This window comes from Eudoraea sp. (genome assembly GCF_039969275.1).
In the GTDB taxonomy this organism is placed as follows: Bacteria; Bacteroidota; Bacteroidia; order Flavobacteriales; family Flavobacteriaceae; genus Eudoraea.
Genome location: NZ_JBDVOC010000003.1, coordinates 403,040 through 518,382, shown reverse-complemented (window position 1 = coordinate 518,382; position 115,343 = coordinate 403,040). Strand labels below are relative to the sequence as shown.

The following is a 115,343-nucleotide window of genomic DNA, read 5'->3' as shown; positions in this document are numbered from 1 at the left end:
AGAGTGAGAAAAGATATATGTCGGCCCCCAGACTTTTAAAATCCGGAAATCCATGTGGCGCATAAGCTACCCCGTCAACCATGCAGAGGGCCCCATGCGTATGGGCCATTTGACTAATAGTTTTAACAGGATTAATATGACCGATTACATTGGAACAATGGGGAAAAGCCACCATCTTTGTTCGGTCAGAAAATAAAGTTTCCAATTCATCTAAGCTCAACAATCCCGCTTCCGGATCTACATGCCACTCTATAATTTTAATTCCCTGATCTCCCAATCTTCTCCATGCCCCTGCATTGGCTTCATGATCCTGACAAGAGACGATGATTTCGTCCCCGTCCTTCCACATGGGACGCATTGCATTTGCAAGCACGTATACATTTTGTGTAGTTGATGGACCGAAATGAATTTCTGAGGCTTCAACATTCAGATATTCAGCCATTCTCTTATAGGAATCATCCATCAATTCTCCGGCCCTCTTCGAAGCAGGATAAGGATAGTAGGGCTGTACCTTGTTTTTCATGTAAAAATCGGTCAATCGATAAATAAATTGTGTGCAAGGATAAGATCCTCCGGCATTTTCAAAAAAAGCCCATCCTTCCAGTGAAGGTTCCGAAAACGCGGGAAATTGTGAGCGTACAAATTGTAAATCAAGTTTCATAAGTAAATAGCATTCTTAAATTAGCGTTTATAATAAGTTTAGTAATAGTTCTATTACCGCCGATGCAATCTTTCCAACGACATATTTTTGATATTGAGTTAGGTTTATAGATCATCTGAAGAAGTGGTTGGTTGTAACATTACCAAGATACTGAATTATCAATAATAGTATTCTAATAAATGATTCCGAAAAGTTAATATGATTGCCTTACTTCGAAGAAATACGTAACCCATAGGACAGGTCCTTAGATAAAATACCATGCTACAAAATAAGCTTCCAGAGCAGTTTTTAGATATACTTCACGGCAACAATACAGGTGTTTAAATTAAGTTTTAAACCTACCCAAAGACGTTTAAACTAGCTATTTAACGATTTGTGGTAGGGTTTTTTTAAGGGTAGTTGTTATATGTTCTAACACAAGGATTAAATAAACCCAAATCTTATTAAAATTTAAAATGTATGAAACAAAAAAATGGTACCCCCCAAATGAAAAGTGAATTTAAACCTGCAAACAATTTAAAAATGAAAACAATTAAAATAATATCACTTGCCGTACTAAGTGTATTTGCAATGGTATCTTGTAGTAAAGACAATGAGGATACCCCTAATGATTTACCTGAAGGATTTGCCCTAAAAGCAGATGCTAAGGTTAAAGTAGGGGATTTACCTATGGCGATTTTGGATTTTGTGTCCCGAGAATTTCCGGAACGCACTATCGACGAGGCAGAGGAAGAAGACAATGGTAATTTTGAGGTAGAGTTAAACGACGGTAATGAACTTATTTTTGATGCCAGGGGCAACTTTTTAGGCATTGATGACGATAGTGAGGAGAACGGCGATTTTGACGACTCCGATGTGAATATTGAGACCCTATTACCTGCTATATTGGAGTACATAGAGATGAATTATCCCGAGATAGACATAGAGGAAGCCTCTATTGAAAACAATGATCAATACGAAGTAACTTTAAATGATGACATCGTTTTAATTTTTGATGCCAACGGTGGATTTTTAGGTATTGGTGTTGATGAAAACGATCAGGATGGTGATGGAGATTATGAATGGGAAGAAGAAGATGGCCATGATGATGGAGAGACTATAGACCCGGCCCAATTACCGGATATGGTTCTGGCATACCTGGAAGAAACCTACCCTGACCTTACTATTGTGCACGCAGAAGTAGAAGATGAAGGAGAATATGAAGTGACTATGAATAATGGTCTTGAGGTCTATTTCGACGCCGAAGGAAATTTCCTTTCCGTGGATGATTAATATAACTAAGATTATTTGATAAAGGGCGGATGTCCTTAACAGCTAAAAACTAAATTACCCCGATACCAAACTGCTTTTGTGCAGATAGGTATCGGGGTTTTTTCTGAATAATTATTTGAATTTATTCCTCAAATTCCGCCATTTTTTTACCTATATGTTCCATCACTTCACCGAACTCCTTCTCTGGGCTAAAATCAATTATTTTTACATCTTCTTCAACAATGGCGGTATGTCCGGCAGGCCAATAAAAAACATCGCCTGTTTTGACAATTTCTTCAGATTTATCATCATAAATTAGACGTATTACCCCTTCAACTATGTAGCCCCAATGTGGGCAATGGCAACTATTATTTTTAAGTCCCTGAAGCAAAGGTGTAAAGTCGGTTCCTTTGGGGATTTCATTAAATGCTATGGTCATTCCTCCATAACCGGTTGCGTTTCTCATAATGGAATCGGGCGTTTGCATTACAATTGGCATGTCTTCTTTGTTGATTTTCATAATCTAATTTTTTAATGTTAAACTATTTAAACTAATTTCTTCTTGCTGATAACGTCTGGATTAGGCGTGGTGCCCATTTTCATGAAGCCTTATCGCTTTTATATTGTTAGTGGTCTTTCTATTTTTTTTCTTATTTAGATGAGGTTTAACTTTGTTCTACCTGAGATTTATTCCGTCCATAATTTCTATATAACGCGGTTCATTTTGATAGGCTTTAGTGAGGGGTACTACAATGGCATAATACGGAAGATCAGGATCTCTTCTAATATACAATTTTTCTAACCAATACAATACTTTCTCCCTGTTTTAGATCAAAAGGTATAGTAGCATAATGTTACCTGACCAAGGTTGGTGCGAGTCACTGATTTTCGCCAAGGCATCCGCAGTAACATTTAAAGCTGCCCTAAAACCATCACTTTTATATGTTCCATCCAGTTTATATGTTCCATCCAGTATTTTGCTTATTTCTTGCTGCCCTCCTTGTTTAATTATGCTTTTCAAATGTTAATTTGGATAGGTCTGAATAAGATTTAATCCGAAATAAATACTTAACCAGATTAACCTCTAATCATTTGGACACAAATTCCAATGAAGTAAAACTTCTTTTTCAATAATTATATGTAGTTTTAGAAAGACATGAAGCAAAATTTAATAAACCAGAAATGTTAATTAATACTACTTAATGAAGCTAAATATAAATAATACAATACATGAGGTGGATGTTGACCCTGCTACCCCTTTACTATGGGTCATCCGGGAACAGCTTGGGTTGACCGGAACAAAATTTGGGTGTGGAATAGGACAGTGTGGGGCATGTACGGTTCAATTAGATGGATTGGCCATTAGATCTTGTCTTACACCTATTCAGGCAGCAGCCGATAAAGAAATTACGACTATAGAAGGAATTTCAGATCAAGACACTGGGTTACATGCTTTACAAAAAGCCTGGATTGAAGAACAGGTCCCTCAATGCGGGTATTGTCAATCGGGGCAAATCCTGTCTGCACATGCGCTACTATCAAAAACTACATCCCCTACAGATGAGGATATTGATATGGCAATGAATGGGAATATCTGCAGATGTGGCACCTATTCCCGAATCAAAAGTGGAATAAAGCTGGCAGCAGAAGAATTGAGAAACACATCAACTATTAAAATCTTGAACAATGGGGAAGTGGACTAGACGAGCGTTTATAACTACAGGAGTCTTAACCGGGGGTGCCCTGGTAATTGGAGTAGCCATTAGACCGGGAAACCGGGCTGGGAAAGTCAAGGATTTAATTGCGGGGGAAGGAGATACTGTACTAAATATCTGGCTGAAAGTTAATGAAGATAACACCATTACGGTTATTGTTCCGCATGCCGAAATGGGGCAGGGGGTCCATACTACCTTACCAATGATGCTGGCCGATGAAATGGATGCGGATTGGAAAACCATTAAAATGTTAGAAGCTCCGGGGAATAAGGAATATGCCAATTACGCCATGGGAAAAGGGTTTCTTATGGGACCAAAAGATATCCCTTCCATACTTATCGGAACCGTTGATGGCTTTTTTTTAACAGCCACTAAGCAAATCAGTCTTCAAATGACCGGGGGAAGTTCTTCTGTTCGTTTTACAGGCATGTTTGCCATGCGTGTGGCAGGAGCAGCTGCAAGAGCGGTATTGTTAGAAGCTGCTTCAGAGGAATGGGAAGTTGCTGCGGAGGAATTAGTGGTTAAAAACAGTACTATTTCGCACCCGGCGAGTAATAGAATGGCACCTTTTGCAAGTTTTGTAGTTAAAGCTGCCAATTTATCTCAACCGGCCAAACCACGTCTTAAGACATCAGAAGAATTTACCATAATGGGAACCTCGCCACCACGGTTAGATATCCCTTCAAAGGTAGATGGAACGGCAAATTTTGGAATTGATGTTGTCCTTCCCAACATGAAATATGCTACCATTAAGGCTTCTCCTGTTTTTGGAGCCAAGGCAAAGTCTTTGGAGGCTAGTGCTATTAAGGATATGCCCGGGGTTCACAAAATCGTAAATCTTGAAGGGGCCATAGCTGTAATTGCAGATGGCTATTGGTTGGCAAAAAATGCACTAAACGCATTACCTATAGAATTTGACAAAAGTGATCACGATACGGTAGGACTGAATGATATTTATGATAAGTATTTAAGAGATATGGATATCGCAATTGCGGAGGGGAATGAAGAAAAAGATGTTAAAAAAGGTAGCATAAAGGACATTTTTAAAGAAGCTACCAATGTGATAGAGGCGGAATACAGGGTGCCTTATCTGGCCCATGCCACAATGGAACCCATGAATTGTACTGCTTTGGTAAAAGAAGATGGATGCGAGATCTGGGTGGGAAGTCAGAACCCCTTAGGATTTGCAGACAGTATAGCCGAAGTGCTCGACATGGATAAGGAGAATGTAGTGGTGCATAACCAATATCTGGGCGGGGGATTTGGTCGAAGAACCGTGCCCGATGTTGCCATTCAAGCCGCTCTAATTGCCAAAGAGGTAGACTATCCGGTTAAGCTCATTTGGTCTCGTGAGGAAGATATCCAACAGGATCATTACAGGGAGGCCAACGTGAGTCGCTTTAAAGCAAGCCTTAATGATAAAGGTCAAATAGACGCTTGGAACAATCAGTTTGTATTTAAGCACGATCCGGAAGAAGCCCCACACATTCCTTATGGCGTTGACAATCAATTTATTCATTATACGAATAGTGAGACACATATACCCTGGGGATATTGGCGAAGTGTAGATTCATCTATGCATGCTTTTTTCACGGAGTCCTTTATGGATGAGTTGGCGAACAAAGCCAACAAAGACCCTTATCAGTTTAGGCGGGAACATCTTACCAATGCACCCCGATTTTTAAAGGTACTGGATCTGGCTGCTGAGAAATCCAATTGGGGAGAAGCCCTGCCAGCTAACTGGGGGAGAGGGATATCTCTTCACCAATCTTTTGGTACCATTGTGGCCCAGGTGGCCGAGATAGAAATAGTGGAGGACAGGTTGAAGGTTCACAGAGTGGTTTGTGCGGCGGATCCTGGTTTTGCATTTCACCCCGACGGTTTTAATGCACAAATGGAAAGCGGTATTGTTTTTGGACTTACGGCTGCTTTATACGGAGAAATATCGATAGAAAACGGAGCAATAAAGCAGAGTAATTTCCATGATTACCAGATGCTGCGCATGGAAGAGTCACCTAAAATAGAAACCTATATTGTTACCAGCGATAACTGGCCAGGTGGTGCAGGAGAACCAAGCACGCCATGCATCGCACCTGCGTTAACAAATGCGATATTTAACGTATCTGGTATTAGGATTCGCGAACTGCCTGTAAAAAATCATGAATTAAAGGCCGATCCAAAGATCTTAGGTTGATAAGACTTACTTAATATTGTAAAGAGATATGTTTACTTAGGACCCTCTTCTATTTATCTCCTCTTCTATAGCTTTCTGCCGTTCCAGAAGTTGTGCCTGCCTCTCGGCTAGTTTAATTTTCTGACTTTCTATTGCGGCCAGTTCAGAAAGTAAAGCTTCTTCCACAGAACTATCCTCGTCTGTTGAGACATCCACAGTATGGATAGTCTGCTCAAAACCTTGAGTATATATATCTAGCTGACTAATTAGGTTTTGTATATCACCAAAAGCCTTTTTTGTGTAATATCTACCCATTTCAAAATCTTTAGGGTCAGCAGCTTTTTCCAGATTTTCGATTCCATCTAAAATAGGATCCATGGCATTATCACAACCACATACTGCTATCTGGTTTTTTACTTTTTCTAAAGCTTCCAGAGCTTTATAGGCATAATATTTTTGATGATCAAAATTCTTCGAGCTAATTGATTTCTTGGTGTGGTTTAAAGCATAAGACGCTGAAGAATAGGTGTTGTCGCATTTTGCGGAGGCAAATAAGGTAGCCGTCATAAACACAAAAGATAAAAGGAAATTAGGTTTCATTTTAATTCATTTTAAGATTAGGGACCGTAAAGGAGCTAAACTTTGTTGAATTAAAAAAAAATATGTGGTCAACTGCTAAGTTTTGTAGTCAAAATACTATTAAAACCAATTTTAAAGGTAGAATGATCTTAAAATTATTTTGAAATTATTAAGGTTAAAAGCTAATTAATCGCATTTTTCGAAGATCAAAATAAGGACCATGAATTGCCACCATTTTACGTATCACAATAAATACACTACAAGAAAACCTAAATAAGTGCCTAGTGCATTGCCTAAGGTTCCCACAAGGATTGCTGGTAAGATCAGTTCATTTCTGTCAAAGGTTTCAGCAAGTGCTATAGCAGTAGTGCCTCCGCCAATATTAGCCTGACTCACTATGGAAATCATCTCCCAATCCCGGTAAATAAAACTGCCTAATAGAATTACCAGAATCCCGTGTAGAAATACCGCAATTGAACCAAACAGCAATAAAGTAAGTCCAACCTCTTTAAGCTCTATAACCGAACTGATTTCACAATATGCCCCAATGACTGCCAGAAACAGGTAAACAAGATACAGTCCGAGGAAGTGGCTTCCCTTTAAGCCTTGCACCAAACGGGTTTGTGCCAGTAATATACCAATGGTGGAAAGAGTTAAGATTGAAGGGATTTGAGGGAAAAGGTTAGTTATTAATTCAGATACGTAGTACGCGAAAACTCCGAGAAACACTAACCATATTAGAGAATTAAAATTAAGTTGTTCTTTATCCTGTGCTTGTAAAGTTTCATTGTATGTTTTTACCTTTTTATCTTTCCAGAAGGTTCTTAATATTACCGGGAAGGACAATGTTACTATAATCCATGCGGTCGTAATTACATTGTCTACCGCAATTGTACCTGCATACAAAATACCTCTTTCCTGAAAATCGTACTCCAGGGCTATTGCGTTAAAATTGACGCTACCTCCTGTATAGGTTCCGGTTAACATACCAGCGATAATTTTTCCATCTTCACCAAGAATATCCTGAGGCGAAATCAGATACCAGGAAAATAGAATACCCAGAGTGGTTGCCAGCGAACCTATTAAAAATAGAATAATCATAGGGGCTCCGGCCTTTTTTATGGAATTGAGATTAACTCCCAACAATAAGTAAAATATAGAAATGGGGGCTAAATAGGTAAAAATACCATCATAAAGAGGAATGGAATTTGATGCGGAAGGAATTAATCCCAGGTTAGCAATAACTGCCGTAAATAGAATCACTAATAAAGCGGCACCAAACTTTTTGCCAATTTTGGTTTTAGAAGTGTAATCTGCCAGGATCACCATTAAACACAATACCCCTAAAACATAAACCGGGTTTTCAATAAAATTCATTATCTAAAGATATCAAATTAATAATATGCTTGGTCCCACCAAGGTTTTTCACTTAGAGATATACAGGTTAATTTGATATATATATGTTTTGCTATCTTTATTGTAAGAGTCTAGTTTTGCCCTAAAATAGGCTTAACTCTTGAGTTGTTGTGATTTGAGAGGGTAAACCAGATAAAGTATACTTATCTATGTTAACCAAAATCTATTCTTATGAAAAACTGTCTGATACTTCTGATTTTATTATCTCTGACAATAGGTTGCAATACAGATCCAAAAGTTGAACCGGAACAGGGCTCTGTAGAGATTGATGCCCCATGTCCTCAAGATGGTGTTACCCTTCAGGTTTTGGGTTCAGGTGGACCTGCTGCCGGAGATGCCAGGGCTTCAACCGGCTATCTGGTCTGGGTAAATGGCAGTCCTTTGGTCATGATAGATGCCGGTGGGGGTACTTTTCTAAGACTGCAACAGGCAGGGGTACATATGAGAGATATTGAATTTCTGGGCATAAGCCATTTTCATCCTGATCATGCCTCTGAGCTACCGGCCTTACTTTGGTCCGACATTTTTTCAGGACGGCCAACTCCATTAAATGTATCCGGTCCTAAAGGCGGAGGATCTGACGGACTTAAGGGATTCCTTTCTGCTATAAATGACATGGCAACACCTATTGATGCTTTTACCAGAATCAATGCTATTGAAGTTACTCCACAAAAAGATTCTATAACAACTATCTATAAGAATGAACTGCTCGAGGTAAATGCTATTGGGGTAAACCATGCCAATAAGCCTACGCTGGCCTATAAGGTGACCATAGACAACAAGAGTATTGTTTTTGGAGCGGATCAAACTCTTGATAGTCCTGGTTTTATCGATTTTGTAAAGGGAGCAGACCTTCTGGTATTACATTTGGCCATTTCTGAAGAAGCCGATAAACCATTTACTAACCTTCATGCCAAACCAAGCAGAATAGGATCAGTAGTGCAGGAATCGGGTGTTCAACGCCTGGTTTTAAGCCACTTAATGAAATTAGATTCTACTAATAAGCGAGCTAATCAATTTAGTCTTTATGATATTGATACAGCTGTTAGAGTTGTAGGGTCAGAATTTAATGGGATAATTATATTAGCAGAGGATCTTAAATGTATTAGTCTATAAGTTAATTACTTATATCTGTTATAATTAACTTTTAGTTTAATTAAATAAAAATAGACTATTACCATCACATTTCAGGGATACAATGTTTTTCTGGTTTATTACTTCTCTTTAAGGACGAAATGATCATCTGAGTTTAATCAGTTTGATTCATCCATTTCCTGGCCGGACCAAACCATGCTGCATGGGGAGTGTATAAAAATCCGTGGCCAAGGCCTGTATTTATCTGAAGTTGCTCAAAACTTGTTGCGTTGGTAGATTTATCAATCCAGTATTGGTAACTGTTACCGGCAACAGTATCCGATTTTTCGTAGATTCCTAATATATTTCCATGCAGGTTCCAGTCAAAATTCTTCCGGGAATAATCACTGCTTGACCCCAAAAGCACATAATTCACCTTATTTATATTCATATCGGAAATGTACATGGCTATCATGCCTCCCTTTGATGCCCCAATAACAGTTATATCAGAAGGGGAGACTCCTTTTGCAATAAGGTCATCTATTTCTTTTGAAATTTTCTTTCCAAATTCGTTAAAATCGGTTTTCTCCGTTCGTACTTCAGCATGAACTTCCGCACCAGTGGCTTTAAGTGAATCAACAATTGTGGTATACTCATAAGGCCCAAATTGGGGACTTACCGCATGAATACCTTGTACTTCTATAATCATACCATGTAAATAAAATATATGTTTCATAGATTCCTTTTTTTGAGAACATGAGATTAATAAAATTAGAACTGAAAGTTTGTATAGGAGATTCATTGCCTGAGGAAATTTAATTTTAAATGTAAGATAACTAATTAAGGCGAAACCTATTAGTTAGTTAACTATTAATCCCGGAAATGGAATATGTGGATTTTCCAGATAAGAAGTATGAAATTTAAGCTTGGAAATAATGGCAATGAATTTTTAAAATTAATTTGGAAGATAATTTTATTAATAATTAACTAAGAGTTATTAAATTCACGACTTTATGTTTAAAAATACCAGCCAATTAACCAAAGCTCTAAAATGAAAAAATTTCAGAATTATCTAATCGCCCTTATTTTAGCGGGCATCCTTGTCCATTGTACCGATAAAAAACCAATAGCTGACGAACCTGAAAAAAAAGATCGTAATATGTTCGGGCTTTATATACCGCGTGGCTTAACAAAAACCACAGAAGGTCTTACACCCGGATATGTCATCTTCAGGCCGGCAAATTCCTCTTCTACATACCTGGTTAACCGCGAAGGAAAAGTGGTTCATGAATGGAAAGGGAATTATGAAGTAAATAGTTTTTATTTAAATGATGACGGTTCGCTAACACTTCTTTCTGTAGATCCTGATTTTCCTGTATTTGGTGGTGGAGGTAATGCGGGCAGGTTACAAAAAGTCAGCTGGGACAGTAAGATGCTTTGGGACTTTGAATATGCCAATGAAGAATATCTTGCACATCATGATATAGCTTTATTGCCAAACGGCAATATTCTTGCGATAGCCTGGGAGGCGAAAACTGAGGAAGAGGTATTACAGGCAGGGAGAAATCCAGAATTTACTCCAAAAGCCGGGCTATGGCCTGATAAAATAGTTGAAATTAAACCCAAAGGTAAAAGCGGAGGTGAAATTGTGTGGGAATGGCATATCTGGGATCATTTAATACAGGATTATGATGAAACCAAGGATAACTATGGCGATGTTGCAGCACATCCTGAACTTCTTGACTTTAACAAAGATGGGGAAATACCGCCGCTTATTTCCCATGACAGTATGGCGGTATTACATAAAATGAAAAGAGCATGGAGGAATCAAACGGTTGAAAACAGGGGCGCCGATGTTTATCATTTAAATGCTATTAACTACAATCCTGAACTGGATCAAATCGTTTTTAGCTCCCCAAGCTTGGATGAAATCTTCATTATTGACCACAGTACAACTACAGAAGAAGCTGCTGGACACACTGGAGGCAAAATGGGCCATGGTGGCGACTTTTTATACCGATGGGGAAACCCTGAAAATTATAACATGGGAGATTCTACTAATCAGCAATTGTTTGGTCAGCACGATGTACGATGGATTGAGAAAGGTTTACCGGGAGAAGGCCATCTCACACTCTTTAATAATGATATTCCAATGGGTCCGGATAGTCTGGATTATTCGGGAGTATTGGAATTAGAACTGCCAACAGATAATAAAGGTAATTACTTAAGGGAGGAAGACGGTAAATTTGGACCGGAGGAACCTGTTTGGAAGTATATAGCCCCGGATACACTTTCTTTTTATGGAAGCTTCATATCGGGTGCACAGCGGATGCAAAATGGAAATACGTTTATCAATGAAGGGCCCAAAGGCCGCTTTTTTGAAGTTACCCCTGATGGAGAAATTGTTTGGGAATATCTGAATCCCTATCGGGGGAATATTCATCATGCTGATGGAGAACCAGTTTCACCAATGCCTTTGGCTTACTGGCAATTTAGGTCGAACTTTATCCCCGCGGACCATCCGGGTTTAAAGGGAAAGAAATTAGAACCTATAGATCCACAACCTGAGGAATTCAAACTTCCTCCTAAACCCAAAAAAGAGGATTCATAAGAAGGTGGTGAATAAAACTTGCCAATCGCTAAAAAAAGAATGGGATTAAAGGCATGGAATTTCCAAAGATTAATCGTAGTTGATGCCAGGTAACTGCACCTGAATTTCACTGGCAAAATTGGTCCATTCCTGGAACATTTCCTGGTATTTTTGCGGGTTTGTGCTTTTTAGATCATGCATTTCACCCAGGTCCTCATCTAGATTATATAGTTCAAAACCTGATAAACTAAATGGATCGCTGAAATTTGTTATTTTCCACTGCCCTTTCCTCAACATCGTATTTCCACTGTGCTCTAAACCAAAGACATAGTCGTTGCTATGTATAGCCTCTGCTTTTCCGGAAATAAATGGCAAAATTGATTTTCCTTTCAAAGGGAATAATGAATTCCCGTTAAATTCGGAAGGATAATTAATTTTGGCTATTTCGTACAGCGTAGGAGCAATATCCATAACCGTTAAAAAGTCATTTGCAATTACATTTTGTTGTTCTACCATAGGGCCGGTTATAATCATAGATGCTATAATACCACCATTGGTTGCATATTCCTTGTAATATCTGAATGGTGAAGAGCCGGCTTCTGCCCATTGGGGGCCATAGGAAATCAAAGAATTTGCTTCTCCCATGGTTTCATAGTCATTGTTAAAATAGGGATTGATATAGGGTCTGATCCCGGGATTATTATAATAATCTTCACCTGCTGCCCCATTGTCAGACATAAAAATAATCAGCGTATTTTCGTACTCCCCGATATCTTTTAAATGCTGTACGATACGGCCAATATTCACATCCAGATTATCTAACATACCGGAGTAGAGTTCCATTTTTCGTGCTTCTCTTTTTTTCTCATTCTCCGAAAGAGAATTCCACGGCCTAACGGAAGGGTGAGTAGGGGGTAAGGCAGCATTTTCGGGAATCATCCCCGCCTTTTTAAGACTTAACAATCTTTCTTCTTTTAATTTATCATAACCTTCATCATACCGCCCTTCATACTTTTTCCAATAAGCCTCATCAACCTGCAGTGGCCAATGGGGAGAGGTATAAGCTGCATAGGCAAAAAACGGACGTTTATCATCTTTGTTCTGATCTATATATTCGATCAGTTTATCGGTGTAAAGATCCGTAGAATAAGAACCTTCCGGCCATTTTGTGGGTTTGCCATCTTCTGTATAATGTGAAACCGGAATACCTTTAAATAACCCCTGGCTGTTATAATGATTTCCAACACCTTCAAGAAGGACAAACGAGTGTTCAAAACCTTTTTGGTGCGGGTTGGCCTCTTTGCCAGTACCCAGATGCCATTTTCCAGCCATATAGGTGTGATAACCATCCTTTTTTAGCAAGGCAGGGATAGTAGCCACTCTATTTGTTATATAACCTTCGTAACCAAAAACCTGTGTGCTTAGTGCCTGCCTTCCTACACCTGCAATATGGTTGTCATTGCCTGTTAAAAGCATCGCCCTTGTGGGTGCACACATAGGTGCAGTATGAAACCTGCTGAAGCGAATACCACTTGATGCCAGGCCATCGATATTGGGAGTTGCGATATTTCCGCCATAACAACCCAGATCTGCATATCCCAGGTCATCAGCTACCAATATTAGAATATTTGGTCGGGTATCTACAGATGTTTTCTCCGAAGTGCCCGAACAAGCTGTAAATCCAATGATCGCAAACAGAAAGCTAAGAATCGAAGTTGTACGGTTAAGATTAGAAATAAAATTGTAATTAGTAAAGTGATAACATGTTTTAAATTTTATTGGAAGAAGTATAACTTGTTTAGTTCGTCTATCGAGATTTATCATTTAAAGCGACTCTTTCATTATTAAATATCTAAGGTAAGGATTTATCATTTACAGCTTAATTAGAAATATTGAATATAAAAGTCTTCTAACATCTGTAGTAGCGAAAATAAACCTACCTGACAATATTATTTGGCAGAAGTATTGACTGTTCTGGATAATTCAGTACTTTGTAATTCTTTAGAAAAATATATGAAGGTATTATTTATAGGGGGTACAGGAAATATTAGCAGTGCGTCTAGCAGATTAGCTATTTCAAAAGGGATAGAGCTTTATCACTTGAACAGAGGGATAAACAAGGTTGAAATAAATGGGGTGAAAACCATATTAGGCGACATCAATAATCTAAATAGTCTGACAGAATTGAAAGCTCACAACTGGGATGTTGTGGTTAACTGGATTGCTTTTACTCCGGAAGATATTGAGCGGGATATTGCCCTTTTTAAAGGAAAAACCAAGCAATATATTTTTATTAGCTCGGCATCTTGCTATCAGACACCTTTAAGCTATCCAATTATAACTGAATCGACACCGCTGTGTAATAATTTATGGGATTACTCCAATGATAAGATTAAATGTGAGGATAGATTGATGAAAGCTTACAGGGAAGAAGGGTTTCCAATTACTGTTGTGCGGCCCTCTTTGACTTATGATACGGTTATCCCCATTGCTATTGGTGGGTTTAAAGAGTACACTACAGCCGATAGAATTCTAAAAGGAAAGGAAATAATTGTTCACGGAGACGGCACCTCATTGTGGACCGTTACACATTCAGAAGATTTTGCAAAGGGCTTTGTAGGATTATTGGGATTATCACAGGCAGTGGGCCACGCTTTTCATATTACTTCAGACGAAATATTAAGTTGGAACATGATCTACGAAATCCTGGCAGACAGTCTGGGTTGTAAGGCAAAAGTGGTGCATATTGCTTCAGATTTTATATGCAAAATAGAACCCTCTTATACAGGCACTTTACTTGCTGATAAGGCCGAAAGTGTGATTTTTGACAATACTAAAATAAAAACATTTGTCTCAGGCTTTAAAGCTACAATCCCTTTTGCAGAAGGTATAAAAAGGACCCTGAAATGGCTTGATGACAACCCGGAAAAGAAAATTATTGACCCGGAGGAAAACCAGCGGATTGAAAATATACTTAAGGCTTATAAAAAGCTTGGATAAAAAATAAATCGGATTTGCTGACAGATCAAACCAGGTATTTGTTAAATAAGAATTAGATTTATAATATTGAAAATAATTAGGAACAAAAATTTAATCATGATCAAAAAATTTGCAATAGGGGTTTTTCTAATTTTAGGGGCTTTTGGATTCAGCCAAAAAGAAATTTATGAATTTCGGGAATATGAGTTAAAGTTTGGTAAACCTGCTAAGGTCTTGCATGATTATTTTGAAAATGCTTTGATACCTGCTTTAAACAAACAGGGAATTAAAAATATCGGAGCATTTGAGGAAATTGGGGATGCCTTACCAAAGAAGATCTATTTATTAATTACCTATGATGATTTAGAGGACTATCAGAAGGTACTGGACAATCTAAAGGATGATTCAGTCTTTCTACAGGCATCTGAAGCATACAGCAAAACCGCACAGGAAATTTTTCCGGTAGAGCGGTATGTAACGTCATTGTTTACAGCATTCGATGGAATACCAAAATTAGTAAAACCAACAGAGGGGTCCATGGTGTTTGAATTGCGAACTTATGAAGCCTATAATGAAGATGCATTTCAGCGCAAAGTAAAAATGTTTAATGAGAGTGAATTGAGTATTTTTGATGAGGTAGGACTGCATTCCGTTTTTTTTGGGGAGAAAATTGCAGGTCCACAAATGCCCTGTCTAACTTATTTACTTGCTTTTAAAGACATGGCAGAACGTGATGCCAATTGGGCAAAATTTGGCCCCAACCCGGAATGGCAAAGGATAGTAAAACTGCCGGAGTACGCTAATACGGTTTCAAATATATACAGGGTATTCTTAAAACCTATGTCCTATTCTCAATTGTAAATTTTAAGATGGACTCTTAAATCTTTAAATTCATATCCATATTAATTTTAGGAGGCAGCATGATAAAGTGGTTGCACTTCTGCTGTGTAAATAGGTAGTTCCGCTATATTTGCTTATCTGTTAAGCTTAAAAGCCTCAAGATTGATATCATCCAAACCAATATCATCAAACGGATATTCTAATTGATCCTGGATGTTATAAAGAGATATAAGTATAAACTCCGTTAGTAATACTATAAAATAGGTTATTCCCTGATTGTTTTCCAATCCCACATCAAAGATAATGGTTGGCGCATAAATCAAGGGGAAGATATAGATGAATACAAGACAATAAGCCTTTAAGCTTATTGGTGTCCTGTGCGTGTTAATAGCGTGTAAGTTTTCTATGGCTTCATGGAGATCTTTCATATAACGAAAAGTCCTGTCCTTTAAATTTTTCGAAACGGTTTCATCGTTAGCTACGATAAATGTGAGCACCTTATCAATGATTTCATCCAGATCTTTTGTGCTGTCGTCGTTGTTTTTTAGTTGATCCATAGTTTGCTCACTAATATTAACCAAAATATCAGTCATTTCTTTTTTACTTTCTTCAGAGAGTTCCTTGTTACTCATTACAAAATAGTGAACTGTCTTTAAAGCACTTCTGAATTTACTCAAATGTTGCAGTGCCTTTTCCCGGCGCCTGAAGGAGCCACGTATGGTAAAAACCAAAGGAAATATTATGGCAATACTTAACATAGTAAGATCAACATAGAAGTTTAAATTAAATTTAAATGCCAGAAATGTAATGACTATTGAAACTATCAATACAATTATTGTTCTGTAATTTAATATGGAAAGATATCGTCTAATAGCCTAAAATTTATTAACTTATCAAAGTAAATCTAACTACAATCTAGTGAATAAGCAAACGATATACCTATTCCTTTTTACATTTTTTTATGTTGTTGGAGCCACTTTTTCACAGGAAATCGTGAATACTGACCAGGATAATCAGGTCACTGAGCTCTTTCTTACTAATGATCCAATACCCGTAAAACTAAGGTATTCCAATAAAGTTTTAAGGAAAGAAACGAATGACAGCACATATATTGATAGCGAAATTCAATATATGTCAAGCGATGATTCCTGGAAAACTTTGGAAGTAAAAATTAGGGCAAGGGGCAATTACAGGAGGGAGAATTGCTATTTCCCCCCTGTGAAAATGAAAATTAAGAAAGCAGTTACCGCAGGAACCTTATTTGAAGGGAATAAGAAACTAAAACTCGTACTTCCTTGTGTACTGCAAAATGACTATAATGATAAAGTCATAAAGGAATATATGGCTTATAAATTGTATGAACTTGTCTCTCCATACCATTTTAATACGAGGTTATTAGACATTGATTTTACCGATGAAAAAGGACAGAAAGTTAAAACCTATACAGTAAAAGGATTTTTTATAGAAGATATTGACAGAGTGAAAGATAGGTGTAACGGTAAACAAATAAAAAGGTCTGTACATCCGCTACAACAGGATGATCTTTGTTCTGTAAGAAACGACTTTTTTCAGTTTATGATTGGCAATACCGATTATTCATCAGCTTATCGGCATAATGAAAAGCTTTTGTTTGTTGATGGCAAAATTATGCCTGTACCATATGATTTTGATATGTCCGGCTTGGTAGATGCCAGCTATGCTGTAGTCTCACAGGTTCAAGGTGAAGTACTAAGTATAACAGATGTCACTCATAGATTATATAGGGGTTTTAAACGCAACCCAGCCGTATACCAATCCGTGAGAAAAGAATTTCTGAATAATAAAATTAAAATGTTGACTATTGTTAACGATTTAGAATCAAGCTTTGAAGATCCAAAAGAATTTGCCACTGCAAGAAGGTTCATCAACGACTTTTTTGATGTTCTAGCTAATGATAGCACCTACAAAAAGCAGATATTAAATGAGGCAAGGTTAAAATAAAATCCTTTTTGTATTGTATTTTAATTCTCCGTTATCTTTCTAAATCAAAGACCCTATTCTTCCCTTTTTTCTAAAGAATTATTTCACTCAAATAGTTCTATTAAAGGTTCTCCTGTAGTTCCACTTGGAGATTGTATATCCAGAAACTGTGCAAGGCTGGGTGCAATATCGGTTACCGATACTTTTCGAACCGTTTCACCTTTAGGAATGGAATTCCCGAACCACAGCATGGGTACATGGCTGTCGTAAGCATAACCGGTACCATGGGTAGTACCTTTAATTTGTTGAATAGTTGTTATTTTTTGGTCCAGGCTCGGAATAAACCCCGGTTTTAAGACTAAAAGGACATCTCCAGATCTTTTAGAATGATAGCCTTTTTGAAGCTTTTGGTTTATTCCATAACCATAACTACGTGATTGCAGATCGGATGCAGTAACTGCTCTTGTAACTTCTTCAAGAGTTATCAGAAAATCTGCCGCTTCCTGTTGTACTGCTCTAAGAGATAATTTCTTTTGTTTTATAAGATCGTGATTTAAATAAACAGACTCCCCGTCGAAATGTTCAATCCATTGATTTGTACCATATTTTGTATTCAAATGACTCAGTAGAGCAGCATCATATTTTATAATATTAGCGATTCCAGTAGGTAGCTTATTATCTGCCAGGTAAGACGCTACAGGTACAGATCCATGATCAGAGGTCAAAAACAGTAAATAATTTCCGGTACCAACAGTAGCATCGAGTGATTTTAATAAATTTTCAATGTCCCTGTCCAATCTTAAGATTACATCTTCAAACTCAACAGACTGAGGACCAAAAGTGTGCCCAATAACATCGGGAACTGAATAACTTATATTAATAAAATCTGTAACATCGTCTGTCCCTAAACCTTCATTCTTAATAGCTTCTATGGCAAAATCTGTCAATAAGGAATTTCCAACAGGGGTAACCCAAACTAATTGAAACTCAGCACCTATTGTCTTATAGCGTTCCCGCATACTTTTATAATCATATGGAAAAGTAGCACTAGTTTTGCCAGCAATAGCCCGCTCATAATTATTGTCATCCGGGGCGCTCATAGTATACGATTCTATGGGATATAAGGTGCTCCATGAATTTGTTAAATATGAATCTGACTTTTCCGATTGATTAAATTTGGTAACCCAATTAGGCAATTCATCCATATAATAAGAGCTGCTTACAAAATAACCCGGACTCGATTTCCAGTCATGCCAATATGCCGCATTAGCGGCATTTCCTCCTGGTAAGATGGCACCACGGTCTTTTAGGGAAACACTTATTACCTTGGCCCTAAAATTGGTACCCATTCTCAATTGATCCGTAATCGTTGTTGTTAACAGATTTCTTGGAGACGCACCATAGCTGTTAACGGTAGTTGTTCCAACGATAAGTTCGTTTGAATCTCCAATATTTGTAATGATTTGTTTTGAACTCCGCTGATACCACGTATTTCCGATTATTCCATGAGTAGCCGGGGTTGTCCCTGTATATATGGATGCATGTCCGGCAGCAGTCACCGTTGGAATATAGTTATACTGAGTGTTTTTATAGTTAAATCCTTCCTGCATTATGCGTTTAAACCCACCGTTAGAAAACCTCTCCTGATACTTGTAAAGATGATCAAATCTCATTTGATCTACTACGATTCCCACAACCAATTTCGGTTTATCAGATTGGCTTCTAAGAAGGTATCCGTTAAAAAAAAGCAGGGCGGTTATAGCGATAATTCTAATCATAATTTTGTTATCTTTTGAGATTAAAGTTTGAATCCTGACATATGCACAGAACTGCGCTATTCAAAGATAATCAGTAATTATGTTAAATTTTATTAATTAACCAGGATAAACTTTCAACAAAGGGATATTTATCCGGAAAAAACTTCGGATTTATAAAAAGACTGTTATGATGATCTCAAAGCAATAAACTTTAGGTTCTAAATTAGTGAACCACAACAATCAATTTTGCAAAGCAATAGCAGCTTTAGACCTAAGTTCTAATCAAATTAAAGGCCCTGGTAAAAAGAATAAATTTTAGGGTTCATATCTTTGACGGCACTCAGAAATTCTTCAGAGGGACTCCCGTAAATCTCAGGGAAAAAGTCTGCTATCTGAAGAAGTTGACCAAGCAATTCTCCCAGGTTTCCCAAATGAAGAAATATTGCATTAGAATCTGTATATGTTTCTCTTACTACACATTCACTTCCATTAGCATTAAAATACCAATCGTACTGCAAAGTGGTATCTTTCTCCTTCTTATTAACAATTTTCAGGCACTGCACTGCAATACTTTTAAACTCTTCCTCTTTGCCTTCATGTATTAGAAATCTTGCGGTGAGCTGTATGTTTCCCATTATTAAAATGTTTTGGTTTATAGTTTTAATGAATATTGATTCTTTGATTTCTTTTCTTTAAGGCCGTGCCTCTAAAATTAGATTAAATGGGGTTTCAGTTGCACGCCTGAAATGACTAAAACCACCCGAAGTAATAGCGTCCTTTAACCGTTTTTCACCTGCTTGGGCGCCGAGTGCCAACCCAACTTCCTGATTAATAGAACAAGGTACGCAAAGCTGTGTGGAAAATGCATAAAAAGCCCTACCCACCGGATTGAGATTATCTTTTAAAGTGTCATGAGCGAATGGTTCAACAATCATGCAGGTACCATCAGCTTTCAAGGCTTCTTTTACATGAGCGCATGCTCCAACAGGGTCTCCCATGTCATGAAGGCAGTCAAAGAACGTAATAAGGTCATAGCCATCGCCTGGAAGGTCTTTAGCAGTGGAAACTTGAAAGGAAATATTGTTCACTCCTGAGGCCTTTGCCTTTAATTTAGCTTGTTCAATAGATTTGTCGTGAAAGTCAATCCCAAGGAACGTGGAATTTGGAAATGCCTTGGCCATTATAATAGTGGAAGCTGCATGTCCGCAACCAATATCAGCAACCTTTGCACCTTTTTTAAGTTTTTCTTCAACACCACTAAGTGATGGAATCCAACTTGAGATTAAATTGCCTTCATATGAGGGGCTAAAAAATTTCTCAGTTCCGCAATACAAACATTTATTATGATTTCCCCAGGAAATACCTTCTCCTGATTTAAATGCTTCTACCATTTTGGGCTCATCGTGATACAGCGAGGTAATTGCATAAAACGCACCGGTCATAAACACAGGGCTATTTTTATCACCAAAAGCTGCTGTTTGTTCCGGGGTCATAAAGAATGTATCATTTACATTATCGTATTCTACATAGCCCGATGCCGCCTGAGCTGCCAGCCATTCCCTGACATATCTTTCTGCAGTTTCTGTTGCTTTGGCCAATTGAGCAGCAGACATTGGCCCTAATTCTGATAGTGATTTGTATAGCCCAAGCTTATCACCAATAGTAATAAGAGGACCATTCGCAGCAGCGCCCATTTCCACTACAACTTGGCCTAATAATGCATGTAATTTATTTTCATCTAGTTCCATAACTGTAAAATTTATTTTCGAGTTTAACTTAATAATCTATTTTTCAGATATGTCTAAATTGGTGATTAATAATAATATACAGCAAATCATCAAGGACTAAAGCCTTCATTTAATGTCCGAATAATATTCTTTATTTATCAAAGGCCAGAATATGCTAAAAATTAAAATGTGCTCTTTGAAAAAAATTGTTATCTATTTAATTACCAAAAAAAGCCTTGAATATTTATTCAAGGCTTTCCATTTGTCCTTAATCCTTTCAGGTTTGTTTACTCGGCAGGGGCAGATGCACCTACAACAATTCTGTAAACGTTAGAATTACGTTTGTTATAGTTCTCCTGAAAGCCATCCCAGAATCCTTCAGGCGCGGTCCAGTCATCGCTAAAAGCAGGTGATAGTGCTTCTTGCAGGGAGGAAAATATATCATAGGAATAGCTGCTATAGGTGAAGGTAGAAGTAACCGGAGAAATGATGGCCTGATTACCCCAGCCTTTCATGTTAGTTTGCCCTTCCTTCATGGCCTTTTCTACCATAGGTTTCCATTTTTCGGCTTCAAAAGCAAGGTGCTGCCCTGAATTTTTTGTGTCGTGATAAATGATTCGCACAAATTTATAATCATCATTGGTTGAATTTTCTGCACGGATATGGTTGGAAAGATTGCTCAGAAATACGTGATGCATATTGGTGCTAATGTCTGCTGTTCCAATATCTTCCATTTTAACATCCGGAAACATTGCGTCTATACTTCCCCAATCTGCTCCTTTGTCAATATCTTTAAAAGTATTTATAATTAGGATATTCGGGCTCGTATCCTGGTTTACACCCCCGACCCTTTGTAAAATGGCCCAAAATGTTAAATTCCCTTTTGTAACTTCTTTTTCGGCCCATTTAGCCCAATATGTAGTTTCTCTTTTTAAATATTCCTGCATATTTTCAGGTGCCACCCTTCTGTATTGGTGGGTAGTGATGGACTGTGCCAGTGCAAATTGAAAACTCAAAATGCATACCGCTAAAAATGTAATTTCTTTTCTCATTCTATGGTTGTTTTAAAATTAGTATACACGTATATAATAGTGTTTACCTTAAAGTCCAGAATATTTATCGCTTTACGTCGGACCTTCAAAGTTTAATACCCAAATAAAGTTGAAATTCAAAGATTTAGACAATAACTAAGGACGAAGCCTTACATTAAATGTCCGAAATAGCCTTTTTATTTACCAAGGGAATCCTTGACCAAGCGATTCAAGATAACCCTTAGGGTGTTAAGTCTAGTCATAGCTAGCCTAATTAGAAATCAATAATTATCAATCAATTGATAAAATACATTTTATTACTAGAAGCCTTTTGCAGATGCCTTCTGATTAGTCAAATTATCCAAGTAAAAATACAAATATGATTATCTGGGCTCCAGAACCACAAATGGTATAATCATTTCCTCCAGGGAAACGCCCCCGTGTTGATAAGAATTTCTATAATAACTCACGTAGTGGTTATAATTATTGGGGTAAGCAAAAAACAAATCGTTTCTTGCAAAAATAAATGAACTACTCATTGTTATACTTGGTAAATAAATATTAGCAGGGTCTTTGGCCTCTATTACGTCATTCTCATTATAAGTAAGACTTCGGCCCGTTTTGTATCTAAGATTAAGACTGGTCTCTTTGTCTCCAATCACTTTAGAAGGCTGTTTCACATTTATAGTACCATGATCAGTGGTAATAACAAGTTTTAAACCCATACTCTGAGCTTGTTGTATGATTTCAAGAAGTGGTGAATTCTTAAACCAGCTATTGGTTAAGGAGCGATAAGCCTTATCATTGGACGCCAATTCTTTAATAACGTCCATCTCAGTTTTGGAATGTGAAAGCATATCCACAAAATTATAAACCAGAACCGTAAGGTCATTTTTCTTTTGGGAACGAAAGTTTTGAGAAAGATGTTTGCCTTGTTTCAGACTACTTATTTTGTGGTACTCCCATTTAATATCAAGTCCCAATCGTTTTAATTGTTCTCCCAGGAATTTGTCTTCAAATAAATTCTTTCCCCCTTCATCTGTATCGTTCTTCCACCATTTGGGGTATTTTTTTTCCATTCCAAGAGGCATAAGGCCAGAAAAAATAGCGTTTCGCGCATATTGTGTTGCTGTAGGCAGAATGCTGTAATAAGGCATTTCCTTACTTTTTTTATAATAAGGTGTTAGTACATCTTCGAATGCAAACCACTGGTCATACCTTAAATTATCTATCACCAATAAGAGGGTAGGGGTATCCTTGATTTCTGGCAGAATTAGTTCCTTAAACAGCGTATGAGACATTACCGGTCCATCGCCATCATGAAACCATTCAGCATAATTTTTTTCAATAAATTTTCCAAACTGATTATTAGCTTCAATTTTTTGAGATTCCAAAATTTCAAACATCCCGGAATCTTCTATTACTTCCAATTGAAGCTCCCAATAAATAAGTTTCTTGTAAAGATCTGCCCATTCCTCATAGGAGTTGACCATAGATAGGTCCATCGATATCTTTCTGAACTCTTGCTGGTAGTTAGAAGTGGTCTTTTCTGATACTAAACGAGAGTGATCCAGGTTTTTTTTAAGAGAAAGAAGTATTTGATTAGGATTGACAGGTTTTATAAGATAGTCGGCAATTTTTGAACCAATGGCCTCTTCCATGATATACTCCTCTTCACTTTTGGTAATCATTACTACAGGAATGGTTGCATCTATAACCTTAATTTCAGTTAATGTTTCCAAACCTGAAATTCCCGGCATATTCTCATCGAGAAAAACAATATCAAAATTCCGGGCTCTAATTTCTTCCAATGCATCCTGACCACTTTTACAGGTTACTACCTGATAATTTTTGCCTTCCAGGAAAATAATATGGGGCTTTAACAAATCTATTTCGTCATCTACCCAAAGGATTGTTATCTTGTTCATTTAGTCCTTATCTTTACCGTTGAAAACAATAGCTATTTTGTCGAAATCAAACAAGCTTAAAATATTCAACGATCCAATTTACGGATTTATTAGAATTCCAGATGCTCTAATTTTTAACCTGATAGCGGACCCATATTTTCAAAGGCTTCGCCGTATTTCCCAAATGGGGCTTTCATATCTGGTTTATCCTGGGGCGCATCATACTCGTTTTCATCATGCATTAGGTAGTATGCATTTAATGCAGGAAGCAATACAACTACTTCGCTTTAAGGGGATTGAGGTTACAGAAGAGGAGGCGCAAGGGTTACTTTGTGCTATTTTATTACATGATATTGGCCATGGCCCTTTTTCACATGCTATGGAACATAGTTTGGTAGAAGGAATAAATCATGAAGCAATTTCTCAGATATTTATGGAGGTGCTAAACCGTAAGTTTAACGGAAGTTTAACTTTGGGAATGGAAATTTTCAGAGGCACTTATAGAAAAAAATTTCTGAATCAACTGGTCAGTAGTCAATTAGATATGGACCGATTAGACTATTTAAAGCGGGATAGTTTTTATACCGGAGTGGCAGAAGGAAATATAAATGCAGAACGTTTAATAACCATGTTAAATGTTGTTGATGGCACATTGGTTGTTGAGGAAAAAGGGATCTATTCTGTAGAGAAATTTCTAATGGCCCGAAGATTTATGTATTGGCAGGTATACCTTCATAAAACAGGAATAGTAGCCGAGCAATTGCTAATTAAAACATTACAGAGGGCAAAGGAACTGGTTGATATGAATATTGAATTGGATTGTAGTCCACCTCTCATGTTCTTTTTGAAAAACAAAATAGATAAGGAGAATTTTAATCTGGAGGTTTTGGATCGTTTTGCAAGTCTTGATGACACGGATATATTAGCGGCGATAAAACAATGGCAGCACAATACTGACTTTGTTTTGTCAAAATTATGCGGGATGATTCTGAATCGAAGACTTCTGAATATAAGACTTAAGGACAAACCTGAAAAGGAAAATAAATTTCAGGAATTTTTTGAGGGTTTTAAAGCAAAATATAAGTTGAGTGATTCAGAGACGGCTTATTTTGTATTCCGGGGAATTATAGAGAATAAGGCCTATAACCAATATAGTCAGAACATAAATATTTTGCGTAGCAATGGTAAATTGATGGATGTTGCCAAAGCATCGGATCATCTAAATTTGACCGCTCTATCTGAGACGGTAACAAAATATTATATATGTTTCCCAAAAGATGATCTTTAGCTTTAATATTCTGAATTTTGGCTCCCTCCAATTTCTAAAAAGCGTTTTGAAAGTCTTAATACACTAATATACAGGTGTTTATACACATGAATATGGCGTAATACCATTAATCAATTTTTCTTACTTTTGTCTGAATCTAAGCACAGGGTTAAATAATTTAAAAATTTGAAATTTACAGCTAGTCAGATTGCAGGTATTTTGGAGGGTGAGATAGAAGGCAACCCAGATGTTGCTGTGTATAAATTGGCTAAGATTGAAGAAGGAGAAATTGGTTCATTAACTTTTTTGGCTAACCCTAAATACACATCTTTTATATACAGCACCGAAGCATCAATAACCCTTGTAAATAAAGATTTTGTGCCGGAACAGACCATTTCTACAACTCTGATTAAGGTTGATGATGCCTACGAATCTTTTTCAAAATTATTAGAATATTACAATCAGGTAAAGAATAACAAAACGGGACTGGAGAGGCCAGTATTTTTATCAGAATCTGCCAGCTACGGAGAAAATTTCTATTTGGGTGCTTTTTCATATTTGGGAAACAATGTAAAAATTGGTAATAATGTCAAAATTTACCCCAATGTGTATATAGGTGATAATGTAACAATAGCGGATAATGTTCTGATTTTTGCAGGAGCCAAAATTTATTCGGAAACAATAATCGGAAAGGGATCCGTAGTTCATAGTGGGGCTATTATTGGTGCAGATGGTTTTGGTTTTGCCCCTAATTCAAATGGTGAATACAGTAAAGTACCTCAAACCGGGAATGTAATTCTGGGGGAAAATGTGGACGTTGGCGCAGGAACCACAATAGATAGGGCAACACTTGGATCAACCATTCTTAGAAATGGTGTAAAACTTGACAACCAAATTCAAATTGCTCATAATGTTGAGATTGGAGAGCATACGGCTATTGCAGCTCAGACTGGTATAGCCGGGTCTACAAAAATTGGAAAAAATTGTAAGATTGGGGGTCAGGTTGGCATTGTTGGGCATATTACTATTGGCGACAGGGTAAGGATACAGGCCCAATCTGGTATAGGTCGGAATTTGAAGGACGATGAATTCATACAGGGATCACCTGCATTTAATTACGCAGACTACAATAAGTCCTATGTTCATTTTAAAAATCTACCAAAACTGGTCAATAGGATTAATGATTTGGAAAAAAAAAGTGACGATAAATAAAGTATGACAAAACAACGTACAATAGCAAATGAAGTAACATTAACCGGCGTGGGTTTGCATACCGGTGAGAATGTTACCATGAAATTTGTTCCTGCAATCGAGAACCATGGCTTTGCTTTTAAACGCGTAGACCTTGAAGGGGAACCAATTATTGAAGCAGATGCGAATTTTGTGGTTAACACTCAAAGAGGAACAAATCTGGAGAAAAAAGGAGTTAAGATCCAAACCTCAGAACATGTTCTTGCAGCATTGGTTGGCATGGAGATAGATAATGTTTTAATAGAATTGGATGCCCCTGAACCGCCCATCATGGATGGATCTTCCAAGTTTTTTGTAGAGGCTATAGAAAAGGCCGGAATTGTAGAACAGGAGGCCGATCGGGAAGAATATGTAGTTAAAGAAGTTATTACTTATAAAGATGAAGCCTCGGGAAGCGATATAACATTAATTCCTTCGGAGGATTACAAAATAACCACTATGGTAGATTTTGGCACCAAGGTTCTTGGGACACAAAATGCCACCCTGGAGAAAATAGCAGATTTTAAAAAGGAAATAGCGGATGCCAGGACATTTAGTTTTCTTCATGAATTGGAAATGTTATTGGAGAATGGGCTTATAAAGGGAGGAGATCTTAACAACGCCATTGTTTATGTAGACAAGGAAATTTCTGCTCCTACCATGAAGAAACTGGAAAAGGCTTTTAAAAAGAAAAAACTATCGGTAAAGCCCAATGGTATTTTAGATAATCTGACATTGCATCAACCAAACGAGGCTGCCAGACATAAACTATTAGACGTAATTGGAGATTTAGCATTAGCGGGAACAAGAATTAAAGGGAAAGTAATTGCGAATAAGCCTGGACACTATGTAAATACTCAGTTTGCTAAAAAACTGTCCAAAATTATTAAATTGGAAAAACGGAATAAGGTTCCCAAATTCGATTTAAATCAACCTCCATTAATGGACATCACTGAAATCATGAAAATGTTGCCTCACAGGCCACCTTTCCTATTGGTTGACAAAATTATGGAGCTTTCAGATTCTCATGTGGTAGGTGTAAAAAATGTCACCATGAACGAACCATTTTTCGTGGGACATTTTCCCGGAGCACCTGTTATGCCAGGGGTTCTGCAGGTTGAGGCTATGGCGCAGACCGGAGGAATTCTGGTATTAAGTACTGTTCCCGACCCAGAAAATTATCTTACTTTCTTTATGAAGATCGACAATGTTAAATTTAAACAACAAGTAGTCCCCGGAGATACCTTAATCTTTAAGTGCGATCTTATATCGCCAATACGAAGAGGAATCTGTCATATGCAGGCTTATGCATATGCAAATGGAAAATTGGTATCCGAAGCAGAGTTAATGGCCCAAATCGTAAAAACAAAACAAGGAGATTAGTATGAATCAACCGCTTGCCTACGTTCACCCAGGAGCTAAAATTGCAAAAAATGTGGTTATAGAACCATTTACCACTATCCATAACAATGTGGTAATTGGCGATGGTACCTGGATAGGCTCTAATGTCACCATTATGGAAGGAGCCCGCATAGGAAAGAACTGCAATATTTTCCCAGGTGCGGTAATATCAGCACCACCTCAGGACTTGAAATATGAAGGGGAAGAAACCACGGTGGTAATTGGTAATAACACCACAATCAGAGAGTGCGCTACTATTCACAAAGGTACACATGACAGAATGAAAACTGTGATTGGTAAAAATTGCCTTATTATGGCCTATTGTCATGTTGCTCACGACTGTTTTGTGGGAAATAATTGTATTTTCTCCAATAACTCTACCCTTGCGGGGCACGTAACTATTGGCGATAATGTTATTCTTGCAGGTCTGGTGGCAGTGCATCAATTTGTTTCAATTGGTAATCATGCTTTTGTAACCGGTGGATCTTTAGTTCGTAAAGATGTACCTCCTTATGTTAAGGGCGCAAGAGAACCAATGTCATATGTTGGAATAAATTCTGTTGGACTCCGAAGAAGAGGATTTAATTCAGACAAAATTAGGGAGATACAGAATATTTACAGAATACTTTATCAGAAGAATTATAACAATACTCAGGCTGTACAGATCATTGAAGCAGAAATGGAGGCTACACCTGAAAGAGATGAAATCTTACAGTTTATTCGTGATTCCCAAAGGGGAATAATGAAAGGCTATTTTAGTACAAATTAATTATCTATGGCAAATACATCAGATATTAGAAAAGGATTGTGCATTAAGTACAACAATGATATTTATAAGATTATTGAATTTTTACACGTAAAACCAGGTAAAGGACCTGCATTTGTGAGAACAAAGCTTAAAAGTGTAACAAGCGGAAAAGTTTTGGATAATACCTTCTCTGCCGGACATAAAATTGAAGATGTTCGTGTGGAAACAAGATCTTATCAGTTTTTATATTCGGATGGCTCAACCTATCATTTTATGAATACGGATGACTATAATCAAATCTCACTTCAGGAAGGTGTTCTTGATGCAGCGGGACTTTTAAAAGAAGGCGAAGTGGTTACTATAATGTTTAACACTGAGGATAGTATGCCATTATCTGTTGATATGCCGGCTAGTGTTATTTTGGAAGTCACTCATACAGAACCCGGACTTAAGGGAAATACCGCCACGAATGCATCGAAACCAGCGGTTGTTGAGACCGGGGCCAAAGTGAATGTACCACTTTTTATAAATGAAGGTGATAAAATTAAAGTTGATACTGAAAAGGGCTCTTATATGGAGAGAGCAAAATAGTATAGTATAGATAAATACTTGTATTTAAATATATTAGACTATTTTATATTTAGTGTTAATTGATCTATTAAAATGATAATTTTGATAAACTTTTTGTGAAATTTCCAAAACCATATACTTTAAAACAAATTGCAGAGATCATCAATTCTGAATATGTAGGAACGGATGATTTTTCTATCTATGGAATGAACGAAATACATGTTGTAGAAGAAGGTGACATTGTTTTTGTAGATCATCCAAAGTATTACGACAAAGCACTAAGTTGTAGAGCAACTGTAGTTTTAATAAATAAAAAAGTTGATTGCCCCCCTGGAAAAGCCTTACTGATATCCGAGGATCCTTTTAGAGATTTTAATATACTTACTAATTATTTTAAGCCTTTTGAAAAATCGGATTTATTGATATCCAAATCTGCCAGAATTGGAAAGAATACTCAGATTCAGCCAAATGTTTTTATTGGTAATAATGTTATAATAGGTGATCACTGTACTATTCATTCCAATGTCTGCATATATGATAATTGTATCATAGGAGATCATGTCACTATTCATGCCGGAACAGTTCTTGGAGCAGATGCTTTCTACTATAAGAACAGGCCAGAGGGCTATGATAAATTACTTTCCGGAGGACGTGTTGTAATAGAAGACCATGTAGATATTGGTTCGCTTTGTTCAATAGACAGGGGCGTTACCGGCGATACCATAATTAAGAAAGGCAGCAAACTCGATAACCAGATTCAGGTAGGGCATGATACAGTAATTGGAGAAAAGTGTTTAATTGCTTCGCAAACCGGAATTGCAGGCTGTGTTGTAATTGAAGATGAAGTTACTATTTGGGGCCAGGTTGGGATAATAAGCGGTATTACCATAGGAAAGAAAGCAGTAATAATGGCGCAGGCAGGTATTGGCAGATCTCTGGAAGGAGGTAAAAGTTACTTGGGAAGTCCGGCTGGTGAAGCTCGAGAAAAATTCAGAGAATTAGCCCATCTGCGTAGTCTTCCAGCAATTTTAAAAGATTTAAACAAACAATAAGTAATTAACCACCCAAAAATAGTTTTCAAAAATATATTTTTGTATAACTATAAAAAGACAAATTAACAATGAGCGTATTAGTAAATAAAGATTCCAGGATAATTGTTCAAGGCTTTACCGGTAGTGAAGGTACTTTTCATTCAGAACAGATGATCTCCTATGGTACGAATGTAGTTGGAGGAGTTACTCCGGGCAAAGGTGGTCAAGAACACCTTGGAAAACCTGTTTTTAATACAGTTGAGGACGCTGTTAAAAGTGTTGGTGCAGATACCACTATCATATTTGTGCCACCGGCATTCGCGGCAGATGCAATAATGGAAGCTGCTAATGCCGGAATAAAAGTCATAATTACAATTACTGAGGGTATTCCTGTAGCTGATATGGTTAAGACCAATAATTATATTAAAGAAAGAGATTGCACATTAATAGGTCCAAATTGCCCTGGAGTAATTACACCGGAAGAGGCCAAAGTAGGAATTATGCCCGGTTTTGTGTTTAAGAAAGGAACTATTGGAATTGTATCTAAATCTGGTACTTTAACTTACGAAGCAGCAGATCAGGTTGTAAGACAGGGATTGGGTATTACAACTGCTATTGGCATTGGTGGTGATCCAATAATTGGTACTACCACTAAAGATGCAGTAGAATTGCTGATTAATGATCCTGAAACAGAATGTGTCGTTATGATAGGCGAAATAGGGGGTCATTTAGAAGCGGATGCGGCCAAATGGTATAAAGCTAGTGGTAGTAAAAAACCAATTGTAGGCTTTATCGCCGGGGAGACAGCACCTGCAGGAAGAACTATGGGGCATGCCGGGGCAATAGTAGGAGGAACAGACGATACTGCTCAGGCCAAAAAACGTATTATGCGTGAATGTGGAATAAATGTAGTGGATTCTCCTGCTGAGATTGGAAAGAAAGTTAAAGAAGTAGTTGGATAGTCAAAAAGAATAACAATTATTCTCGGTAAACCTGAGAGCAAAATCCCGAATTAGTCGGGATTTTTTTTAGCCTTTATGTGAAACAAAACTTATCTTTGGAATACAAGTGAGAAAACAAAACAATGACATGAAAATATTAGACGGGAAGAATGTTATTATTACCGGTGCAAGTCGGGGTATAGGTATGGGTATTGCCAGAATTTTTGCTGAACATGGGGCTAATGTAGCCTTTACCTATAGTTCTAGTGAAGCCCCTGCGCTTGAATTGGAAAAGGAGCTAAATTCTAAAGGAGTTAAGGCAAAAGCATATAAAAGTAATGCGGCAAGTTTCACAGATTCAGAAAAACTGGTTGCACGGGTATTGGAAGATTTCGAAGGCATAGACGTGTTAATTAATAATGCCGGTATCACAAAGGATAACCTGTTAATGAGAATGAGGGAAGAGGATTTCGATACCGTTATCGAAATAAATCTAAAATCTGTTTTTAATATGACCAAAGCGGTGCAGCGTACAATGTTAAAACAACGCAAAGGATCAATTATTAATATGAGTAGTGTAGTAGGTGTAAAAGGGAATGCCGGCCAATCAAATTATGCGGCTTCTAAGGCTGGGATAATTGGGTTTACAAAATCCGTTGCTCTTGAACTTGGCTCAAGAAATATTCGTTGTAACGCAATAGCCCCGGGCTTTATTGAAACGGAAATGACAGATAAATTAGATGAAAAAACTGTACAGGGATGGCGAGAGGCAATTCCACTTAAACGAGGCGGAACTCCTCAAGATGTTGCAAATGCCTGTTTGTTTCTTGCTTCAGATATGTCTGCTTATATTACCGGACAAGTTTTAAATGTTGATGGCGGTATGCTAACATAATGCTTACTTACTTTATTTATTAATCCCAGTACAAGACCATTGACCGGATTGTATTCCGGCCGTAGGGTGTTATCCAAAAAGTTTCATGCAACTACAAACGGTATTCCTGATATTATTTGCTGCGATCTTGGCTTTTGGGTTAGTAATATTTCAGTACTACTACAAATCCAAGAGCAAAGGTTTTTTGTATATAGGACTCTCCTTTTTGAGATTTATAGCATTATTTTGTGTGTTTTTACTTCTAATAAATCCAAAAATCTCCAAAGAGCAATATTCTTTGGAGAAAGCTAATCTAATTATATTAGCAGACAATTCTTCTTCAATTGGCCAGGCAAATGGAGTTAATCAGCTTATTAATGCCAAAAAACTGATTAATGAGAATACTAATATTGCCGAGAAGTTTAATGTCTCTGAATATATATTTGGGACCGAATTAAATTCTTTGGACAGTTTGTCATTTACAGAGAAAGCTACAAATATAGGACGTGCGCTTTCATCACTAAATGAAATTTTCGCTGGAAGCACCACAGCCATTTTAATTCTTACAGATGGAAACCAGACCTTAGGTGAAGACTATGAATTCTTTGCAGGAAGACAAAAATTCCCCATTTACCCTTTGGTAGTTGGAGATACAACAAGTTATCAGGATATCAGAATAGATCAGGTAAACACAAACAAATACGCTTTTTTAAATAACAAATACCCCATAGAAATTTTTGTTTCCTACCAGGGCAAAAATACCGCTTCAACAGTACTAACCATTTCTGAAGCTGGTCAAAATTTATATAGAAAACAAATTGCGCTAAGTGAGATCGAGAATTCCCAAATTATCAGTACTGTTCTGGATGCGACCAGTGTTGGAATAAAGAATATAAAGATTAGCCTTAGTCCATTGGAAAATGAAAGGAACATTACCAATAATTCCAGGCAAATAGGCATAGAAGTAATTGACGAAAAAACCAATATTGCACTAGTCTCTAGTATACTTCATCCGGATCTGGGTGCTTTGAAAAAAGCAATTGAAAGCAATGAGCAGCGATCGGTATCAATTATAAAACCATCCTTATCACCCAATGAACTGGAACAATTTGATCTTTTTATTCTATATCAGCCAGACACGTATTTTGAAAAGGTATATTCTTATATAAAAAGCAAAGGGGCAAATATTTTTACTATAACCGGTCCCAAAACCGATTGGGCTTTTCTAAATAAAGTCCAGAATAGTTTTCAAAAGAATAGTTATTATCAGCAAGAAGAAGTAACTCCTATTTTAAATGCAGGATTTACGCGTTTTGATATTACAGATCTTGTGGTGTCCGAATTTCCCCCAATTGAAACCACTTTAGGCGAATTACTTATTACGGCATCGTATGAAAATATGCTGAGTCAACGCATTAAGGGAGTAGATTTGAATGAACCTCTTTTTACAATACTTGAAACCAATTTACGTCGCGAGGCGGTCCTTTTAGGTGAAAATATTTGGAAATGGCGCGTACAGAGTTACAGGGAAGATCAGAATTTTAAAAAATTTGATGATTTTATTTCTAAGGTTATATTATTCCTTGCAAACAGCAAACCAAGAAGTCGTCTTACATTGGAGTACGAAAATATTTATCAGGGTTTAAATCAAGCAACCATAAAGGCTACTTATTTTGATGAAACCTTTGTTTTTGATAATAATGCAACAATAAATCTAATATTAAATAGCATTGAGAATAACACTAGCAGACAAATTCCTATGTTACTTAAGAATGACTATTACGAAGCTGATATCCGTACACTTCCATCAGGGGATTACGACTTTACGGCCAGTGTTAAGGACGAAAATCTTACCAAAACAGGAAAATTCACAATTCTGGAATATGATTTGGAACAGCAATTATTATCAAGTAATTATAAGAAATTAGAAAGGTTGGCAAATGGCACCAATGCCACACTTTATTTTCCTTCTCAGACCTCTAAATTTATTGAGGACATAATTAAAGACAATAGGTTTATTCCAATCCAAAAAAGCAAGCAAAATGTCGTATCTTTGATAGATTTTAAAATTCTCTTAGGAATCATTGCGGCTGCTTTGACTGCCGAGTGGTTTATAAGAAAATATAACGGACTAATTTAATATTATATCAAATGGATAAATTACCTAAAATAGCACTTCCAGTAGTGTTTTTAATTATTTTATTGATTATACTAATTTCTAAATCAGCAGTGACCATAGGTTCTGGTGAAGCGGGGGTTCTGTATAGAACTTTTGGGGACGGTGTGGTAACAGATGAACCACCTCTTAATGAAGGTTTTCACATTGTTGCACCCTGGAATAAAGTTTTTATATACGAAGTAAGACAACAAGAAGTTTTTGAGAAGATGAAAGTCCTTTCCAGTAATGGATTGGATATCCAGCTTGACGCCTCGGCCTGGTTTCAGCCCGATTATATTAGTCTAGGGAAGTTACATCAGGAAAAGAGTGAGCAATATAGAGAACGTATTCTTCTTCCTGCAATAAGATCTGCTGCCCGTAGCGTTGTTGGCAGATATACACCGGAACAATTATATTCCAGTAAACGCGATGCCATTCAAGTAGAGATTTTTGAGGAAACCAGGAATATAGTTCAGGATCAGTATATACAATTGAATGAAATTCTTATTCGTGATGTTACACTACCTCCCACAATTAAAGAGGCCATAGAAAGAAAACTAAAACAGGAACAAGAATCCCTGGAATATGAATTTCGTTTAGTTACAGCATCAAAAGAGGCGGAAAAAGTGCGTATTGAAGCTCAGGGAAAGGCTGATGCGAATAGGATACTTAGCGCTTCTTTAACTGATAAAATCCTTAAGGATAAAGGTATAGATGCTACCTTAAAAATGGCAGAATCTCCTAATTCAAAAGTGGTGGTCATAGGCTCAGGAGGAGACGGGTTGCCTCTTATTTTAGGAAATAATTAATTACATTAAGTTTTGTGAAATAAAAATAAATTCTAATTTTACAATCTAATGAGAAATAAAAATACACATCATCATTTGTACACTTACGCTCGGGCGAGGTAGAAATGTATTGTTGTATTCCAAAATATATCTAACCCGTTTGAGCAATCAAACGGGTTTTGCTTTTAAACCTTTTTGATTGCTTGAAAAAGAAATTTAACAAATGGAGAAATTAAAAATAGCCATACAAAAGTCGGGGAGGCTTAACGAAGATTCAATAAAAGTTCTAAAAGACTGTGGTATTTCTATTGATAATGGTAAAGACCAACTCAAAGCTTCGGCACGAAACTTTCCAATGGAAGTGTTTTACCTTAGAAATGGAGATATCCCGCAGTATCTTAAAGACGGTGTCGTGGATATTGCCATCATTGGAGAGAACGTGCTGAAAGAAAAAGGAAGTAATATAACGGTTGAGGAAAAGCTGGGTTTTTCAAAATGCAGAGTTTCACTGGCTGTTCCAAAATCTAGTCCTTATTCAGAGATTAAAGATTTGGAAGGAAAGAGAATTGCTACCTCATATCCAAATACGCTAAATGCATACCTTTCGGATAAAGGCGTTCAGGCCGAACTTCACATTATTAACGGGTCTGTGGAAATTGCCCCAAATATTGGATTGGCTGATGCTATTTGCGACATAGTATCCAGTGGTAGTACTTTATTCAAAAACAATCTTAAAGAGGTAGAAGTAATGCTCAAAAGTGAAGCTGTTTTGGCTGTTTCACCTTTGATAGCAGGAAAGCAGAAAGAGCTTCTGAATGATCTGAGATTTAGAATAAAATCGGTTCTGGTTGCCAGGCAATCCAAATATATTTTAATGAATGCCCCTAATGACAAATTGGGAGATATTATTAAAATATTACCCGGAATGCGTAGTCCAACGGTATTACCACTGGCTGAAGAGGGTTGGAGTTCAGTACATACCGTAATCAATAAAGATAAATTCTGGGAAGTCATAAATGAATTGAAACAGGCAGGTGCCGAGGGAATATTAGTATGCCCGATTGAGAAAATGGTGTTATGAAAAAAATATTCAGTCCTAAAAAACAAGACTGGCCTTTTGTTCTGAGGCGTCCAACTCAAACCGTTGAAGATATTGAGAGTACAGTAATGCAGATTTTTAATGAAGTGCAGGCAGATGGCGATAGGGTTTTACATAAATATACGAAGCAATTTGACGGAGTTGAATTCTCTGATTTATTGGTAAGCCCTGATGAGTTTATTGAAGCTGAAGCATTGGTATCGGACCAGCTAAAAGTTGCTATACAAACAGCAAAATCTAATATTGAAAAATTCCATAAAGCTCAGAAAACGTCCAGAATTGAAATAGAAACTACACCTGGTGTAATATGCTGGCAGGAAAAAAGGCCAATTCAAAAAGTTGGCCTTTATATCCCGGGAGGCACAGCTCCGTTGTTTTCCACAATTTTAATGCTGGCAATACCAGCCAATATTGCGGGATGTTCCGAGTTGATTTTATGCACACCTCCCGATAAATCCGGAAAAATAAACCCTGCCATTCTTTACACCGCTAAACTTTGTGGAATTACGCAGCTATTTAAAGTTGGCGGAATTCAGGCAATAGGAGCGATGACATTTGGAACAGAAAGTATACCTAGGGTTTATAAAATATTTGGACCAGGGAATCAATTTGTTACCGTAGCTAAACAAATAGCAACCAAATTTGGCGTTGCTATAGATATGCCTGCGGGTCCAAGCGAGCTTTTGGTAGTCGCTGATAATTCTGCCAATGCAGCTTTTGTAGCCTCAGATCTTTTAAGTCAGGCAGAGCATGGAACAGATAGTCAGGTAATACTCGTATCAACATCCAAATCGCTTATGGAAGAAGTCGAGGTGGAATTGCAAAAACAAATTATGAAACTACCCAGGGTTGCCATTGCTAAAAAGGCAATTGAAAATAGTAAATTGATCTTCGTTGAAAATGATGAAATTGCCATCGATCTAATAAATGAATATGGACCGGAGCATTTTATTGTCTGTTGTAAAGACGAGGAATATTATATTCGAAACGTGGTGAATTCGGGTTCTGTTTTTCTTGGGAATTATACCCCGGAAAGCGCGGGGGATTATGCTTCCGGCACCAATCACACCTTGCCGACGAACGGATATGCTAAACAGTATAGTGGTGTAAACCTGGACAGTTTTACCAAGAGTATTACTTTTCAAAGGATTTCTGAAACAGGAATACGCAGTATTGGAAATACCATTGAAGTCATGGCAGAGGCAGAGGGCCTCTGGGCTCATAAAAATGCAGTATCGCTGCGACTTCAAAGTTTAGAAAAAAGGCAATAATAGGTGCTATAAGAATACGGTTTATGAAATTTGATCTCTATAGATTAGTTCGGGAAAATGTAAGGGAATTAAAACCTTATTCATCTGCCAGGGATGAATATACCTCTGACGGCTCTAAAATGGTATTTATTGATGCCAATGAGAGCCCTTATACTAATGGAATCAATCGTTATCCGGATCCGCAGCAACGTCAGCTTAAAACTCTTTTAGCCAAAAGATTTTCTTTATCTCCGGCTAGTATTCTTCTTGGAAATGGAAGTGATGAGGTATTGGATCTTATTTACCGAGCCTTTTGTGAACCAAATAAAGATAATATCATTACAATGCCACCTACCTACGGAATGTACAAAGTTCTGGCAGGTATTAATGCAATTGAGAACAGGGAGGTTCTGCTGACGGAAAGTTTTGAGCTTGATGTAGATAAGATATTGGAGTCTATAAACTCGAACACCAAAGTTATCTTCCTGAGTTCACCTAATAACCCTACCGGAAATAATTTTTCTGTTAAACATATTGAATACCTGCTGAATAATTTTCAAGGTTTAATAGTCATTGATGAGGCATATATTGATTTCACAACCCAGAGTAGCTGGCTTAATAAAATTGGACAGTTTCCTAATCTTATAGTAACCAGGACATTTTCCAAAGCTTATGGAATGGCTGGTTTACGCTTAGGAGTATGCTATGCGTCTGAGGATATAATAGCTATCTTAAACCGAATAAAGCCACCTTATAATGTAAATGAACTCACTCAGCGAAAGGCATTACAGATGCTTCAGAATACTGCTTTAATAGATGAACAGATTACTGAAATTTTGGTGGAAAGAGATCGAATGGCAGGACAGTTAGCCGAAATCTATTATATAAAAGAAATATTTCCTTCAGATGCCAATTTCATATTGGTAAAAGTAGATGATGCTGATAAAAGGTATCAGGAAATATTAGAATTAGGGGTGGTGGTTCGAAACAGATCAACGCAACCTCTTTGTGCTAATACGCTAAGGTTTACAATAGGTACCCCTAAAGAGAACGAAACATTGTTAAAAGTATTAAACTCCTTGTAATGGAACTACAACCGGCCAAGAAAAAGGTCTTATTCATTGATCGTGACGGTACACTTATCGTAGAACCGGCAGACGAACAAACAGACAGTCTAGAAAAAATAGTATTTTATCCTGGTGTCCTTAGCTATCTGAGCAGAATAGCTATGGAATTGGATTTTGAATTAGTCATGGTGACTAATCAGGATGGTCTTGGGTCAAAGACGTTTCCCGAAGAAACATTTTGGCCGGCTCATAATTTTATTCTTAAGTGTTTTGAGGGCCAGGGGATCATCTTTTCAGAAACCCACATAGATCGAACCTTCCCACAAGAAAACGCGGAGACCCGAAAACCAGGGACAGGAATGCTGAAGAAGTATTTTTCTGAAGAATATGACCTGCTAAACTCCTTTGTGATTGGCGATCGGTTAACCGATATGGAACTGGCAAAAAATTTGGGATCCAAAGGAATTTATATAAATACAAATACGTTTTTGGGAACAAATGAGATCACTGTAGAGGAGGAGGAATTAAAAGAGGTAATTGTTCTGGAAACGGCAGATTGGAATGCTATTTATGATTTCTTAAAATTAGAAAACAGAGTCGCTGAAATTTCAAGAAAAACTAAAGAAACGGATATTCGTATTCATCTGAATTTAGATGGAACAGGAATAAGCAATATTTCTACAGGGATTTTATTCTTTGATCATATGTTGGATCAACTTGCCCGGCATGGTCAAATGAACCTGGATATTAGTGTAAAGGGCGATTTAGAAGTAGATGAACACCATACCATAGAGGATACAGGCATTGCCCTGGGGGAAGTATTCCACAAAGCTTTAGGAAATAAGTTAGGAATGGAACGTTATGGTTTTTGTCTGCCAATGGATGATTGTCTTGCTCAGGTAGCTCTTGATTTTGGCGGACGTAGCTGGTTAGTTTGGGAGGCTGAGTTTAAACGGGAAATGATTGGTAAGATGCCAACGGAAATGTTTTATCATTTTTTTAAATCTTTTTCGGATGGAGCAAAGGCCAATTTGAATATAAAAGCAGAAGGAACCAACGAACATCATAAGATTGAAGCAATATTTAAGGCATTTGCCAAAGCAATCAAGATGGCTGTAAGGCGAGATGTGGATAAAATGTTATTACCAACAACAAAAGGAATGCTCTAGAAATAGATTCGGGGAATTCAAATATTGAATCACTAAAGTGTTGAATCACATGAAATTGGTTATAGTAGATTATGGTGCAGGAAATATCCAAAGTATAAAATTTGCTTTCAAACGCCTTGGGGTTGAGGCCATATTGAGTGAAAAGGCTGAAGAGATAATGGCCGCTGACCGTGTGATATTTCCAGGTGTTGGGGAGGCAAGTAGTGCAATGAATAAATTGAAGGCCAGTGGTTTAGATAAGATAATTCCGGAATTACAACAGCCTGTTTTAGGTATTTGTCTGGGGATGCAGTTAATGTGCCATTCTTCTGAAGAAGGAAATACATTGGGCTTAGGTATTTTTGATACCGACGTTGTCAGATTTACAAACAGTGTTAAAGTACCACAAATTGGATGGAATCAAATAACTAATCTTAAATCTGCATTATTTAAGGGTGTAATTGAAAAAGATCATATTTATCTTGTACACAGTTATTATGCCCCAATTTGTGAAGAGACCATAGCGGTCACGGAATATGAAATGGCGTATAGTAGTGCTTTACAGAAAGATAACTTTTATGGGGTTCAGTTTCACCCTGAAAAAAGCAGCAAAGTTGGAGCGCGGATTTTAAAAAACTTTTTAGCGTTATAGTGGGAAATGAAAGAATTCAGAATCAGCACAGATATTCGTGAAATGGATATTACTTTGATCCATGATTATCTATCAAAGCAATCATACTGGGCAAAAGGGAGAAGCAAAGAAGAAGTCATGAAATCTATGGACAACGCTATTTGCTTTGCCGTATTTGAAGGTAAAGAGCAAATTGGTTTTGCACGGCTCGTTACAGATTATGTAGTATTCGGATGGTTAATGGACGTATTTGTTATAGATGAACACAAGAGCAAAGGAGCAGGTAGATTTTTAATGGATTATATTATGAATTTGCCCGAACTTCGGGAAGTAAATAAGTTTGGTTTAAGAACAAAAGATGCCCATGATTTTTATAGAAAATATGGGTTTCACAAAATTTCTGAACCGGAAACATGGATGCAAAAAATAAGATAAATGAGATTGATACCGGCAATAGATATTATAGAAGGTAAATGTGTCAGGCTCTCACAGGGAGATTACACTACTAAAAAAGTTTATAGCGAAAGTCCATTGGAAGTTGCACTCAAATTTGAAGCTCATGGAATTGAATATATTCACCTGGTAGATCTCGATGGTGCCAAAGCAAAACATATTGTAAATTATAAGGTTTTAGAAACCATTGCTACTAAAACCAATTTAAAAATCGATTTTGGAGGGGGACTGAAGACCAATGAAGATTTAAAAATTGCCTTTGAATGTGGCGCGGGGCAAATAACCGGAGGCAGCATCGCAGTAAATGATCGTGACACTTTTCTGGGATGGATTGAAACTTATGGAGCAGAGCGAATCATTCTGGGAGCAGATGTTAAGGACGAACGAATTGCAATTACAGGATGGCAGGAAGAATCGGATAAGAAATTAATACCATTTGTTAAGGATTACCATAAGAAAGGGATCAGATATATCATTTGTACAGATATTAAAAAGGATGGGATGTTGGCAGGGCCGGCAATAGAATTATACCAGCGGCTTCTTGAAGAAACGAAGTTAAATAAGACGGTGGTGAGTATGAGTGGTGTGGAAGATGTGAAAATTCCAGGCATAAATCTTATTGCCAGTGGCGGTATAGCGCATTTTGAAGATTTACAGGCATTGCAAGAAATTGGTTGCGAAGGTGCTATACTAGGCAAAGCCATTTATGAGAATAAGATTAGTTTAGAGCGATTAGAACAGTTTATTTTATCAGCATGAATAATATAGAAGATGATTTGGTGTCAGAATTTTTGAAAAATTCTAGTTACAGATTAGATGAGGGTACCCGAATGATTAAAATTAGTCTTGATTCTATTTCAGAATCAGATATCTGGAAAAAACCAAATGAATCGTCCAATAGTATTGGTAACCAAATAGCACATATTTGTGGCAATATGACCCAATATATTATTGCATCTTTAGGAGAACGAGATGACTATAGAAATAGAGATGAAGAATTCTCAATGACCGGTGGTTTTACTAAAAGCCAGCTCATTCAAAAACTGGAAGATACCGTTAAAGAAGCCAAGATTATACTAAAACAATGTAACAAAAAACAATTAATTAAAATACGTGAAGTGCAGGGATTTAAACTCTCGGGAATAGGAATTGTAATTCATGCAGTTGAACATTATTCCTATCATACAGGTCAAATTGCATTTTGGACTAAATTAATGACCAACAAGGATTTAGGGTTTTTTGATGGAAGGGACTTGAATATTAAAAACGAACTTTAGAAAATGCTTACCAAAAGAATAATTCCTTGTTTGGATATAAAGGACGGCCGAACGGTAAAAGGTGTTAATTTCGTGGATTTACGAGACGCCGGAGACCCTGTTGAACTCGCAGAAGTTTATGCAAATGAAGGTGCAGACGAATTGGTATTTCTTGATATTTCTGCAACCGAGGAAAGGCGAAAGACCCTTGCTGATTTGGTTAAACGCGTAGCAGAAAAAGTTAATATCCCTTTCACAGTTGGGGGCGGTATTTCTTCAGTAGAAGATGTTGATATTCTGCTGCATAATGGGGCAGATAAAGTTTCTATAAATTCCTCAGCGGTTAAAAACCCTGATTTAATTAATGAACTGGTGGCTAAATTCGGTTCTCAGTGCATAGTAGTGGCTATAGACGCAAAGCAGATAAATGGGGTATGGAAAGTGCATCTTGTAGGGGGTAAAGTACCTACAGAGTTGGAATTGTTTCAATGGGCCAAAGAAGTTGAAGAAAGAGGCGCAGGGGAAATATTATTTACATCGATGGACCATGATGGCACGAAAAACGGATTTGCCAATGAAACACTGGCAAGACTCTCAACAGAACGGAATATCCCCATAATTGCTTCAGGTGGCGCTGGAAACATGCAGCATTTTATAGATACTTTTAATTATGGTAAAGCAGATGCCGCACTGGCAGCTAGTGTATTCCATTTTAAGGAAATGGAGATAAAAGATCTTAAAAAGGAATTACAGGATAATGGCATTCCTGTTAGATTATAACCAAATTTTAATCAGCGATAAAAGAATTACACTATGGAAGTAGCATTTGACAAAAATAAAGATGGACTTGTACCGGCAATAATCCAGGACCATATTACCAAAAATGTCCTAATGCTTGGTTATATGAATGAGGATGCCCTCAAAAAAACTATAGAAACAGGAAAAGTCACCTTCTTCAGTAGAAGCAAAAACAGGATATGGCAAAAAGGTGAGGAAAGTGGTAATTATCTGAAATTAGTAGATGTGGAAATTGATTGTGACAATGATACCTTATTAATTTCAGCAAACCCGGTTGGACCTACATGCCACAAGGGAAGCGATACCTGCTGGGATAAAAAGAATGATCAAAATTTTGGTTTTCTTACACAGCTTGAAAATGTAATATCAGATAGAAAAGAGCATAGTAGTAATGAAAAGAGTTATGTAAGTTCCTTGTTTAAAAGTGGGATAAACAAAATTGCCCAGAAAGTTGGTGAAGAAGCAGTAGAAACTGTTATTGAAGCAATGGACAATGATGACAAGCTTTTTCTTGAAGAAAGTGCCGACCTACTTTTTCATTACCTTATTTTATTGCAGGCTAAAGGTTTTCAACTTAATGATGTAGTGGACATACTAAAGAGCAGGCATTCAACAAAATAGTCCAAAATCTTTAAGTTTTCTTAAATATAATACTGCATTTTATGAAATGTAGTATTTTTAGCTAATGGCCATGAAAACAGGAAAAGGCTTTCGTTTTTTAAATTACGAGGCACCACAGCTTACCCCTTTTGAAAAACTTTTTGAGATTTTTCAGGAACTTATTACACATACCTCAGGCGATGTGGATGAGGCCCTGGATTGGCTAAGAGAATTGGATAAGGAGTATGAACTTACAGACGAGAATTATACCATTGATGATTTTATAGAGGACCTGAAGGCAAAGGGATTTTTACGGGAAGAATTGGAAGAGGGTAGTGGTGAGGGTGAAGGTGAATTTGGTGAACCTGGTCTTGCCATTACTGCCAAAATGGAACGTATTATTCGTAAGCGTGCTTTGGATCAGATTTTTGGTAAACTTAAGAGAAGCGGATCCGGGAATCATAAGACCGGGAAATCAGGTCCAGGAGACGAGCATACTGGTGATTTTAGAGAGTATCGCTATGGAGATTCTTTAGAGCATATTTCTATGACCGAAAGTTTGAAAAATGCTCAGATTAATCATGGTATGGATAGTTTTTCCCTCACCGAAGATGATCTTGTAGTTGAGGACACCCATTTTAAAGCTCAAATGAGTACCGTACTAATGATAGACATTAGTCATTCTATGATCTTATATGGCGAGGACCGCATTACCCCAGCTAAAAAGGTCGCAATGGCCTTAGCCGAGCTTATTACTACAAGGTACCCGAAAGATACTCTTGATATTTTGGTTTTTGGCAATGATGCCTGGCCCATTCCCATTAAGGACCTTCCATACTTAAAAGTAGGACCATACCATACCAATACTGTTGCAGGATTACAACTTGCTATGGATATGTTGAGGAGAAAAAGAAATACCAACAAACAAATTTTTATGATCACGGATGGTAAACCCAGTTGTTTGCGAATGCCGGATGGTACTTATTATAAAAATAGTGTTGGCCTCGACGATTTTATTGTTGAAAAATGTTACAATACAGCAAGGCAGGCAAGAAAATTACATATTCCCATTACTACTTTCATGATAGCACAAGATCCTTATTTGAGACAATTCATAAGGCATTTTACCGAAGCTAATAATGGAAAAGCATTTTTTACAGGCCTGGATGGTTTAGGTGAAATGATTTTTGAAGATTATGAACAAAATAGAAAAAAAAGATTAAAGTAAAGGATTAAAATAATCCTATAAAGAATTGTTATATAAAGATTTAGGTAATTATGAAAATAGATTTTAAAAAAATTTCCAACTTAGGACAACTCAAGGCTTCAGGCTATCAGAGCAGGAGTATAAAGGATGAACTAAGATGGAATCTACGTGATAAAATAAGCAAAGGAGAAGAGACTTTTCACGGTATTTGGGGGTATGAAGAATCGGTAATTCCTGAGTTAGAGCGTGCCATTTTATCACGCCATAATATTAATTTATTAGGACTTAGAGGTCAGGCAAAAACGCGATTGGCAAGGCTCATGGTAAACCTGCTGGATGAATGGATACCTATTGTTGAGGGATCAGAAATAAATGATGACCCTCTTAAGCCCATATCACGGTTCAGTAGAGAACTTATTAAGGAGAAGGGCGATAAAACGCCTATTTCGTGGCTGCACAGAGAAGATCGTTTTTATGAAAAACTAGCTACACCAGATGTGACTGTAGCAGATTTAATAGGTGATGTAGATCCTATTAAGGCCGCAAATATGAAACTATCTTATGCAGATGACAAGGTTATTCATTTTGGAATGATCCCACGTTCAAACCGCTGCATTTTTGTTATCAATGAACTACCGGATCTCCAATCCAGGATTCAGGTATCCTTATTTAACATTTTACAGGAAGGAGATATTCAGATAAGAGGTTTTAAATTGAGATTACCCCTGGATATTCAGTTTGTTTTTACGGCTAACCCCGAAGATTATACTAACAGGGGTAGTATAGTTACACCGTTAAAGGACAGGATAGGATCTCAAATTCTTACGCATTACCCGGAAGAAATTGAAATTGCCAGAAGAATTACCGAGCAGGAGGCTCAATTAGATGAGAGGCAGGTAAAATCTATTTATGTGCCAGACTTAGCGAAAGATCTACTTGAGCAGATTAGTTTTGAGGCACGTAAAAGTGAATATGTCGATTCAAAGAGTGGGGTTAGTGCACGAACAAGCATTACGGCCTTCGAAAATCTGTTAAGCACTGCAGAACGAAGGGCGTTGATCTCCGGTGAAGATAAGACCAAGGTAAGACTTAGTGATTTTATGGGAGTTATTCCGGCTATTACCGGTAAAATAGAACTGGTATATGAAGGTGAGCAGGAAGGTGCAGATACAGTTGCACTTATTCTATTTGAAGATGCCATTAAAACATTATTTTCCAATTATTTTCCAAAAATTGAGAAATTGGAACATAAAGATACCGAAAGCCCATATGATAACTTGATCAATTGGTTCTTTGAAAGCGAGGGATTGGATCTGATGGACAATTTAAGCAATAATGAATATGAAGCTACACTTAATAGTATTCCTGAACTAAACACACTTATTAAAAGGCATCAGCCAGATATTTCCAAAGAAGATACATTTTTTCTTAAGGAATTTCTATTGTGGGGACTTGTTGCCAATAAAAAGTTAAGTAAACGCAGATTTCAAAAGGGATATCAATTTAAAGACCTTTATGGGAGTTTTATAAGTAAATTGTAAGCTGCATTTAAATAACAAAAGCCCTTAAAATCAAGGGCTTTTGTCTTCATAGCAATTCTTAACCCTTTCCATATATTGTAAGGTTAAAAATAAATGAGTTACCTTCTTTCGAGCGGCTCAATACTTTAATAGTGGTATCATAAAGTTCCATTATTATCATAATAGCCGAAACAATCACATTTTCCTTACAGAACATCATTCAAAATTTTAGAAGTATGTGACCTCCCCTAAATCCCTATCACTTTTATTTGTTATGTAATCATGAAAATTATAACAGATTAGGGCTTGATTGCCTTGAAGTGAAAAGACCCTGGAAATTCATCCAAGGTCCTTTGCATTGCCATAACATAATAGAAAATTGTTATTGCCACGAATCAATATTCTCATTAATGTTATCAAAGTTATATGGGCCAACCATTAATATTCTGTGTTTAAATGTCATTATGGTTAGAAAAAGTAAAAGGAACTGCAAAAGGATAATTACCATACCAACAGGTATAAATGTATTAGGCATAATATGATCCTGGTATTCAGAATAACTGAGCAATATATATCCCGTATCCATTATTTTAAATATGTAAATAAGAAAAATTCCATACATGGCATATTCCAGATTTCGCATTTGTGGATCTGTATATTCCCCCTCTTTTATTTTAAACCACAGGACATAAAGAAAAATAAAATGAACAATCGTAAACAATGGAAATATATAGTTGTCAAATTTGAAAAAGTAAAACTTATTGGTATATAAACCGTAAAAGTTGAAAACTATAAGCATTGCAATAACTGCAATAGATAGTAGCATACATTTTCTCCAGGAAAAAAATCTTAAAATCGCCTTCATATAAGTAGGTTGCAAGGCTTTTGGGGAACCTCGTTGCAGTTTTTAACGCAAGCCTATATTCTTTATTTGAAAAAATTCGATGAAGCGCAAACAATGTTGAGTAACCTCAAAAAGTTGTTGCGAAAACAATAACTTTTCGTTTTCTAACTACTTTTATTCATTATTCTGAGGATGTCCGCAAAAGTATTTGCATCCCAAAAAAACTAAGCTTTGCCAGATCTGTTATAAACCACTTATGATAAAGTAAGGTAATAATAAAACAAAAAAAGGCACATATTTAAATATGTGCCTTTTTTGGATGGAATAGAATCTATTTAAGAAATCCAATTACGTTTCTCTGCAATCCTGGCGAATTGGACCAGGGCTATTCCAATAATAATAACAAGCAGAGGGATAATTATGCCCGGTATCAGACCATAAATTTCCGCAGCATTAGTCATGAAAAATGAATATGCCATCTGTATTAGTATAGCAATAAGGGATAGCATTAGTAAAGGTTTGGCCCATCTTTTTCTAAATAAAAGGGCAATGCACCCCAGAAGTCCACCCCACACAGCTATGGCAAATGCAGCAGTAACCCACGCCGGAATCCCTTGCATTAAGGTCAATTGTTCCGCAGTGTATTGCGCTTTAATCTCATCAGTCATGTATGCCTGTTCCAGATAAGACATAACTCCCATTAAGTTCCACAACAGCGCGAGAATGCTCACAATCCAAAACCAAACAGGTGGTTTTGTGTTTGATTTTTCACTCATTTTATTTCAGTTTAGGTTGTTTTATACTATACAAAATACAAAAAAATGTAATTCTTGCTTTAAATAATCTGTGAATTCCCGGGATAAGGAAAAACATAAATACCAAAACTACTGTATCAGGAGGTTGCATAAATAAAGTCAAATTTTTGGAAATTACTATCTAGAAACATTACATTTATTTATCTTAACTCTTATGAGAAAACGTTATTATTATTTGATTAGAGTGCAGTTTTTAGGTTTCAGATATAGTGGATGGCAAAAGCAACCCGGACAAAGAACTATAGAAGGAATGCTTCATAAAACACTTAAATTTATTCTTCCCCAGCAGAAATTTAAAATCTTAGGTGCCGGTAGAACTGACGCAAAAGTTTCAGCACTAGATGCGGCTTTTCAATTGATCGTCGAAGAAACACCAATTTCGAATATAACAGATTTCATTAATTTGTTTAATAATAACTTACCGTCTGATATTAAAGTACTTATAGTAAAATATATAGATAAAGACTTTAATATTATTAAAGATAGTAAATCTAAGGAATATCGCTATTTTTTTTCTTTTGGTGAAAAGAACCATCCATTTTGTGCTCCTTACATGGCAAATATTTTAGATGATCTCGATATAGACATTATGATAAAGGCAGCAGCACTTTATACAGGCACTCATAATTTTAAGGCTTATACTGCAAAACCAGGTGAGAATAAACAATTAACAAGAACGATAACTTCCTGTGAAATAATAGAGAATACAGAAATTAATGCCAGTTTTTTTCCAAAGCGCAGTTATATACTTAGAATTTGCGGAAAAGGATTTATGCGTTATCAGGTTCGGATGATTATGGGCGCTTTAGTCCAATTAGGTAGAGGTCTGCTTAGCATTCATGAAATTGAATCATCTTTACTTGAAGACACAGAAATAAAGATCTCTTATGTGGCCCCTGGTTCTGGCCTTGTATTGCATCAGCTCGAATTTGAATAAGTCCTGTAACCAGATTTTTTGTACATTGAAGCAAATGTAATTCTATGCCAAATTGGGTATATATTGTTGTTTTGTTACTTCTAACATATGTATTAATTAACATACTACTTTATTTTCTGCAGGATTACCTAATGTTTAAACCGGAAAAATTACCTGCAGATTTTCTGTTTCAATATGAGCACCAGGAAATAGAGGAATATAATGTTGAGACAAGGGATGGGGCAATAATAAATGGACTAAGATTTAAAGCACCGCAGCCTAAGGGTATTGTATTCTATCTAAAAGGAAATTCCAAAAGTATAAAAGGCTGGGGGAAGTTTGCGGTTGATTTTACAAGGCATGGCTATGATGTATTAATGGTAGATTACAGGGGTTTTGGTAAAAGTACCGGTAGGCGCACACAGAAGGCTATTAAGCGGGATATGCAGGTTATCTATAATAAAATAAAGGAAAACGTAGACGAGAAGTATATCATTCTTTACGGTCGCTCATTAGGTTCTGGTTTTGCTGCCAAGCTCGCATCTATGAACAATCCAAGAATGTTGATTCTGGATGCTCCCTACTACAGCTTAAGTAAGGTGGCCAAAAAATACATCCCTTTTATGCCTCTTTCAATATTGCTTAAATTTCCAATGCCTACCTATAAATGGCTGCAATACGTAAATTGCCCCATCCATATTATTCATGGTACAGATGACAAGTTAATTCCTTACAAGACCAGCGTAAAACTTTCTAAAATAAAGCCAACTTCAACAACTCTATATACAGTGATAGGTGGAGGACACAAGAATTTGAATACATTCGAATCCTATCACAAAATGTTAAGTGAAATCATAACGAAAAGACCAATAAAAGTTGATCTCAAAGGTTCCAGTATTCATGTTAAACACAATTTAAAGGTTTAAATGGTTAAACTAAAAAAAGCCGTTCTATTTCTGTTATCGGCTTATCTACTTATATCTACTATGCTCTATTTACTTCAGGAAAAACTAATCTTTTTACCTTCCAAATTACCTTCAGACTATACGTATTCTTTCACCCAACCTTTTGAGGAAATTTATTTAACAGCCACAGACGGCGCCGTTTTAAATGGTATTCATTTTAAACAGGAGCAACCTAAAGGAGTTATTGTTTATTACCATGGTAATGCTGGCGACCTTACACGTTGGGGAAATATTGCGCTCTTTTTTGTTGAAAAGAACTATGACGTAATTATTATGGACTATAGGACCTACGGTAAAAGTACCGGTAAGCTTAGTGAAAAATCACTTTTTAATGATGGACAGCTATTTTATGAATACGCTTTAAAACATTATGAGGAGACGGGAATTACATTATACGGTCGTTCACTGGGTACTGGGATCGCGACTTGGGTGGCATCACAAAACAACCCATTTCGCCTTATCCTGGAAACGCCTTATTACAGTCTTTTAGATTTGGGGAAAAACCGTTTCCCGTATTTGCCAGTTCAATGGTTTTTAAAATATCCATTAAAAACTTATGAGTACATTTCAGAAGTAAGTTGTCCAATAGCATTTTTTCATGGCACAGAAGATAGAGTAGTGCCCTATAATTCCGGTTTACGCCTTTTTAATTCCGTCTTAGTCAATAAAAATACCTTCTTTACAATAAAGGGCGGGCAACATAATAATTTAAAGGAATTCCAGGTCTATCGTGATGGGGTTCAGGAAATTTTATCCTCTTATCAGTCAAATAAATCTGAAGATAAATAGCGGTCGCCCCGGTCGCAAATAATAGAAACAATCAAACCACTTTTAAGGCTCGCAGCAAGTTTTAACGAGGCTGCCGTTGCTCCTCCACTACTCATACCTGCAAAAATACCTTCTTCTTTAGCCAGGCGTTTAGCCATAATTCTTGCTTCATCTTCACTTACTTCCATTATCTGATCAACTTTTGAAGGGTCGAAGATCTTTGGAAGGTATTCTTTGGGCCATTTTCTAATTCCGGGTATTTTAGATTTATCCTTTGGCTGTACACCTACAATGTTTACATTTTTGTTTTGTTCTTTCAAATAGGTCGAGGTACCCATAATAGTTCCGGTTGTTCCCATTGCTGACACAAAATGAGTTACCTTACCTGCTGTATCCCTCCATATTTCCGGGCCAGTAGTTTCGAAATGTGCTTTCCAGTTATCATCGTTTGCAAATTGGTTAAGCATTTGATAACCGTCGTCTACTACCCTTGATTCTGCGTAATCCCTTGCGCCTTCTATACCCAATTCCGCATTGGTTAAAGTAACCTTTGCTCCATATGCACGCATGGTTTGTACCCGTTCCTTAGTTGAGTTTTCGGGCATTACCAATTCAATATTCAGCTTATACATACCGGCAATCATTGCAAGGGCAATACCTGTATTACCACTGGTTGCCTCAATTAATTTGCTGCCGCTGTTAATCTCGCCACGTTCTATCCCGCTTTTAATCATATTATAAGCGGCCCTGTCCTTTACGCTACCCCCTGGGTTATGACCTTCCATTTTAAATAGAAGGGTAACACCAGGGTTTACATTTAAAGATCTTGAGGCTACAAGAGGCGTGTTCCCTATTAAATCTAAAATACTATTAGACATTAGGTGAAGTTTTTATTGTTATTTCGGCGCTATGAAATACTTTAGAATTTGGGGCCACGGATGAAGTCACCCAGGCATTTCCCCCAATTATTGAATTTTCCCCAATTATAGTATTGCCACCTAAAATAGTCGCATTTGCATATATCGTAACATTGTCCTCTATAGTGGGATGGCGCTTAGTCCTCTGTAAATTTTTAGCTACATATAATGCTCCTAATGTCACGCCCTGGTAGATCTTTACATTATTTTTAATTATTGCTGTTTCTCCAATGACCACACCAGTAGCATGATCAATAAAAAAGGATTCTCCTATATGGGCACCAGGGTTTATATCTACTCCAGTTTGTCTGTGAGCATATTCGGTCATTAATCTTGGTACCAGCGGAAACCCCTTGTTATATAATTCATGTGCCAGTCTATATATGGCTATTGCATAAAAGCCGGGATAAGCCATATAAACTTCTTCAATAGATAAGGAAGCCGGGTCGCAACTGGCTATGGCTTCTGCATCTAAATTCAGTTTTTCGAGGACCATTGGCAGTCTTTCCAAATAATTTCCCCATATTTTGGAACAAGGTTTCTCAACATCCCAACAAGCAAGATTTATCAACTCATCAAATTGAATTTCAAGAGCTTCAATATTAGTCTCAACAGGAGTTTCAATATCAAATAAAGTAAGGAATAGAAGGTCTGTAAAATCTTCCACACGCCGTTTAAGCCGGTATCTCAGATTGGGTTGTTTTTTATTTTCGATAATTTTCTTTACGATTAGTGACTTGTCCATTGTAGTAAGTTGAGTATCAAAATTAACCAATATATAAAAAGCATCTACCCCAAAATGGTTAACTTTAGCATAAATTTTATACCTCTTAGTCGAATGGCAAATACAGTAATTACTACAGACACGCTGCGTTTTTTAAAGGAATTGAAAAAAAACAATAATCGCGAATGGTTTGAACAACATAAGTCTGAATTCAAATCTTTGGAAACTGACGTAAAAGGATTTTACAATAGCCTGATGGATAAGATGAAGGAACATGATGAAATAGAAAAGCTAAAAATATTTCGAATTTACAGGGATGTAAGATTTTCAAAGGACAAGACTCCATATAAATCTCATTTTGCAGGTTCATTTTCGAGGGCTGGTGCACGGCTTAGAGGTGGTTATTATTTGCAGATCCGACCAGGAGAATCATTTATGGCGGCCGGTTTTTGGGAACCCAATAAAGAAGATCTTTTGCGTATCCGTAAAGAGTTGGAACATGATGCAACAGCTTTTAGAGAATTAATCAGTAAGCCTGCCTTTAAGAATACTTGGGGAGAAATGGTAGGGGACGAAGTAAAAACAGCTCCTAAAGGATTTAATAAGGAAGACCCCAACATTGATTTGATAAGAAAGAAAGCCTTTATTTTTGTGCGAAATTTTACCGATAAAGAAGTGTTGAATAAGGATTTTATGGAAGAAGTAAATAAATCCTTTAAAGAAATCAGACCCTATTTTAATCTAATGAGCGAAATCCTGACAACCAATCTTAACGGAGAATCCCTTCTAAACTAATACCGAAGCTTCGAAAGCTTGAGCCTGGTCCTTTAGACGTTCAACTACCATATTCATCATCCGTTTGTTGAGAGCCGAAGAGTTTTGAATATAGGCCATATATTCTTCAACTGTAAACTGGCCAATAACCATTCCCTTGAGGGAATTTCGGAATTTGATGTCTTTTTGGATAGCATTTTCTATATAATCCAGACGTTTTTCAATGCTCAATTCATAAAACCCATTCTTATGTTTAACAATATAGTTTTTAAATGCCTCGATTAATAATGGGTTCTGAAATTTGATTATGGGACGTAAGGTTCCGTTCTGGAATTGTTCGTCTTTACTCATATCAGGGGTAATTTTGGCGTTGGGAATCTCCGGCCTTAAGCCAAGGAGGTCAGCAGATCTTTGGTTCATCTGAAGGAGTTTCTATAAAATTAGATAATACGCCAGCTATACTAAGCCTGGAGAACAATTAGTTGTTAACTGGTTTATGAACATGTAGAATTTCAATGAAAATAAGGTATAGTCCATTTGAATGAACTCGTTTTCTAATGTATTATTAATTATATGTAATTTCAACACCACTTAAAAGTAATAAGAGGCAGTATGAAATTTGGTAAAGTAGACCGCCCGGATCTCATAGATTTTACCCTTCCCAAAGACCATCCTAACTTAGCAGATGTCTTAGCTTCTGTTGATAGTAATGGTCCGTTAAAAATATTTGTAGGTTGCGCCAAGTGGAATCGTCAGGAACTTAAAAATTTTTATCCCCGTGGAACAAAGGAAGAATTGCCATATTACAGCAGCCAATTTAATTGTATAGAACTCAATGCCACCTTTTACCGCATATTTCCAATTGAACAATATGCTACCTGGTATGATACAGTGCCAGATACCTTTAAGTTTTTTCCTAAGGTTGTTCAAAATGTAAGCCACCTAAGACGCTTAAACGATATGGCATACCCTGCTTTGGACAATTTTCTTATGGCAACGGCAGGCTTCCAAGATAAATTGGGAACTATATTTTTACAAATGCATCCCAACTTCGGCCCAAAAAACTGGGATAGGGTAGTGCGGTTGGTGGAATACTGGCCAAAAGAGTTTCCTCTTGCCCTGGAATTCAGGCATACAGATTGGTTTAATGATGTTTACGTGGCTAATGAGCTCTATAATTTATTGGAAGAAAAGGATATTGCCAATGTTCTGGTAGATACCGCCGGAAGAAGGGATATTATGCATATGCAACTCACGAACAACGAGGCATTTGTTCGTTTTGTTGGTGCTAATCATAGTAGTGATTATCACCGTCTTGACGAATGGGTAGAACGGCTTTGGGAATGGCATACCTTGGGATTAAATAACATCCATTTTTTTATTCATCAGAACATGGAGTTGGAATCTCCTTTGTTGTCCGCTTTCTTTATAAGGAAGATAAATGAAAAATTCAGGATAAAGCTCAATGTGCCAAAAACCCTTGCTTTTTAAGCCAAATAATCAATAGGTAGCACCTACTTCTACAAAGGTGTTTTTGCAGTGATACTTAGGGTGTTCGGGAGCAGCCATGCAGCAGGTGGAGCCCAGATAAAACAGAGCCAATTCATCAAGTTTTTCAACTTTATTATTCGAAATTATAGATTTAGGAAGTTTTATAGTTCCCACAGCAGGTCCCCCAACAATGGATAAATACCAAATTCTGCCTTTATTATCTGTAATATCAATATTGTAACGTTCATTTCTGAAAGCAGGTAAGGATGGATTTTGCTTGTATATCCATGGTCGCAGCACTATGAGGTCTCCCGGTATATGTTGGATTCTGGTAATAGTGCCGCTTACAGGAGCATGTATCCGATGATAATTTTTGTTATGCAAAAATACGTTTGTAAAACTATAAGCGGAGGGAATATCTTCTTTAGAGACTCCAAAAATTGTCTCTAAATTGCGTTTATCACTTTTAACTTTTGATGTTCCAAATTCATAGACTTTGCCTTCATCACAAAGCAAACCTTCGCATGGCCAAACCCACTGACTTTTATTTGTGGGAAGCGTCTTAAACCTGCGAATAAAAAAATCCTGAAAACTTCCAAAATCCTTTTTCCCTTCCGGAGGGAGAAATTTGTCTTTGTAATTGGGATCCTTATAATAATATCTTATATATGGACCAATAATATATTTAGTAAAAGGCTTGTCATAAACCCTGGAATAGAAAGCAGAAAATCTTCGCTGCCAATTGCCAGGCAAACTCCCCCAAAATTTAACAGACAAGAATTTGTATAGATTAGCTCGCCACTGCGGTATTTTGAAAACTGTAAAAAAAGGATCGGAATTGTGATAGGCTATTCCTGCCGGCTCCATGATGATTTAGCTAAAATTTTCGAATTCAGAAAAAGTCTTTTTCACCTTATTGCAGTCAGAGTGTTTCTTTAGTTGAATATGGGTTTCATGAATTCCGGCCTGCTTTTCAGATTCAGTTGGAGGCTCATTGACATAATTGGAGAAAAAAGAAAGAAGGAGGGCCACGAAGTATTTGCTGATTGTTTGCATGATGAAATTTGTTTAGGTTGTTTAAATCTATTCAATTTCATAGTTCACAAAAAAGCATTTAAGAAAAGTTTATTGTTAGCTTAACATTATTTAGTATTCTTCCCCAATTATTTGTTAACACTTTTGCCTTTTTCAGACATATATATAAATCTAATTTCACTTTTGGTCTAAATCAAAAATTTAGTTCAAACTATTTACAACTGCTTTACGCGGGTTCATTTTTTCTGAGAAAGTGCATATTTCTGAACATCATCCAGTACTCTGAGCAAATTGCCTCCCCATAACTTTTCAATTTCGGATTCAGAATATCCCCTTTTTACCAATTCTAAAGTTACATTAAAGGTTTCAGAAGCATCCGACCAACCGTTAATGCCGCCGCCGCCATCGAAGTCAGAGCTTATTCCTACGTGGTTTATCCCTATCAGATTAACCATATAGTCAATATGGTCCACAAAGTCGGAAACGTCCACTTCAGGAGGCACATCACTCCTTTTAGCAACCAGAGTTCTTGCCCTTCCTAATACTTTGGGGTAGTTTTTTAAATAGTCGTTCTGTTGCTTTTCCGTTAGCGTCTTAAATTCAGATCTTTCAAACCATTCTATTCCCATTGAATCCGCGACTTGCTTATATATTTCTTTCATATAGTCTGATCTGGTATCGTGCTTTGCCGTATTTAAATAGGAGCTAAAGGCCACCGTTTGTACTACCCCTCCATTTTCTTTGAGTAATTTTAATTGCTCATCATCTAAATTTCTGCTGTGATCACATAGCCTGCGTGCAGAAGAATGGGAAGCTATTATAGGAGCTTTGGATAAGGATACAATCTGAATCATAGATTCCTTTGAAATATGTGATATATCAATCATAATACCCAATCTATTCATCTCATATACAGCTTTTTCACCTAGCTCACTTAAACCATTATATAACCATATATTTTCTTTTTCTCCTGTATTAGAATCACAAAATTGACTATGACCGTTATGGGCGAGGGAGATATATCTTGCGCCCAATTTTTGATATTGTTCAAATTTGGATAGATCCTCACCAATCGGATATGCATTTTCCACACCAATCATAGCTATTTTTTTACCAGATTTATGAATAGCCCTAACCTCTTCGGAAGTTCTGGCAAGATCAATTTCTCCAGAACCGAATGTATCACACAAACGGTGAATAGCTTTAAATTTGGCCATGGCATTTGCCTCTGCTTTGGCATAACCCACAGGGTTTAAGGAATCCTGACCGGTATAGACAATAAACCATGCCACATCTAACCCTCCCGCCTTCATTTTCGGTAAATTAACCTGGGTCTCCAGATCCTGTGTGTAATTTATACTGTCAGTAAAATTTTTCACATTAATATCATTATGCGTATCAATCGTAATTACATTTTCATGGATCTGTCTGGCGGTTGCCTCAAGGTCTGGTTTTTTTGAAGTTTTGGATTCATTGCACCCAAAGGTCGATAAAAGACAGAAAAAGCCGATAATATGTCGCATACGATAAGATTTATACCTACAAATAAAGCAATTTGACAACATAATACGCGCCCTAGGTAACATTTAATTGCATGAGGGTCTGTAAATAGGGATTTTTAGACATGTTAAAGTTTAGAAAATTGAAGTTTGAGAAGGCCCTGAATAGAATCCTCCTTTTGAAATTTCAATTATATAATTAACCTAAAAGTACCCCTTGAAACCAAAAAACCTACTTTCTCAATTGTCAGAACTGGAGTCGACTCTTAATAATTTTTCATTTGAAGAATTATCTGCAGATGAAGCCACCCGTCTTAAAAAATCTTTTGAAGCCTTTAAAACCCATCTTGAAAAAAGGATTTGGGGAGAAGATATTTCACCAGATCATGATTCTAAGTTGGAATCACTAAAAGAAAAAGAACAATTGCAAAAGGCACAGGAAATGCTTATTGCAACTGTTAGTCATGAGATACGAACCCCACTCAGCGGTATAATTGGATTTGCAGATCTTTTAAAGGAAGGGGAACTTTCCGAAGACCAACAGCATAAGGTAAATGCCATTCAATCTGCTTCCAATTCCCTTATGGATATTATCAACGAACTTTTGGAATACTCTAAACTTTCAGCTGGATTAGAAAATTTTGAGATGCTGGATTTTAATTTTTTCAGCATTATACAGGATGTTGTTTATCTCTGTAATACGCTTATGTTGGGTAAAGATGTGAAACTCGAAGTTGACGTTGACAAGAACATCCCTGAGAATCTTATTGGTGATCCTTCTAAACTATCACAAATATTGCTAAACCTGCTTGGGAATTCTATAAAGTTTGTGGAAGAGGGTGAGATAATGCTGAAAATTAAGCTACTCAGACAGGGCAAAGAAAAGGTTGTATTAGATTTTATTGTTACCGATACTGGCATCGGAATCTCTAAAGAGGATTTAGAACATATTTTCGGTTCATTTAAGCAAGCAAATCAGCAAACATTTTCAAAATATGGTGGCGCCGGGCTTGGATTAAACATTGTGAAGCAGATCGTCGATAAACTAAACGGGGATATAAAAGTTGAAAGTACGCTAGGTGTTGGTACAACATTTAAGTTCACCCTGCCCTATACAACTGGTTCATCTACTGCCAAATCTAAATCTCAACAAACTGAAATCTCTTCGGAAGAGGTAAAAGGAATGAGGATCCTGGTATTTGAAGACAATGAGTTAAATCAGCGACTTATAGAACGTCGACTAAACTCATGGGGTTGCAAAACCTATATTACGGAAAATCCCATCTACGGTCTTAACCTCCTTGAAACGGATCCAATTGATATTGTACTCATGGATCTCAGAATGCCCATAATGAGTGGATTTGAAGTAACAGAAAAAATCAGAAAGAGCACTAAAAAAGAAGTGGCAGAGATCCCCATAATAGCCCTCACGGCAGACTTCACTTTTGATGATAAAAACGAATGTGAAAAAAATGGAATCAATGATTTTATCCTTAAGCCGTTTAGCCCGGAGGAACTACTTTCAAAATTGATTAAAAACAGGAATGACATCCAAACTAATTTTAAATTAAACGCCACATCGGATGGTAATCAGATTGATCACACGGTATCTGATTCAAGCTTTGACCTTAATTCTGTTTTAGAAGACTGCATGGGTGAGTTAGAAATGCTGGAGGAGCTGATAGGCCTTTACAAAAGAAATGCCCTTGAATTTATTGGCAATGTTAAAATGAAACTCCAGGATGGCGATTCAGAAGGGGTTGCATTCGCAGCACACAAGATTAAATGTGGTTTAAAAATGATGCAGACAATGGAGCTATTTTCCATCGTTGAGCAATTAAATACAACCGCAAAGACAACTAAAGATAAAAATCATATGCAATTTCTGCTAAACAGATTTGTTCAGGAATATCCGAAAGCAGAAAAGATGATTGATGAAGAATTAAGAAGATTAAAGAAAAACGGAAACGAGTAGGATGATAAAGAAGAATCTATTATTAGCGGAGGACGATGAGTTGTTGGCATCTTTATTGGATTATAGACTTCAAAAAGGGGGCTATAATGTCCATTTAGCAAAAGATGGCAGGGATGTAAAAGAATATCTTAAAACGGCAACTCCTGATATTATTGTCAGCGATATAATGATGCCCTATTTCTCTGGAATTGAACTTATAGATTATGTAAGAAACCAATTGAATTCAAAGATTCCAATAATTATTATTTCATCAGCAGGAAATGAAGAGAATGTTCTTAGTGCTTTTGAATTAGGAGCCAATGACTTTATATCTAAACCAGTGAGTCCTTCGGAACTTTTGGTTAGGGTGGGAAGGGAGCTAAATAAAACATAATTTTTGGAAATAATCTCACAAACATATCGCAGCATTATGCTGATTAGTGCACCAAAGATCCATACGGATCTTTTGTGGGATTTAACAATATTGTTTTCCGGTCTCGGAATCTTATTTTTTGCATTTGTTTTTATCTTCAGAAACCGTCTTTCTGCTAAATCATTAAAAATAGCCCGTCAAAAAAAAATCCTGGCACCTATCATCAGCAATTTCCTCTTCTACGAGACAGATGCCACTAAGGAGGAAAATTATGAATACATAAAACTAAAAATTGAAATTCGTGATCTATTGAAAATACAATTTAACCGCTTAGTATTAACAGAAATCTTATTAGACCTTCAAAAAGACCTTTCAGGAGATTCTCGTAATCGTATATTTAAATTATACCAGAACCTTGAACTGCATTTAGATGCCTTTAAAAAATTAAGGAACTGGCGCTGGGAGATTGTTTCCAAGGGAATACTTGAATTAACCCAAATGAGAGTATTAGCTGCTTATGGATTTATAAAAAAGTTTATTAATGACAAAAGAGGGGTAGTACGCAAACAAGCACAAATAGCAACGGTTACGTTAAAACATGAAGGCATTTCGTATTTTTTGGATACTACCAGATATGGAATCTCAGAGTGGCAACAATTAAAACTACTTGATGTACTGAGGAATTTTGAAGACTTTACACCTCCGCGTTTTAAGGCATGGCTTACCTCCAAAAACAGGGATGTGGTTTTATTTGCCCTACGGCTTATTAAGCATTATAACCAAAATGACGCTAATAAGTCTCTGATAGAATTAGTAAAGCATAAGAATGATCAGATTAAATCAGAAGCCATTCAATGTATCAAGGATTTCGGTGTTTTTGAAGCTGTAGCTACGTTAAAATCTGTCTTTAGAAACTGTAGGGTGGATATTAAATTACAGATTCTTGACACCATTTCTTCATTAGGGAAAGAGGAAGATATAGAATTTCTTCAAACTTTAGTAAGTAAAGAATCAAACTTCCTTGTAAAAAGCAAAGCCATAAGTACAATTAATACCATAGCGCCAGAAACCTATGTTCCAACGGAAGGAATTGATAAAAACATTACCACGAAAAGTTTTGAAACTAATGTAGAAGACAATTCTACTCAATTATCAGAAGTTATGAATAATAACGAGTTAAATAAGGACGACAGTCTACCAGCTTCAGACCATAAAGAAGATTCAATAGACATGCAGGATCATTTGGATCCGGAATTGGAGGATGAAATAATTTTTGATCTCTGCTTTATGGAGGAATTAGAAGATATCCTTACGGAATTTAATGAATCGGAGGATCAGGAAGTGAACTATTTACCCCTGGATTTCTTGCCAATGGTATCAGAAGTAGAAGAATTAAAGTCAACTGTGGACCCTCAAACTACTGAGAATAGTAATGTTGAAAGTAAAGAAATTCTGGAAGAAGAAAGTTTTAAAGTAGAATTAGAGGCAATTCTTGATAAAATCAAAGCTCATGATCAAGATGTTGTGACTGAAGATGAGAAAGATTCAGAATTGGAATTTTTACCATTGGTGGTCGAAAGCAATGTAGAGGAAGATTCAGAAGATTTGATCGTTACTACGGATGAAGACATATTAGCTATGGAAGTAAAGGAAGAGGAAGTTATTAAAGAACAAAGAATTTCAAATCTGTATAATAAATTCCTCGAAGTTGATTGGTTACCTAAGCAAGAACTCGAAAATTCAGAAACTATAGCTCAAAAATCGATAGACTGGATGGCATTTGTAAACGAATCTGAAGGAACCGGTATTATGACTCAAACTTCCGCTTCAAACACATCAACTTGGGATGAAAATTATACGGGTGATGAAGATAAAGATGATAATCCTATTCCTGACTTTTATGGATTCAGCATTTTTCAGGAATTATTCCGAACCTGTGATGTAGAATCTAAACTTATCTTATTAGATGAGATTTTGGCTGTAGGCGATGAGAAAGAAGTAAATTTCTTAAAAACACTCAAGGACGATAGCGACAAAAAAGTAAGGGCTAAATCAGAAATTATATTAAAGGAATTACAGGCACTCTTATCTCCTGAAATAGAAGCCGAGGAGTCTATAGCACAAATACAAACTAATGAATTAGAAGCTCAACAACCCAATTTAGATAAAGAAAAACCTGAGTCAATAAGCCAGATAAATACAATAGATGTAAGCACCCTGAATAAAGAAGAGGATAGCTTGAAGTCGTTAGAGTTTTGTTTTTTAAACGGTTTAATTAGTGAAAACGACAATAATCAAATGCCTCAATTTGAGTTAGATTTTGAGTTGGTGGGTACTCCAATAGAGGACAAAGAAGATAACCAGGAGATAAATGAAATCAATAAAAAAGAAGTGAATAAGAAGGAAGAGAAGGTGTTGAGTTCGTTTATTAGAAATATCATTTCATTCCCGAAAAAATTTAAGTAGAAGTTTAATGGATAGTAGTTTATTCAAAATATTCATAGAATATTTAAACATTGTTTTTCTTGTGTTTACACTGGTACTATTCGCCATGTTTAGTATTATGGGGTACTTGTCCACGAGAAATTCTATCCACTATAGAAATAAAAATAGCTTCGTTGACCTATCCAGGATAATGGCTTCACCATTGGCACCAAGCATTACTATTATTGCTCCGGCCTATAACGAGGGGTTGACCATTGTTGAAAACATTCGGTCTCTTCTTTCCCTTCAATATGTGAATTATGAAGTAATGGTGGTTAATGATGGAAGTAAGGATGACACCTTACAGAAAATGATAGACGCCTATGATCTGGAGAAAGTGGAGCGGATAATAGATCCTGAATGGAATTCAAAACCAATACGGGGAGTGTACAAATCAAGGCAGCGCTCATTCTCAAAACTTACAGTTATTGACAAAGAAAATGGTGGTAAATCTGATGCGTTAAATACAGGCATACAACTATCAGAAAATAAATATGTAGGCTGCATAGATGTGGATTGCCTTTTAAGACCTGATGCCTTATTGCATGTTGTAAAATCATTTTATCAAAGAACTCAAAAAAGGGTAATTGCCGTTGGCGGTGTAATTCGTGTAGCCAATTCCAGTAAAATTTCAGGGGGAACTCTAGAGGAGATAAGGCTACCAAAAAAATGGCTGGCCAGATTCCAATTATTAGAATATACGCGCTCTTTTCTTTTAGGAAGGATGGCTTGGGGCCGAATAGATAGCCTTCTTATCATTTCAGGCGCTTTTGGATTTTTCGATCGTGAAATAGCCCTGGAAGTAGGTGGTTATGACACAAAAACAGTAGGCGAGGATATGGAGATTGTATTTAGAATGAGGCGTTATATGCATGAGCGCCAACTTCCCTATACGATTGAATATATCCCGGATCCACTTTGTTGGACAGAAGTTCCGGAAAGCATAAAAAACCTGGTGAATCAGAGAGATAGATGGGCTCGTGGAAACCTGGAAACCCTGTTTACACATAAAGATATGTTCTTTAATCCTAAGTTTGGCCGCCTTGGAATGCTGAGTTATCCTTATTGGTTTTTTTATGAATGGCTAGCCCCAATTTTAGAATTCATAGGTTTTTTCTCCATTATCATATTTTACTATATGGGAATATTAAACCTTGACTTCTTTCTTGCCATTACCATGACAGTCTATGCTTTTTCCATTATGTTCTCATTTTATGCAATTCTATGGGATCTGTATTCTTATAATCAATACACCAAGACCAAGGATATACTTATTCTAATGTTTTGTGCAATAATTGAACCAATTACATTTCACCCTTTAGTGGTATGGTCCGCCATTCGGGGTAATTACAAGAAACTGTTTAAAGTAAAATCGGGCTGGGGATCGCAGGTACGAAAAGGATTTGCCAAAACATAATAAAATGAAGATAGTCACTAACATATCGGAAAATGCCGGGCGAAAGACCTTAAGGGACTTTATACGCCTTATATTGGCCTTTTTCCTATGTTTGGTGGTTTTGTCACTTTATCAAAATATACGCCTGTATATGGCCGGTGTTCTTGATGGGGTATTGACAAAAAGCCTATTACTTTTAGTTGTACATCATTCTGGGTTTACAGCAATGATCGGCCTTTTTATGGCTTTCATCTTTAATTATTTAGAGGAAAAGAAACATTCTTTGGGATTTAAGGTGACATACATACTTCTCATCGTTATTTTAATTATTGAGGGCCTGCTAATAGAGTTCTATGTGAGAAATTACGATATACTTGGTGCCGGATTTTTAGAAGTCTATGGCAGCAGGACATCTGGATCTACCTTGATACTCTCTATCTTACTTTTACTACCCGTTATGACAGGGTTTCTATACCTCTTTTATAAATTTACCGTTTCTGTATATGGTACCATTAGCCGGATGTTTCCATTGACTATTATTCTTTTTAGTTTATTTCTAGCTACTTTAACTTCCGATAAAAACCCAGTTAACGAAAATAAACTACAGCATTTAGCGTATAGTGTAGCTGATGAGGTTTTTGATTTTAATAAGTATGAAGGAGAAGCAGAGTATCCTTTATTACACAGCTATGTTTCCAATAAAGGCCTTGCTCCCTACTTTAATTTAAAGGATAAAAAACCCAATTTGATTTTTATAATAGTAGAAGGTCTGGGTTCAGATTTTGTAGGCGATAAGGCCATATATCGTGGATTTACTCCTTTTTTGGATTCGCTACAGGCCAAATCCTTGGTTTGGAACAATTATTTGAGCAATGCTGGAGAAAGCCATGCTGCACTGCCATGTTTATTAGGTTCTTTACCGTTTGGAGAGAATGGTTTTACCAATTCGTCTGATTCTCCTGCCAGACAGACTATTTTTGGGATCCTTAAAAAAAATAACTACACAACTTCCTTTAACTACGGTGGTAATAGTGCACTAAATCAATTAGACAAATTTCTCTATGAAGAAAGAGTTGATTTTATTTTGGACAGCAAAGGGTTTGGAAGCAAATATCTAAAACAAAATGAAGATGCAGCAGGAATATCCCTGGGGTATCCGGATAAAGAACTCTTTCAGAAATGGCACAATGATCACTTTAGTTCAAAAAAACCAAGATTAGATGTCTTCTTTACATTAAGCTCTAAAAAGCCTTTTCTTATTCCTGAAAAAGAAGCTTACATACGTAAGGTTAATAAAATATTGGCTGAAGAAAAAATGGCACCTAGACCTTTAAAGTTAGTAAAGAAAAATAAAGAGGTTTTTGCCAGTATTTTATACGCCGATAGTGCCTTAAAATCATTTTTCTCTTCATATGCAGGAAATCAGGATTACGCCAACACCATCTTTATAATTACAGGCAGTCATAACCTTACCGACCTGCCACAGGAAGATAATTTAGGAAGATACAAGGTACCTTTAATGATGTACAGCCCTTTATTAAAACAACCCGCAAAGATAGCCTCTTTGGTTTCCCACGAGGACGTTTCACCGGCAATCCTGGGGTTATTAGAATCGCGATATGATATAACAATTCCAGCTGAAGTTGCTTGGCTGGGGAGAGGACTTATTCATGATGGGGTATTTGACTCAACTAAAAAGATTCCTCTTTTGAGACATAATAGCAATATTCAGGATTTTGTTTACGGCAATCATTTTCTTACCAGAGGTAATTTATTTGATCTTGACAGTGAACTGAAATTAATAGATCCTGATCCTTCAGTTTTAAAACAAGAGGTAAAAGAACATTATAAGTATTTCAAAGCAGTCAATAAATATGTTATGAAAAACAACAAAATTATTCCTTCCTCATTAAACCTATTTGCTCAGCTAAAAAGTAACCCTTCGAAAGAGGAGATGGTCTGGATTAACAGTGTTTTTAATAGTAACGACTATGATAATGCATACAATACAGCAAAAGAATTAGCCTTTAAAGGTGATACGAAACGTGCCCTTCTTTTGAGTGGATATATTTTATCTCAGGTACCGGGCCATGCAGATACGGAAATATTAATGGGAAGAATTCATGCTTGGGAGGGACAGTATGATATAGCAATTGATATTCTGGAAGGAGCTATTCAAAAATACCCTGTCTATGCTGATGGGTATGCAGCTTTATTAGATGTCTTTTACTGGTCAGATAATAACGATCGTGCTTTGTCTCTTCAACGTATGATAGAGAGGAATAAGATCCAGAATAAAGAAGTACAAAACAAAATGAAGCGGGCTCTGCAAAAAATTGATGAAGCTAAAGAACTGGAAAACACTCAAAAAAAGTTAAAAAAATCTATTGTTGAATCACCTTTAATTTCTAATAGGAACTAATGTTATATCGAATCATATATTTAGGATTATTTCTTTTGTTTTTCGTTCAAAAAGGGATAACACAGGAATTGGCATATCAGGGCAATCCGGACACTTCTTTCTTTGTTGCCAGGGATCTTGCTTTTGAAGGGAACCACAGTGTCGCTAGAGATACTTTAAGGCTAATTCTTTCTAGATATCCGGATTATACCGATGTCAGAAACCTTCTTGCTAAAACATATAGCTGGGATGGTAATCACAATGAAGCAAGAAAACACTTTAATAAAATAACTTCAGTAGAAAGACAGAATAAAGAAGTATGGATAGCTGCTGTAAAAAATGAAATTTATGCAGAGAACTATTCAATCGCCTTGGGTTTGGCAAACAAAGCGTTAATTTTTATGGAAGCTGATCCGGATTTACAAATAATGCACGATGAAATTATAAATGAGATTCACAAAAAGCAAAATGCTTCTCAAAAGAGTACTGAGAAAGAATTAAAGGAAACAGAGGCTAAATCCTATAAGAACCGATTGGGAATTGTTAATTCCCTTGATGTATTTGATGTCGTATATGACCCTATGATTTATTCCGGCGTGGAATATATTCGCGAAACTGAGATAGGAAAAATAATCCCCAGAATAAACTTTAGCAACCGTTTTAACACGAATGGATTACAATATGAGATGGATTTTTATCCCAAAATTTCAAAAACATTCTATGCCTATACTAATTATGGCTATTCCAATTCGAGGATTTTTCCAAACCATAGAGCAGGGGCAGAACTTTATGCTAATCTCCCAAAAGCATTGGAAGTATCGGCAGGAATACGCTATTTAGATTTTGTAACCAGCCAGGCAATTATTTATACCGGTTCCGTAGGGCTTTACAAAGGAAACTATTATTTTTCTTTGAGACCTTACATTACCCCGAGAACTGATGGACCTATCGGTTTCTCAGGAAGCCTTTTAGCCCGAAAATATTTTCAGGACCGTGAAAATTATTTTGGGATAAACCTGATTATGGGCTATTCTCCTGAAATTAAGCAACTCATATCTGATAGTGATATCATCCTGGCCGAGACATTGCTTTTTGTAGAATCTCAGCAACTTCTTTTCGAATACCAGTTTACAGGCAATAGTTTAACTAACAGTTACAGGGCCAGCCTCGGGATAACAAGGCAGGAATTGGTCTTTGATCCGGGTGAATTCTTTTTGGCGCTTTCTGCCGGATTTAGATATCATACAAAGTTCTAATACATTGCCTGACCTATTCAAATTCGCGGTTTACAACATAATATGCTGGCTTCACCACATTTAATTGGGTAATATTATTGGATTTTTTACGTTTACTATATGATTATTGTTTCCCAAATCTCAATAATGTAAAAACCAATCTTACCATGTTATACGACACCTACGGGGAGGAGTATTTAAATTTCCTCCAAGATTTGAATGAAATTTTAAGTTTAAACGAATTAGCCGAATTGGACTATTTATAGACCGCTCGGCTTTTTCCTATTTAAAAATTATTATTATGGCAAACCAGAATCAAGACAATACCGCGTATTTAAATTTCATTGAGGATCTTAATGAAATTCTATTGGATTACAATATCCACAAATTAAGCTGTTCTTAAGTGTTTTATTTTATAGATTGTTATTAAAAGCCCGGGAAGACCGGGCTTTAATTTTGTATTTATCCCAAATATGTTTTAAGTAGCTTACTTCTGGAATTATGACGTAATTTTCGAATTGCCTTTTCCCGTATTTGTCTGACCCGTTCTCTGGTAAGATCAAATGTTTGTCCAATCTCCGCAAGGGTCATTGACTGCTGATCACCAATCCCATAATAAAGTTTAACGACGTCTGCTTCTCTTGGGGACAAGGTTTCTAAAGCGCGGTTTATTTCTGTATTTAGTGATTGCTGCATCAGGTCCTTATCTGGTTTGGGCGACTCTCCAGATCTCATTACATCATATAAATTGGAATCCTCACCTTCTTTGAGAGGTGCATCCATAGACACATGTCTTCCAGAATTTTTAATGGACTGTCGTACTTCACTAACACTCATTTCCAGTTCCGAAGCAATTTCCTCGGCAGAAGGAGGTCTTTCATGTGCTTGTTCTAAATAGGAAAAGGTCTTTTTTATCTTATTTATAGATCCTATCTTGTTCAAAGGCAATCTAACCACTCTTGATTGCTCGGCTAATGCTTGTAAAATAGATTGACGTATCCACCAAACCGCATAGGAGATAAATTTAAATCCTCTGGTTTCATCAAATCTTTTGGCCGCCTTTACAAGACCTACATTACCTTCATTTATTAAATCGGGAAGTTTTAATCCCTGGTTTTGATATTGTTTTGCCACGGAGACTACGAATCTCAAATTGGCATTTGTTAATTTTTCCAGTGCTGCCTGGTCTCCGGCCCTGATCTTCTGTGCTAATTCTACCTCTTCATTTGCCGTAATTAGTTCTATTTTACTGATATCTTGCAGGTATTTATCTAATGATTTTGATTCTCTATTAGTTACCTGCTTGATAATCTTAAGTTGCCTCATATATAATGTCTAGATTATTAGTTATAATTTCTCAGTATAGTGTTTTATTCTGTCTTTTCCAAACCCTAACCACTAATGTTTTACATAAAATATGACGATTCTAAATATCCGTTGAGGGCCTTATTTTTATGATATTTGAAACCTATTTTGCGCCACTTTTTATGCTGATTAAAGTTAACAATGCTATCTTTATAACCGTATAATGAGTAGACGAGCGCTTAAAAAGTATTTGACGGGTCTTAAAAAACCGGAATTGGAAGAACAAATGGTTGATTTATATGACCGTTTTCCGGCTGTTAAACAATACTATGATTTTGTTTTTAATCCCAGAGAAGATAAATGGGTACAGGAAGCTAAAGAAAAAATTTCCAATGAGTATTTTCCTCTTAAAAGGAAAAAAGCAAGGGCCAGAAGGTCAGTCGCACAAAAGTATATAAAACAGTTTTTAAAATTAGGTATGGCTCCGTATTTAATAGCGGATGTTATGCTCTTTAACCTTGAAGTGGCACAATCATTTTCACGAGAACGCAACGTTCCTGATGCGTTTTATAAAAGCATGCTTAATTCATTTACACAGCTAATACAACATGTTTCTTTCTATGAATTGCTCCCAGACTTTAAAGATCGAATTATAAAAGTATATAATGCCACCTTGGAAGAAAAATGGGAGTATTCAGAAGGTTTTACCAGGGCACTTGATATAATTGATTAAGTCTAGAAAATTAAAGCTTTGAAAACAAATCGAATGTTAGTTTATTTACAAAATTTTGAAGAGTAAATGGCAATTGTAGTTATTAGACAAGACAACAAGATAGATTCATGGAAGAAAGCTTTAATGGCTAAAGCTCCGGACATCTCTATTTACAGTTATTTGGAAGAACATCCAAAAGAAGAAATTACTCTGGCATGCGTTTGGAAACAGCCTGTAGATTCTCTAAAACAATATCCCAACCTTAAATGTATCGCTTCATTTGGCGCCGGAGTCGATTTTATATTCAAAGACCAGTCTGTCCCTAAACATATCCCGATAACTCGCGTAATAGATCCCGTTTTAGCCAGTGATATGTCTGAATTTGTTTTGGCTTTAATACTTGGTTTTTTCAAAAATCTTAATACCTATAAGACAGATCAATTAAAAAAGGTTTGGTACCCCCAGGAATACAAAAGGATTTCTGATGTTACAGTTGGAATCATGGGTATGGGAGCTTTGGGTGAAAAGCTCGCGGAAGACCTTATTAAAAACCGATTTAATGTAATTGGGTGGGCAACTTCAACGAAAGTAATTCCTGAGGTAGAAGTATACACGGGCTATAACGAAAAAAATACCTTTCTCTCCAGGAGTAATATCCTTGTTTGTCTGTTACCACTAACTCAGGAAACTACAGGGATATTAAACAATAAATTGTTTAAAGAATTACCAAAACAATCTTATGTTATTAATGTTGCAAGGGGTGGTCATTTGGTAGATGAAGACCTGTTGGAATATATTAACAACGGACATCTGGCCGGAGCGGGATTAGATGTTTTTCACGAGGAACCACTGCCATTCGAACATCCCTTTTGGACTCATCCAAAAATACATATTACACCGCATGTTGCCAGCGTTTCTGATATTGAATCTGTAATACCACAATTATTAGAAAACTATAGAAGATTAACAGATGGATTGCCTTTGAATAATATGGTTAATCGTGAAAAGGGATATTAACTTGTAGTTTTCAGCCTTATAATTTCATTTAAGTATAAAAAACATATAATTTTGCAAAATTGGAGTCACGACAACTTCAAGAATAGTATTTCCTTAAATCTTTCAATGTAATTTCACTTTTGCAGATACAAACAGATCAAATAGAAAAAAAACTTTACGACTACCAATTACAGGATCTGAATACAATTTTTTCCTTTTTGGAAGAAGCTCCGGAAGACGTAAATCTGCTCTATCAGCTACCGACAGGTGGTGGTAAGACCGTGGTATTTTCTGAGATAGCCAAAAGATTTATAGCCAATACCCAAAAAAAGGTAGTAGTTCTTACCCATAGGATAGAATTAAGCGTCCAAACTTCCAGAATGTTAAGTGGATTTGGAGTTAAGAACATGATCATTAATAGTGAAATTAAGGAATTACGAGACCAAAATAATTTCATGTGCTTTGTGGCTATGGTTGAAACCCTGAATAACAGACTTCAGGAGGAGATGATTGAGTTAAACAATGTGGGTTTGGTAATTATTGACGAGGCACATTATAATTCTTTCCGAAAGCTTTTTAAGTACTTTGAAAAATCTATTATTTTAGGCGTAACAGCTACACCGCTAAGTTCCAACATTAAGCTTCCAATGAAGGATAACTACAGTAAGCTAATTGTTGGAGAATCAATAGAATCGCTTATAAAAAAGAAGTTTCTAGCCAATGCCAATATGTATAGCTATGATGTTAGCCTACGCTCATTAAAGCTGGGAATTAGTGGAGATTATACCGTAAAATCTTCTGATGAATTGTACGGTAATCAAAGTATGCTGGCTAAATTATTAAATGCCTACGAAGAGATTGCTAAAGGAACAAAAACATTGATTTTTAATAATGGAATAAACACATCTCGTTATGTATATGAAACTTTTAAGAAGGCTGGTTATCCTATAAAACACTTAGATAATAAAAATACTGCTACAGAGCGAAGACAAATCTTAGAATGGTTTTCAGAAACCAAAGATGCCATTTTGACTTCTGTAAGTATTTTAACTACAGGATTCGACGAACCAACCGTGGAGACCATTATACTAAACCGGGCAACAAGATCGCTGACTCTTTATTTTCAAATGATTGGAAGAGGATCTCGTATTCTTCAAAATAAAACGGATTTCACCGTTGTGGATATGGGAAATAATACGTCCCGTTTTGGTATGTGGGATGCACCCATTGACTGGCAGGAAATATTTCACTTTCCAGATTTTTTCCTTGAAAACATTAAGAATGATGAAGATATTGAACGTGAATTCGTCTATACCATGCCTCCCGAACTCAAGGCCGAATTTGCTAATTCTACCCAAATTGATTTTGATGTTAAGGCCGAATATAAAAAAGTGTTTGCACAAGGCCTGAAGTCTAAAACTGTACTCGAGCGCAGTATAGAACAGCATGCTCAAATATGTGTTGAAAATAGCGAAGATGTTTTTGATGCAAGAATTCTGGCCAAAAAGCTAAAAGAAGAAATCTCCTATAGGGTAAGGCAATATTCATATTGTATTATGAACAATACAAAGAATTATAAAGAATGGTTGGAAGAAGATTACGAACGTAAACTCCGCTTAAATATATCTCAAAAATTTGCATCAAGAATGTAATTTTTCGGCTATGAATAGCTTAAACCAGCCATAATAAACCTGGAGAATGTTAATTAATGCATTAGGGTATATTTCTTAGTTAACCGTATATAAAGTTATGCATTCAAATAAAGTGTTGATTCTTGGTCTAACCTGGCCGGAACCTAAGGCAACAGGGGCGGGAATCAGGATGATGCAATTAATTCATTGGTTTTTAGAAAGGAAATTTCAAATTACTTTTGCCAGTATAGCTGCCATTACTGATTATTCTGAAAATTTAACCGCATATGGTATTGAACAGCAGCCCGTAAAGCTAAACCATCATAGTTTTGATGAATTAGTTCGTAGGTTAAATCCTTCTATTGTGGTTTTCGACCGTTTTATTATGGAAGAACAATTTGGCTGGAGAGTAGCAGAAAATGTACCCAAGGCGATTCGGATTTTGGATACGGAAGACCTTCATTCGCTCAGATCCTCTAGAGAAAAAATGCTCTCTCTAAAAAAAGAATTTAATATTTCCGATTGGCTAAGGTTGGATATTACAAAAAGAGAACTGGCAAGTATTTTCCGTTCAGATTTGTCGTTGATAATTTCGGAATTCGAGATTAAACTACTAAAAGATATCGTTAAGGTAGATGAGAGTTTACTTTTCCATCTTCCCTTTATGTACGAGCAATTAAACGAACGTAATACTAAGAATTGGCCACCCTTTGAAAAAAGACAACACTTTGTATTCATCGCAAACGGGAAACATGCTCCAAATATAGATGCAATTTCATGGCTTAATAACAACATTTGGCCTTTAATTAGGGAATCGCTACCGGAATCAGAATTGCATATTTATGGTCCTTATATGCCAGAAAGAATTCGAAAAATGGAGTGTGCTAAAACAGGGTTTAGAATTATGGGATGGGTAGACGATGTGGATTCTGTGATGTCTAAGGCTAAAATTAATCTTGTGCCTCTGCGTTTTGGGGCTGGGATAAAAGGAAAACTATTGGATGGTTTTAGAAACGGAACACCTTCTGTTACAACATCTATTGGAATGGAAGGGATAGGCAATTCCAATGAATTAAATCTTTTTACTCAGGACGAACCCAAAGGCTTTTCAAATCTCGCTATTGAACTTTACCTGAATAGCCATAAATGGAAGGAAACCCAAAATATGGGAACAGATTTGATAAACAAACATTTTAACAAAGTAGGTTTTGAAGAAGCGCTTTATAAGAAAATTATAGAATTAAATAAAAATCTGGATCAACATAGAGCAACAAATATTGTTGGGGGCATATTGGCACATCATACTTTGCAGAGCACAAAATATTTGTCCAAATGGATTGAAGCCAAAAACAATTTGTAACAATAAAAAACTCGATACTGATAAGAAAAAGACCTCATAAAAAGGAAAGGACATTAAGTGTACAAGTCTTATCTTTATTGCATATATAGAAATTCTTTGAGATGAATATAAACTGGAAAACCGTTAAAACCTTTGAAGATATAACCTATAAAAAAAGCAATGGAGTAGCACGTGTTGCTTTTAACAGACCTGATGTACGAAACGCGTTCAGGCCTAAAACCACAAGCGAGTTATATGAAGCTTTTTATGACGCACAGGAGGACACTTCTATTGGCGTAGTATTGCTATCTGCTGAAGGGCCGTCCTCTAAAGACGGGGTTTATGCGTTTTGTAGTGGAGGTGATCAAAAATCCAGGGGACATAAAGGCTACGTGGGAGATGATGGGATGCACAGACTGAATATCCTTGAAGTGCAACGCCTTATTCGTTTTATGCCAAAAGTGGTTATTGCAGTAGTGCCCGGATGGGCTGTAGGAGGGGGCCATAGTTTGCATGTGGTTTGTGATCTTACCCTGGCAAGTAAAGAACATGCGATTTTTAAACAAACGGATGCTGATGTTACAAGTTTTGACGGGGGTTATGGTTCCGCTTATCTGGCTAAAATGGTTGGGCAGAAAAAAGCCCGTGAAATATTCTTTTTAGGAAGAAGTTACACTGCCCAGGCTGCATATGAAATGGGTATGGTAAATGCTGTAATTCCACATGAAGAATTAGAGGATACTGCTTATGAATGGGCTCAGGAAATATTGGCAAAATCACCTACTTCAATTAAAATGTTAAAATTTGCTATGAACCTCACAGACGACGGCATGGTTGGTCAGCAGGTGTTCGCGGGCGAAGCTACCAGACTGGCTTATATGACTGAAGAAGCAAAAGAAGGCAGAAACGCCTTTTTAGAAAAACGAAAGCCCGATTTTGGAACTGATAAATGGATTCCATAATTATAGGATTGGGGCAGTTACGTTTTAGCCTTTATTAGTTAACTCCTTTTAAAAAGCCAAGAAAGTTTTATTGCAATTTCGAATTTAGCTTTAACCATTATGGGGTTCTGATTCAAAGACAATTTATTTGCGATAATCGGTTATTCTATCCGATTGGTTTATAGGTATTCGTGAAAGCACTAAGATTGAAAGTTGTTAAAACTAAAAAGAGCCCTGTCTTTACGATCAGGACCCTTTTACGAGAACACTATATGAAAATGAAAAAATTAACTTCTTGTTATTTACACTGTAAACATACAGCCATCCTTTCCGAAAATATAATTATTGTTGTGAGCGATCATAGATTTGTGGTAAACAGAGCAATTCTTGTTATATAATCATTAAATGGAGTCTCATTTATTTGATGGCTGCTATAATTTCCTTAAAAACTCAGCAGAATAATCTTTTACTGAAATTTATTAACTTAACTCTAAATTAATAACCCATTAATTTAGAATATAAAAATTGATTGAATGTCTAATATAGGATTGATTATTGAAGAAAGGACCAGGGATATTGGCGACTAAAAAAGTCACCATTCAATATTCCCTTAGACCTGGAGAATAATTATCTCCGATTAAAAAATAATACAAAAATATCATATGCAGTCAGTCCAACAAAATGAATAAAGTACTCCACATACTTATTGTGATACTGTTTTTATCATGTTCAACTTCCAAAGAAATTGTAGATAAGCCAATTATCTTTGATCAGGAGCGAGTAGAATTAACACGAGCATATCTTCTAGAACGATATGGAATTGAACAAGAATCTCCTGGCATTTCTCCCAAAATGATTGTATTACACTGGACGGTAATTCCGACATTGGAAGAGGCCTTTGATGCCTTTGATGCGCCGACTTTGCCTAATTGGCGTCCTGATATAGTAAGCGTAAGCGGACTTAATGTATCTTCACAGTTTATGGTAGACCGGGACGGCATCATATATAGTTTAATGCCCGAAACAAATATGGCAAGGCATGTCATTGGGCTTAATCACTGTGCCATAGGAATTGAAAATATAGGCGGCACGGAGGATCTGCCCCTAACCAGGGCCCAGTTAAAAGCAAATATTTGGTTGGTGGAATACCTATTCAATAAATATCCAATAGAGTATTTAATTGGACACTATGAGTATACAAATTTTGTTGACCATCCTTTATGGTTGGAGAAAGACGATTCGTATAGAACGAATAAAACAGACCCTGGTAAAGATTTTATGGAAAGAGTTAGAAAAGCAACCAAATATCTTAATTTTAAACCCGTACCGGAAAAATCAGAAAATAATGGCTATTAAATATATAAATGTACTTCTTCTCATTATAATAACTACACAGCTATATGCTCAACCTGTAGATATAACAAATTCCCTATATGAGACATATGATTCTTATAAAGAACCTACTCTGAATAAAAGACGCATTAAGCATCAAGAGTTGGTGCCACTTGTAAATAGATACCGAATTAATCCCAAATTTGATGTTAACACTGTTGGAAACTCAATTGAAGGCAGGACACTATCTCTTATCAGTATAGGCAGTGGTGAAACCGATGTCTTTTTATGGTCACAAATGCACGGTAATGAACCAACAGCAACTCAAGCCATATTTGATATTTTAAACTTTTTGGATGGTGATGATTTTAAAGATGAAAAAGAAGAGATATTAAAAAATTTAAGACTTCACTTTTTACCCATGCTAAATCCGGATGGAGCTGAAGTCTTTCAAAGAAGAAATACTCTTGGAATAGATATAAACAGGGATGCACTACGACTCCAATCTCCCGAAAGCAAAACCCTTAAAAGAGTTCGTGATAGTTTAAGTGCCAACTTCGGATTTAATCTTCATGACCAGAGTACGTATTATAATGCTGAACGAACTAACAAACCGGCTACCATATCATATCTGGCACCTGCCTATAATTATGAGAAAGATATAAATGAGGTTAGAGGTAATGCTATGAAAGTAATTGTATATATGAATAATATCATTCAGAAATATGCCCCAGGACAAGTGGGCAGATATAACGACGATTTTGAACCAAGAGCTTTTGGAGATAATATTCAAAAGTGGGGGACAAGCACAATTTTAATTGAATCTGGCGGCTATCCGGAAGATGTTGAAAAACAGGAAATAAGAAAGTTGAATTACGTCTCTATTCTGTCTGCAATTTATACGATAGCAAAGGAAAATTATAAAGATATTAGTCTGGAGGACTATGAAAAAATACCCGAAAATGATCGTAAACTTTTTGATTTGAAAATTGAAGGAGTGAGTTATGATTTGATGGGCTCAAAATATATTCTTGATCTGGGTATTCAAAGACCTGAAGTTGATATGCAGGGTCATAACGATTTTTGGTATAGCAGCCGAATAATAGATCTGGGCGATCTTTCTACCTACTATGGATACAAGACTTTTAATGCCGCAGGATATATACTTAAACCAGGAAAGGTATATCCAAAGACAGTAAAATCAATTAAGGCACTGAATAAGCTGAATCCAACTGAACTATTAAAATCCGGATACACCTATATAAGAGTGGAACAACTTGAAGAAAATACCTTAAACTCGCCAATACCTATAAATATTATTTCAACAACCTATAAACTTCCAAAATTTAATCTATCCGTTGGTAAAAATCCAACTTTTCTGCTTACCAAAGATCAGAAAATTGCAAAAGCGGTGATCAATGGATTTTTGATAGATTTAGAAACCGGTAATAGCGATTTTGTAAATGCTATGATCTATAAGTAGGTTAAGTCTTATATCTTAATTCTTAAAATCTAAACCTCGATTTTATGCAATTGTAAGACTATATGTTTCCGTTGAACAGGTAACTGAAATTAGTTGTAAGCTGAGAAGCACTTGCAATAAGTACAACCAACATAGTAAACAATATAACTACTATTGATGAAAATACTAGAAGTATGGCACTCTGATACCATTTAGATAATGGGCCTATTGCACTCTGACGGATAATTTCATTAATTATATGCATGATTTCTTTTTTTTAGCGTTAAACAATTTTTTTAGATTTTAACATGATATTTAAGTTGCAATAGTTATTTGGTGTTGTTATCTATAAAACAAGTAGGATTACAAAAACCCTACTTTAAAACATTATATTTTGATAATCCAAAAAAAAAGAGGCGCCAATTGGCACCCCTTTAAATATTCAGTTTTATTAGCCGTTTATTGACAGCCTCCCGTAAATCCTGTAGCTTCGAATTTGCTTTGTACGGCCCCTTGCAGGCTGCCATCGCTCACCTGTATAGCAAGGTTGTTTTCACCACTGCCATCTCGTTTTGGGGTGCAATATTCAAAAAGATAAAAACTATTTGCCTGTTCAGTAACCCTGGATGAAATATCATTAAAAGTTGTTTCAAGTTCTTCCTTGTTACCTGCAAAAACACTAGATGTTTTACCAATTTTCATAAGTATTTCAGTATCTATTTCAGATCCTAAGCCAATTGCAAAAAAGGAAATATTACTATTAGACTCATTTACTTTTTTGAGGGCTTCCTCTTCAGAATATCGGGAAGCCTGGTCGGTACCATCAGTAAAAACTACCACCGAAGTAGCACCAATTATACCATTATTTGTACTATCGTTAAGAAGTTCAGAGGCGATGTTAGTCGACTTAATAACTGCCCCGTATAAATCTGTTGATGGGTCATTACTTATGGTAGTTGTTATACTTGCTATTGCAGCTATTAGCTCGTCCCTGGAAGCAGTTAAGGGATTCAATAAATGTAGATCATCTTCCCCATCAAACCAATAAATAGCCATTTGAAATGAGTCTTCACCCACCGCTGGCATAACATTATTTATAAAACTAGTTGTGGCAGATTTCAGTTCTTCCAGACTACTACTGAGAACACTATTACTAAGGTCTAGAACCAATAAAGTACTGTTATTAAAAATTTGTGAATTAGGTGAAATACGGGCAAAAGACTCGGAAGCAGATATGGTATTAAAACATTCATCGTTTCTTCCTTGTTCATAGATGGTAAATTGTTCTGCAGTTAATCCTGGAACTGGATTTCCTATATTATCAGAGACTTTAAAAAAAATGGACACTTTGCCAGGTAAGGTGGTAAATTGATCCTGTATAGATAACACAAGATCGCTTTCGCCAAGGTCAAGGCATTCATCAACAGGATTACCTAAGCCAAGAGAACCTGCCTGGTTGATGTCAAAATTGACATCATCATCAGCATTTCCACAAGAAAAAAATAGGATAGCCACACAATGAAGGCATAGAAACTTCAGATAAGTTTTCATTTTCATAAGTTTTGTTGTTCAAACAGCACAACGACCAATTTTATTTAAAATTATGAATGGATTTAAAAACTTTGTTAAATCTTGTTAAAACATGGTATAAAAATTTAGCAGCTCAACCGGGATTGTGATTTTGTTATCAGCAATAAATGTTCTGAATTTAAACACTAAGAAAGTATTGCACCGTTTGGCTGAAGAGAATTGAGAGATAAAATTACAAGCATTGAATAAACTTTTATCTTTTAACATTTAACAATTTGTTAAATGAGCATCAGATAATTATAATTTTGATAACTTTAAGAAGTATTCTAATTATTCACTAAAACAACATACATATGCCAACGTATCAACTAAATATTAATGGTGAATCAAGGTCAGTAGAAGTAAGCGAAGACACCCCGTTAATGTGGGTTTTACGCGATAATTTAAACTTAGTAGGAACTAAATATGGTTGCGGTATTGCAGTCTGTGGTTCATGTACAGTTCATCTGGATGGAATAGCAGTCAGAAGTTGCGCTTTAACAATGGCTCAGGTAGAAGGAAAATCTATAACTACCATAGAAGGACTCTCTGAGGATGGTACCCATCCTGTTCAGGAGGCCTGGAAAGAGGTAGATGTACCTCAGTGCGGTTATTGTCAGGCAGGCCAGATAATGACTGCCTCAGCATTTCTTAAGAACAATCCCAATCCAACTGAAGACGAAATTAAAGATGCTATGCAGGGTAATATTTGCAGATGTGCATCTTACACGAGAATTTATAAAGCAGTGGAAATAGCCGCCAATAAATTGGCATAGTGAACCAGCAAAAAAAGTCAAAATGTCTACACAAAAAACATCAATAACATTTAGCAGAAGATCCTTTATGAAAACCAGCTCCCTGGCTGGAGGTGGGTTAATAATCGGTTTTAACTTGTTTAATGCATGTAAACCGAATGCCAAACCACCAATTGATTTGGCAAAATTGAACTACAATGATTTTAACGCTTTTATTAAAATAGCAGATAATGGTGCTGTGACTATTTTTTCACCTAATCCTGAAGTTGGACAAGGAGTTAAAACCTCAATGCCTATGATAATTGCCGAGGAATTAGACGTGGCATGGAAAGACGTTTATGTGAAGCAGGGTGTATTGGATACCAACAATTACACCAGGCAGGTGGCCGGAGGAAGCCAGTCTATTAGATTTGGCTGGGATGCCTTAAGGGAGACCGGGGCAACAGCAAGACAAATGCTCATTAATGCAGCGGCGGCGAGATGGGGGGTTGATCCATCTGAATGCACCACCAGTGAAGGTGTTATCAGTAATGCTGCAGGAGAAACATTGAGTTATGGCGAAGTTGTTAATGAAGCTGCAAACCTTGAGATACCTGAAGATGTTACTCTAAAAGAGATAAAAGACTATAAGATAATCGGAAGCGATATCACCAATGTTGATATTGATAAAATAATTAAAGGTGAAAATCTTTATGGGCTCGATTATAAAGCTAAAGGTATGCTCATTGCCTGTGTAATGCGCCCTCCGGCGTTTGGTCAAAAACTGGAATCCTTTGATGATGCAGACGTGAAAGCTGTGGATGGAGTTACCGAGGTACTCAGGTTCGGAGATAAAATTGCCGTTTTGGGAAAAGATACCTGGTCGGCCATGAAAGGAAAAAAGGCATTAAAGGCAGAATGGAAGACAGATACCAAATTAGAAAGTACTGAAGATCATGATAAATTATTACTGGGATTGTTAGACGGTAATAAATTTGAAACCCTCAGGGAAGACGGTGATATTAAGAAAGCTTTTGCACAGGCAGATAAAGTATTGGAAAGAACGTATGAATCTCCATTCCTGCCCCACAATTGTTTGGAACCTATGAACTTTTATGCGAACGTTACTCCGGATAAGATACATTTGGTAGGCCCTATTCAAACACCGGAAGGAACAGCCAAACATATCGCTGAAGTATTGGAGCGTGATTTTGAAGATGTCCATTTAGAGATGACAAGGATTGGTGGTGGTTTTGGCAGGAGGTTATATGGTGATTTTGCCGTCGAAGCAGCGGAGATTTCTAACAAGGCCAAAAAACCGGTAAAAGTTGTATTTACAAGAGAGGATGATATGGCGGATGGCATTTACAGACCTGCAATAAAATATAGAATAAAAGCAGCGGTTAAAGATGGGAAAATTACCGGATATCATTTAAAAGAAGCCGCCATTAATTCTAATATGTATGGCTTGATACCTAACTTTTTTCCTGCAGGCGCAATTGAAAATTACCAGGTTGATGTAGCCAAATATCAGAGTAATATTACAACAGGCGCATGGCGTGCGCCTTATACAAACTTCCTGGCCTTTGCAGAACAAAGTTTCTTTGATGAATTGGCCGAAATGATGGAAGTAGATAAAATTCAACTCAGATTAGACCTGCTGGCAAAAGTAAAAGGCACAACTGATGAACGTATTCAGTATTCACCGGAACGAATGGAAAAAGTAATCAAGACGGCCGTTGAGAAATCTGGCTGGGGAACAAAACCTGAAGGAGTTTACCAGGGATTTGTTAATTATTATTGCCATAACAGTCATGTCGCAGAAGTAGCAGATGTAGTATTAGAGAATGGTAACCCGGTAGTCAAAAAAATTACCTGTGTTGTAGACTGTGGAATTGTAATTAATCCATTGGGGGCATTGAATCAGATAGAAGGAGGTGTAATTGATGGTATTGGCCATTCAATGTATGGTGATTTTGAATTTAAGAATGGAGTACCTCAGGCCACCAATTTTGACAAATATCGACTTATACGGATGAAAGAGGCACCTATTGTTGAAACTCATCTAATGAAGAATGAGTTCTCACCAACCGGACTTGGGGAACCAACTCTGCCGCCGGCGGGTGGTGCAATTGCAAATGCCTTTAAAGCGGCAACCGGAAAGAGATTGTATAAACAACCCTTTAGCAATTATCCGGAACTGCTTAAAGGTCCTGAGAAGGAGATAATTGGTTAATATGACGATATTATTATTTGGTATAACCAAGGATATTGTTGGTAGTTCTACCCTGTCGGTGCCTGTTGCAAAATCTGCAAAGTTAAATACAGTTGGAGAATTAAAATCTTATCTTGGCAGTACATTTCCTGAGTTAAACAGGTTAAGTTCTCTGGCAGTAGCTGTAAATAACAGTTATGCAACTGATGATTTTGCAATAAATAGTTATGATGAAATCGCATTGATTCCGCCGGTAAGTGGAGGTTAGTGTCTATGAAATAAGTTAAACCAAATATGGTATTTTAAATGCTGATAGACAATCACAATAGAAATATAAATTATCTGCGCCTGGCCGTAACAGACCGTTGTAACCTGCGATGCAATTATTGTATGCCATCTGAAGGTATTGCCTTTGCTAAGAAAGATGAGCTAATGAGTATCGAGGAGCTATCAAAAATTGGTGATGTACTTGTTCAAATGGGTATTGATAAAATTCGAATAACTGGCGGGGAACCTTTTGTTAGAAAAGATTTGATGGTCCTTCTCAGAAACCTTAAGAATAATGAGGGACTTAAAGAACTTTCAATAACCACAAATGCTACATTGATTGGTCCTTATATTGATGAACTAAAAGAGCTTGGTATTAAGGATGTTAATGTAAGTATGGATGCTATAAATAAGGATACTTTTGAACGTATTACGCGTCGTGATCACTACGATATCGTTTATAATAACCTTATACGGCTTATAACAGAAGGTTTTAACGTCCGTATTAATTTTATTGTACTCGACAATCAGAATGTACAGGACATAATTCCAATTTTGGAATTACAAAAGCATTACCCGGTAAGTGTACGATTCCTGGAAGAAATGCCATTTAATGGTGGATCTAAAAAATTCAATACTATATTATGGAACTATAAAGCTATCTTAACCCATATAAGTAATAAATATCCCTCCATTCAATTAATACCATCCCCAAAAACTTCCACTTCAATTAATTATAAGATAGCGGGTCATAAAGGTAATGTTGGAATTATTCCTTCATTTAGCAGAACTTTCTGCGGTAGTTGTAATAGGTTAAGAATAACTGCTTTGGGAGATGTTATTACCTGTTTATATGGCCCTCCGAAAATTAATCTCAGAGAAACAATAAGGGGTGATTCTTCCGAATATAATATTAAACGTGCAATACAAAATGTTATTGGCAATAGAGCAGTTACTGGCTTTGAAGCTCAGAAGGAACACAAAGGAGTATTTGATAATTCCATGACCTCTATTGGTGGTTAAGATTAAAAGGCCAAACTAATAACCTTATATCGGTAATTCTAAAGAACGATTGAAATCGAAAATAGAAACTCACAAATGAAATTATATGGACTGGTACTTTCAGGAGGTAGAAGTACCCGGATGGGTCAGGATAAAAGTGTAATACAATATCATGATCGCCCACAGAGAGAGCATATATATAATTTGCTATCCCAGGTTTGCAATAAAACATTTTTAAGTATACGAAAAGAGCAGGAATCAGAAATTTCAGAGGGTATATCTACAGTAATCGACATGGATGAATATAAAGGCCCTTTTAATGGTTTGTTGAGCGCTCATTATACCTATCCTAAAGTTGCATGGCTTGTATTAGCCTGTGACCTTCCGTTAATAGATCTGAAAGCAATAAATCAGTTGATAGCTGCAAGAGATACTAAGAAAGATGCAACAGCATTCGCTACAAGGAAAAGTGGTTTACCTGAACCGTTGGCTGCAATATGGGAACCTCGAGGATTAGCCAATTCGATAGATTATTTAAAGCAAGCGACTAGTAGTTGTCCAAGGAAATTTTTGATTAATTCGGAGATTAAATTGGTCTTTCCTAAGGATGATATTGTTTTAATGAATGCAAACTCAGAGGAAGACTATAGAGAAGTATTATCCAAATTAGAATCCAGTTGAATACAAATCGCTACATACGTCAAACTTCACTCAAAGAATTTGGCCAGAAATCACAAGATTTATTACTAAAATCTAGCGTTTTGGTAGTAGGAGCAGGTGGCCTTGGTATACCTGTGCTGCAATACTTAAATGCAATGGGTATTGGAACCCTTGGGATTGTAGAGGGGGATAAGGTAGAGATTACCAACTTACAAAGACAGGTGATCTATTGTGAAAAAGATATTGGAAAAGCAAAACTTGAAGTAGCTTTAGAACAATTAAAATCACAAAATTCTGGTACCACATTAATAGGGCATGACACCTTTCTGACACCCGATAACGCTTTGACCATTCTTGCTGATTATGATGTTATAGTAGACGCAACAGATAATTTTCCAACCCGTTATCTAATTAATGATGCTTGTGTTATCCTGGACAAACCATTTGTTTATGGGGCATTACACGGTTTTGAAGGACATATTAGCGTGTTTAATTATAAGGGAGGCCCTTCTTATAGGTGCTTGTTTCCCGTACCGCCTGAGGATTCATCTATTCCTAATTGTAATGATAATGGAGTGTTAGGAGTAATTCCGGGAATAGTTGGTACTTTACAGGCTTTAGAAGCGGTTAAATGCATTACGGCCATAGATGAAGTGTTATCTGGTAAGTTATTAATATACAATGGGTTAAATCAATCCTTTTATAAATTAGGTTTTCAATTAGAGCCTCAGAATTTAGTACGCTCCAGCCTCGAGAGTTCCTACGAAATTCCCAATTGCGATTTCATAAGTGAAGTATCTATAGAGGCATTTCATAAGATAAAGAACAAGAGCAATTCATGGCAACTAATAGATGTACGAACAAAAGAGGAATTTACCTTAGATCCGCTAAAGGAAGCCATTAATATCCCATTGTCCGATTTGGAAATACAAATTCATAAACTTAAGCCCCAACAGTCACTTTATTTTATTTGTCAATCGGGAATCCGAAGTCTTAAGGCAGTAAGCATTGCGAGAAATCAATACCCTGATTGTGAATCTCATTCAATAATGGGAGGCGTAAACCTCTGGAATAGCTTAATAAAATCAACATAATTGGCAAATAACTCTTTTGAATGAGACGACGTAGTTTAGGGACAAAAAGCACAGACGCGTAATTAGACAGTTTAATTCACCCATAATTTAAAGCTAATCAACAGTTTATGATTTCATTTGAGGAAGCCCATAAAATTGTTCTTAATCAATCTCGGGATTATGGATCAGAGTCTGTTCCTATGATAAATGCCATGGGAAGGGTTTTAGCAGAAGATATTTATGCTGATAGGGATTTTCCTCCTTTTAATAGGGCCACAAAAAATGGTATTGCTATAAATTTTGATGCTATTGAGCATGGCCGAAGATCATTTGAGATCAAAGACATCCTAGCAGCCGGAAAACCTACTGTTCCTTTCCTTGAAACTGAAGAATGTATTGAAATTATGTCTGGTGCTGTGGTTCCATTCGAAGCGGATACAGTTGTTATGTATGAAGACCTTAGTATTGTAAAAGATATTGTAACAGTCAATAGTATACCTGTAAGGGGTCAAAATATATGTCTGCGTGGAAGTAATCAACTAAAAGGGGCAAGGTTATTAAAAAAAAACACCAAACTTACGGCCTCTGAAATGGGAATACTGGCTAGTGTTGGTAAGAAAAATGTTTGGTTAAAAAAGACACCTCGGGTTGCCGTAATTGCAACGGGAAACGAATTAGTAAAAATAGATGAACAACCGCTACAACATCAGATAAGGAGGTCCAATAATTATTCGCTATTTGGCGCCCTGGAGCTATTAGGTATTAAGCCGATGTTATTGTATTTAGAGGATGATAAGGATTTGATACGGCAAAAGTTGGCTTATGCCATAGAAGCTATGGACGTCCTGTTAATAAGTGGTGGAATCTCAATAGGAAAATTTGATTTTATTCCCAAGGTATTAGAGGAATTAGGTGTAGAGAAACTGTTCGATTGGGTTAATCAATATCCGGCCAAACCATTTTGGTTTGGAACCCATAATAATGCGGATACAGTTGTTTTTTCTTTTCCTGGAAATCCAGTTTCCATTTTTTTAAATTTTCATATTTACTTCAGGGATTGGCTGTATAAATCTATTGAGCTGCCTTTAAATGAAATAAATGTTCTATTAGAAGATGCAATAGTCGTTGCAGAGGAATTAACTCAATTTGTAGGGGTTGAAATTATATTGGAAAATGGATGTGTTTTGGCCAAAACCGTTGCTACTAATGGCCTTGGTGATCTGGTCAGTTTGTCCAAAATACACGGATTTATTCGCCTCTCTTCTAACAAAAAATTATTTCAGAAAGGAGAGCCTGTACCTTTTATCCCAACAAAAAATATATATTAAATAAAATAAATTGGAGAACCCTTTCCAGATGCAAATAGTTCTTTAAAACTAAAAATCTTGATTATTATTTTCTAAAACCTAGATAACGAAAGAAATATTCAAAGTTACCATTATACCAGATTGCAAAAACAAAACTTGTATACAAGACCCACTCAGGAATAATTTGAATATAAAAGTATGCACTCAAAATCAATAGGACCAAAGCAGTTCCGGAAATAACTGTGGCAATAAATGTTTTCCGACCTCTATTGTTAAGAAGAATCATTAAAACAATAATAGTTCCCAAAATTGGTTTTGCATGCAACAGAAAAGGTGCTAATTGGGAATTATCTATGTCAAAGAACATAAGAATTGCCCCGGTATATGCAATTACACAAAAAGGGCATTTGGGTAGCAGAATTAACAGTAATGTAGAGATAAAAGAAATAAAACCTTTTGATCCACCAGCAATTTTACTTGGACTGTGGACTTTTTTACAACAGGTAGATTTTATGTTTCCCATCTTTCTTTAAAGATTATTTCTATAAGGTACGAAAGGATATACTTCCCCCTTCGTGAAAATTGTTTTATTTTGAGGCAAAATCAAAAAACCATCTGCGTTAACTAAATTAGCAAAATCTCCTGAACCATTGCCCTTTACGGGAGATGCAATTAAGGAACCACTGGCATTACTTTCTAATGTCGCTTCTAAAAAATAAATCAAGTTTGGTTCAAACTGCACGTCTTGGTTTAAAATAACATAAAGCATTGATTCTTCCATTCCAAGTGATTTAATCAACCAAAATTTTAAATAGATATAAACGCAAACAAAGGAGGATACCGGGTTACCCGGAAGGGCAAAAACCCGTTTATTATTTTTACTAGTTCCGAACCAAAATGGTTTTCCAGGGCGCTGCTGTATTTTATGAAAATGTTTTACTACGTCCAGCGAAGCCAATACTTCAGGTAAATAATCGAACTTTCCTTTAGAGACACCTCCGGTAATTACAAGTAAATCGTAGTCCTGCAGCAAAGTGGCTAATATAGCTTTCATTTCTTCCTTGTTGTCCGGTAAATGCTTGAGTTCTACAGGAATTCCCCACTCTTTTAATGTATTCTGAATACCATAAACATTAGACCTCCGGATCTGATGGGTAAGCGGTGTTTCGTGTACGTCTACCAGCTCATCTCCACTAGAAATTATAACCGCTTTTGGCATTTGTTTTATAGCCACAGTGAATTTTCCTGTAGCAGCGGCTACATTAATTTCTGCGCTTGAAATAAGATTACCTGCTTTACTAATTACAGAGTCTTTTACAACATCACTTCCCTTAAAATGGATATTCTGGCGGTGTTTAATTTCCGTTATGTCAATAAAGGCTTTTCCATCGGCTATGGCAATGTCTTCATATCTAATTACGGTATCTGATTTATTGGGTAAAATAGCACCGGTCATTACCTCTATGCAAGCGTGTTCATCCGAAAGTGTTTGCTGTGGTGATCCTGCTGGAGCAATACCCATAATAGGAAACTCACGTTGCCCATTTCTAAATGAGGCATAGTCAATAGCAATCCCATCCATAGTCACACGATCATATGGAGGCAAATCACGGTCCGCAGTCAAATCCTCTGCAAGAACATAGTCTCCACAATCCTTGATCGGAACTTTAATCGTCGGAAAAGCAGTTTTATTTTCTTCTAAAATATGTAATGCTTCCCCATATGTAATAAATGTCTTCTCCATGCCGCTTATCCTCCTATTGAACTCATACTTTCTTCTCTACCCAATAAATTTTTCTTGTGTTTTTCGGCCTCAAAGCCGTTCTTAGGTTTCAGTTTAACAAGTTCTATAAACTTGGCTGTCAATTGCTCATCAGAAACGCCGCTGCGCATAAAGTCCCTTATACTGAAAACCCCACTATCATAGAGACAAGTTTTGATTTCACCTTTCGAAGTAATACGCAGCCTGTTACAAGTATTGCAAAAAGTGCGTGAGAATGCAGGGATGATTCCAATGTTTCCCTTAAAGCCATTTATAATGTAATTAGTTGCGGTTTCACCATGCTTGCTTATTTGTGCAGACAGGCTAGGATATTCGTTTTTAATAATTCGGTAGATATCGGTTGCTTTAAAAACTTGCTTGTTTTTTTTGTAACCTCCATTAAAGGGCATCTCTTCTATAAAGCGAATATTTACGGGATGGGATTGAGAAAATTCCACCAAGGGAATAATATCCTGGGTATTTATCCCAAACATTACCACGGCATTTACTTTAAGTTCGAAACCCTCATCAATTAACCTATGCAAGACATGAATTACTTTGGCAAAATCATCTCTTCGAGTTATTTTTTTAAAACGCTCTTCATCTAAGGAGTCCAGACTTAAATTTATTTTATTTATACCGAGTTCCTTCAGTTTTGGAATATGCTTTTCTAATAATGTGCCATTGGAAGTTATGTGAATCGAGTCATACTTGTTTAGGTTATGGGAGCTTTCCAAAAGCTTTATAAAGTCTTTTCGCAAAAAAGGTTCTCCACCCGTAAATCGCACTTTTCTAAACCCAATATCACCCAAGACAGACAGGACTCGTGTTATTTCTTCATAAGTAAGCAGATGCGCTTTGGGTTCATATTGTATACCTTCCATAGGCATGCAATAAAAGCATCGCAAGTTGCAGCGGTCAGTAACAGCAATTCTTACATAATCTATAATTCTGTCATGACTGTCTTTAAGCTGCATGTTTATAAATGATTTAATAGATATTTGAACGGACTCAAATATTTAACCTAAATTTTAGAACTAAAAATCAAAAAAAAAATTAATATTGTTCAGGGTTAATTGCTAAAAATACAACAAAAAATAATCCAAAGTATGCAAATTATTTGTTAATAGAAATGACACCTTTAGAATGAATTTAATAAAATATTAAAGGATGAAGGAAATTAAATCCATTTTATCTCTATATAATAAATTAAGGTCTACCAACGAAAAAGCGGCTATTGCCCAAGTAGTCAGGGTAGAAGAATCATCTTATCGAAGGGAAGGAGCAAGAATGCTTGTCTTTGAATCAGGAGTTTTTGAGGGGGGTATAAGCGGTGGTTGCCTCGAAGGAGATGCCCTGAAAAGATCACAGGTTGCTATATTAAAACAACAGCCCTCAATAGTTACTTATGATACCTCAAAAGAAAAGGAAATAGGGGTTGGGTTGGGATGTAATGGCATTATTGATGTATTGATTTCTCCAATATCAGAAGAATCCGATATTATGACCATGTTGCAACATTGTGTTTCGCACAGGGGGGAACATGTTATTGCTACGGTAACAGCTTTAAATGGTGTTTTTGAATCTATTTACTTAGGAAGGAGTTTTTATTATGACGCCCATGCGTCTACACTAAAGGATTGCGCTCACAGCGGTTTAAGGGAGTTTATGTTGGATCGTATTACCGACGTGTTGGAAGGTAAAAAATCCAGGACCTATCATTTTATATCGGAAGATGTAAAAGTCAGTGTTTTTATTGAACTGATTCCGCCTCAATTCCATTTGGCCATTTACGGTGATAATTATGATGTTTATCCTATGTTGGAAATGGCAAAAGTATTGGACTGGGAAGTTAGTTTGGTGGGCAATATTCAAAAGCTCAAGAAAGAAAAACTACAATCTGTCGCCAACTTATATCCAAAGAATTTGGAAGAACGACCTGAAATAGACAACAGAACCGCAATTATCTTGATGGCCCATGATTATAAGACCGATTCTTCAAATTTAAAGAATCTTATAAAAAGTCCGGCTCATTATATAGCTTCCTTAGGGCCTAGAAAACGATATGAAAAAATGATGGATGAATTTAAAGGAAAAGGAATAGTATTCACAGCCAAAGAACAACAACGCATTTTCGCACCTTGCGGTCTTGAAATTGGAGGCAATACGCCCGAAGAGATAGCGACCAGTATTTTTGCGGAAATTCTAGGTGTTTTTTCTGGAAATTCCGGTGGAATGTTACGGGATAAAAAAGGTCCGATTCACGAAAGGGATTAGCGCATAACGGTTTTGCTTTTATCTACGTTCCCAAAGAATATTATTTTCCCTTTGTTTTGATACTTCAAGGGTCACGATCTTAATAGCTTTTTCAATATCATCTTGGGTTGTATAACGGCCTATGCTGAGTCGTAAGGAGGCATACGCTAAGCTGCGTTCAACACCCATGGCCATTAACACATGGGATGGTTCTTCTAAAGCCGAATTGCACGCAGAACCGTTAGAAACAGCAATATATTTACTAAGCCCGGATAACAGGTTGGCACCGTCAACATACTCAAATGAAACATTGACCGTATTAGGTAAACGTAACGGTGTATTATTGTTATTGGATACGGACATTTCAATGACCAAGAGGCCTTCTTCCAATTGATCACGTAAAGCTTGGATCCTTAGTCTTTCTTCCTCCAATTTAACATAGACAAGCTGTATTGCTTTTGCAATTCCTACGATACCTGGGGTATTTATAGTACCACCTCGTTGTCCTTTTTGCTGACCGCCGCCTTGAATAAAACTTGGTAGTACATCGTAGTCATCATTGTTCTTTATGTATACAAGTCCAATCCCTTTTGGCCCATATACCTTATGTCCTGAAAAGCAGGCAAAATCTACCAATCCCAAAACTTTGTCCAACCTGATCTTTCCCAAAGCTTGTGTAGTATCGGAAAAAAGAAGGGTACCGTTAGCCTGTGCCAATTTAGCTATTTCACCCAGGGGCTGAATTACTCCGGTTTCGTTGTTGGCATAGAGTATTGAAATCAAAATAGTATCTGGCCGTAGTGCATTTTTAAATTGCCCAAGATGTATCAACCCCTTCGAATCTACATCCAAATAGGTAACCTCAAATCCTTCATCCTCCAAGAATGCACAGCTGTCCAATACTGCTTTATGCTCTACTTTTGAAGTTATGATATGGTTCCCTTTAGCTCGCATTTTTATGGAAACACCTTTAAGAACCATATTAATACTTTCTGTTGAACCAGATGTATAAATCAGACTATTGGCCGGCACCCCCAAGGTCTTTGCAATTTGCAATGTGGCCTCTTCAACAGCACTTTTGGCCAACCAACCATACGGATGATTACTGGATGCATTCCCAAAATCATGATGAAAATGGGGTAGCATTGCTTCGACCACCTCTATGGCGCAAGGTGTGGTTGCATTGTAATCAAAATAGAGTGGAGAATACATTTTTATATACCATTTTGTGTGCAGTTAAAGGTACGGATTATATCAAAATAAGAATTATAAAGACCTCTGGTCGTATTAGGAAAATGTTTTCAATTGTAAAGGTTTATTAAAATGTTAATCAACACCTATTTTGGTTTGTAAATTGAAATAAAAATGATACTTTTAATAGGCACTTCATAAATAAACATTTAAAAAATTATGATTCCTTCCAAATTCATCTATCACAAAGCAACATCTGTAAAAGATGCGATTGCTTTATCTCAAACACATGGTGAAGAAGCCAAATTCATGTCGGGCGGGCACAGCTTGCTCCCAATGATGAAACTTCGATTTGCCACCCCAGAACATATTATAGATATCAGTAAAATTGAGGGGTTATCCTATATTAAGGAAGATAAAGATCTTCTAAAAATAGGTGCTTTGACCACTCAAACGGAGATGGAACATTCTTCCCTGCTAAAAGAAAACTATCCTATATTTACGGATGCCATTAAATTAACTGCTGATCCCTCTGTACGAAACGTAGGTACCATTGGGGGTAATATTGCCCATGGCGATGCAGCTAATGATCAACCTGCTTTAATGCTTGCGATGAGGGCTACAATTATTGCAGAGGGAGTAGATGGAAGAAAGTCAATTCCTATTGATGAATTTTTCCATGGTTTTTATATGACCGCTTTGGAACCTACAGATGTGTTGGTCGAAATACAGGTACCAAAAAGAAAAAAAGGAAGCGGAGGTGCCTATCATAAAGTAGAACGAAAAGTGGGGGATTATGCAACGGCGGGTATTGCGGTGCATGTGGAGTTGGATAATAATGGTGTTTGCCAAGAAATAGGAATTGGGCTTACTAACGTAAGTGCTGTACCTATGCGTTTGGAAAGAGGGGAAGAATTGCTTAAGGGCAAAAAAATAACGGAAGACCTAATAAAACAAGTTGGGGTAATAGCAAGTGAAGACTGTGAACCCACATCAGATTTAAGAGGGTCCGAGGCGTATAAAAGATCTATTGTAAATACCATAACCAAGCGTATGCTTCATGCGGCATTGGAAAGGGCAAAAAAATAAAAATAGTACTATGAAACACAAAATAACATTAAAAATTAATGGCGAAAGTGTAACTGCAGAAGTAGATTCAAGGTTGCTTTTAGTACATTTTATTCGAGAAAATCTAGATCTTACAGGCACCCATATAGGTTGTGATACATCTAATTGTGGAGCGTGTACTATTCTATTGGACGGTAAGTCTGTAAAATCATGCACCTATCTCGCCGTTCGGGCAGATGGTTCTGAAATTACCACTATTGAAGGGATAACCGCAGAAGGTACAAATCACCCCTTGCAACAAGCCTTTCACGATCAACACGGTCTGCATTGCGGATTTTGCACCCCTGGTATGATCATGCGATCCATTGATTTATTAAAGAGTAATCCCAACCCAACAGAAGAGGAAATTCGTTGGGGCATCTCTGGCAATCTGTGCCGATGTACAGGGTATAACAATATTGTAAAGTCGGTAAAACAAGCGGCAGAAGAACTTAAAAAAGAACCAGTCTAACCTCATAAAAAAAGAAACAATTATGTTTAAATGTAAAACATCAGCAGAGGTAGGCGGAATGGGTCACTCTGTTAAAAGAAAAGAAGATGCCAGATTTTTACATGGCAAAGGAAATTATGTCGATGACGTTAAGCTACCGGGAATGCTTACCATGGTAATGGTGAGAAGTCCGTATGCATATGCCAAAATCAAGAGCATAAACAAAGAGAAGGCATTGGCAATTCCAGGGGTACTCGCTGTGATTACAGGTTATGATTTGGCAGAATACAATTTACATTGGATGCCCACTTTATTATCCGATACACAAATGGTATTGCCAACTGATACGGTAATGCACCAATCACAGGAAGTTTGTGCAGTTATTGCTACAGACAGGTATATTGCGGTAGACGGAGCAGAAGCTGTAGAAGTTGACTACGAACCAATGCAGGCTATTGTTGATCCTTGGAAAGCTTTAGATAAAGATGCTCCCCTCTTAAGACCGGATAAGGAAGGTCAAAAAGATAACCACATATACCATTGGGAACGAGGGGATCGGGCAAAAACAGACGAGGTGATCGCAAAAGCCGATGTCGTAGTGAAGGAACGCATCTATCTTCCAAGAATACATGTGGCCTCCATTGAAACCTGTGGCTGTGTAGCTTCCTATGATAAGGATACCCAGAAAATGTTAGTCTATATGACTACACAAGCTCCCCATGCAATCCGAACAATATTGGCCCTGGTGGCTGGGCATGTGGGATTATCTGAAGAAAAAATACGAATAATCTCACCGGATATTGGAGGTGGTTTTGGAGGTAAAGTACCCGTATATCCTGGCTATGTTGTTGCCATTGCGGCTTCTTTCCTAATCGGTAAACCGGTTAAATGGATCGAAGACCGTTCTGAAAACCTAGTGAATGGTTTTGCACGCGATTATCATATGGATTGCGAATTGGCAGCGACTAAGGAAGGAAAAATACAAGCGTTTAAAGTATCGACTTTAGCGGATCATGGATATACCGATTCTTCGGCCAACCCATCTAAATATCCTACGGGAATGTTCTCGATCTGTACGGGCTCATATGATTATGCAGATGCGTTCGCTGAATTGGATGCGGTCTATACCAACAAGGCTCCCGGAGGAGTTGCCTACAGATGCTCCTTCCGTGTTACGGAAGCTGTGCATGCCATCGAGCGAATGGTTGATAAACTTGCTGACAAAATTGGAAAAGATCCGGCTTTGTTGCGTTTTGAAAACTTTATCAAGAAAGAGCAATTTCCCTATGCATCTCCTTTGGGATGGAGTTATGACAGTGGAGATTACAAAGCCACTCTGGAAAAGGCCATGGAGATGATTGGCTATGACGATTACAAAAAAGAGCAGGCTAAAAAACGCAAAGAGGGAAAATTGATGGGTATAGGAATTTGCACCTTTACAGAAGTAGTAGGTGCAGGACCATCAAAAGATTTTGATATTCTTGGTATTGCCATGTTCGATAGTGCCGAAATACGAGTGCATCCTACAGGAAAAGTATTGGCACGTTTTGGAACCAAATCGCAAGGACAGGGCCATGAAACAACTTACGCCCAGATTCTGGCAGAAGAACTCGGAATTCCATATACCGATATAGAAATAGATGAGGGCGATACAGATACAGCTCCTTATGGGTTGGGTACCTATGCAAGTAGAAGCACGCCTACGGCCGGTGCCGCTGCGGCTATTGCTGCGCGTAAACTCAGGGACAAAGGAAAGAAAATCGCAGCCCACCTTCTAGAAGTGAGTGAAGAGGATATCGAATGGGAAGTTGGTAAATATTTCGTAAAAGGAGCCCCGGAAAAGTCCAAGACCATTCAGGATGTTGCTTTTGCCGCCTATACGAACTTTCCACAAGGTATGGAACCAGGTTTCGAAGAAACGCATTATTACGATCCACCTAATTTGACCTTCCCTAACGGAGCTTATATCTGTGTTGTGGAAATTGAAAAGGAAACTGGACATATTGATGTAAAACGCTTTGTGGCCATAGATGACTGCGGTAATATTATTAATCCGATGATTGTTGAAGGGCAAATTCATGGCGGTCTCACCCAAGGTATCGCCCCTGCCATGTATGAGGGTATCGAATATGATGATGAGGGTAATGTTTTAAACGGTACCTTAATGGACTACCTTGTGCCAACGGCTGTGGAATCCCCACATTGGGAAACGGGTCATACCATAACACCATCACCTCATCACCCATTGGGTGCGAAAGGTGTTGCGGAATCTCCAACTGTCGGAGCTCCACCGGCGATTGCAAATGCAATTATAGATGCTCTAACACCGTTGGGAATTAAGCACTTGGACATCCCTATTACACCTGCAAAGGTTTGGGAGGCTATTCAAGCGCATTCAAAATAATATAGAAAAGAAAAATGAGAGCAAATTTAGAAAAGTCTTTTGAGGTGCCACAAGGAACCGAATTGGTTTGGAAACATCTAATTGATCCTGAAGAAATAATGGATTGCGTTCCAGGGGTATCTATTGACGAGAAGGTGGGTGATAATCATTATAAAGGAAAGGTAGGTATGAAATTTGGCCCAATTGGGGCTAAATATGACGCTGATATCTATTATGATAAAATCGACCTTGAAAACAGAAAAATTGAATTGACAGGAAATGGTGTTGATGTAAAAGGACATGGAAATGCGGAAATGAAAATGACCATAGACCTTAGTGATGGTAAGGATGGCGGGGTAAAATTGGATGCCATCATGGATGTAACGATCAATGGTAAAATTGCCCAATTCGGTTCCCGATTGATAACCACGGTCTCCAATCAGCTGTTCAATCAATTTGTTACGAACTTTTCAAAGAAACTTAAAGCGGCAGAAGCTGCAGTTTAAATAGTATCTTAATTTTTAAACAAAAGCTATGCTTTCAAAGCATAGCTTTTTTAAAATTACATTATTGAACAAAGAAATAGAGTCACTTATTAAGGACTTTTATGAGCATGATTATATTCTGAATGAAGAACTGGCCACCTCGATTTTTCTTTTGAAAAACTTGGAAAAACCACTTCTTTTGGAAGGAAATCCCGGAGTGGGAAAAACAATGCTTGCAAAAACCTTGGCAGCTCATCTTAAAACGGACCTTATACGCTTACAATGCTATGAAGGTTTGGATGTAAATACAACTATTTATGAATGGAATTACCAAAAGCAGTTGTTACATATCAAACTTTTTGAGCAAGAAAATAATAGGGAGTCCATAGAAAGTAAAATCTTTGGGATGGATTATGTTTTGAAGCGACCTTTATTGCAATCTATAAGCGCTAAGAAACCTGTGGTGCTTTTAATAGATGAAATTGATCGTGCAGATGAGGAGTTTGAAGCTTATCTATTGGAGTTGCTGTCTGATTTTCAAATAAGTATCCCGGAATTGGGTACCATAAAAGCAGTCTCAAAGCCTTTGGTTATCCTTACTTCCAATCGAACCCGCGAACTTAGTGATGCGCTACGACGTCGCTGTTTGTATCATTGGGTAGATTTTCCATCCAAATCAAAAGAAATCGATATCATTCACAAGAAATTACCAAATATCGATGAGGATTTGGCGAACCAAGTGGTTACTTTTATTCACCACTTGCGAAAATCAGGCCTCAACAAACCGCCGGGTATTGCTGAATCCTTGGATTGGGCAAAAACCTTATTGCTCTTGAACGAAGCGAATATTACCGATGAGATTGTAAAAAACACCATAGGTAGTGTGTTAAAACACAAAGATGATATCGAGTTCGTAAGAAACAAAACGGTGCAAGATTTTTTATATCCTATTGATTAATAATCCCATTTCAGGGCTTCATTATGGTGGAGGTAGATAAAACATTTAAAGAGCGATTGATAGATTTTACAATGTATTGTCGTGAACGCCAGTTTGTGTTGGGCCCTCAGGAAACTAGGGATGCTTTCGAGATTTCAGAGAAGGGGTATTTCTTGGATCGCAAACTTTTTCAATACAGCCTCAAATCCATTTATTGTAAGCGTAAAGAGCATTTTGACCGTTTTGATGAAATGTTCAATCGTTTTTGGAGCCGCTATTATGAGGAGAAGCTGGAGCAAAGAAAGTCGGTGATAAAACAGAAAATGAAAGAACCGGATTCTGAGACAATAATCTTTTTAGGAGCAAAATTCAATAAACCACATCAAGAGAAGAAAGAAGAAGCCAAACAGACTAAAGGCGCCAATGATAATACCCGTTTACGGCAGACCGATTTTACCAAAGTAGATGTAACGGACAAAGAACGTTTGGAAGAATTGGCCGAAGAGTTATTTCATCAAATGAGCATGCGTTTTAAACGTCGTCAGGAAAACTCGAACAAAGGCATCATAGATATTAGAAGAACAATTAGGAAAAATGTACCTAAAGGAGGATGGATGCTGGATCTATCATATAAAAAAAAGCGTAAGGAAAAGCGAAAAGTTGTCTTCCTTTTAGATGTAAGTGGTTCAATGGATACCTACAGTTTTTACCTTTTGAAGTATATTCTTGTGTTAAAAAAATACTTTAAAGAATTGGAGTTCTTTACCTTTAGTACCGAGCTTACTTATATAACACCTATGTTGCGCGAAAACAATGAGAAGGAAATAGTAAAAAAAATTGGAAAAGATGTCAATTCATGGTCTAGTGGAACAAAGATCGGGGAATCCTTAACTGAGTTTCTTTCGGTCTATGGAAGTAAATTTTTAAGCCAAAAGCATATTGTGGTCATCTTGAGTGATGGTTTGGAAACAGGAAACGTAACCCAGCTAAAAGAAGCAGTACAGACCATACACAGAAAGTGTAAAACTCTGGTGTGGCTTAACCCACTTAAGGGAATGAAGAATTATCAACCTATTCAAAAGGGAATGGTCAATGTAATGCCCCATTTAGATGCCTTTGAATCTGCCCATAACCTGGATAGTTTATTAAAATTGGAAAAATTATTGATGGATGTTTAACGAACTAGCAATTAAAATAGGAGAGCATTTGGCCAAGGGATCTAACTTTGCCATAGCGCAGGTCGTAGATCGAATAGCCCCTAGCTCTGGAAAAGTTGGGGACAAGGCCATTATCCTTGAAACAGGTGAACTCATTGGCTGGGTCGGTGGTGGTTGCGTGCGAGGTATAGTCATCAAAGAAGCAATCGATGTTATAAAATCAAAACGCTATAGAAGAGTTCGTATTTCCCCGGAAGGCGGAACACGGGAAACTACAAATTATAAAGAATACGTTATGTCATGTCAAAGTAAAGGTACTTTGGAAGTACTTATAGAACCCATTATTCCTCAACCAGAATTGCTAATTGTAGGTAAATCGAATATTGCTAGAAAACTAGCCCAACTTTCCATTGCGGCCGATTTTAGGGTTACTGTGCTGGCAAATGATGTGGACCCCCATATGTTTCCAACGGCACATCAGGTATTGGAAGAAGTAGATTTCAGGGCTTTTAAAAGTCTCGCGAATGCCTATATTATTGTTACCACACAAGGGGATGATGATGATTTGTCAGTTAAAAAAGCCCTGCAAACCGAGGTACAGTATGTAGGATTTGTAGCCAGTGCCAAAAAAGCCGAAGACATCAGAATCTATCTCGCCAAAGAGGGTATTTCCGAGGAGCGCATAGCACAATTAAAAAGTCCTGTTGGGTTGGATATCAATGCAAAACTGGCAAGTGAAGTGGCTATAAGTATCTTAGCAGAAGTTATTGATCATTTTAGGAATGAAAATAAATCTGAGGCTTCGTGCTGCGGTTCCAAAACATCGGAACAAACATCGGCTGTAGAAGAACAAGATAAGTTTTCAGAAGAATATTATATTAATCCTGTTTGTCAAGTTCCTGTTTCAAAAAAAAATCCTAAACACGTTGTAGAATATCAGGGAGAAAAGGTATATTTCTGTTGTGATGGATGCAAGGTAAGTTTTGACAAAAACCCGTCACTATACATAGGAAAGACAGTGTAAAACCTTTTACTCTTAATTTCTTTAAGGTTTCCTTTATTGATGACCCATTCAGAAACAAAAATAGCTATACTGATATTGAGTGCAGGGGCATCGAACCGCATGGGATCCACTACCAAACAATTATTACCCTGGCGGGATACCACATTGCTGGGCAACGCTATAAGGTCTGCAAAGCAGGCATCTTGTAGTACTGTTGCCATCGTGTTGGGTTCTCATGCCAATACAATTCAAAAACAAGTCGAGGACGAAAAAGTTCAAATAGTGTTTAATAAAAACTGGAAATCTGGTTTGGGGTCTTCTATATCCTGTGGGATTAAAGCTTTAGAAAAAAACGAAATGAAGTATGAAGCTGTACTTATATTACTGGTTGATCAACCTTTCATAGACACTGCCTATTTAAATTTGCTTATAACTAACTACCTTAACAGCGGTAATGGGATAATTGCCACAAACTATTTTGATAAGGCAGGGGTACCCGCTATTTTTGATAAGACTTATTTTCCAGAATTGAAAAAATTAAATACAGACCAGGGAGCCCGGGATTTACTTAAAAAGTATGAAAAAGAGGTAAGCCTGCTTGATCCTCAAGGAAAAGCCGAGGATATGGACACATTGGATGATTATTATAAAGCAGTAAAAAAATTAAAGTAATTAGTAATATATTAAGTGTAAAAAAGATGATAATCAATAAGTTAAAGATTCATTATATTTTAATTGTACTAATCTCGATCCCTTCCGTCGCCCAGGAGATGAGTTTTGAAGAGTACAATCCGAAATCTACACTCGTGGTTACCGAAAATATAGTAGAGAAAGCAAAGTATCCTTTTATTGATATTCATAGTCATCAGTTTAAGATGGCCACACAGGACTTATCCCAGTTAATTGCCTCTATGGATGATCTTAATATGGCCGTTATGGTTAACTTAAGTGGAGGGTCTGGTGAAGGTCTCAGCAATATGCTGAATAATATAAATCAAAATTACCCAAATAGGTTTGTAGTCTTTGCCAACGTAAATTTCCAAGGCGTAGGAAATGCAGATTGGGCAGAAAATGCAGTGAAGAATTTAGAACAAGATGTGAAAAACGGTGCTAAAGGACTCAAAATATATAAAAGCCTGGGGCTTAGAAATAAGGATATCAACGGGAAACGAATAGCAATTGATGACAGCCGTTTAGATCCTATTTGGTCCAAATGCGGGGAATTGGGTATTCCGGTTCTTATACATGCAGCAGATCCAAAGTCGTTCTGGGATCCATATGATAGTAATAACGAACGCTGGTTAGAATTAAAAACCAGACCGCGAAGGAAGCGATCTGCAGATAATCCCGCTCCATGGGAACAAATAATAGCAGAGCAACATAGAATGATTAAGAAGCATCCGGAAACGAAATTCATTAATGCGCATATGGGATGGTATGGCAATAATTTACAAAAGCTGGACGAACTTTTAGAACAAATGCCAAATATGTATGTGGGTATTGGTGCAGTTATAGCAGAGCTTGGAAGACAGCCTCGTGCTGCCCAAAAGTTCTTTATCGTGCATCAGGATAGAATCTTATTTGGTAAAGACAGTTATCAGCCTGATGAATTCCCAACCTATTTCAGGGTTTTGGAAACCGCTGATGAATATTTTCCTTATTACAAAAAGTATCACGCTTTCTGGGCTATGTACGGTTTGGATCTCCCGGACGAAGTATTGAGAAAAGTCTACTATAAAAATGCCTTAAAATTACTGCCAGGACTTGATCAAAGTTTGTTCGATTAATAAACTATAAGATTTTCTGGAGATGTTAATTCATTTGGGTCTAATTAGTACTACAATTAAATCTTTACTACCCTTTTATTGGAAATTCAATTTTTAACTTGTCCATAAATTATCCATTTTCGTAGCCTCCAAAAGTATTTTAAGGAAAGTGTGATTTTTTTTGATGTTGATCTACTAATTAAGCAGAAGTTGTTAAAATATGGGTAAAGAAGAATCATTTACCAGGATAATCAGGGAAAATGAAGGTGTGATTTTTAAAATCACCACGATCTATACGCAAAACGGGCAGGACCAAAAAGATTTGTATCAGGAAATTGTATATCAATTGTGGAAGTCCTTTGATTCATTTCGAAATGAATCCAAAATTAGTACCTGGATGTATCGTATCGCTTTAAATACGGCAATTAGCCAATTAAAGAAAAGCAAGAAACACTCCAATACAACTGGCATAGATCAGGTTGTTCTGAAACAAACGGAAAATTACGATACAGCAATTGAAAACCGGTTGAAAATGGTATATGAACACATACATCAGTTGAACATACTTGAAAAAGGTTTAATACTTCTTCTATTGGAAGGTAAAAAGTACGAAGAGATTGCGGAGATCACCGGATTAAGCGAAACTAATGTTGGAACCCGGATTTCCAGAATAAAACAAAAATTAAAATTAAGAATATTGAAAAAATAAGTTATGGACTTAGAAGAAATCCAAACAATTTGGTCAGAAATGAGTGATCAATTAGAACATCAAAAAAAACTAACCAATGAGCTAATTATGAAAATGACACAGGAAAGATATAGGACAAAGTTTGATAAGATCACATTTTATGAATCCATAGGAGCAGTGATATGTTTTATTATGGCTATTTATTTTTTGGTTAATATGGATAAGTTAGACACCTGGTATCTTCTTGCCTGCGGCATATTTACCGTTGCTTTCTTAATTATTTTACCCATTATTACTTTGGGATTATTGGGAAAAATTAAGCGTATGAATATTGTAAAAAATAGTTTTAAAGAAACTATTGTAGGTTATACAAAGGCAAAGAATCAATTATTGCTTATGCAAAGGGTAGGAATATATTTGAGTTTTGTCTTAATGTTTACATGCTTGCCCGTATTTAGTAAAATCATGAATAATAAGGATCTTTTTCTGCAAGGTAGGATCTGGCTGATTTACTTGCCACTAATGGCAATTTTTTTGTTCTTCTTTGCAAGGTGGGGTTATAAATGCTACAAGAACATAACTAATTCTGCGGAAAATATTCTTAAGGAATTGGAAGCTTAAAATATTAATATTCCACGTTTTTAATCAGGCCTCGCTTCGCGGGGCTTTTTTACTGTCTTAATGATGGTTAAATTTCTGGTTCTTTTGCAATTTTTGATGTACTTTATCATAGTTTTAGAATGCCTAATCCAGGATTCTAAGTTTCATCTAACTGATACTCCAATTAACGGTCGTATTCGGTGTTTAAGAATTCAGCTGGGTTCATTAGAAAAGTATTATGAAAAAAGTTCCTTTTACTTTAATTCTCTTAATGTTACTACTACAGCTTAATGCCCAAAAAAAGAACGAAGATTTTCGCTTAAATATTCGAAAAACAAATTTACCTATAAAAATTGACGGCCTTGCCGATGATGAAGCCTGGGAGGGAACTGATGTTGCCAAAGATTTTTTTATGGTAATACCCATGGATATTGATAAGGCAACAGATAAGTCCGAAATACGGATGACCTATGATGACACCAACATTTACTTAATAGCTACTTTTTATAACAGTGTTCCCGGACGTTATTTCGTGGAGTCTCTAAGGCGTGATTTTTCTTTCAATAAAAATGACAATTTCTTATTATTCCTAGATCCCTTTAACAACCAAACTACAGGTTTCACTTTTGGTTCCAATGCTGCTGGTGCACAATGGGATGGGACCATGTTTGCCGGTGGTAAGGTAGATCTCAATTGGGATAGCAAATGGATATCTGAAGTAACAAGGGACGAGGAAAAATGGGTTTTTGAAATGGCCCTTCCATTTAAATCTATAAGGTATGAGGATGGGGTTAAAGAATGGGGTATTAATTTTAGCAGACTTCATTTGGCAACTAGCGAAAAATCTAGTTGGACACCTATACCAAGGCAATTTCCTACAGCTTCACTAGCATATACCGGAGTATTAGTTTGGGATGAGGCTCCTCCAACACCACGTTTCAACTTTTCGCTAATCCCTTATGTATTGGGCCAAACAACTTATGATTTAGATGGAAATACAGACTATGAGACTAAAGTTGGTGGCGATGTTAAAATAAGTCTGTCCTCCTCACTAAACCTGGACCTGACAATAAATCCGGATTTTTCTCAAGTGGAAGTAGACCGGCAGGTTACAAATCTTGATAGATTTGAACTCTTTTTTCCGGAAAGAAGGCAATTCTTCCTTGAAAACGCCGATTTGTTTGCCAACTTCGGATATGAGACTATCAGACCTTTCTTTTCCAGACGAATTGGACTTGGTATTCCAATTAATGCAGGATTAAGACTTAGCGGTAACCTTAGTGAAAAATGGCGTTTGGGAGTCATGGATATTCAAACCGCAAAAGACGAAGAAACAGGACTTCCAAGTCAAAATTTTGGAGTCATTAGCCTGCAAAGACAGGTGTTTAGCAGATCTACCATCGGACTACTTTTTGTAAATAAGCAGTCAACTAATTATCCACAGGATAATGACTCTCTGCGCACAATCTATCCAAAATTCAATCGGAATTTAGGATTGGAATATAATTTGGCCTCGCCGGATAACTTGTGGAACGGAAAGGCCTTTTTACTCAAATCCTTTACACCAGATAAACAGGGAAACGGCATTACTCAAGCTGCCAATATAGAATACAAGAGTAGAAAATGGAATTGGGGCATTCAAGAAGAATATGTGGATAGTACATATACTGCTGAAGTTGGTTTTGTACCCAGAAAGGGGTATTTTAATATCAGAGGCTTCTTAGGATATTTATTTTTTCCTAAAGCAGGGCCGGTATTGAGTCATGGTCCCATTGGTAAATTGAATTTTTATTTTGACCAAGAGATCAAAGAAACGGATCATCAAAATACACTTGAATACCTCTTTAACTTTCGTAATCGTAGTAGTTTAAGCATGGAAGGGGTCAATGAATATGTTGAATTACTTGCCCCATTTGATCCCACGGGCACTGGAAAAGATTCTCTTGCCATAGGAACCAAACATAGATGGAATGCCTTTAGATTTGAATATAATTCCAGACCACAAAGCATGTTTACATATTCTGCAGGCGGAAGAGTTGGTGGTTACTATGAAGATGGCAAGCTATTAACATTAACAAGTGAACTGGGCTATCGCTTTCAACCATTTGTAAGCCTCAGTTCTAGTATTAGTTATAATAACATTAAACTACCTGAACCCTGGAATACAACGGAATTTTGGCTAATAGGATCTGAAGTAGATGTTACTTTTACCAATAAACTATTTTTTGCCACTTTATTTCAATATAATGAACAATCCAAAAACTTTAATCTAAACTCTAGGTTACAATGGCGTTATAAACCGGCTTCGGATTTGTTCCTGGTTTACACCAACAATGAATTATTGGCGCCATTTGATGGCAGGATTTGGTCAATTACTCTAAAATTAACTTACTGGTTTAATAAATAAGTTGAAGGGTAATATAAAATTCAATTTATACTTCACCAAGCATCAATTATGCCTGTTTTATGATAGTATAGTTAAATTTTTCTTGTAATTTAATAGTGAAATTCATCTAAATAATTAACAGTAAAAATACCCGGTATGACAAGAAAAAAACTTAGTTCCAATGCCAAACAGGAAAACAAAAAATCAAATCTCACACGGAGAAAATTTATTAGAAATTCCGCCTTCACTTTAGGGGCGATTTCTATAATACCGCGCCATGTTTTGGGCAAAGGTTTTGTGGCTCCCAGTGATAAAGTTAATCTGGGGTTTATTGGTCTTGGAAAGCAGAGCAGGGGACTTGCTGCTCAATTTGTTCAGAATACAAATGCTCAAATTATAGCCAGCTGTGATGTCTGGACCACAAAAAATGCATGGTTTAAGGATCATGTTGAAAAGGTCTATGCAGAACACCGTAACCAAGCAAGTTATAACAGTGTAAATACATATCTGGAATACAAAGAACTTCTGGATCAAACGGAAATAGATGCCGTTGTTATAGCGACACCGGACCATTGGCATGCATTACAGTCTATTGATGCCATGAAAGCCGGAAAAGATGTTTTTTGCGAAAAACCTCTGACTCATACCCTAAAGGAAGGCTCGAAGATGGTTAAGTGGGCTAAAAAGACCGATAAAATTGTTCAGACCGGCAGTATGCAACGCTCATGGGACAATTTTAGAAAAGCTTGTGAACTTGTTAGGAACGGTTATTTAGGAGATATTCAGAAAATTTTGGTAAATGTTGGTAATCCCGCGAAGCCTTATGATTTACAGGCTGAGGCTATGCCTCAGGAAGTCAATTGGAATGATTGGTGTGGTCCCGCACCTCTTTTAGGCTATAATCACAGGCTTGCACCTTCAAGCAATGATGTTGATTTCTGGCCAGATTGGCGGTTATATCAGGAAGTCGGAGGGGGTGGTTTATGCGACTGGGGGGCACATATGTTTGATATAGTTCAATGGGCTCTTGGAATGGACAAGACCGGACCCGTGAAATTTGTACCTCCAACTGATAAAAATGCGGTTCGTGGATTAAAAATGTACTATGCAAACGGGATAGAAGTCGTTCATGAAGATTTTGAACGTGGCTGGGGTGTTCGCTTTTTTGGTACTGAAGGTAAGATGGATGTGAGTCGTAGTTTTCTTGAAACCGATCCTCCAAGCATTCTGGACGTGGAGTTAAAAGATTCAGATACGCGTTTGTACAAAGTAAAAAAGGATCATTATCAGGATTGGATGGATGCTATAAAAAATAGAACCCAACCTATCTGTAATGTAGAAACGGGCCATCGATCCGCTAGTGTTTGTAATATTGCAAATATTGCCTATGACCTTGGTGAAACTCTTCACTGGGATCCTGATTCCGAAAAATTTAAGGGTAACAGTGCCGCCAATAAGATGAGACATGTGAAATATCGAAAATTTTAATGGAATCGCTTAGCCCTTCTTAATGGTTCATGTAAAGTTATTTTATCAAAGTTGAAGATGAAAGTTTTTGCGATTTTTTAGGACCAACCTGACATGTAGGACCATATTTAATATTTCTACTATCTTTAAAGGTGGATCGTCAAATTGTACCATATAAACTAGAAATTAAAAAAAGTAACCTGAAAATACTATTGATTGTAGTGTTTTTCGGGTTGCTGTTCAGTTTGTCTGCACAGGCACCTCCGGCTTGTACGAGTTTGACGTCTCCTTCTAATGGTGAAACAGGGGTTTCTGTAAATATCCAACTGCAATGGCAGGCTGTGGCAAATGCCACACAATATTTCCTTTTTGTTGGTACCAGTCCGGGTGGTACAGAAATAGTAAACGGGGTATCAATGGGGAGCTTTCTTAGCTATACACCCGCTACAAGTCTGATGCCTAATACAGTCTATTATGTAACAGTAATTCCCAATAACAATAATGGCGATGCTCAAAACTGTCTTGAGGAAAGTTTTACAACAGGACTTGCCAATTCTATTCCGGGATGTGTAACCTTGTCCAGCCCTGTTGCAGGATCATATGGAGTGCCTCCAGATACAAATATTATCTGGTCTGGCCAGTCAGAAGCCATAGGATATATTCTGAATATCGGCACAAGCACGGGTGCAAGCGATATTTTAAACAATGAAGATGTAGGAAATGTGACTACTTATGATCCTCCTACTGATTTACCCCTTTCCCAACGTGTTTATATTACTATAATACCTTATAACAGCGCAGGAGAATTCCCTTCATGTGTCGAAGTTAATTTTAGGACCAGAGGAAATAACCCGCCTATGTGCACGGAAATAATAGATCCGGTTGACGGAGGTGAATTTGTTTCAGTTACTGCAAATATCACCTGGATTAGAGATTTTAGTGCCTCTGGTTACCTTATGACCATAGAGAAATCGTCTATAGGAGGGGTTAAGATTCTTGACAACGTTGATGTTGGCAGCGGCACCAACTATAAACCCCCGGATTTTGAAGGTAATACTGTGTATTTTGTACGTATAACACCCTATAATGATCTGGGTACAGCTCCTAACTGTCAGCCAATTTCTTTTACAACCGGCGCAGGGCCAGTTCCTCCGGCTTGTACGAATCTGGTGACCCCAAAAAATGGTTCTGGTAATATAAGTGTAAACTCTAATTTGGAATGGGAATCTGTAAATAATAGTTTGGGTTACATTCTATCTGTAGGAACTTCTTCAGGAGGAACAGATTTAGTAAATGCACTCGATTTAGGTAATACAACGAATTACAGCTTTGAACAGCCACTTCCTGAGGCAAGCACTATATATGTAACTATTATTCCCTATAGTATAAATTTGCTGGCAGAAAATTGCCGGGAAGAAACATTTACCACAATTGGATTTCTTGTTACACCTGAGGAATTACCTGTTCCGAAATTTTTCACTCCGAATAATGACGGTTTTAATGACCTGTGGATAATTAGTTCAACTCCGGAAATAGAAGTAAGTACGGTACATATCTTTAACAGGTATGGCCAATTATTGAAACAGCTATTTCCGGATCAGGGTTGGGATGGTAGTTTTAATGGAAAACCCATGGCATCTGACTCTTATTGGTACAGAATAGAAACTTCTCAGGGTAATTCGCAAGTTGGGTTTTTTATGTTAAAGCGATAGTGTATTTTTCTAATTTTAATCCTCAATATTTATTTTAAAAAACCAACATAATGAGAACATTTTTAACCGCTTTTCTATTATTTATAATAAATTTTTCTTTGGGAGTGTTTCAGACCTATGCGCAGGATGATATATTTGAAAAACTCAAAGAAATTGCAATAATAGATCAGAAAGTAATGATGCCTATGCGAGATGGAATACGATTGGCAACGGACATTTACAGACCTAAAACTGATAAAGAAGTACCTGTCATTTTTTCCAGAACACCGTATAATTTTAATTCCTGGGGCGATGGTGAGCAAAAAACCAGAACAGCGGAAAAAGCATACGAAGTTGTACAACATGGTTATGCTTATGTCGTACAAAATGAGCGCGGAAGATATTATTCAGAAGGTGAATGGGACATATTAGGTATTCCTCTGACTGATGGCTATGATGCCTTTAGCTGGATAAAAGATCAGTCTTGGTCCAGTGGTAAGATTGGAACGCTTGGATGCTCATCCACTGCAGAATGGCAGATGGCTGTTGCTGCTTTGGATCATCCTTCGCACGCTGCTATGGTACCTCAAAGTTTTGGAGCTGGAGTAGGAAGAGTTGACGACTACTATGAACAGGGTAATTGGTACAGAGGTGGTGCGGAGCAGTTGCTATTTTTTGCATGGTTATATGGTGTAGAGCATGATAAATATAAACCCCGAATTCCTAAAGGAGCCAGTCAGGAAGACCTTATCCGTATCTCCAGATTCTATGATTTGGCACCGGAGAATCCACCAGTAGATATGTCCGAAGCTTTAGCCCATTTACCTATTCAAGATATTTTACAGAATATTCAAGGGAAGCGAGAGGTTTTTGACAAAATGGTACGGCGTAATCCTAATCATGATGATTGGTATAAAGGTGGGCTTTACCACGACGATATGGAAATAGGGGTACCAAGCTTTTGGTTTGCCTCATGGTATGATGTATCTATAAGCCCTAATCTGGCGTTATTTAATCATGTTAGAAATAATAGTAAAGACAAATTTATACGGGATAATCAGTATTTGGTAATTGCACCTACATTACATTGCAGATATACCAGGGCTAAGGAGAATACAATAGTAGGTGAACGAAATCTGGGAGACGCACGACTCAATTATAGCGAGCAAATATATTCATGGTTTGATCTTTGGCTGAAAGGAGAAAATAACAATTTTAAGGATGATACTCCAAGAGTTCAATATTACACTATGGGAAGTAATGTTTGGCAGTCTGCCGAAACCTGGCCCCCCGAAAGCTCTGAATTGAAAACTTATTATTTGAGCAGTGGTGGTAAAGCCAATAGTTTATACGGAGATGGAAGACTTAGTATAAAAGAGCCTGATGGCGAAAATACAGCCGATAGTTTTAAATACGATCCAATGAATCCGGTGAACTCGTATGGGGGGAATGTTTGTTGTACAGGGAATGCGGTAAAAGGAGGAGCCTACGATCAACAAGCCATGGAAACGAGACAAGATATTCTTGTTTACACCACAGAACCTTTGGAAGAAGGAATAGAAGTAACTGGATTTATTGAAAGTACGCTGTATATTTCATCTGACGCAAAAGACACCGATTTTACAATTAAACTTATTGACGTTTATCCGGATGGGCGGGCATATAACCTTGATGAAACCATACAACGTGTACGTTATAGAGAAGGTTATGATAAGGAAGTATTTATGGAAAAAGACAAGGTGTATGAAATAAATTTAACACCAATGGCGACTAGTAACTTCTTTGAAAAAGGGCATAGCATTCGAATCGAAGTCTCGAGCAGTAATTTTCCCAGATTCGCAAGAAATTTAAATACTGGCGGAAAAAATTACGATGAAAAACAGGGAGTAGTTGCTCGTAACCGTGTGCATCATTCAAAACAATTTCCTTCTCAAATCAGATTGCCCATGGTAAAACGATAGCACATATAGAATTTAAGATAGTTTTAAGTGCTTTATATCTTTGAAAATAGTATCTTTTAAAGATGTGTTTCAGAGCAATTAACATAGGCTTTCTTTTATTTTTGCTGATTATCCCTGATATGTATTGTCAATATTCCGAGAGTGATTGGAATGCTCGCGATAAATGGATGAAAGTTTCGGAAATATTCCAATTTGCCAACATCCAGGTTGGTAACGAAGTTGCGGATATAGGCTGTCACCAGGGTTATATGAGTATACGGCTTGCAGACTTTATTGGTGAGAGCGGAAAAGTATATTCTGTAGACGTTAGGGAAGATCGTTTAAACAAATTAAATGATATTGCTTCCGAAAGAGGCATCCGAAATATCCAAACCATTTTAGGAGACTATGACGATCCTAAATTACAGGAAAATACGCTGGATGTAGTATTAATTATAGATGCCTATCATGAAATGAAGGACTATAGGGAAATCCTGCAACATGTCAAAAAGGCTCTAAAACCTGGTGGTCGGATTTTAGTTCTTGAAAAACTTAAACGACATTTGATTGGAAAATCAAGACAAGAGCAGACCATAGGGCATACTATTGCGCCAAAATATGTTGAGAATGACTTGGAAGAGGCCGGTTTTGAAGTGATCGCAATAGAAAAAGAACTAGGTTTTTGGGAAGAAGATCCGGATAAAAAAATATGGGTGATGGTCGGTGCACTTCCACAATCATAATTATTTAACGCCTTCTAGTATAAGAGGCAGGACTTGTCAATAAAATAGATTACCATGAAAAATAGATTATTTAAGTTTATGATATTGCTAATGGTCTCTGGTAGTTTGATTGGGCAGACCAAAGAAGAAAAACAGCAAGAAAAAGAAGACCAAAAAAATGTGGCTTATGAAGCTACCAAAGGCCTTATTGATTCAGGCAACTACATGTTTAGTGCAAATAGGATATCAGGGGGGATATCACTGGCTACAAATACTGGGCGTTTCATCGTTAAAGATGGAGAAGTTGATATAGATTTACCCTTCTTTGGGGTTGTTAGAGGTTCTGGTGGATATAATAATAATCCTGGTATAACCTACAATGGTGTACCCGATAAATATAATGTCGAATATATTGATACGAAAAGACGAGCAAAAATAAAACTTAGTGTACGCAGCGGAACGGAGCACCATGATATTACCCTGACTGTAGGCTATGGTGGTCAAACCACTGTTAATGTAATTAGTAGTGCCAGGAATTCTATTCGTTATTCGGGGTATTTAAAAGCCATTGAAAAAGGAAAATACTAACTGAAATAATTGCTCATAGATCTGCTATATCCTGCAATACTTTTTGTAAAAAAAATAGCCCCGAATGATTAATTTAATTAAAAATAGATCTGTATTTAAGGCATTCGTAATAGGAATATTATCCTTGTCTTCCGTATTCGTCTATGGCCAAATAGACCATAAACAATCAAGGGAGAACATGATAAAGGAGCAGTTGTTGGCAAGAGATATAAGCGATCCTGCTACACTTAAAGCGATGCGGACTGTTCCCAGACATGAATTTGTACCACCAGACATGCAGCCCTATGCTTATGCTGACAATCCCTTGCCAATAGGAATGAAGCAAACCATCTCTCAACCCTATATAGTTGCTTACATGACTCAGGTCTTAAAATTAAAAGAACACAACCGGGTTTTGGAAGTAGGCACCGGATCCGGATACCAGGCAGCTATATTAGGACAAATAGTAGATACAGTATATACCATAGAAATTGTAGAAGCATTGGCTTTTACAGCAAAAAACAAACTTTCATCATTAGGATATAACAATATTATAGTGAAAACCGGAGATGGATACCTTGGTTGGCCAGAGAAAGGACCTTTTGATGCAATAATAGTTACTGCCGGAGCCGAGGAAGTACCTGAGCCACTTTTAAATCAGTTAAAAGAAGGAGGGAGGATGATTATTCCGGTCGGACCTCATAATGGAATTCGACAATTGCTTCTGATGACTAAAAAATCTGGAAAGATCAAAACTAAAGAAGTTATGGCAGTGAGATTTGTTCCATTGACAAGAAAGGATAATTAAGTTTATAAAAAGACATAAAAAAAGGAGGTTAATTTCAATTACCTCCTTTTTTAGATCTCCGCCGGCTTTGTCTGGCCGGTACTTCGTGTACTCCTATCGTACATAATTTCTACTTTCCGTCCAACGTATCCTTTTACTATCCTTAAAGCTTGAAAAGTATGAAAACCTTCGTGAATCTGTTGGTGAATGTTGCGCTATATTTCTCATTTCTTTGATTTTTAATGTATTACCTAATTTTTATCTTTTGATCTATAGCCGTTAGTTGGTATAGTGTCTTACTTCTGACCAGCGTACTCTTTTACTGTTTTTAAAATTTGAAAAGAAGGAATGTCTCCTGGATTCCGTTGGCGTTTTTTGAATAAAATGTCTCATGATTGTTCGTTTTTTGATGTTTATATTAAGTGGTATAGTGTCTTGCTTCTGACCAGCGTACCCTCTTGCTGTTTTTAAAATTTGAAAAGAATGAATACCTTCTTGATTCTGTTGGTGATTGATTGCTAAAATTTCTCATCGTTTATATTTTTAAATTGATATTGTTTGTTTTACTTTTTTAAAAACTATAAATCTTAAAGACTTATAACTAATAGACGACAATTAATATTATTTGTTACTGTACTATGTATAAAATAGTACTGTTTTATACAATTTTTAACATGTTTAACCCTTCAAATCAGTATAAAAATACACTTATAAGATTGACATACAACGTATTATATAAATAAGACATTTTTAATATTATTTATCATTAAATTCTGTTCTTATGAATATTATTGGAAAAAAGATGAAAAAATTAAGGATAAAAAGCAATTAAAACTTATATTGTAGAAACCAGATTTACCAAAACCTAACAAAAGTCATATGCTATATTTTATATCCATATTAGATTTATGATTTTATTCTCAAAAACAAGGACATATGAAAATATATGATGACAAACACATTAAAAATGTGGTATTCGTAGGGGCGCATAATAGCGGTAAAACCACTCTGGCGGAAACCATGCTCTTCGAGGCCGGTCTCATTAATAGGAGAGGAACTGTAGAAACACAGAATACAGTTTCAGATTATCATGAAATTGAACACCAAAGAGGAACATCTGTTTATGCCACACCCTTGCATACCGAATGGCGCAATTACAAAATAAACATTATTGACACTCCCGGACTGGATGATTTTGTGGGTGAAATTATTTCATCAATTCGAGTAGCAGATACAATTGTTACAGTTTTAAATGCACAGCATGGAGTAGAAATTGGAACTGAAATCATTTGGAATTATGTCACTAACTACTCGAAACCTACGCTTTTTGTGGTAAATCAAATAGACCATATGAACGCTGATTTTGAGAACTCATTTAAGGGGATTAAGGCACTCGTTGGCAACAATGCGGTAATTATCCAATATCCACTAATCATTGATGGTTCTCAGTGTATCATTGATGTTCTTAAGATGAAATGTTATAAATTTTCACCTCAAGGAGGTAAACCAGAAAAATTACCAATTCCTGAAGATCAAAAGGAACGAGCTGATCAGTTACACAATGAACTTGTTGAAAAAGCTGCCGAGAATGATGAAGAATTATTAGAGTTGTTTTTTGAAAAAGGAACACTAAACGAAGATGAAATGCGGGTAGGTATTAAAGCAGGAATGCTCAATCATGAGCTGTTTCCGGTTTTCTGTGTTTCTGCATTAAATGATATGGGTACTGGCAGACTCATGGGCTTTATAGATAATGTAGCCCCAGCTGCTGCAGATTTAAAACCCGAACAAACTGTTGAAGGAGATGTGCTGGTTCGAAAAAAAGAAGCGCCAACAGCTTTGTTTGTTTTTAAAACCGTTTATCAACCCAGTTTGGGGCAGATTTCCTTTTTTAAAGTAAAATCGGGAGAAGTTAAGGCTAATGATAAATTGGTTAATTCCAGAACGGGTGATACCGAAATACTGAACCATCTTTATATAATGGATGGTAAAAAGCGAGAATCAGTATCAAAATTGGAAGTAGGTGATATCGGAGCCACATTAAAACTTAAAAGTACAGAAACCAATGATACACTTCATGTGGCCGGAAAGACAATTACTATTAAACCCATTCAATACCCGGAACCGAGAACCCGTAAGTCCATATCAGCGGTCAAAAAGAATGAGGAGGAGAAACTTAGCGATGCTTTAAAGAAGATCCACAATCAGGATCCAACGGTAGTAATTCAGTTTTCCAAGGAACTAAAGCAACAAATTCTGGGTTGCCAGGGAGAATTACATTTAGCGACTATTAAATGGATATTAACCAATGTTTATGGAGTTGAAGCAAACTTCGAACCCCCAAAAATTGCCTATAGAGAAACCATACAAAGATCATCGAATGCTAATTACAGGCATAAAAAACAATCGGGAGGCGCAGGTCAGTTTGCGCAGGTACATTTAAAAATAGAACCCTGGCACGAAGGTATGCCAGATCCGGAAGGGTTTAACATCCGAGGGAAGGAAGAAATTGACCTTGCCTGGGGCGGGAAATTGGTATTCTATAACTGTATTGTAGGGGGAGTAATAGATATACGCTATTTACCCTCCATAAGAAAAGGCATTTTGGAGGTAATGGAAACAGGACCACTCACAGGATCTTATATCCGTGATGTTCGGGTAATGGTGTACGATGGTAAAATGCATTCCGTAGACTCCAACGATATCGCCTTTAAGATTGCTGGCGCCCATGCCTTTAGAGAGGCTTTTCTAAATGCCAAGCCTAAGCTTTTAGAACCAATACAAGAATTAACCGTTAAAGTTCCTGAAGAAATGGTAGGAAGTGTTATGACCGATTTACAATCAAGAAGGTCTATCATACAAGGAATAGACAGTATTGATCACTATCAGATTCTAAAGTGCGCAGTGCCACAATCCGAGCTTTACGGTTATTCTACCAATTTGCGGTCACTTACTCAGGGTAAGGCAACATTCAATTCGTCCTTTTCCGCTTTTAAAGCAGTTCCAAATAATATTCAGGCAACCTTGGTTAAAAGTTAAGTAAGACATAAATTTTAAAGAAAACCATATCGTAATATTTCAATCGGTATGGTTTTTTTGTGGATTTACAATTCTAATTTAAAGTTCATAAATATATATAGAAAGGGATGTGAAAGTATCAACCGATCATACATGATATCTGGTTATTGATACATTCTTGTTTTCCAATAGAATAAATTGTAGTAATTTTCTGTAGGAATATTTTATGGAGATTTAAATTAGGTACAAATGCATTTTAATGATGAGTATATTGATTTTCATTGTCATCCTTCCTTAAAGCCATTTGGAAAAAGCTTCAATTATACACCTTCCGGAATTCATATCAGCCACAGGAATAGTAAACGAAGTATTTGGCATTATGATCCTCCTTCAATTTTCGATAAGTTATTAAACTACGTTACCGGACTTACCAAATTTTCCCAGGCAAACTTCACAAGCCTTGTCAGAGGTGGCGTGGGTATTGTATGTGTATCGCTATATCCATTGGAAAAATGGTTTGTTCGGAATAAAATGAACAATGAATTATTGCTGGATCTTGCCTCCAATTTTGCTTTGGGAGTGGGGGATAAGCGCATTGACCATATACAGGGGATAACCGATTATTTTAAGGATGTTGAGGCCCAGTATAATTTTTACATGCAATTGGATGGTAAAGTAGTACTACTTCCCGAAGGTAAGTTTCGCTACAAATTAGTAAAGAATTTTACAGAAATTGAGAATATAAAAAATCATAATGCCTCTGGAGGAAAAGTTCATACTATCTGTGTCATCCTGAGTATTGAAGGTTTACATGTTCTCAATACGGGTCTAAGACAACCATTCAGTGAAGTTGAAGTCTTAACTAATCTGGAGAAAATTAAAAATTGGGAATTTCGCCCATTTTTTGTGACCATCGCACATCACTTTTGGAATCAATTATGTGGACATTCCGAAAGTTTATCGGGAATCATATTGAAATTTGCAGACCAGTCTGAAGGACTCAACGGCGGATTTACTTCCACAGGAAGGAAAGTAATGGAACGTCTTGTTGACGATACCGATAACAAACGAATTGTACCCGATATTAAACATATGAGTATTCAGGCGAGAAAAGAATACTACGAAATGTTGGATTCGGGAAACACAAAATTTAAGAATATCCCGGTTATTGCAAGTCATGCCGCTTGTAACGGTCTGAGATCTTTTGACGATCCGGTTGTGGGACATCCCAATACTGCAAGCAAACTAAATCCTGTTTCCATAAATTTTTTCGACGAAGAAATTATACGTATTGCAAAAAGTAAAGGCATAATTGGACTGCAATTAGATGAACGCAGAATTGTTAATAAAAAAACCCTGAAGAAGACCAAAAATTCCTTAAAACGAAGCAAGATAATGCATTACCGATCAGAATTATTATGGAATCAGATACGGCACATTGCAGAAGTATTAGATGCTGAAGGCCTCTTTGCCTGGGGCTGTATGGTAATTGGTTCAGATTTTGACGGCATAATAGATTCACTAAACGGTTTCTGGACCGCCGAAGAATTACCTTATCTGGCAGACTTCCTGGAGCGTCATGCATATAATTATATGTTATCCCAAAAACTGATAACCCCTGAGAATGTAATCAATGCAGATGAAATTATAGCGAGGATAATGTCTATAAATGGTCGAAACTTCTTAAAAGACTATTTTTGATAGTTTTATCGAATAATTTTCAAAAATCTAAAGAATCCATCCAGAAATCAAGAAAATATGTTTAAACATATGTTAAAGATATTAGACAATATAATAGAATTTATAAATTTAGCGTTGAAAAATAGCTTTTTTGGATAAATAATATAAGAAACTTGGCTTTTGAGAGTGCAAATGTTGTTATCCTTTATTACATTGAGGACTAATTAATATGCAATAGGCATACAGTCTATTGAAAATGTAAGGAATAGAAGTATTTTTCATCTAATTAATAAGAATCAAATTTACTATGGACGTAATTGACAAAGCACGTTTGTTTGAAGAACGTAAGTGGAATAAGCTTACAACAAATGACCGCATTGTTGCTTCAAGAGAAGTGAAATCACTCATACTGGAAATAAATGAGCTTTATAAGGAGTCTCAAGACTCAGCCTTAATGGAACTAATGA

Annotated in this window: 104 protein-coding genes (2 of these 104 running past the window's edge); 78 read left to right on the top strand and 26 right to left on the bottom strand. The window is 36.8% G+C overall.

The features are described from left to right. Positions 1–661: the 5' portion of an aminotransferase class V-fold PLP-dependent enzyme gene (locus ABJH90_RS03275; protein WP_348142400.1), read on the bottom strand. The gene continues 572 nt to the left of window position 1, outside the view; only the first 661 of its 1,233 coding nucleotides appear in the window; the start codon lies at positions 659–661; its stop codon lies off the left edge, out of view. Positions 662–1,120: 459 nt separating this feature from the next. Between ABJH90_RS03275 and ABJH90_RS03270 the strand changes: the two genes are divergently transcribed. Beyond that, the gene (locus tag ABJH90_RS03270; protein ID WP_348142397.1) at positions 1,121–1,933 is read left to right on the top strand and encodes a PepSY-like domain-containing protein; all 813 of its coding nucleotides are present in this window, start codon (positions 1,121–1,123) and stop codon (positions 1,931–1,933) included. Positions 1,934–2,054: 121 nt separating this feature from the next. Here the strand turns inward: ABJH90_RS03270 and ABJH90_RS03265 are convergent, their stop codons facing one another. Continuing rightward, entirely contained in the window at positions 2,055–2,432 is a 378-nt protein-coding gene (locus ABJH90_RS03265) for a hypothetical protein (RefSeq protein WP_348142395.1), read from the bottom strand. A 306-nt stretch (positions 2,433–2,738) separates the two neighbouring features. Beyond that, positions 2,739–2,933 (bottom strand): hypothetical protein, encoded by a 195-nt coding sequence (locus ABJH90_RS03260; RefSeq protein WP_348142392.1) that lies wholly within the window; start codon positions 2,931–2,933, stop codon positions 2,739–2,741. 181 nt (positions 2,934–3,114) lie between these two features. Between ABJH90_RS03260 and ABJH90_RS03255 the strand changes: the two genes are divergently transcribed. Together ABJH90_RS03255 and ABJH90_RS03250 are read left to right on the top strand one after the other, a co-directional pair. Beyond that, positions 3,115–3,615, top strand: coding sequence for a (2Fe-2S)-binding protein (locus ABJH90_RS03255; RefSeq protein ID WP_348142389.1), 501 nt, complete (start codon positions 3,115–3,117; stop codon positions 3,613–3,615). Then, positions 3,599–5,821 (top strand): molybdopterin cofactor-binding domain-containing protein, encoded by a 2,223-nt coding sequence (locus ABJH90_RS03250; RefSeq protein WP_348142387.1) that lies wholly within the window; start codon positions 3,599–3,601, stop codon positions 5,819–5,821. The genes ABJH90_RS03255 and ABJH90_RS03250 overlap by 17 nt, the downstream gene beginning before the upstream one ends. Positions 5,822–5,857: 36 nt before the next feature. Here ABJH90_RS03250 and ABJH90_RS03245 read toward each other — a convergent pair whose 3' ends face one another. Further along, on the bottom strand, positions 5,858–6,400 hold the full coding sequence (locus ABJH90_RS03245) for a hypothetical protein (protein WP_348142384.1): 543 nt from the start codon (positions 6,398–6,400) through the stop codon (positions 5,858–5,860). 222 nt (positions 6,401–6,622) lie between these two features. Beyond that, positions 6,623–7,756 (bottom strand): DUF819 family protein, encoded by a 1,134-nt coding sequence (locus ABJH90_RS03240; protein WP_348142382.1) that lies wholly within the window; start codon positions 7,754–7,756, stop codon positions 6,623–6,625. 210 nt (positions 7,757–7,966) lie between these two features. On the opposite strand from ABJH90_RS03240, the gene ABJH90_RS03235 reads away from it, so the two are divergent. After that, positions 7,967–8,911, top strand: a complete 945-nt coding sequence (locus tag ABJH90_RS03235) for an MBL fold metallo-hydrolase (RefSeq protein WP_348142379.1) — start codon at positions 7,967–7,969, stop codon at positions 8,909–8,911. Between the two features lie 133 nt (positions 8,912–9,044). Here the strand turns inward: ABJH90_RS03235 and ABJH90_RS03230 are convergent, their stop codons facing one another. After that, entirely contained in the window at positions 9,045–9,605 is a 561-nt protein-coding gene (locus tag ABJH90_RS03230; protein WP_348142376.1) for a hypothetical protein, read from the bottom strand. 315 nt (positions 9,606–9,920) lie between these two features. Here ABJH90_RS03230 and ABJH90_RS03225 point away from each other — a divergent pair, with 315 nt between their 5' ends. Beyond that, positions 9,921–11,480, top strand: coding sequence for an aryl-sulfate sulfotransferase (locus ABJH90_RS03225; protein WP_348142373.1), 1,560 nt, complete (start codon positions 9,921–9,923; stop codon positions 11,478–11,480). Between the two features lie 69 nt (positions 11,481–11,549). Here the strand turns inward: ABJH90_RS03225 and ABJH90_RS03220 are convergent, their stop codons facing one another. Further along, complete coding sequence (locus ABJH90_RS03220; protein ID WP_348142370.1) at positions 11,550–13,283, bottom strand: arylsulfatase; 1,734 nt, start codon at positions 13,281–13,283, stop codon at positions 11,550–11,552. A gap of 189 nt (positions 13,284–13,472) precedes the next feature. Between ABJH90_RS03220 and ABJH90_RS03215 the strand changes: the two genes are divergently transcribed. After that, the gene (locus ABJH90_RS03215) at positions 13,473–14,459 is read left to right on the top strand and encodes an NAD-dependent epimerase/dehydratase family protein (RefSeq protein ID WP_348142367.1); all 987 of its coding nucleotides are present in this window, start codon (positions 13,473–13,475) and stop codon (positions 14,457–14,459) included. Positions 14,460–14,555: 96 nt separating this feature from the next. Next, a complete protein-coding gene (locus ABJH90_RS03210) occupies positions 14,556–15,299 on the top strand; it encodes an NIPSNAP family protein (protein WP_348142364.1) in 744 nt (247 codons plus the stop codon). Positions 15,300–15,412: 113 nt separating this feature from the next. On the opposite strand, the gene ABJH90_RS03205 is transcribed toward ABJH90_RS03210, so the two are convergent. After that, a complete protein-coding gene (locus ABJH90_RS03205) occupies positions 15,413–16,105 on the bottom strand; it encodes a hypothetical protein (RefSeq protein ID WP_348142362.1) in 693 nt (230 codons plus the stop codon). A gap of 91 nt (positions 16,106–16,196) precedes the next feature. Here ABJH90_RS03205 and ABJH90_RS03200 point away from each other — a divergent pair, with 91 nt between their 5' ends. Next, on the top strand, positions 16,197–17,258 hold the full coding sequence (locus ABJH90_RS03200; RefSeq protein WP_348142360.1) for a hypothetical protein: 1,062 nt from the start codon (positions 16,197–16,199) through the stop codon (positions 17,256–17,258). Positions 17,259–17,341: 83 nt separating this feature from the next. Here the strand turns inward: ABJH90_RS03200 and pafA are convergent, their stop codons facing one another. The 5 genes from pafA to ABJH90_RS03175 form a co-directional block, all read right to left on the bottom strand. Next, positions 17,342–19,015 carry an alkaline phosphatase PafA gene (pafA, locus tag ABJH90_RS03195; RefSeq protein WP_348142357.1) on the bottom strand — a complete coding sequence of 558 codons (1,674 nt, stop codon included), beginning with the start codon at positions 19,013–19,015 and terminating at the stop codon, positions 17,342–17,344. Between the two features lie 266 nt (positions 19,016–19,281). Beyond that, positions 19,282–19,629: a hypothetical protein gene (locus tag ABJH90_RS03190; RefSeq protein WP_348142355.1), complete on the bottom strand. Its 348-nt coding sequence runs from the start codon at positions 19,627–19,629 to the stop codon at positions 19,282–19,284. A 57-nt stretch (positions 19,630–19,686) separates the two neighbouring features. Next, entirely contained in the window at positions 19,687–20,742 is a 1,056-nt protein-coding gene (locus tag ABJH90_RS03185; protein ID WP_348142352.1) for a class I SAM-dependent methyltransferase, read from the bottom strand. Positions 20,743–21,008: 266 nt separating this feature from the next. After that, positions 21,009–21,773, bottom strand: coding sequence for a hypothetical protein (locus tag ABJH90_RS03180; protein WP_348142349.1), 765 nt, complete (start codon positions 21,771–21,773; stop codon positions 21,009–21,011). Between the two features lie 362 nt (positions 21,774–22,135). Further along, complete coding sequence (locus ABJH90_RS03175) at positions 22,136–23,680, bottom strand: PglZ domain-containing protein (RefSeq protein WP_348142346.1); 1,545 nt, start codon at positions 23,678–23,680, stop codon at positions 22,136–22,138. Positions 23,681–23,717: 37 nt separating this feature from the next. Between ABJH90_RS03175 and ABJH90_RS03170 the strand changes: the two genes are divergently transcribed. The 22 genes from ABJH90_RS03170 to ABJH90_RS03065 all read left to right on the top strand — a co-directional run bounded on the left by ABJH90_RS03170 (position 23,718) and on the right by ABJH90_RS03065 (position 45,717). Then, a complete protein-coding gene (locus ABJH90_RS03170; RefSeq protein ID WP_348142343.1) occupies positions 23,718–24,947 on the top strand; it encodes an HD domain-containing protein in 1,230 nt (409 codons plus the stop codon). A 165-nt stretch (positions 24,948–25,112) separates the two neighbouring features. Continuing rightward, complete coding sequence (gene lpxD / locus ABJH90_RS03165) at positions 25,113–26,138, top strand: UDP-3-O-(3-hydroxymyristoyl)glucosamine N-acyltransferase (RefSeq protein ID WP_348142340.1); 1,026 nt, start codon at positions 25,113–25,115, stop codon at positions 26,136–26,138. A 3-nt stretch (positions 26,139–26,141) separates the two neighbouring features. Further along, positions 26,142–27,539 carry a bifunctional UDP-3-O-[3-hydroxymyristoyl] N-acetylglucosamine deacetylase/3-hydroxyacyl-ACP dehydratase gene (locus ABJH90_RS03160; protein ID WP_348142338.1) on the top strand — a complete coding sequence of 466 codons (1,398 nt, stop codon included), beginning with the start codon at positions 26,142–26,144 and terminating at the stop codon, positions 27,537–27,539. Between the two features lies 1 nt (position 27,540). Next, positions 27,541–28,326 carry an acyl-ACP--UDP-N-acetylglucosamine O-acyltransferase gene (lpxA, locus tag ABJH90_RS03155; protein WP_348142335.1) on the top strand — a complete coding sequence of 262 codons (786 nt, stop codon included), beginning with the start codon at positions 27,541–27,543 and terminating at the stop codon, positions 28,324–28,326. Between the two features lie 6 nt (positions 28,327–28,332). Next, entirely contained in the window at positions 28,333–28,896 is a 564-nt protein-coding gene (efp, locus tag ABJH90_RS03150) for an elongation factor P (protein ID WP_348142333.1), read from the top strand. A 95-nt stretch (positions 28,897–28,991) separates the two neighbouring features. Beyond that, positions 28,992–29,927 (top strand): UDP-3-O-(3-hydroxymyristoyl)glucosamine N-acyltransferase, encoded by a 936-nt coding sequence (locus tag ABJH90_RS03145; protein ID WP_348142330.1) that lies wholly within the window; start codon positions 28,992–28,994, stop codon positions 29,925–29,927. Between the two features lie 68 nt (positions 29,928–29,995). Continuing rightward, positions 29,996–30,868: a succinate--CoA ligase subunit alpha gene (gene sucD, locus ABJH90_RS03140; RefSeq protein WP_348142327.1), complete on the top strand. Its 873-nt coding sequence runs from the start codon at positions 29,996–29,998 to the stop codon at positions 30,866–30,868. A 127-nt stretch (positions 30,869–30,995) separates the two neighbouring features. Then, positions 30,996–31,742, top strand: coding sequence for a 3-oxoacyl-[acyl-carrier-protein] reductase (gene fabG, locus ABJH90_RS03135; RefSeq protein ID WP_348142324.1), 747 nt, complete (start codon positions 30,996–30,998; stop codon positions 31,740–31,742). Between the two features lie 85 nt (positions 31,743–31,827). Continuing rightward, a complete protein-coding gene (locus tag ABJH90_RS03130; protein ID WP_348142321.1) occupies positions 31,828–33,861 on the top strand; it encodes a vWA domain-containing protein in 2,034 nt (677 codons plus the stop codon). A gap of 11 nt (positions 33,862–33,872) precedes the next feature. Beyond that, a complete protein-coding gene (locus ABJH90_RS03125) occupies positions 33,873–34,688 on the top strand; it encodes a prohibitin family protein (RefSeq protein ID WP_348142318.1) in 816 nt (271 codons plus the stop codon). A gap of 202 nt (positions 34,689–34,890) precedes the next feature. Then, the gene (gene hisG / locus ABJH90_RS03120; RefSeq protein ID WP_348142315.1) at positions 34,891–35,748 is read left to right on the top strand and encodes an ATP phosphoribosyltransferase; all 858 of its coding nucleotides are present in this window, start codon (positions 34,891–34,893) and stop codon (positions 35,746–35,748) included. Continuing rightward, positions 35,745–37,037, top strand: a complete 1,293-nt coding sequence (gene hisD, locus ABJH90_RS03115; RefSeq protein WP_348142312.1) for a histidinol dehydrogenase — start codon at positions 35,745–35,747, stop codon at positions 37,035–37,037. The genes hisG and hisD overlap by 4 nt, the downstream gene beginning before the upstream one ends. A gap of 23 nt (positions 37,038–37,060) precedes the next feature. Then, a complete protein-coding gene (hisC, locus tag ABJH90_RS03110) occupies positions 37,061–38,101 on the top strand; it encodes a histidinol-phosphate transaminase (RefSeq protein ID WP_348142310.1) in 1,041 nt (346 codons plus the stop codon). Continuing rightward, positions 38,101–39,252, top strand: a complete 1,152-nt coding sequence (gene hisB, locus ABJH90_RS03105; RefSeq protein WP_348142307.1) for a bifunctional histidinol-phosphatase/imidazoleglycerol-phosphate dehydratase HisB — start codon at positions 38,101–38,103, stop codon at positions 39,250–39,252. Before hisC ends, hisB begins: the two co-directional genes overlap by 1 nt. A gap of 49 nt (positions 39,253–39,301) precedes the next feature. Then, positions 39,302–39,883, top strand: a complete 582-nt coding sequence (hisH, locus tag ABJH90_RS03100; protein WP_348142304.1) for an imidazole glycerol phosphate synthase subunit HisH — start codon at positions 39,302–39,304, stop codon at positions 39,881–39,883. A 6-nt stretch (positions 39,884–39,889) separates the two neighbouring features. Next, entirely contained in the window at positions 39,890–40,297 is a 408-nt protein-coding gene (locus ABJH90_RS03095) for a GNAT family N-acetyltransferase (protein WP_348142301.1), read from the top strand. Further along, on the top strand, positions 40,298–41,074 hold the full coding sequence (locus ABJH90_RS03090) for a 1-(5-phosphoribosyl)-5-[(5-phosphoribosylamino)methylideneamino] imidazole-4-carboxamide isomerase (RefSeq protein WP_348142298.1): 777 nt from the start codon (positions 40,298–40,300) through the stop codon (positions 41,072–41,074). Beyond that, the gene (locus tag ABJH90_RS03085) at positions 41,071–41,592 is read left to right on the top strand and encodes a DinB family protein (protein ID WP_348142295.1); all 522 of its coding nucleotides are present in this window, start codon (positions 41,071–41,073) and stop codon (positions 41,590–41,592) included. The genes ABJH90_RS03090 and ABJH90_RS03085 overlap by 4 nt, the downstream gene beginning before the upstream one ends. 3 nt (positions 41,593–41,595) lie before the next feature. Further along, positions 41,596–42,351, top strand: coding sequence for an imidazole glycerol phosphate synthase subunit HisF (gene hisF / locus ABJH90_RS03080; RefSeq protein ID WP_348142293.1), 756 nt, complete (start codon positions 41,596–41,598; stop codon positions 42,349–42,351). A gap of 33 nt (positions 42,352–42,384) precedes the next feature. Then, positions 42,385–42,990: a bifunctional phosphoribosyl-AMP cyclohydrolase/phosphoribosyl-ATP diphosphatase HisIE gene (gene hisIE / locus ABJH90_RS03075; RefSeq protein WP_348142291.1), complete on the top strand. Its 606-nt coding sequence runs from the start codon at positions 42,385–42,387 to the stop codon at positions 42,988–42,990. Between the two features lie 64 nt (positions 42,991–43,054). Beyond that, positions 43,055–44,197: a VWA domain-containing protein gene (locus ABJH90_RS03070; protein WP_348142288.1), complete on the top strand. Its 1,143-nt coding sequence runs from the start codon at positions 43,055–43,057 to the stop codon at positions 44,195–44,197. A gap of 50 nt (positions 44,198–44,247) precedes the next feature. Then, positions 44,248–45,717, top strand: a complete 1,470-nt coding sequence (locus tag ABJH90_RS03065) for an AAA family ATPase (RefSeq protein WP_348142286.1) — start codon at positions 44,248–44,250, stop codon at positions 45,715–45,717. A gap of 361 nt (positions 45,718–46,078) precedes the next feature. On the opposite strand, the gene ABJH90_RS03060 is transcribed toward ABJH90_RS03065, so the two are convergent. Together ABJH90_RS03060 and ABJH90_RS03055 are read right to left on the bottom strand one after the other, a co-directional pair. Beyond that, complete coding sequence (locus ABJH90_RS03060) at positions 46,079–46,561, bottom strand: hypothetical protein (RefSeq protein WP_348142283.1); 483 nt, start codon at positions 46,559–46,561, stop codon at positions 46,079–46,081. 314 nt (positions 46,562–46,875) lie between these two features. Further along, entirely contained in the window at positions 46,876–47,316 is a 441-nt protein-coding gene (locus ABJH90_RS03055; protein ID WP_348142280.1) for a hypothetical protein, read from the bottom strand. Between the two features lie 193 nt (positions 47,317–47,509). Here ABJH90_RS03055 and truA point away from each other — a divergent pair, with 193 nt between their 5' ends. From truA to ABJH90_RS03040, 3 genes are read left to right on the top strand one after another with little or no spacing between them, the layout of a single operon-like run. Next, the gene (gene truA, locus ABJH90_RS03050) at positions 47,510–48,292 is read left to right on the top strand and encodes a tRNA pseudouridine(38-40) synthase TruA (protein WP_348142277.1); all 783 of its coding nucleotides are present in this window, start codon (positions 47,510–47,512) and stop codon (positions 48,290–48,292) included. A 44-nt stretch (positions 48,293–48,336) separates the two neighbouring features. Continuing rightward, positions 48,337–49,197, top strand: coding sequence for an alpha/beta fold hydrolase (locus tag ABJH90_RS03045; RefSeq protein WP_348142274.1), 861 nt, complete (start codon positions 48,337–48,339; stop codon positions 49,195–49,197). Further along, the gene (locus ABJH90_RS03040; RefSeq protein WP_348142271.1) at positions 49,198–50,025 is read left to right on the top strand and encodes an alpha/beta hydrolase; all 828 of its coding nucleotides are present in this window, start codon (positions 49,198–49,200) and stop codon (positions 50,023–50,025) included. Here the strand turns inward: ABJH90_RS03040 and cysM are convergent. Together cysM and epsC are read right to left on the bottom strand one after the other, a co-directional pair. Then, positions 49,998–50,882, bottom strand: a complete 885-nt coding sequence (gene cysM, locus ABJH90_RS03035) for a cysteine synthase CysM (protein WP_348142268.1) — start codon at positions 50,880–50,882, stop codon at positions 49,998–50,000. The two genes, ABJH90_RS03040 and cysM, sit on opposite strands and share 28 nt — an antisense overlap. Beyond that, positions 50,875–51,666 (bottom strand): serine O-acetyltransferase EpsC, encoded by a 792-nt coding sequence (gene epsC, locus ABJH90_RS03030; RefSeq protein ID WP_348142265.1) that lies wholly within the window; start codon positions 51,664–51,666, stop codon positions 50,875–50,877. Before epsC ends, cysM begins: the two co-directional genes overlap by 8 nt. A gap of 93 nt (positions 51,667–51,759) precedes the next feature. On the opposite strand from epsC, the gene ABJH90_RS03025 reads away from it, so the two are divergent. Then, a complete protein-coding gene (locus tag ABJH90_RS03025; RefSeq protein ID WP_348142262.1) occupies positions 51,760–52,440 on the top strand; it encodes a DUF2461 domain-containing protein in 681 nt (226 codons plus the stop codon). On the opposite strand, the gene ABJH90_RS03020 is transcribed toward ABJH90_RS03025, so the two are convergent. Beyond that, positions 52,432–52,839 carry a glyoxalase gene (locus tag ABJH90_RS03020; RefSeq protein ID WP_348142259.1) on the bottom strand — a complete coding sequence of 136 codons (408 nt, stop codon included), beginning with the start codon at positions 52,837–52,839 and terminating at the stop codon, positions 52,432–52,434. The two genes, ABJH90_RS03025 and ABJH90_RS03020, sit on opposite strands and share 9 nt — an antisense overlap. Before the next feature lie 192 nt (positions 52,840–53,031). Between ABJH90_RS03020 and ABJH90_RS03015 the strand changes: the two genes are divergently transcribed. Beyond that, on the top strand, positions 53,032–53,910 hold the full coding sequence (locus tag ABJH90_RS03015) for a DUF72 domain-containing protein (RefSeq protein WP_348142257.1): 879 nt from the start codon (positions 53,032–53,034) through the stop codon (positions 53,908–53,910). Between the two features lie 9 nt (positions 53,911–53,919). Here the strand turns inward: ABJH90_RS03015 and ABJH90_RS03010 are convergent, their stop codons facing one another. From ABJH90_RS03010 to ABJH90_RS03000, 3 genes are all read right to left on the bottom strand, one after another. Next, complete coding sequence (locus ABJH90_RS03010; RefSeq protein WP_348338034.1) at positions 53,920–54,777, bottom strand: phosphatidylserine decarboxylase; 858 nt, start codon at positions 54,775–54,777, stop codon at positions 53,920–53,922. Between the two features lie 6 nt (positions 54,778–54,783). Next, entirely contained in the window at positions 54,784–54,966 is a 183-nt protein-coding gene (locus ABJH90_RS03005; RefSeq protein WP_348142251.1) for a hypothetical protein, read from the bottom strand. A 215-nt stretch (positions 54,967–55,181) separates the two neighbouring features. Next, the gene (locus ABJH90_RS03000; RefSeq protein ID WP_348142248.1) at positions 55,182–56,468 is read right to left on the bottom strand and encodes a dipeptidase; all 1,287 of its coding nucleotides are present in this window, start codon (positions 56,466–56,468) and stop codon (positions 55,182–55,184) included. 193 nt (positions 56,469–56,661) lie between these two features. On the opposite strand from ABJH90_RS03000, the gene ABJH90_RS02995 reads away from it, so the two are divergent. The 6 genes from ABJH90_RS02995 to ABJH90_RS02970 are packed head-to-tail and all read left to right on the top strand — an operon-like array spanning position 56,662 to position 66,308. Then, positions 56,662–58,419: an ATP-binding protein gene (locus tag ABJH90_RS02995; protein WP_348142245.1), complete on the top strand. Its 1,758-nt coding sequence runs from the start codon at positions 56,662–56,664 to the stop codon at positions 58,417–58,419. Between the two features lies 1 nt (position 58,420). After that, positions 58,421–58,792 (top strand): response regulator, encoded by a 372-nt coding sequence (locus tag ABJH90_RS02990; protein WP_348142242.1) that lies wholly within the window; start codon positions 58,421–58,423, stop codon positions 58,790–58,792. 3 nt (positions 58,793–58,795) lie between these two features. After that, entirely contained in the window at positions 58,796–61,237 is a 2,442-nt protein-coding gene (locus ABJH90_RS02985; protein ID WP_348142240.1) for a HEAT repeat domain-containing protein, read from the top strand. 7 nt (positions 61,238–61,244) lie between these two features. Continuing rightward, complete coding sequence (locus tag ABJH90_RS02980; RefSeq protein WP_348142237.1) at positions 61,245–62,672, top strand: glycosyltransferase; 1,428 nt, start codon at positions 61,245–61,247, stop codon at positions 62,670–62,672. 4 nt (positions 62,673–62,676) lie between these two features. Further along, on the top strand, positions 62,677–65,073 hold the full coding sequence (locus tag ABJH90_RS02975) for a sulfatase-like hydrolase/transferase (RefSeq protein WP_348142234.1): 2,397 nt from the start codon (positions 62,677–62,679) through the stop codon (positions 65,071–65,073). After that, the gene (locus ABJH90_RS02970) at positions 65,073–66,308 is read left to right on the top strand and encodes a YaiO family outer membrane beta-barrel protein (RefSeq protein ID WP_348142231.1); all 1,236 of its coding nucleotides are present in this window, start codon (positions 65,073–65,075) and stop codon (positions 66,306–66,308) included. Before ABJH90_RS02975 ends, ABJH90_RS02970 begins: the two co-directional genes overlap by 1 nt. 441 nt (positions 66,309–66,749) lie before the next feature. Here ABJH90_RS02970 and ABJH90_RS02965 read toward each other — a convergent pair whose 3' ends face one another. After that, the gene (locus ABJH90_RS02965) at positions 66,750–67,613 is read right to left on the bottom strand and encodes an RNA polymerase sigma factor RpoD/SigA (RefSeq protein WP_348142229.1); all 864 of its coding nucleotides are present in this window, start codon (positions 67,611–67,613) and stop codon (positions 66,750–66,752) included. 202 nt (positions 67,614–67,815) lie between these two features. On the opposite strand from ABJH90_RS02965, the gene ABJH90_RS02960 reads away from it, so the two are divergent. From ABJH90_RS02960 to ABJH90_RS02930, 7 genes are all read left to right on the top strand, one after another. After that, positions 67,816–68,325 carry a DUF6155 family protein gene (locus tag ABJH90_RS02960; RefSeq protein ID WP_348142226.1) on the top strand — a complete coding sequence of 170 codons (510 nt, stop codon included), beginning with the start codon at positions 67,816–67,818 and terminating at the stop codon, positions 68,323–68,325. 66 nt (positions 68,326–68,391) lie between these two features. Beyond that, entirely contained in the window at positions 68,392–69,321 is a 930-nt protein-coding gene (locus ABJH90_RS02955; protein ID WP_348142223.1) for a glyoxylate/hydroxypyruvate reductase A, read from the top strand. A 119-nt stretch (positions 69,322–69,440) separates the two neighbouring features. Then, positions 69,441–70,952, top strand: coding sequence for a DEAD/DEAH box helicase family protein (locus tag ABJH90_RS02950; protein WP_348142220.1), 1,512 nt, complete (start codon positions 69,441–69,443; stop codon positions 70,950–70,952). 97 nt (positions 70,953–71,049) lie between these two features. After that, positions 71,050–72,291 carry a glycosyltransferase family 4 protein gene (locus ABJH90_RS02945; RefSeq protein WP_348142217.1) on the top strand — a complete coding sequence of 414 codons (1,242 nt, stop codon included), beginning with the start codon at positions 71,050–71,052 and terminating at the stop codon, positions 72,289–72,291. A gap of 101 nt (positions 72,292–72,392) precedes the next feature. Next, positions 72,393–73,232: a 1,4-dihydroxy-2-naphthoyl-CoA synthase gene (locus ABJH90_RS02940; RefSeq protein ID WP_348142214.1), complete on the top strand. Its 840-nt coding sequence runs from the start codon at positions 72,393–72,395 to the stop codon at positions 73,230–73,232. A 660-nt stretch (positions 73,233–73,892) separates the two neighbouring features. Then, entirely contained in the window at positions 73,893–74,567 is a 675-nt protein-coding gene (locus ABJH90_RS02935) for a peptidoglycan recognition family protein (protein WP_348142212.1), read from the top strand. After that, on the top strand, positions 74,557–76,026 hold the full coding sequence (locus tag ABJH90_RS02930; protein ID WP_348142209.1) for a M14 metallopeptidase family protein: 1,470 nt from the start codon (positions 74,557–74,559) through the stop codon (positions 76,024–76,026). Before ABJH90_RS02935 ends, ABJH90_RS02930 begins: the two co-directional genes overlap by 11 nt. 438 nt (positions 76,027–76,464) lie before the next feature. Here the strand turns inward: ABJH90_RS02930 and ABJH90_RS02925 are convergent, their stop codons facing one another. After that, positions 76,465–77,562 carry a VWA domain-containing protein gene (locus ABJH90_RS02925; protein ID WP_348142206.1) on the bottom strand — a complete coding sequence of 366 codons (1,098 nt, stop codon included), beginning with the start codon at positions 77,560–77,562 and terminating at the stop codon, positions 76,465–76,467. A 326-nt stretch (positions 77,563–77,888) separates the two neighbouring features. Here ABJH90_RS02925 and ABJH90_RS02920 point away from each other — a divergent pair, with 326 nt between their 5' ends. The 8 genes from ABJH90_RS02920 (at position 77,889) to ABJH90_RS02885 (ending at position 85,365) form a co-directional block, all read left to right on the top strand. Further along, entirely contained in the window at positions 77,889–78,350 is a 462-nt protein-coding gene (locus ABJH90_RS02920) for a (2Fe-2S)-binding protein (protein WP_348142203.1), read from the top strand. Positions 78,351–78,372: 22 nt separating this feature from the next. Further along, positions 78,373–80,544, top strand: a complete 2,172-nt coding sequence (locus ABJH90_RS02915; RefSeq protein ID WP_348142200.1) for a molybdopterin cofactor-binding domain-containing protein — start codon at positions 78,373–78,375, stop codon at positions 80,542–80,544. A gap of 1 nt (position 80,545) precedes the next feature. Further along, the gene (locus ABJH90_RS02910; RefSeq protein WP_348142198.1) at positions 80,546–80,791 is read left to right on the top strand and encodes a MoaD/ThiS family protein; all 246 of its coding nucleotides are present in this window, start codon (positions 80,546–80,548) and stop codon (positions 80,789–80,791) included. A 38-nt stretch (positions 80,792–80,829) separates the two neighbouring features. Next, positions 80,830–81,813, top strand: a complete 984-nt coding sequence (gene moaA / locus ABJH90_RS02905; RefSeq protein WP_348142195.1) for a GTP 3',8-cyclase MoaA — start codon at positions 80,830–80,832, stop codon at positions 81,811–81,813. A gap of 75 nt (positions 81,814–81,888) precedes the next feature. Continuing rightward, a complete protein-coding gene (locus ABJH90_RS02900) occupies positions 81,889–82,473 on the top strand; it encodes an NTP transferase domain-containing protein (RefSeq protein WP_348142192.1) in 585 nt (194 codons plus the stop codon). Then, positions 82,470–83,546, top strand: coding sequence for a HesA/MoeB/ThiF family protein (locus ABJH90_RS02895; RefSeq protein WP_348142189.1), 1,077 nt, complete (start codon positions 82,470–82,472; stop codon positions 83,544–83,546). Before ABJH90_RS02900 ends, ABJH90_RS02895 begins: the two co-directional genes overlap by 4 nt. 107 nt (positions 83,547–83,653) lie before the next feature. Next, positions 83,654–84,853: a molybdopterin molybdotransferase MoeA gene (locus ABJH90_RS02890; protein WP_348142188.1), complete on the top strand. Its 1,200-nt coding sequence runs from the start codon at positions 83,654–83,656 to the stop codon at positions 84,851–84,853. Positions 84,854–85,185: 332 nt separating this feature from the next. Then, positions 85,186–85,365, top strand: a complete 180-nt coding sequence (locus tag ABJH90_RS02885) for a hypothetical protein (protein ID WP_348142187.1) — start codon at positions 85,186–85,188, stop codon at positions 85,363–85,365. Here the strand turns inward: ABJH90_RS02885 and ABJH90_RS02880 are convergent. Together ABJH90_RS02880 and moaA (ABJH90_RS02875) are read right to left on the bottom strand one after the other, a co-directional pair. Beyond that, on the bottom strand, positions 85,362–86,576 hold the full coding sequence (locus ABJH90_RS02880; RefSeq protein ID WP_348142184.1) for a molybdopterin molybdotransferase MoeA: 1,215 nt from the start codon (positions 86,574–86,576) through the stop codon (positions 85,362–85,364). The two genes, ABJH90_RS02885 and ABJH90_RS02880, sit on opposite strands and share 4 nt — an antisense overlap. Before the next feature lie 5 nt (positions 86,577–86,581). Further along, a complete protein-coding gene (gene moaA, locus ABJH90_RS02875) occupies positions 86,582–87,571 on the bottom strand; it encodes a GTP 3',8-cyclase MoaA (protein ID WP_348142181.1) in 990 nt (329 codons plus the stop codon). Between the two features lie 193 nt (positions 87,572–87,764). Here moaA (ABJH90_RS02875) and ABJH90_RS02870 point away from each other — a divergent pair, with 193 nt between their 5' ends. Continuing rightward, positions 87,765–88,871 carry an XdhC family protein gene (locus ABJH90_RS02870; protein WP_348142178.1) on the top strand — a complete coding sequence of 369 codons (1,107 nt, stop codon included), beginning with the start codon at positions 87,765–87,767 and terminating at the stop codon, positions 88,869–88,871. 18 nt (positions 88,872–88,889) lie between these two features. On the opposite strand, the gene ABJH90_RS02865 is transcribed toward ABJH90_RS02870, so the two are convergent. After that, positions 88,890–90,062, bottom strand: a complete 1,173-nt coding sequence (locus ABJH90_RS02865) for a cysteine desulfurase family protein (RefSeq protein ID WP_348142175.1) — start codon at positions 90,060–90,062, stop codon at positions 88,890–88,892. A 198-nt stretch (positions 90,063–90,260) separates the two neighbouring features. Here ABJH90_RS02865 and ABJH90_RS02860 point away from each other — a divergent pair, with 198 nt between their 5' ends. The 21 genes from ABJH90_RS02860 to ABJH90_RS02760 form a co-directional block, all read left to right on the top strand. Next, the gene (locus ABJH90_RS02860; protein WP_348142172.1) at positions 90,261–91,130 is read left to right on the top strand and encodes a xanthine dehydrogenase family protein subunit M; all 870 of its coding nucleotides are present in this window, start codon (positions 90,261–90,263) and stop codon (positions 91,128–91,130) included. Between the two features lie 10 nt (positions 91,131–91,140). Beyond that, complete coding sequence (locus ABJH90_RS02855; protein ID WP_348142169.1) at positions 91,141–91,620, top strand: (2Fe-2S)-binding protein; 480 nt, start codon at positions 91,141–91,143, stop codon at positions 91,618–91,620. Positions 91,621–91,642: 22 nt separating this feature from the next. Further along, entirely contained in the window at positions 91,643–94,003 is a 2,361-nt protein-coding gene (locus ABJH90_RS02850) for an aerobic carbon-monoxide dehydrogenase large subunit (RefSeq protein ID WP_348142166.1), read from the top strand. Between the two features lie 14 nt (positions 94,004–94,017). After that, positions 94,018–94,488: an SRPBCC family protein gene (locus tag ABJH90_RS02845; protein ID WP_348142163.1), complete on the top strand. Its 471-nt coding sequence runs from the start codon at positions 94,018–94,020 to the stop codon at positions 94,486–94,488. 28 nt (positions 94,489–94,516) lie between these two features. Further along, the gene (locus ABJH90_RS02840) at positions 94,517–95,425 is read left to right on the top strand and encodes a MoxR family ATPase (RefSeq protein WP_348338032.1); all 909 of its coding nucleotides are present in this window, start codon (positions 94,517–94,519) and stop codon (positions 95,423–95,425) included. 23 nt (positions 95,426–95,448) lie between these two features. Beyond that, entirely contained in the window at positions 95,449–96,582 is a 1,134-nt protein-coding gene (locus tag ABJH90_RS02835; RefSeq protein ID WP_348319680.1) for a VWA domain-containing protein, read from the top strand. Next, positions 96,575–97,585, top strand: a complete 1,011-nt coding sequence (locus ABJH90_RS02830) for an XdhC family protein (RefSeq protein ID WP_348142154.1) — start codon at positions 96,575–96,577, stop codon at positions 97,583–97,585. Before ABJH90_RS02835 ends, ABJH90_RS02830 begins: the two co-directional genes overlap by 8 nt. A 39-nt stretch (positions 97,586–97,624) precedes the next feature. After that, positions 97,625–98,236: a nucleotidyltransferase family protein gene (locus ABJH90_RS02825; protein ID WP_348142151.1), complete on the top strand. Its 612-nt coding sequence runs from the start codon at positions 97,625–97,627 to the stop codon at positions 98,234–98,236. A 26-nt stretch (positions 98,237–98,262) separates the two neighbouring features. Then, entirely contained in the window at positions 98,263–99,351 is a 1,089-nt protein-coding gene (locus ABJH90_RS02820; RefSeq protein WP_348142148.1) for an amidohydrolase family protein, read from the top strand. Positions 99,352–99,550: 199 nt separating this feature from the next. Further along, entirely contained in the window at positions 99,551–100,039 is a 489-nt protein-coding gene (locus tag ABJH90_RS02815) for a sigma-70 family RNA polymerase sigma factor (protein WP_348142145.1), read from the top strand. Positions 100,040–100,042: 3 nt separating this feature from the next. After that, on the top strand, positions 100,043–100,639 hold the full coding sequence (locus ABJH90_RS02810) for a hypothetical protein (protein WP_348142142.1): 597 nt from the start codon (positions 100,043–100,045) through the stop codon (positions 100,637–100,639). 217 nt (positions 100,640–100,856) lie between these two features. Next, a complete protein-coding gene (locus ABJH90_RS02805; RefSeq protein WP_348142139.1) occupies positions 100,857–103,025 on the top strand; it encodes a DUF5916 domain-containing protein in 2,169 nt (722 codons plus the stop codon). 135 nt (positions 103,026–103,160) lie between these two features. Continuing rightward, a complete protein-coding gene (locus ABJH90_RS02800; protein ID WP_348142136.1) occupies positions 103,161–104,492 on the top strand; it encodes a Gfo/Idh/MocA family oxidoreductase in 1,332 nt (443 codons plus the stop codon). 131 nt (positions 104,493–104,623) lie between these two features. Further along, entirely contained in the window at positions 104,624–106,183 is a 1,560-nt protein-coding gene (locus ABJH90_RS02795; RefSeq protein ID WP_348142133.1) for a T9SS type B sorting domain-containing protein, read from the top strand. A 50-nt stretch (positions 106,184–106,233) separates the two neighbouring features. After that, on the top strand, positions 106,234–108,123 hold the full coding sequence (locus ABJH90_RS02790) for a CocE/NonD family hydrolase (protein ID WP_348142130.1): 1,890 nt from the start codon (positions 106,234–106,236) through the stop codon (positions 108,121–108,123). A gap of 119 nt (positions 108,124–108,242) precedes the next feature. Beyond that, on the top strand, positions 108,243–108,845 hold the full coding sequence (locus tag ABJH90_RS02785; protein WP_348142127.1) for a class I SAM-dependent methyltransferase: 603 nt from the start codon (positions 108,243–108,245) through the stop codon (positions 108,843–108,845). Between the two features lie 54 nt (positions 108,846–108,899). Then, the gene (locus ABJH90_RS02780; RefSeq protein ID WP_348142124.1) at positions 108,900–109,412 is read left to right on the top strand and encodes a DUF4251 domain-containing protein; all 513 of its coding nucleotides are present in this window, start codon (positions 108,900–108,902) and stop codon (positions 109,410–109,412) included. Between the two features lie 64 nt (positions 109,413–109,476). Continuing rightward, positions 109,477–110,199 (top strand): protein-L-isoaspartate(D-aspartate) O-methyltransferase, encoded by a 723-nt coding sequence (locus ABJH90_RS02775; protein ID WP_348142122.1) that lies wholly within the window; start codon positions 109,477–109,479, stop codon positions 110,197–110,199. A gap of 915 nt (positions 110,200–111,114) precedes the next feature. Beyond that, positions 111,115–113,217: an elongation factor G gene (locus tag ABJH90_RS02770; protein WP_348142119.1), complete on the top strand. Its 2,103-nt coding sequence runs from the start codon at positions 111,115–111,117 to the stop codon at positions 113,215–113,217. 228 nt (positions 113,218–113,445) lie between these two features. Further along, positions 113,446–114,897, top strand: coding sequence for a membrane dipeptidase (locus ABJH90_RS02765; protein ID WP_348142116.1), 1,452 nt, complete (start codon positions 113,446–113,448; stop codon positions 114,895–114,897). A gap of 286 nt (positions 114,898–115,183) precedes the next feature. Beyond that, a protein-coding gene (locus ABJH90_RS02760; RefSeq protein WP_348142113.1) for a hypothetical protein crosses the window boundary here: on the top strand, positions 115,184–115,343 show its 5' portion. The gene runs 62 nt beyond the window's last position; 160 of the gene's 222 nt are visible here — the first part of the coding sequence; the start codon lies at positions 115,184–115,186; its stop codon lies beyond the right edge, outside the window.

Bases quoted from the DNA above. Each gene is read 5' to 3' on its own strand.
- ABJH90_RS02845 (WP_348142163.1), top strand. From the start codon at position 94,018: ATGAGAGCAAATTTAGAAAAGTCTTTTGAGGTGCCACAAGGAACCGAA.
- ABJH90_RS02970 (WP_348142231.1), top strand. From the start codon at position 65,073: ATGTTATATCGAATCATATATTTAGGATTATTTCTTTTGTTTTTCGTT.
- ABJH90_RS02880 (WP_348142184.1), bottom strand. From the start codon at position 86,576: ATGGAGAAGACATTTATTACATATGGGGAAGCATTACATATTTTAGAA.
- ABJH90_RS02965 (WP_348142229.1), bottom strand. From the start codon at position 67,613: ATGAGGCAACTTAAGATTATCAAGCAGGTAACTAATAGAGAATCAAAA.
- ABJH90_RS03215 (WP_348142367.1), top strand. From the start codon at position 13,473: ATGAAGGTATTATTTATAGGGGGTACAGGAAATATTAGCAGTGCGTCT.
- ABJH90_RS02805 (WP_348142139.1), top strand. From the start codon at position 100,857: ATGAAAAAAGTTCCTTTTACTTTAATTCTCTTAATGTTACTACTACAG.
- ABJH90_RS02770 (WP_348142119.1), top strand. From the start codon at position 111,115: ATGAAAATATATGATGACAAACACATTAAAAATGTGGTATTCGTAGGG.
- ABJH90_RS03020 (WP_348142259.1), bottom strand. From the start codon at position 52,839: ATGAACCAAAGATCTGCTGACCTCCTTGGCTTAAGGCCGGAGATTCCC.
- ABJH90_RS03000 (WP_348142248.1), bottom strand. From the start codon at position 56,468: ATGCGACATATTATCGGCTTTTTCTGTCTTTTATCGACCTTTGGGTGC.
- ABJH90_RS02860 (WP_348142172.1), top strand. From the start codon at position 90,261: ATGATTCCTTCCAAATTCATCTATCACAAAGCAACATCTGTAAAAGAT.
- ABJH90_RS02975 (WP_348142234.1), top strand. From the start codon at position 62,677: ATGAAGATAGTCACTAACATATCGGAAAATGCCGGGCGAAAGACCTTA.
- ABJH90_RS03010 (WP_348338034.1), bottom strand. From the start codon at position 54,777: ATGGAGCCGGCAGGAATAGCCTATCACAATTCCGATCCTTTTTTTACA.
- ABJH90_RS03125 (WP_348142318.1), top strand. From the start codon at position 33,873: ATGGATAAATTACCTAAAATAGCACTTCCAGTAGTGTTTTTAATTATT.
- truA (WP_348142277.1), top strand. From the start codon at position 47,510: ATGAGAAAACGTTATTATTATTTGATTAGAGTGCAGTTTTTAGGTTTC.
- ABJH90_RS02800 (WP_348142136.1), top strand. From the start codon at position 103,161: ATGACAAGAAAAAAACTTAGTTCCAATGCCAAACAGGAAAACAAAAAA.
- ABJH90_RS03235 (WP_348142379.1), top strand. From the start codon at position 7,967: ATGAAAAACTGTCTGATACTTCTGATTTTATTATCTCTGACAATAGGT.
- ABJH90_RS03225 (WP_348142373.1), top strand. From the start codon at position 9,921: ATGAAAAAATTTCAGAATTATCTAATCGCCCTTATTTTAGCGGGCATC.
- ABJH90_RS03015 (WP_348142257.1), top strand. From the start codon at position 53,032: ATGAAATTTGGTAAAGTAGACCGCCCGGATCTCATAGATTTTACCCTT.
- ABJH90_RS03065 (WP_348142286.1), top strand. From the start codon at position 44,248: ATGAAAATAGATTTTAAAAAAATTTCCAACTTAGGACAACTCAAGGCT.
- pafA (WP_348142357.1), bottom strand. From the start codon at position 19,015: ATGATTAGAATTATCGCTATAACCGCCCTGCTTTTTTTTAACGGATAC.
- ABJH90_RS02885 (WP_348142187.1), top strand. From the start codon at position 85,186: ATGTCAAAGAACATAAGAATTGCCCCGGTATATGCAATTACACAAAAA.
- ABJH90_RS02815 (WP_348142145.1), top strand. From the start codon at position 99,551: ATGGGTAAAGAAGAATCATTTACCAGGATAATCAGGGAAAATGAAGGT.
- ABJH90_RS02780 (WP_348142124.1), top strand. From the start codon at position 108,900: ATGAAAAATAGATTATTTAAGTTTATGATATTGCTAATGGTCTCTGGT.
- ABJH90_RS02870 (WP_348142178.1), top strand. From the start codon at position 87,765: ATGAAGGAAATTAAATCCATTTTATCTCTATATAATAAATTAAGGTCT.
- ABJH90_RS02775 (WP_348142122.1), top strand. From the start codon at position 109,477: ATGATTAATTTAATTAAAAATAGATCTGTATTTAAGGCATTCGTAATA.
- ABJH90_RS03185 (WP_348142352.1), bottom strand. From the start codon at position 20,742: ATGGAACTAGATGAAAATAAATTACATGCATTATTAGGCCAAGTTGTA.
- ABJH90_RS02790 (WP_348142130.1), top strand. From the start codon at position 106,234: ATGAGAACATTTTTAACCGCTTTTCTATTATTTATAATAAATTTTTCT.
- ABJH90_RS03270 (WP_348142397.1), top strand. From the start codon at position 1,121: ATGAAACAAAAAAATGGTACCCCCCAAATGAAAAGTGAATTTAAACCT.
- ABJH90_RS02840 (WP_348338032.1), top strand. From the start codon at position 94,517: ATGCTTTCAAAGCATAGCTTTTTTAAAATTACATTATTGAACAAAGAA.
- hisG (WP_348142315.1), top strand. From the start codon at position 34,891: ATGGAGAAATTAAAAATAGCCATACAAAAGTCGGGGAGGCTTAACGAA.
- ABJH90_RS03230 (WP_348142376.1), bottom strand. From the start codon at position 9,605: ATGAAACATATATTTTATTTACATGGTATGATTATAGAAGTACAAGGT.
- ABJH90_RS03045 (WP_348142274.1), top strand. From the start codon at position 48,337: ATGCCAAATTGGGTATATATTGTTGTTTTGTTACTTCTAACATATGTA.
- ABJH90_RS03160 (WP_348142338.1), top strand. From the start codon at position 26,142: ATGACAAAACAACGTACAATAGCAAATGAAGTAACATTAACCGGCGTG.
- ABJH90_RS03085 (WP_348142295.1), top strand. From the start codon at position 41,071: ATGAATAATATAGAAGATGATTTGGTGTCAGAATTTTTGAAAAATTCT.
- ABJH90_RS03060 (WP_348142283.1), bottom strand. From the start codon at position 46,561: ATGAAGGCGATTTTAAGATTTTTTTCCTGGAGAAAATGTATGCTACTA.
- ABJH90_RS02910 (WP_348142198.1), top strand. From the start codon at position 80,546: ATGACGATATTATTATTTGGTATAACCAAGGATATTGTTGGTAGTTCT.
- ABJH90_RS02890 (WP_348142188.1), top strand. From the start codon at position 83,654: ATGATTTCATTTGAGGAAGCCCATAAAATTGTTCTTAATCAATCTCGG.
- ABJH90_RS02855 (WP_348142169.1), top strand. From the start codon at position 91,141: ATGAAACACAAAATAACATTAAAAATTAATGGCGAAAGTGTAACTGCA.
- ABJH90_RS03210 (WP_348142364.1), top strand. From the start codon at position 14,556: ATGATCAAAAAATTTGCAATAGGGGTTTTTCTAATTTTAGGGGCTTTT.
- ABJH90_RS03255 (WP_348142389.1), top strand. From the start codon at position 3,115: ATGAAGCTAAATATAAATAATACAATACATGAGGTGGATGTTGACCCT.
- ABJH90_RS02935 (WP_348142212.1), top strand. From the start codon at position 73,893: ATGAATAAAGTACTCCACATACTTATTGTGATACTGTTTTTATCATGT.
- ABJH90_RS02945 (WP_348142217.1), top strand. From the start codon at position 71,050: ATGCATTCAAATAAAGTGTTGATTCTTGGTCTAACCTGGCCGGAACCT.
- ABJH90_RS02925 (WP_348142206.1), bottom strand. From the start codon at position 77,562: ATGAAAATGAAAACTTATCTGAAGTTTCTATGCCTTCATTGTGTGGCT.
- ABJH90_RS02955 (WP_348142223.1), top strand. From the start codon at position 68,392: ATGGCAATTGTAGTTATTAGACAAGACAACAAGATAGATTCATGGAAG.
- cysM (WP_348142268.1), bottom strand. From the start codon at position 50,882: ATGTCTAATAGTATTTTAGATTTAATAGGGAACACGCCTCTTGTAGCC.
- ABJH90_RS03240 (WP_348142382.1), bottom strand. From the start codon at position 7,756: ATGAATTTTATTGAAAACCCGGTTTATGTTTTAGGGGTATTGTGTTTA.
- hisF (WP_348142293.1), top strand. From the start codon at position 41,596: ATGCTTACCAAAAGAATAATTCCTTGTTTGGATATAAAGGACGGCCGA.
- ABJH90_RS03265 (WP_348142395.1), bottom strand. From the start codon at position 2,432: ATGAAAATCAACAAAGAAGACATGCCAATTGTAATGCAAACGCCCGAT.
- ABJH90_RS02980 (WP_348142237.1), top strand. From the start codon at position 61,245: ATGGATAGTAGTTTATTCAAAATATTCATAGAATATTTAAACATTGTT.
- ABJH90_RS03055 (WP_348142280.1), bottom strand. From the start codon at position 47,316: ATGAGTGAAAAATCAAACACAAAACCACCTGTTTGGTTTTGGATTGTG.
- ABJH90_RS02915 (WP_348142200.1), top strand. From the start codon at position 78,373: ATGTCTACACAAAAAACATCAATAACATTTAGCAGAAGATCCTTTATG.
- ABJH90_RS02835 (WP_348319680.1), top strand. From the start codon at position 95,449: ATGGTGGAGGTAGATAAAACATTTAAAGAGCGATTGATAGATTTTACA.
- ABJH90_RS03175 (WP_348142346.1), bottom strand. From the start codon at position 23,680: ATGAACAAGATAACAATCCTTTGGGTAGATGACGAAATAGATTTGTTA.
- ABJH90_RS02785 (WP_348142127.1), top strand. From the start codon at position 108,243: ATGTATTGTCAATATTCCGAGAGTGATTGGAATGCTCGCGATAAATGG.
- ABJH90_RS02820 (WP_348142148.1), top strand. From the start codon at position 98,263: ATGATAATCAATAAGTTAAAGATTCATTATATTTTAATTGTACTAATC.
- moaA (WP_348142181.1), bottom strand. From the start codon at position 87,571: ATGCAGCTTAAAGACAGTCATGACAGAATTATAGATTATGTAAGAATT.
- efp (WP_348142333.1), top strand. From the start codon at position 28,333: ATGGCAAATACATCAGATATTAGAAAAGGATTGTGCATTAAGTACAAC.
- sucD (WP_348142327.1), top strand. From the start codon at position 29,996: ATGAGCGTATTAGTAAATAAAGATTCCAGGATAATTGTTCAAGGCTTT.
- ABJH90_RS03220 (WP_348142370.1), bottom strand. From the start codon at position 13,283: ATGATAAATCTCGATAGACGAACTAAACAAGTTATACTTCTTCCAATA.
- ABJH90_RS02810 (WP_348142142.1), top strand. From the start codon at position 100,043: ATGGACTTAGAAGAAATCCAAACAATTTGGTCAGAAATGAGTGATCAA.
- ABJH90_RS02830 (WP_348142154.1), top strand. From the start codon at position 96,575: ATGTTTAACGAACTAGCAATTAAAATAGGAGAGCATTTGGCCAAGGGA.
- ABJH90_RS03070 (WP_348142288.1), top strand. From the start codon at position 43,055: ATGGCCATGAAAACAGGAAAAGGCTTTCGTTTTTTAAATTACGAGGCA.
- moaA (WP_348142195.1), top strand. From the start codon at position 80,830: ATGCTGATAGACAATCACAATAGAAATATAAATTATCTGCGCCTGGCC.
- ABJH90_RS02865 (WP_348142175.1), bottom strand. From the start codon at position 90,062: ATGTATTCTCCACTCTATTTTGATTACAATGCAACCACACCTTGCGCC.
- hisB (WP_348142307.1), top strand. From the start codon at position 38,101: ATGGAACTACAACCGGCCAAGAAAAAGGTCTTATTCATTGATCGTGAC.
- ABJH90_RS02900 (WP_348142192.1), top strand. From the start codon at position 81,889: ATGAAATTATATGGACTGGTACTTTCAGGAGGTAGAAGTACCCGGATG.
- ABJH90_RS02765 (WP_348142116.1), top strand. From the start codon at position 113,446: ATGCATTTTAATGATGAGTATATTGATTTTCATTGTCATCCTTCCTTA.
- ABJH90_RS03250 (WP_348142387.1), top strand. From the start codon at position 3,599: ATGGGGAAGTGGACTAGACGAGCGTTTATAACTACAGGAGTCTTAACC.
- lpxA (WP_348142335.1), top strand. From the start codon at position 27,541: ATGAATCAACCGCTTGCCTACGTTCACCCAGGAGCTAAAATTGCAAAA.
- ABJH90_RS02990 (WP_348142242.1), top strand. From the start codon at position 58,421: ATGATAAAGAAGAATCTATTATTAGCGGAGGACGATGAGTTGTTGGCA.
- hisC (WP_348142310.1), top strand. From the start codon at position 37,061: ATGAAATTTGATCTCTATAGATTAGTTCGGGAAAATGTAAGGGAATTA.
- ABJH90_RS02920 (WP_348142203.1), top strand. From the start codon at position 77,889: ATGCCAACGTATCAACTAAATATTAATGGTGAATCAAGGTCAGTAGAA.
- epsC (WP_348142265.1), bottom strand. From the start codon at position 51,666: ATGGACAAGTCACTAATCGTAAAGAAAATTATCGAAAATAAAAAACAA.
- ABJH90_RS02940 (WP_348142214.1), top strand. From the start codon at position 72,393: ATGAATATAAACTGGAAAACCGTTAAAACCTTTGAAGATATAACCTAT.
- ABJH90_RS02850 (WP_348142166.1), top strand. From the start codon at position 91,643: ATGTTTAAATGTAAAACATCAGCAGAGGTAGGCGGAATGGGTCACTCT.
- fabG (WP_348142324.1), top strand. From the start codon at position 30,996: ATGAAAATATTAGACGGGAAGAATGTTATTATTACCGGTGCAAGTCGG.
- ABJH90_RS03040 (WP_348142271.1), top strand. From the start codon at position 49,198: ATGGTTAAACTAAAAAAAGCCGTTCTATTTCTGTTATCGGCTTATCTA.
- hisH (WP_348142304.1), top strand. From the start codon at position 39,302: ATGAAATTGGTTATAGTAGATTATGGTGCAGGAAATATCCAAAGTATA.
- ABJH90_RS02960 (WP_348142226.1), top strand. From the start codon at position 67,816: ATGAGTAGACGAGCGCTTAAAAAGTATTTGACGGGTCTTAAAAAACCG.
- ABJH90_RS03025 (WP_348142262.1), top strand. From the start codon at position 51,760: ATGGCAAATACAGTAATTACTACAGACACGCTGCGTTTTTTAAAGGAA.
- hisD (WP_348142312.1), top strand. From the start codon at position 35,745: ATGAAAAAAATATTCAGTCCTAAAAAACAAGACTGGCCTTTTGTTCTG.
- ABJH90_RS03180 (WP_348142349.1), bottom strand. From the start codon at position 21,773: ATGAGAAAAGAAATTACATTTTTAGCGGTATGCATTTTGAGTTTTCAA.
- ABJH90_RS03090 (WP_348142298.1), top strand. From the start codon at position 40,298: ATGAGATTGATACCGGCAATAGATATTATAGAAGGTAAATGTGTCAGG.
- ABJH90_RS03130 (WP_348142321.1), top strand. From the start codon at position 31,828: ATGCAACTACAAACGGTATTCCTGATATTATTTGCTGCGATCTTGGCT.
- ABJH90_RS03005 (WP_348142251.1), bottom strand. From the start codon at position 54,966: ATGCAAACAATCAGCAAATACTTCGTGGCCCTCCTTCTTTCTTTTTTC.
- ABJH90_RS03190 (WP_348142355.1), bottom strand. From the start codon at position 19,629: ATGGGAAACATACAGCTCACCGCAAGATTTCTAATACATGAAGGCAAA.
- ABJH90_RS02825 (WP_348142151.1), top strand. From the start codon at position 97,625: ATGACCCATTCAGAAACAAAAATAGCTATACTGATATTGAGTGCAGGG.
- ABJH90_RS02930 (WP_348142209.1), top strand. From the start codon at position 74,557: ATGGCTATTAAATATATAAATGTACTTCTTCTCATTATAATAACTACA.
- ABJH90_RS03095 (WP_348142301.1), top strand. From the start codon at position 39,890: ATGAAAGAATTCAGAATCAGCACAGATATTCGTGAAATGGATATTACT.
- hisIE (WP_348142291.1), top strand. From the start codon at position 42,385: ATGGAAGTAGCATTTGACAAAAATAAAGATGGACTTGTACCGGCAATA.
- ABJH90_RS03245 (WP_348142384.1), bottom strand. From the start codon at position 6,400: ATGAAACCTAATTTCCTTTTATCTTTTGTGTTTATGACGGCTACCTTA.